Raw genomic sequence first — 110,485 nt, 5'->3', positions numbered from 1 at the left:
TGCTGTTCAAGGTGGAAGTCAATTCCGTCAACGTGCTGGTCTCGAAGGGCAAAGCCAAGCGCTTTGGCCGCTTCATGGGCAAGCGCAAGGACGTGAAGAAGGCGTACGTCTGCCTGAAGCCCGGCCAGGAAATCAACTTTGAAGCGGAGGCCAAGTAATCATGGCAATCGTTAAAGTTAAGCCGACTTCGCCGGGTCGCCGTGCGATGGTCAAGGTGGTCAATAAGGATCTGCATAAGGGCAAGCCGTTCGCACCGCTGCTCGACTCGCAATCCACGACCGCCGGCCGTAATAACAACGGTCACATCACCACGCGTCATAAGGGTGGTGGTCACAAGCATCACTACCGTGTCGTCGATTTCCGTCGCAACAAGGACGGCATTCCGGCAAAGGTCGAACGTCTTGAGTACGATCCGAACCGTAGCGCGAACATCGCGCTGGTTCTGTACGCAGACGGCGAGCGCAAGTACATCATCGCTCCGAAGGGTGTGACGGTTGGTCAGCAACTGATGTCGGGTTCGGAAGCTCCGATCCGCGCAGGTAACACGCTGCCGATCCGCAACATTCCGGTCGGTACGACGATCCACTGCATCGAAATGCTGCCGGGCAAGGGCGCGCAAATGGCGCGTTCGGCTGGTACGTCGGCGATGTTGCTGGCTCGTGAAGGCATCTACGCACAGGTCCGCCTGCGCTCTGGTGAAATCCGCCGCGTTCACGTTGAATGCCGCGCGACGATTGGTGAAGTTGGCAACGAAGAGCACAGCCTCCGTCAAATCGGTAAGGCTGGCGCGAACCGCTGGCGCGGTATCCGCCCGACGGTGCGTGGCGTTGCAATGAACCCGGTCGATCACCCGCACGGTGGTGGTGAAGGCAAGACGGCTGCAGGTCGCGATCCGGTGAGCCCGTGGGGCACGCCTGCTAAGGGTTATCGCACCCGCAGCAACAAGCGCACGACGAGCATGATCGTCCAGCGCCGTCACAAGCGTTAAGGAGTAGGCAATGGCACGTTCTGTAAAAAAAGGTCCGTTCTGCGACGCCCATTTGCTGAAGAAAGTTGAGTCGGCAGCCGCTGCACGTGACAAGAAGCCGATCAAAACCTGGTCGCGTCGTTCGACGATTCTGCCGGATTTCATCGGTTTGACGATTGCTGTGCACAACGGACGTCAACACGTTCCGGTGTACATCTCGGAAAACATGGTCGGCCACAAGCTTGGCGAGTTTGCATTGACCCGGACGTTCAAGGGTCACGCAGCCGACAAGAAGGCTAAGAAATAAGGGGCTCATGATGGAAGTGAAAGCAATTCATCGCGGTGCCCGCATCTCGGCGCAGAAAACGCGCCTTGTGGCTGACCAGATCCGCGGTTTGCCGGTCGACAAGGCGCTGAACGTTCTGACGTTTTCGCCGAAGAAGGCTGCGGGAATCGTGAAAAAGGTCGTGCTGTCGGCGATCGCGAATGCGGAGCATAACGAAGGCGCCGATATCGACGAGCTCAAAGTAACGAGCATCATGGTCGACAAGGCTGCATCGCTCAAGCGTTTTACTGCGCGCGCTAAAGGCCGCGGTAACCGCATCGAGAAGCAATCCTGTCACATCACTGTGACGGTCGGGAATTAAGGGGTCATACGATGGGACAGAAAATTCATCCGACTGGCTTCCGTTTGGCCGTCAGCCGCAATTGGGCGTCGCGTTGGTACGCGAACAACAACAATTTCGCGGCGATGTTGCAGGAAGACATCGGTGTTCGTGAATACCTGAAGAAGAAGCTGAAAAACGCTTCGGTTGGTCGCGTCGTTATCGAGCGCCCGGCGAAAAACGCGCGCATCACGATTTATAGCTCGCGTCCGGGTGTCGTCATCGGTAAGAAGGGCGAGGATATCGAGCTGCTGAAGTCGGAACTGCAACGCCGCATGGGCGTTCCGGTCCACGTCAACATCGAAGAAATCCGCAAGCCGGAAACCGATGCGCAACTGATCGCTGACTCGATCACGCAACAACTCGAGCGCCGGATTATGTTCCGCCGCGCGATGAAGCGTGCGATGCAAAACGCAATGCGTCTGGGTGCTCAAGGCATCAAGATCATGAGCGCTGGCCGCCTGAACGGTATCGAAATCGCTCGTACGGAATGGTATCGCGAAGGTCGCGTGCCCCTCCATACGCTGCGTGCTGATATCGACTACGCAACTTCGGAAGCGAAGACGACGTACGGCATCATCGGCGTGAAGGTGTGGGTCTACAAGGGCGACACGCTCGGCCGCAACGACGCACCGGTGGTTGAAGAAGTCGCCGAAGAAAAGCGTCCGCGCCGTAACGCACGTCCGGGTGGCGATCGCCGTCCGCGTCGCGATGGTGAAGGTGGTGGCCCGGCAGGTGCACGCCGTGGCGCTCCCCGTCGTGCTGGCGGTGCCGGCGACGGCGGGAAGACTGGAGAATAACGATGCTGCAACCGAAACGCAGAAAGTATCGCAAAGAGCAGAAGGGTCGTAACACCGGTATCGCTACCCGCGGCAACGCGGTGTCGTTCGGTGAATTCGGCCTGAAGGCTATCGGTCGTGGTCGTCTGACCGCGCGCCAGATTGAAGCGGCACGTCGTGCAATGACGCGTCACATCAAGCGTGGTGGCCGCATCTGGATCCGCATCTTCCCGGACAAGCCGATCTCGCACAAGCCGGCTGAAGTACGTATGGGTAACGGTAAAGGTAACCCTGAGTACTACGTCGCAGAGATTCAACCGGGCAAGATGCTGTACGAAATGGACGGCGTAACCGAAGAGCTGGCACGCGAAGCGTTCCGTCTGGCTGCAGCTAAGCTGCCGCTCAAGACGACGTTTATCGTGCGTCAGCTCGGCGCCTAAGGAGCAAATGATGAAGGCTTCCGAACTTCACCAGAAAGATCAGGCCGCGCTCAACAAGGAGCTGTCGGACCTGTTGAAGGCGCAATTCGGCCTGCGCATGCAACTCGCGACCCAGCAGCTCACGAACACGAGCCAGCTGAAGAAGGTTCGTCGCGACATCGCACGTGTGCGGACCGTCCTGACTGAGAAGGCGAACCAGAAATGAACGATAGCGTAAAAACCTCGCTCAAGCGGACGCTGGTCGGCAAGGTCGTCAGCAACAAGATGGACAAGACGGTCACCGTGCTGGTTGAGCACCGCGTGAAGCACCCGATCTACGGCAAGTACGTTGTGCGTTCGAAGAAGTACCACGCGCACGACGATGCGAACACGTACAACGAGGGTGACCTCGTTGAAATCCAGGAAACGCGTCCGATTTCGAAGACGAAAGCTTGGGTTGTGGCTCGCCTGGTCGAGGCTGCTCGCGTCATCTGACGCCGCAAAGTTGTAGAAGTAGTTGAAATCGCAGTAAGTTTCGCTTGCAAGACCGAGATTATTTGTTATAATCTCGGTCTTCCCTCTTTTATGGGAGCCCCGTCGCGGGCGAAGTTGGTGGGGGAAGCGGTACAGGCGCCAGTCTGTTCCGAAGGATTCACCGGATTGCGATGGCGGGTTTCGTTTGCCGTCGCTGCTGTTCATACCCAAGCAGCCGATTGGCTGACGGGACCAAGACTGACCGGGTACGCCATGGTGGTGTGACCGGATTAAGTTGGGATAGATAAACCATGATCCAGACCGAAACTCGGCTTGAAGTGGCCGACAACACCGGTGCGCGTGAAGTCATGTGCATCAAGGTTCTCGGCGGCTCGAAGCGTCGTTATGCCAGCATTGGCGACATCATCAAGGTGACCGTCAAAGAAGCAACGCCGCGCGGGCGCGTGAAGAAAGGCGAAATTTACAACGCCGTGGTGGTTCGCACCGCCAAGGGCGTGCGCCGTCAGGACGGCTCGCTGATCAAGTTCGATGGCAATGCTGCAGTGCTGTTGAATGCCAAGCTCGAACCTATTGGCACCCGTATTTTCGGGCCTGTTACGCGCGAGTTGCGCAGCGAACGATTCATGAAGATCGTTTCGTTGGCACCTGAAGTGCTGTAAGGAGTCGCGATGAACAAGATTCGCAAAGGTGACGAAGTTATCGTCATCACCGGCAAAGATAAAGGCAAGCGCGGCGTCGTGCTGTCCGTTGGCGAAGACAAGGTAATTGTCGAGGGCATCAACCTCGTCAAGAAGCACGTCAAGCCGAACCCGATGAAGGGTACGACGGGTGGCGTGGAAGCCAAGACGATGCCGCTGCAAATTTCGAACGTCGCATTGGTCGACGCGAATGGCAAGGCGTCGCGTGTAGGCATCAAGGTCGAGGGAGACAAGAAAGTCCGTTTCCTTAAGACGACCGGTGCCGTGCTGAGCGCCTGACGCTGCGGAGTAAAAAAATGGCTCGTTTGCAAGAGTTTTACAAAGAGAAGGTTGTACCCGGCCTCATCGAGAAGTTCGGTTACAAGTCCGTGATGGAAGTGCCGCGCATCACCAAGATCACCCTGAACATGGGCCTTGGCGAAGCGGTTGCTGACAAGAAGATCATCGAAAACGCCGTTGGCGACCTGACGAAGATCGCAGGCCAGAAGCCGGTGATCACGAAGGCACGCAAGGCAATCGCTGGCTTCAAGATCCGTCAGGGCTATCCGATCGGTGCAATGGTCACGTTGCGTGGTCAGGCAATGTACGAATTTCTGGACCGTTTCGTGACGGTTGCGCTCCCCCGTGTGCGCGACTTCCGTGGCGTGTCGGGTCGTGCGTTCGATGGTCGCGGCAACTACAACATCGGTGTGAAAGAGCAGATCATTTTCCCCGAAATCGACTACGACAAGATCGACGCACTGCGTGGGCTGAACATCAGCATCACGACAACTGCGAAGACCGACGACGAAGCAAAGGCTCTGCTCGCCAGCTTCAAGTTCCCGTTCAGAAACTGAGGTTACCGTGGCTAAACTGGCACTGATCGAACGTGAAAAGAAGCGTGCTCGCCTGGCCGCTAAGTACGCTCCCAAGCGTGCTGAGCTGAAAGCGATTATCGGCGATATGAGCAAGTCGGACGAAGAGCATTACGCAGCACGTCTGGAACTGCAACAACTGCCGCGCAACTCTAACCCGACCCGTAAGCGCAATCGTTGTGCAATTACCGGTCGCCCGCGTGGCACGTTCCGTAAATTCGGGCTGGCGCGTAACAAGATTCGCGAAATCGCGTTCCGCGGCGAGATCCCTGGCCTGACCAAGGCGAGCTGGTAATAGGAGAAACGTAAATGAGCATGAGTGATCCTATCGCCGATATGCTGACTCGCATCCGCAATGCGCAGATGGTTGAGAAAGTTTCGGTGACAATGCCCTCGTCGAAAGTCAAGGTTGCGATTGCGCAGGTCCTTAAGGACGAAGGCTATATCGATGATTTCGCAGTGAAGTCCGAAGGTGCGAAGTCTGAATTGAACATCGTGTTGAAGTACTACGCTGGCCGTCCGGTGATCGAGCGCATTGAACGCGTTTCGAAGCCTGGTCTGCGTGTGTACCGCGGCCGTAACGACATCCCCGTGGTCATGAATGGCCTCGGCGTGGCAATCGTGTCGACGCCGAAGGGCGTGATGACGGACCGCAAGGCGCGTGCAACGGGCGTTGGCGGCGAAGTCATCTGCTACGTCGCTTAAGGCCGAAAGGAGAGAAACATGTCTCGAGTAGGTAAAAGCCCGATCGCGCTGCAAGGCGCAGAAGTGGCCCTGAGCGACGAACGCATTACCGTCAAGGGCCCGCTGGGTACGATTTCGCAGGCTGCAAACAGCCTCGTGAAGGTGGTGAACGACAACGGCACGCTGAAGTTCGAGCCGGTGGACGAAAGCCGCGAAGCGAATGCGATGTCGGGCACGATGCGCGCACTGGTTGCGAACATGGTGAACGGCGTGACGAAGGGTTTCGAGCGCAAGCTGACGCTGGTTGGCGTCGGTTACCGCGCACAGGCGCAAGGCGACAAGCTGAACCTGTCGCTGGGTTTCTCGCACCCCGTGGTGCACCAGATGCCGGAAGGCGTCAAGGCTGAAACCCCGACGCAAACCGAAATCGTGATCAAGGGGATCAACAAGCAACAAGTTGGCCAGGTCGCTGCAGAAGTGCGCGGCTATCGCCCACCGGAGCCCTACAAGGGCAAGGGTGTGCGTTACGCCAACGAGGTTGTGATCCTCAAAGAAACGAAGAAGAAGTAAGGGTGCGCAATCATGGATAAGACTCAATCTCGCCTGCGCCGCGCTCGTCAGACGCGTATCAAGATCGCTGAGCTGCAGGTCGCGCGTCTCGCCGTGCATCGCACGAACACGCACATCTATGCGCAAGTGTTCTCGCCGTGCGGCACCAAGGTGCTCGCCAGCGCGTCGACGCTCGAAGCCGAAGTGCGTGCGCAACTGGCTGATCAGACTGGCAAGGGCGGCAACGTCGCCGCTGCGACCCTGATCGGTAAGCGCATTGCAGAAAAGGCTAAGGCTGCCGGCATCGAATCCGTCGCCTTCGACCGTTCGGGTTTCCGTTACCACGGCCGCGTGAAAGCGCTGGCTGATGCGGCGCGCGAAGCCGGACTCAAGTTCTAAGGGAAGAATTCGTCATGGCAAAGATGCAAGCGAAAGTTCAGGCTGACGAACGCGACGACGGCCTGCGCGAAAAGATGATTTCGGTCAACCGCGTGACCAAGGTTGTGAAGGGCGGCCGGATTCTCGGTTTTGCCGCACTGACCGTGGTCGGCGACGGTGATGGCCGCGTCGGTATGGGCAAGGGCAAGGCGAAGGAAGTGCCGGTCGCTGTTCAGAAGGCGATGGAACAGGCTCGCCGCAACATGTTCAAGGTGCCGCTTAAGAACGGTACCCTGCAACACGAAGTGCACGGTAAGCACGGCGCATCGATGGTTCTCCTCGCTCCGGCGAAGGACGGTACCGGTGTGATCGCTGGCGGCCCGATGCGCGCAGTGTTCGACGTGATGGGCGTGCAGAACGTTGTGGCCAAGAGCCACGGTTCGACGAACCCGTACAACCTCGTTCGTGCAACGCTCGACGGTCTGCGTAAGCAGTCGACGCCGGGTGATATCGCGGCGAAGCGCGGCAAGTCCGTCGAAGATATTCTGGGCTAAGGTGGACACCATGTCTGATAAAACTGTCAAGGTCCAGCTCGTCAAGAGCCTGATCGGCACCCGTGAAACGCACCGTGCAACGGTGCGTGGCTTGGGCCTGCGCCGACTCAACTCGGTTAGCGAGTTGCAGGACACGCCGGCTGTGCGCGGCATGATCAACAAGGTTTCGTACCTCGTTAAGGTCATCAGCTAAGCGGCTGACCAGGACTCAAGGAGTTGATAATGGAATTGAATAACCTGAAGCCGGCTGAAGGTTCGAAGCACGCTAAGCGTCGCGTCGGCCGTGGCATCGGCTCCGGTCTGGGCAAGACGGCTGGCCGCGGTCACAAGGGTCAGAAGTCGCGTTCGGGCGGCTTTCACAAGGTTGGCTTCGAAGGCGGTCAAATGCCGTTGCAACGTCGCCTGCCGAAGCGTGGCTTCACCTCGCTGACGAAGGAATTCGTCGGTGAAGTGCGTCTCTCTGATCTGGAAAAGCTGCCGGTCGACGAAATCGATCTGTTGGCTCTGAAGCAAGCCGGCCTGCTCGGCGAGCTGATCAAGAGCGCCAAGATCATCGCGACGGGCGAGCTTAAGCGCAAGATCGTTGTGAAGGGTCTGGGTGCGACGAAGGGTGCGCGCGCTGCTATTGAAGCAGCCGGCGGCTCTTTTGCCGAGTAACGCGCAAGTTATTTGCCGTCACTAGCATTTGCATCGGAGAAGGTACTTGGCTAACAGTCCGAGTCTCGCAAAACCCGGTCGCAGCGCGGCGAAGTTCGGCGATCTGCGTCGGCGTGCAGTATTCCTGCTGCTGGCGTTGATCGTCTACCGAATCGGCGCGCACATTCCGGTGCCGGGTATTGACCCGGACCAGCTGGCAAAGTTGTTCCAAAGCCAGTCGGGCGGCATCCTTGGCATGTTCAACATGTTTTCGGGTGGTGCACTTTCGCGGTTCACGATTTTTGCGCTGGGGATCATGCCGTACATTTCGGCGTCGATCATCATGCAGTTGCTGGCGATTGTCTCGCCGCAGCTGGAAGCGCTGAAAAAGGAAGGGCAGGCGGGTCAACGGAAGATTACGCAGTACACGCGTATCTTTACGGTCCTGCTGGCGACATTCCAGGCGTTCGGCATTGCCGTCGCACTGGAAAATCAGCCGGGCCTGGTGATCGATCCGGGGATGGTATTTCGGCTGACGACGGTCGTGACGCTGGTGACCGGCACGATGTTCCTGATGTGGCTGGGTGAGCAGATCACGGAACGCGGGCTTGGTAACGGTATCTCGATCATCATTTTCGGCGGTATTGCGGCGGGTTTCCCGAACGCAATCGGTGGTCTTTTCGAACTGGTGCGAACCGGCTCGATGAGCATCATCTCGGCGATTATCGTGGTCGCGCTGATTGCCGGTGTGACGTATCTGGTGGTGTTCATCGAACGCGGCCAGCGCAAGATTCTTGTGAATTACGCCAAGCGGCAAGTCGGTAACAAGATTTACGGCGGACAGTCTTCACATCTGCCGCTGAAGTTGAATATGTCGGGCGTGATTCCGCCGATCTTTGCATCGTCGATCATTCTCTTCCCGGCAACCATCCTGAACTGGTTTAGTTCGGGGTCGCGTACCAGCTGGTTCGCAGACACGTTGCACAACGTGGCCGAAGCCCTTAAGCCCGGTCAACCCGTGTACGTGTTGCTGTACGCGTTGGCGATCGTCTTCTTCTGCTTCTTCTACACCGCACTGGTGTTCAACAGCAGAGAAACGGCCGACAACCTGAAAAAGAGTGGCGCTTTCGTCCCAGGCATCCGCCCGGGCGATCAAACGGCGCGATACATCGACCGCATTCTCACGCGTCTGACGCTGGCTGGTGCGATCTACATCGTGTTTGTTTGTCTGCTGCCTGAATTTTTGGTACTGCGCTGGAACGTGCCGTTTTATTTTGGTGGAACGTCGCTGCTGATCATTGTCGTCGTCACAATGGATTTCATGGCGCAGGTGCAGTCGTACGTTATGTCGCAACAGTATGAATCGCTGCTGAAGAAAGCTAATTTCAAAGGCGGCGGCGTCCCGATGCGTTGAAAGGACTTATGGCCAAAGACGATGTTATCCAGATGCAGGGTGAAGTCATCGAAAACCTGCCTAACGCTACCTTTAGGGTGAAGCTGGAAAACGGCCATGTCGTATTGGGACACATATCCGGCAAGATGCGGATGCACTACATCCGAATCTTGCCGGGCGACAAGGTAACGGTTGAATTGACGCCTTACGATCTGTCGCGTGCGCGGATCGTGTTCCGGGCGAAGTGATTTGAAAAAAGGGTAATATCATGAAAGTGATGGCATCGGTTAAGCGCATTTGCCGCAATTGCAAGATCATCAAGCGCAAAGGCGTTGTGCGCGTGATTTGCAGCTCTGATCCGCGCCACAAACAGCGTCAAGGCTGAACGCCGCGCTTTTTGCTGCGCTTTTTGTTTGAGGAAAAACAATGGCTCGTATCGCAGGGGTTAACATCCCGAATCACCAGCATACCGAAATCGGCCTGACGGCAATTTACGGTATCGGCCGCACGCGCTCGCGCGACATCTGCGTCGCTGCTGGTGTGGCATTTTCGAAGAAGGTCAAGGACCTGAACGACGCAGACCTCGAAAAGCTGCGTGAAGAAGTCGGCAAGTTCATCGTTGAAGGCGATCTGCGCCGTGAAACGACGATGAACATCAAGCGCCTGATGGATCTCGGCTGCTACCGTGGCGTGCGTCATCGCAAGGGCCTGCCCCTGCGTGGCCAACGCACGCGTACGAATGCCCGTACGCGCAAGGGTCCGCGTCGTGCAGCGCAATCGCTGAAGAAGTAAGCGGAACTGACAGTTACAGGAAAACGTAATGGCTAAGGCTTCGAACAACTCCGCGGCGCAACGCGTTCGCAAGAAGGTCAAGAAGAACGTCGCCGAGGGCGTGGTTCACGTTCACGCGTCGTTCAACAACACCATCATCACGATCACCGATCGTCAAGGCAATGCACTTGCCTGGGCAACGTCGGGTGGTCAGGGCTTCAAGGGTTCGCGCAAATCGACCCCGTTTGCAGCCCAGGTGGCAGCTGAATCGGCTGGCCGCGTGGCGATGGAATACGGCGTGAAGAACCTCGAAGTGCGTATCAAGGGCCCCGGTCCTGGCCGCGAATCGGCGGTGCGCGCGTTGCATGGTCTTGGCATCAAGATCACCGCGATCTCCGACGTGACGCCGGTCCCGCACAACGGCTGCCGTCCGCCGAAGCGTCGTCGTATCTAAGACGCTGTTTTCGCTAGCGCCTGTTGCCGCCGGTGTTCAAGCCGGCGACCACAGGCTGCTTGCGCTATTGAATTGACTAAGCCCACCGTTCGACCCAAAGGGTTCGGACTAGCGCGAGTGCATGCATTCGTGTGATCAATCATAGAAGGAATCAACGTGGCACGTTATATCGGCCCTAAGGCCAAGCTGTCCCGCCGTGAAGGCACTGACCTCTTCCTGAAGAGCGCCCGTCGTTCGCTCGCTGACAAGTGCAAGCTTGACAGCAAGCCTGGCCAACATGGCCGCACGTCGGGTGCACGTACGTCCGACTACGGCACGCAGCTGCGCGAAAAGCAAAAAGTGAAGCGCATCTACGGTGTCCTCGAGCGTCAATTCCGCCGTTACTTCGCTGAAGCCGACCGCCTGAAGGGCAACACGGGTGAAAACCTGCTGCAATTGCTCGAATCGCGTCTCGACAACGTCGTGTATCGCATGGGCTTCGGCTCGACGCGCGCTGAAGCACGTCAGCTCGTGAGCCACAAGGCGATCACGGTGAACGGCGTGGTGTCGAACATCCCGTCGATGCAAGTGAAGGCAGGTGACGTCGTCGCAGTGCGCGAACAAAAGAAGAAGCAGGCGCGTATTCTCGAAGCGCTGTCGCTGGCCGAGCAAGGCGGTCTGCCGAGCTGGGTCGCTGTCGATTCGAAGAAGTTCGAAGGCACGTTCAAGAGCAAGCCGGAACGCAGCGACATCGCTGGCGATATCAACGAAAGCCTGATCGTCGAATTGTATTCGCGGTAATCGGATTAACGGCCGGGGCACCCCGATTGCGTTGCGCAAGGGGGCGTCTCGGCTGTTTATTTTCAGGTTGTTACCGGTCAGCCTTATCGGTGTAACGAGCCGAGGGTATTGAAAAGGAAAACCTATGCAAACCAGTTTGTTGAAGCCCAAGATCATCGCTGTTGAATCGCTTGGTGAGAGCCACGCGAAAGTGGTCATGGAACCGTTTGAACGCGGTTACGGCCACACCTTGGGTAACGCGCTTCGGCGCGTGCTGCTGTCGTCGATGATCGGCTACGCGCCGACCGAAGTGACGATCGCAGGCGTCGTACATGAGTATTCGACGCTCGACGGTGTGCAAGAGGATGTGGTCAACCTGTTGTTGAACCTGAAGGGCGTGGTCTTCAAGCTGCATAACCGTGACGAAGTGACGGTTACGCTGCGCAAGGAAGGCGAAGGCGTTGTCACCGCTGGCGACATCGAACTCGCGCACGATTGCGAAGTGATCAACCCGGATCACGTGATTGCGCATTTGTCGAAGGGCGGTAAGCTCGACGTGCAGATCAAGGTCGAAAAGGGCCGTGGTTATGTGCCGGGCAATGTGCGTCGTTATGGCGAAGAGTCGGCCAAGATCATCGGCCGTATCGTGCTGGACGCGTCGTTCTCGCCGGTTCGCCGCGTGAGCTACGCCGTTGAAAGCGCGCGCGTCGAACAGCGTACCGACCTCGACAAGCTCGTGATGAACATCGAGACCAACGGTGTGATCTCGCCGGAAGAAGCGATCCGTCAATCGGCGCGTATTCTGGTTGATCAGCTGTCGGTGTTCGCTGCACTGGAAGGCACCGAAGCAACGGCGGAAGCGCCGTCGCGTGCGCCGCAGATCGATCCGATCCTGCTGCGTCCGGTTGATGATCTCGAACTGACGGTTCGTTCCGCGAACTGCCTGAAGGCTGAGAACATTTACTACATCGGCGACCTGATCCAGCGCACGGAAAACGAGTTGCTCAAGACCCCGAATCTGGGTCGCAAGTCGTTGAACGAAATCAAGGAAGTACTGGCGTCGCGTGGTTTGACGCTCGGCATGAAACTCGAAAACTGGCCGCCGGCAGGTTTGGACAAGTAAGTCGAGTAGTAGTCTCGGGATAAGACCCCGCCGCTGCACTGGCAAAGACGCGGATTTTCCTTTAAAATCCGCGTCTTGTCTTTTTTCACTACCGGCCCGTGCACTCGTCACCGTTGGGAAACCGAGGGTAGACCGAGCGCGATAGAAGAGCTGGACCAAAACTTTGAATCAAAGGAATTAACATGCGTCACCGTCATGGTTTGCGGAAACTGAACCGCACGAGCAGCCACCGTCTGGCAATGCTCCGTAACATGTCCAACTCGTTGATCGAGCACGAAGTCATCAAGACGACGCTGCCGAAGGCGAAAGAACTCCGTAAAGTCGTCGAGCCGCTGATCACGCTCGGCAAGAAGCCGTCGCTGGCAAATCGTCGTCTGGCGTTCAACCGCCTGCGCGATCGTGACTCGGTCACGAAGCTGTTCGAAGTCCTCGGCCCGCGTTACGCTACCCGTCCGGGCGGCTACCTGCGCGTCCTGAAGTTCGGTTTCCGCGTCGGCGACAACGCACCGATGGCACTGGTCGAATTGCTGGACCGTCCGGAAGTCGAAGAAGTTGAAGTGCAAGAAGCTGAGTAAGCTTCTTAGCATCGAAGAAAAAGCCAGGCACCAAGCCTGGCTTTTTTTGTTTATGGCGGCGAATTTCACTGCGGCATGTCGATCGCGGCGGCCAAATGCCGCATGCTTGCTGCGTGGGCGTCTGCGGCTTCGCAAGGCTAGGTGATACGATATTGGCACTTGAATTGAGCGTGTCTGGAGCCTTCGTGAGCGTGAGCTTGAATGTGACCTTGATTCTGACCACGGTCCCGGATGCCGCCGTGGCTCAGAAGCTCGCCACAGATGCGTTGGCCGCGCGGCTATGCGCCTGCGTCACGCAGTTGGGCACGGTGCAGTCCAGCTATCACTGGCAGGGCGCGGTCGAAACAGCGCAGGAGATCCAGTTGCTGTTCAAGACCAGCGCGGCACGTGCACTCGAACTTGAACAATACATTCAGGCGCACCATCCCTACGACACGCCGGAAATCCTCTCGTGGCAAGCTACGGCATCGGCCGCGTACGGCCAATGGATCTCTGCGGAAACCCAACGTCCTCTCCATGTTTAACGGTCTCAATCGACGTGCGCGCCACGCGTTGCGCGCAGTCTTCTTCCTGTTCGGCTGCCTGATCTTCGCGCAGTTCGGCACGCTTGCCCGCGCTGCGGACGACTTCCTCGATCCCGCCGTCGCCTTCAAATTCAGCGCGACCGAGAAGCCGGGCGAAGTCGACGTGACGTACAAGATCGCGGACGGTTACTACATGTACCGTGAGCGCTTCGCGTTCGCGACCCGCAACGGCACGACGACGATTGGCGAGCCCCAATTGCCAGCCGGTCATGTCAAGTTCGATCAGACTTTCAACAAGAACGTTGAGACGTATCGCAATGAGCTGACGATCCGCATCCCGGTGAAACAGGCCCAGGGGCCGTTCGACCTGGCCGTCACGTCTCAGGGCTGTGCCGATGCAGGCATCTGCTATCCGCCAATGGAGCGCGTGTACCACGTGAGCGGCGAGGCTTTGCAGCCGGCCGGTAGCGCCGCGGCGACTACCGCCGCCACACAGCAATCCGCAGCCGCCGGCGCGTCGTGGTATGAGCGCGCCACCAGCGCCGACTATGCGCAATCGCTGCTGCAAGGCGGTGGCTTCTTCGCGATCATCGGGCTCTATTTCGTGGCCGGCGCCGTGCTCAGCCTGTTGCCGTGCTCCTATCCGATGATCCCGATCCTGTCGGCAATCATCATTGGCGAAGGCGCGCGGGTGACGCGTGCCCGAGGCTTTGCCTTGTCGCTGGCCTACGTGATCGGCATGGCGCTCGTGTACACGGCGCTTGGTATTGCGGCCGCACTCGTTGGGCAGAGCCTTGGCGCGTGGCTGCAGAACCCGTGGGTGCTCGGTACATTCGGTGTATTGCTGACCGTTTTCGCCTTGACGCTGATCGCTGGCTTCGACATCGCGTTGCCGCAGCGCTGGCAGGATGGCGTGTCGCGCGCGTCGACTGGACGTTCCGGCGGCAAGTTTGCCGCTGTCGCTGTTATGGGGGCGTTGTCCGCGCTGGTGGTCGGGGCCTGCATGACCGCGCCGCTTTTTGCTGTGCTGGCATTCATCGCGCATACGGGCGACGCGTTGCTCGGTGGCGCGGCGCTATTCTCGATGGGGCTAGGGCTCGGCGTGCCGCTCCTGATCATCGGTCTTGGCGCCGGTACTTTGCTGCCGCGCGCCGGCGCATGGATGGACGGCGTCAAGGTGTTTTTCGGCGTGGTGCTGCTTGCAGCGGCCCTGTGGATCGTCTGGCCGGTGCTTGGTGCGGCCGCGACCATGCTGTTGAGCGCGTTGTGGCTGCTGATTGCCGCAGCCGGGCTTGGTCTTTTCTCGGCCCCAGCGGTGGCCGCTTCGGTGTGGCGCCGGCTTGGCCGTGGTATCGGAGCGGCGCTGGCAATCTGGGCGGCGGTGCTGCTGGTCGGCCTGGCGGCGGGTTCGTCCGATCCTCTGCGTCCGCTAGCCGTCCTGGCCGAACGTGGCGGCGGTGACGCCAACGTTAGCTTGGCAAACGCCTCCAACAAGCCCAATACAGCGTCACAGAGCGATCTGACGTTCGCTTCGGTTCGTTCCTCGACCGAGCTCGACGAGGCCGTCAAAACGGCTGCGCAGCCCGCTATGCTCGATTTTTACGCAGACTGGTGCGTGAGCTGCAAAGAGATGGAGAAGTTCACGTTCAGCGATCCGCGCGTTCAGGCGAAGTTGAAGCAGATGAACCTGCTACGCGCCGACGTGACCGCGAATAACGCCGACGATCAAATGCTGCTCAAGCGCTTCAGCCTGTTCGGCCCGCCGGGCATCATCTTTTTTGACCAGGGTGGCAAGGAAGTGCTGCGCGTCGTCGGCTACGAGTCCGCGGACAAGTTTTTGCGCACCCTCGATCGTGCGAACGCGCCCGGGGCGTAACGCAAAGCAGCCATGCTGCCTGAGCGCGCAAAGAAACCCGCACCCCCGACGCGCCTGCAAAAAGGCGCACGCCAGAACACGCATAAAAAACGGAGGCACGACTTAAAGTCGGCCTCCGTTTTTTTTGGGCGCCTTCAGAAGACTAGCGCCGTCGGCAAAGCGACACGTTAAATCACTTCTGCGAGCGCAAAATCCGTGCGGCATCCAGCGCGAAGTAGGTCAGCACGCCATCCGCGCCTGCCCGCTTGAACGCCAGCAGCGACTCCATCATCGCCTTGTCGTGATCGAGCCAGCCATTTTGCGCGGCCGCCTTCAGCATCGCGTATTCGCCGCTGACCTGATACACGTAGGTCGGGAACTTGAACTCGTCCTTCACGCGACGCACAATGTCCAGATACGGCATGCCCGGCTTGACCATCACCATATCCGCGCCTTCTTCGATGTCCGCCTGCACTTCGCGCAGCGCCTCATCCGAGTTGGCCGGGTCCATCTGGTAGGTCATCTTGTTGCCCTTGCCGAGGTTCGTCGCGGAACCGACGGCATCGCGGAACGGGCCATAAAACGCCGACGCGAACTTGGCCGCATAAGCCATGATGCGCGTGTGGATATGTCCCTCGCTCTCAAGCATTTCGCGGATCGCGCCAATGCGGCCGTCCATCATGTCCGAGGGCGCAACGATATCGACGCCCGCTTCAGCTTGCACACGCGCCTGTTTCACGAGGATCTCGACGGTCTCGTCGTTGATCACGTAGCCCGCTTCGTCCAGCACGCCGTCCTGGCCGTGGCTCGTGTACGGATCGAGCGCGACGTCGGTCAACACGCCGAGGTCGGGAAAGTTCTTTTTCAGTTCGCGAACCGCGCGCGGAATCAGGCCGGCCGGGTTGGTCGCCTCGCGGCCATCAGGCGTTTTCAAGGAGGGGTCGATTGCCGGAAAGAGCGCCAGTACCGGCACGCCCAGCTCGACACATTGCTCGGCCACGCCCATCAGCAGATCCACCGACACACGCTCGACGCCAGGCATCGACGGTACGGCTTGCCGCACGTTGGTGCCTTCGACGATAAACACGGGATAGATCAGATCGTTGGTGGTGAGGATGTTTTCTCGCATCAGGCGGCGCGAGAAGTCGTCACGGCGCATACGGCGCGGACGGTAGTGCGGAAAGAAGCTCATAACCGAATCGAGGAAACGTGGATGTGTGGAGTGGGCGAGTAACGCGTGCCTCCGCTCCCGGAAACTTTTCGAGACAATGGTATATCATACCGATCGAGCAAGGCGCCCTGCGCTGACCTCCCCGCTTCTCCTCCCTGAGCGGGTGCCTGTCGTTTTTTCGATTAGGCTGTTTGACCCGCCGTTAAAGCGGCGGGTTTTTTTATGGGCGGCCGGAATGGCGTTTTTTGCCCGGGTTCGCACCCGCGGCGCGATTACTGCGGCGCGTCTGCTTCGCCCTTCGCTTCGGGGATCAGCCAGCCTTCGATCAGTTCGTGCGCTTCGTCGATGCCGACGCGTTTGAGCGCCGAGAACAGCTGCGCGGTCAGTTCGCCCTGGTAGCCAGCGGCGCGATATTCGGCCAAACCTTTCTGCGTTGCGCGCAAGGCGTTGACGCTTTCCTGACGCGTCAATTTGTCGCACTTCGTCAGCAGCGTGTGGATCGGCTTGCCGGTCGGCGCGAACCACTCGATCATCCGCCGGTCCAGGTCCGTCAACGGGCGGCGCGAGTCCATCATCAGGATCATGCCGCGCAGTTGCGAGCGCGATTGCAGGTAGGTGGAGAGCAGCGCTTCCCAGTGGGCCTTGGCTGCGCCCGGCACTTCCGCATAGCCGTAGCCCGGCAGGTCGACCAGATGCGCAGTCGGCTCATCCTCCTTGCCCACCGAGAAATAGTTGATGTGCTGGGTGCGGCCAGGCGTCTTACTGGCGAAGGCCAGACGCTTCTGATTGCACAGAATATTGATGGCCGTGGACTTGCCCGCATTCGAGCGTCCCGCAAAGCAGATCTCGGGTTGCGCCGTGGCCGGCAGATCACGCAGGTGATTGACGGTCGTGAAAAAGCGGGATTGGTGGAGCAGGAAGGACATGATCAGGCCGGTATTCGAGACGCCGGGGAACCCGGAGTGGGGACGGGTCAAGCCCGACTGGCGTCTTAGCGATTAGCGAGTTATTGTACAATACGATGGTTTACTGAAAACCTGAGGGGGCCAGCCCGCGTGCCTTGGCGGCTCTTTGCGGTCACTCAGTCGCTGTCGTATCTTGCAAAACCTCTAAAATCCCACAAGACGAGACAGGGTGTGCGAATGAATCGACTGTGCAAGACTCTGATGGTGCTTCAAGTAGCGGCAGGTCTTTCAGGTTTGGCAATTCAGGCACGAGCAGCAGATCCGGCAAAGCCGGACGTCAATCGGGGGCAGGCAATCGCAGTCCAGGTTTGCGCGACATGTCACGGTGCAGACGGCAACAGTGCTGGCGGTGCGTATCCAAAGCTGGCAGGTCAGCATCCCGAGTATCTCGTCAAGCAGCTGATGGATTTCAAAACGCAGCCGGGCGCCAAGCAGCCCGCGCGCAACAATGCGATCATGGCGGGCATGGCCGCGGCGCTGTCCGATCAGGACGTGGTCAACGTGGCTGCTTATTTTTCGACGCAGACCCCGAAGCCAGGCTACGCGCATAACAAGGACACTGTCCCGCTCGGCCAGAAGATTTACCGCGGCGGCATTGCGGACAAGGGAGTACCGGCGTGCGCAAGCTGCCACGGGCCGACCGGTCAGGGGATTCCGTCGCAGTATCCGCGTCTGTCGGGCCAGTGGGCCGAATACACGGTGGCGCAGTTGACCGCGTTCACGCAGGGTCCGGGCGCACGTAACAACAATGAGGCGATGCACGCTATTGCATCGCGTCTGTCGGACAGCGAGATCAAGGCTGTAGCCGATTACATCGCGGGCTTGCACTAAGAAGTCCGCACGCAAGCAACCGGCCCGGCGAGGCCGGTACAAAACAAGAAAAGGGTGAGGGCGTCGTGTCTACGACAGCCCTTCACCCTTTTTTGCTGTTCAGTCGGAGTATGAATGAGCGTCACCACGTCGGGTTTGCAGTCGAAGTCGGGCAATCGCATCACGCGCAGCATCATCGAGGTATTGAGTTCGATGCGTTTCGCGATCGCGCTGCTCGTGATTCTGTCGATCGCCAGCATCATCGGCACCGTCCTCACGCAGGACGATCCGTATCCCAACTACGTCAATCAGTTCGGCCCGTTCTGGGCGGACATCTTCCGCTCGCTGAGCCTGTACACGGTGTACAGCTCGTGGTGGTTCATGCTGATTCTCGGCTTCCTGATGGTGTCGGTGTCGCTGTGTGTGATCCGCAATGCACCGAAAATGGTTGCGGACGCCAAGAGCTGGAAAGACAAGGTCCGCGAAGGCAGCTTGCGCGCGTTCCATCACAAGGGCGAGTTCGCGGTGCACGGCAAGCGCGCGCAGACCGCGGCTGTACTCGCCAAACTCTCGGCCAAGCTCGGCTACAAGTTCGTCACGCGTGAGTCGGACGGCGCAACGCTGATCGCCGCCAAGCGCGGCGCGCTGACCAAGTTTGGCTACATCTCCGCGCACGTTGCGATTGTGGTGATCTGTCTGGGCGGCCTGCTCGACAGCAATCTGCCGATCAAGCTGCAAATGTGGCTGTTCGACAAGTCGCCGATCCGCGCCAACACGGTGATCAACGACATTCCGCCGGAACATCGTCTGTCGCAATCGAACCCGACTTTCCGCGGCTATGCGTGGGTGCCGGAAGGGCAGCATGTGTCGACGGCGATCCTTAACCAGCCGGACGGCTCGCTGATCCAGGACCTGCCGTTCTCGATCGAGCTGAACAAATTCATCGTCGATTACTACTCGACGGGCATGCCGAAGTTGTTCGCGAGCGATATCGTCGTGGTCGACCATAAGACGGGCGCACGCGTGCCGGCACGCGTCGAAGTGAACAAGCCGTTCACCTACGACGGCGTGTCGATCTACCAGTCGAGCTTCCAGGATGGCGGCTCGCAGATGCAGATGACCGCGTACCCGATGTCCGGCGCGAGCGCGAAGACCGCGCCGTTCGGCGGCACGATCGGCGGCAATGCGCCGTTGGGCACGGCCACGCCGCTGGCTGACGGCCAGACCGTCGAATTCACCGATTTCCGCGCGATCAACGTCGAAAACGTCTCCAATGGCAGCGGCCAGAACGATGCGCGTGGCGTCGCCGCGCATCGGTCACTGAAAGAAGCGTTCGACGAGCGTCTCGGCTCTGGCGCCAAGAGCTCGAAGCCGCTCGATCTGCATAACGTCGGTCCGTCGGTGCAGTACAAGGTGCGCGACAAGGACGGCCAGGCGCGCGAGTACAACAACTACATGCTGCCGGTGGACGTCGCGGGCGAAAAGATGTTCCTCGCCGGCATGCGTCTGAATCCGGACGATCCCTTCCGCTACCTGCGGATTCCCGCCGACACCGGTGGGACCGTGAAGGAATGGATGAACCTGCGCGCCACGCTTGAAGATCCGGCCATGCGCGCGGCGGCCGCTCACCGTTTCGCGCTGCGCTCGGTGCCGGGTTCAAATACCGAACTGCAACAGCACCTCGAAGAAAGCGCATTGCGTGTCCTGACCCTGTTTGCCGGTGCGGACAACAGTATCAAGATGCCGAACGGCCAGACGGTTGGCGGCTTCCAGGCAGTCGCCGGGTTCATCGACCATTCCGTGCCGAAGGGTGAGCAGGAAAAAGCCGCCGGCCTGCTGCTGCGCATGCTGGAAGGCGCGACGTGGGACCTGTGGCAACTGTCGCGTGAGCAGCTGGGCGAGCCGGATGCGCAGCCCAATGCGGACGCCAGCCGCTTCGTCCAGAGCTCGATCAATGCAATATCCGACAGCTTTTTGTATGGTTCGCCGGTCTATTTACAGCTCGACTCATTCAAGCAGGTGCAAGCTTCGGTATTTCAGTTGACGCGCGCGCCGGGCAAAAAAGTCGTGTATCTTGGCAGCCTGCTCCTCGTGTTGGGCATCTTTTCGATGTTCTACGTCCGCGAACGGCGCCTCTGGTTCTGGCTCAAAGATACCGATCACGGCACGAATGTCGTGATGGCGATGTCGAGCGCGCGCAAAACGCTCGATTTCGAAAAGGAGTTCGTTCAAACGCGCGACGCTGTCGGCGCCGCGTTGGGCGCCAAACTCACTGAAGCATCCGACGCCGCCGGCGCTTCCGACAAACCCGGCCCAGCCGGCGCGCCGTCCGCACGCTCACAAGATTCGACCCGGTAAGATCATGGACTTGACTCAGGTTTCCTCATCCTCCTCTTCAGCCTCGCGGCCGCAGAAGTCGTTCGCGAACGAGGCACTCAACGTTGCTCAGTACGACGAGCGGCCGTTCCTGAAACGCCTCGGTGTCGTCGACTGGCTGTTCGCCGTCGTGATGGTCGCGGGCGCCGGGTTTGCGCTGTCGCGCTATCACCCGTTCATGAACTACTACGACAAACTGGTGCTGTGCCTGGCGGTGCCGGTGTTCGTCGTACTCGGCTGGCGCTGGAAGCCGGTGCGTCCGCTGATGGTGGGCATCGCCGCTCTGTCGTTGCTGGCGATCCAGATCTATCACGGCGATCTGACGCGCGCGGATAACGCGTTCTTGCTCAAATATTTCCTGTCGAGCCAGTCCGCGATTCTGTGGATGAGCGCGCTCTTCGTCTTTGCTACCGTCTTCTACTGGATCGGCCTGCTGTCGCGTTCACCGACCGGCGCCGCGATCGGTTCGAAAATGACGTGGGCCGCGGTGGTGATGGGCTTCGTCGGTCTGATGGTGCGGTGGTACGAGTCGTACCTGATCGGCGCGGACGTCGGCCATATTCCAATTTCGAACCTCTACGAAGTGTTCGTGCTGTTCAGCCTGATCACGGCGCTGTTCTATCTGTACTACGAGCAGCACTACAACACGCGTGCGCTCGGCGCATTCGTGCTGCTGGTGATCAGCGCGGCGGTCGGCTTCCTGATGTGGTACTCGGTCGCGCGCGACGCCCAGCAGATCCAGCCGCTCGTGCCGGCGCTGCAGAGCTGGTGGATGAAGATCCACGTGCCGGCTAACTTCATCGGCTATGGCAGCTTCGCGCTGTCGGCCATGGTCGGGGTCGCGTATCTGGCCAAAGAGCGCGGTGTGCTGGCCGACCGCCTGCCGCCGCTCGATGTGCTCGACGACCTGATGTACAAGTCGATCGCCGTCGGCTTCGCGTTCTTCACGATCGCGACGATTCTCGGTGCGCTGTGGGCCGCGGAAGCATGGGGCGGTTACTGGAGCTGGGACCCGAAGGAAACGTGGGCGCTGATCGTGTGGCTGAACTACGCGGCCTGGCTGCATATGCGCCTGATGAAGGGCCTGCGCGGCGCGGTGGCGGCCTGGTGGGCGCTGACCGGCCTGCTGGTGACGACCTTCGCGTTCCTCGGCGTCAACATGTTCCTGTCGGGGCTGCATAGCTACGGCAAGCTGTAAGATCTGCCGTTCTGAGCCGACTAAAAACCGCCGCGTGTTTCGCACCGGCGGTTTTTTTACGTCCGGCGGAATATTCGCTGCATCCAGTGTGTTTGTTAGATCAGCACCCAAGGATGGCTGGGCGAGTGGCTAAACGAGCCGATCATCAATATGGCCCCGTAAGATAGACAACCCGATGGGCCGGCAAGGAGCAGCACGATGTGGATCAAGCGAAGCGACAGAACTCAACTCGTTGGCGATGACATCGCACGCAGCGAAATCACGCCTCAGCATGTCTTCGAGAACCGGCGGCGCGTGTTGCAGGCTGCGGGCGCGTTGGCGCTCGGTAGTCTGATCGGCGTAAATGGCGAAGCGCTAGCCGCGTATTCGTCGCCGGATCCGAAGGCGCAGAAGCTCATGGCGAAGACCAACCCGAAGTTCGTCGCGCCCGACAAGATCACGCCGTACAAGGACATCACCACGTACAACAACTACTACGAGTTCGGCACCGACAAGGCGGATCCCGCGCACAACGCCGGTACGTTGCGTCCGCACCCGTGGAAGGTGAGCGTCGAGGGCGAAATCAAGAATCCGAAGGTGTACGACATCGACGAATTGCTGAAGCTCGCGCCGCTCGAGGAACGCGTGTATCGGTTGCGTTGTGTCGAAGGCTGGTCGATGGTGATTCCGTGGATTGGCGTGCCGCTCGCGGAGTTGATCAAGCGTGTGCAGCCGACCGGCAACGCCAAATACGTGCAATTCATCACGCTCGCCGATCCGTCGCAAATGCCTGGCCTGTCGACGCCGGTACTCGACTGGCCGTACACCGAAGGTCTGCGAATGGACGAAGCAATGAACCCGCTGACGTTCCTGACGATGGGTCTCTACGGCCAGGTGCTGCCGAATCAGAGCGGTGCGCCGATCCGTGTCGTGGTGCCGTGGAAGTACGGCTTCAAGAGCGCGAAGTCGCTGGTGAAAATCCGCTTCCTCGACAAGCAGCCGCCGACCAGCTGGAACACGTATGCTTCGAACGAATACGGTTTCTATTCGAACGTGAATCCGAACGTCGATCACCCGCGCTGGAGCCAGGCCACCGAGCGGCGCATCGGCGAAGATGGTTTCTTTACGCCCAAGCGCAAGACGTTGATGTTCAACGGCTACGGCGATCAGGTCGCGTCGCTGTATCAGGGCATGGACCTGAAGAAAAACTTTTGAGCGGCATCATGGCTTCCTCCGACACGCAACCTGTTGCCGAGACCTCGCGAACAACGCCGCGTACCAAAGCGCCGGCGTCAGCGACGACAAAGCGGCCCGCCACCGGTGCGCGCTGGATCGTACCCGCGAAAATCGTGGTGTTCATTGCGGCGTGGTATCCACTTGCGCGCATCGTGCTGTTCGGCGTGACCGATCGGCTGGGCGCGAATCCGATCGAGTTCATCACGCGCTCGACGGGCCGGTGGACGCTCGTCTTTCTTTGCATCACGCTGGCGGTGACGCCGTTGCGTCGACTGACCGGCATCACTGCATTGGCCAGGTTTCGTCGGATGCTAGGTCTCTATGCATTCTTCTACGCGACGCTGCACTTCACCACCTACCTGTGGTTCGACAAGTGGTTCGACGTTGCCGCGATTCTCAAGGACATCGGCAAACGGCCTTTCATCACTGTGGGTTTCGCGGCGTTCGTGCTGCTCATCGCATTGGCCGTTACATCGCCGCGCGCGATGGTGCGAAAACTTGGACGCCGCTGGCAGACATTGCATCGCGCGATCTATGCGATCGGCGGGCTCGCGATCCTGCACTTCTGGTGGATGAAGGCGGGCAAGCACGATCTGATCTTGCCGAAGATCTACGGGGCGATCATGGTCGCGTTGCTGGGGTGGCGTTTGCTCGTATGGCTGCGCGAGCGCAGGGTCAAGACACGCTGACCACGAGGTTCAAACGCGCAAATAAAAAGGCGATGCCGCAGTGGCATCGCCTTTTTTATCGCCGAGATCCAAGCTCAGACGTTTACGCCGGCAAGATCGTCTCGCCTGCAAACAGCTGCTTCACCTCTTCACGTGCACGGACCACATGCACCTGTGTACCATCAACCATCACCTCGGCCGCACGCGGACGGGTGTTGTAGTTCGAGCTCATCACAAAGCCATAGGCGCCAGCCGAGCGAATCGCCAGCAGATCGCCCGGTTCAACCGCCAGCAGACGCTCGCGACCCAGCCAATCGCCGCTTTCGCAAACCGGGCCGACCACGTCGTACACGTGGGCGGGCACGTCGCGCTTAACGACCGCCTCGATCGCGTGATACGCCTCGTACATCGCAGGGCGTGCGAGGTCGGTCATCGCCGCGTCGACGATGGCAAAGTTCTTTTCCGCGCCAGGCTTCAGAAATTCGACGCGCGTGAGCAGTACGCCGGCATTGCCGACCAGCGAACGGCCCGGCTCGAAATACACTTCGCGATGCCCATGACCGCGCGCTTCGATGCGATCCAGCACGGTGCGCACGAAGTCGCCGATTTCCGGCGGGGTTTCGTCGTCATACGTGATGCCGAGACCGCCGCCTACGTCGATGTGGCGAATCTTCACGCCGTCCTGTTCGATCTGTTCGACCAGTTCGAGAACCTTGTCGACTGCGTCCAGATACGGCGCGACTTCAGTGATCTGCGAGCCGATATGGCAGTCGATGCCGACCACGTCGAGATGCGTCATCGCCGCGGCGGCGCGATACGTAGCGCGTGCATCTTCGAACGCGACGCCGAACTTGTTCGACTTCAGGCCGGTGGAAATATACGGATGCGTTTTTGCGTCGACGTCCGGATTCACGCGCAGCGAGACGGGGGCCTTTTTGCCCATTTCCGCCGCCACCGCATTCAGACGGTCGAGCTCGGGAATCGACTCGACGTTGAAGCATTTGACGCCGGCCGCGAGCGCCTGACGCATCTCGTCCGCATGCTTGCCGACGCCGGAGAACACGGTGTTTTCCGCTTTGCCGCCGGCGGCCAGCACACGCGCCAGTTCACCGCCTGACACGATGTCGAAGCCCGCGCCAAGGCGCGCGAATACGTTCAGCACCGCGAGATTACTATTGGCCTTGACGGCGACGTGCACGGTCGCATGGCGGCCGGCGCAAGCGCCTGCGTAGGCATTCCACGCTTCGGTGAGCGCGGCGCGCGAATAGACGTACAGCGGCGTGCCGAACTGTTCGGCGAGTGAGGCGGCGGACACGCCCTCGGCGTGCAACACGCCGTCGACGTAGTCAAATGCGGATCGAGTCATGCGAAAGTCTTATTGAGCGGGAGTGACGGCGGAGGCAGGTTGCGCAGGCGCAGCAGCGGATGCGGGCGGCGCGGCGAGTTCGCTTTCCGGCGCCAACGAGAGCGGCGCGCCGGAAGTATCCGGCACCTCACCCATCGTGGAGGGGGTTGCCGTGCCCGATTTCACTGTATCCGGCGACGGCGGTTGTGTGCGATCGATCGGCTTGGCCGGTAGCGGCGGCACGGTGGGCAAATAGAGCGAACCGCGTTGCCCGCAGCCGGCAAGTGCACAACCTGCGAGAATGGCTAAACCCGCTACAATCGCGCGGCCGGGCACCGCCGCGCGCATCCGAGATACGACTCGCATGACTGTCCCTGAATAAATAATCGATGGAGTTTAGCATGTCCGATAGTGATTACCTGACCCGCGCGGAAGCCGCGCTAGCCGCCATCGAACGCGCGCTTGACGACACGGAAGCCGACATCGAACTCGAGCGCAGCGGCAATGTCCTGACCCTCGAATTCGAGAACCGCACGAAGATCATCGTCAACCTGCAGCCGCCGATGAGCGAGATCTGGATCGCCGCGAAAGCGGGTGGTTTCCACTTCCGTTTCATCGACGGTGAATGGCGCGATACGCGCAGCGGCACCGAGTTTTTCGCCGCGCTGTCGGAGTACGCGACGCAGCAGGCCGGCGAGCCGGTTCAGTTCAAAGCGTAAAGCGTTTGGTAAAAACCGCCGCGCATCGAGCGCGGCGGTTTTTTTCTGGCGAACGTTGCCGCCTCTTCTGAGCGCGTCTTTAGTGCCCGCGGAACAGATTCATGATGTCCTGCTTTTCCTGTTCGCCGACCTGCTCGGGCGCGGCCGCGGACGCACCGCTCGCCTCGGCATCCAGCGCTGCCTGACTGATACCGACCGTCGAGACGAATCCGTGGCCCGGCGTGAACTCGTCGAAATACAGTTCTGAGCCGAGCTCGGTCACACCGTCGGGCATCGGCATCTTGTAGTCCGGCACACCCTTGAGCGCGCGCGCCATGTATTCGATCCAAACCGGCAACGCGAGGCCGCCGCCCGTTTCCTTATCGCCGAGACTGCGCGGGTTGTCGTAACCGATCCACGCGATCGCTGTGAGCGTGTGCTGATAGCCGCCGAACCACGCATCGCGCGAATCGTTCGTCGTGCCGGTCTTGCCGCCGAGGTCGGTACGTTTCAGCACGTTGCTCTTCGCGCCCGTGCCTCGTTGCGCGACGCTTTGCAGCAGGCTGTTCATCACATACGCATTGCGCGGTTCGATCGCGTGCGGCGCGCTCTGCTCGGCGACCAGCGGTTGCGCGTGCGCCACGACGATGCCGCGCTGATCGGTGACTTCCGCGATCAGATACGGGTTGATGCGATAGCCGCCGTTAGCAAACACCGAGAACGCGCCGGCCATCTGCAAGGGCGTAACGAGTCCCGCGCCGAGCGCCATCGGGAGGTAAGCTGGGTGACGGTCCGCGTCGAAGCCGAAACGCGTGATGTATTGCTGCGCATACTTGGTGCCGATGTGGTTCAGGATGCGAATCGACACGAGGTTCTTCGACTTCTGCAGGGCGGTGCGCATGGTCATAGGACCATCGAAACCGCCGCCGTAGTTCTTCGGTTCCCACGCCTGGCCGCCCGTCTCCGCAGCGCTGAAAAAGAGCGGCGCATCGTTGATCACCGTGGCCGGTCCGAGCCCCTTTTCGAGCGAGGCCGAATAGATGAACGGCTTGAAGCTCGAGCCCGGTTGACGCCACGCCTGGGTCACGTGGTTGAACTTGTTCTTGTTGAAGTCGAAACCGCCGACCAGCGCGCGAATCGCGCCATCCTGCGGCACCACCGAAACGAATGCGCCTTCCACTTGAGGCAACTGCGTGATCGACCAGTTGCCCTCGTCATCCTTCACGACGCGAATGATCGCGCCGGGCCGCACGCGTTGATTCGGCTGCGCGCGCGTGCCGAGCGCGAACTGCGCGAAGCGCAGGCCGTCGCCCTGAATGGTCGCGACGTTGCCGTCGATGAAGGTGGCCTGCACCTGCTTCGGGCTCGCCGCCGTGACCACCGCGGCGATGATTTCACCGTTGTCGGGATGTTCGAGCAACGCGTCGTCGATGGCCTGTTCGCGGTCGTCCGCATCGGACGGCAAATCGATAAACGCTTCCGGCCCGCGATAGCCGTGGCGCCGTTCGTAGTCCATCAGACCTTTGCGCAGCGCCCGGTAAGCAACGTCCTGATCGGCCGAGTCGATGGTGGTCACCACGTTCAGCCCACGCGTGTACGCCTCTTCGCGATACTGCGCGTACATCATCTGCCGCACCATTTCCGCGACGTATTCCGCGTGCACGCTGAATTCCTTGCCCGCGCCCTTGACAATCAGCGGCTGCCTGCTTGCCTCGTCGTATTGTTCCTGAGTGATGTAGTGCAGTTCGTACATGCGCTGCAGGATGTACTCCTGGCGGATCTTCGCGCGCTTCGGATTGACCACCGGGTTATACGCGGACGGCGCCTTCGGCAAACCCGCCAGCATGGCGGATTCCGCCAGGGTCAGGTCCTTCAGATCTTTGCCGAAGTACACCCGCGCCGCGCTCGCGAAGCCATACGCACGCTGACCGAGATAGATCTGATTCATGTACACCTCGAGAATCTGATCTTTCGACAGCTTCGACTCGATCTTGTACGCGAGCAGCATCTCGTAGATCTTGCGCGTGTAGGTCTTTTCACTCGACAGGAAGAAGTTGCGCGCCACCTGCATGGTGATCGTGCTGGCGCCTTGCGTGGCGTGGCCGTTGGTCAGTGCGACGAAGCCGGCGCGCGCAATGCCTGTGAGGTCGACGCCGCCGTGATCGTAGAAGCGCGCGTCTTCAATCGCCAACACGGCTTTCTTCAGGCTATCCGGCACGTCCTGGATATGGACGATATCGCGCCGTTCTTCACCGAATTCGCCGATCAGCACGTGGTCGGCCGTATAGATGCGCAATGGCACCTTCGGCCGGTAGTCGGTCAGCGCATCGAGCGACGGCAGGTTCGGCGTTGCTACCACCAGCGCATAACCGAGCACCAGCAGCACGCACAGGATGCCTGCGACGATCAGACCCACCAGGCCGATGATGAGCTTGAGCCACAGGGGGCGTTTGCGCTTCTGCGGCGCGGGCGGCGGAGACGTGGGAGACGTGGATTGCATATGGGCACCAAAAAACAGTCCCGCGATTATAGCCGCCTCGCTTTTCAGCTTTCGGCGTGCTTACTGACAGTTCTTGACAAGTCTGCACGCCGCGCGCGGGAATGACTTCACTGTAGACGCTTTGATGGCCGAGAGGGCGCGCGTCGCGCAACGTTAGCCATTCGGCTGAGTGTCGCGCGGCGGCGCGGCTAAGCACAATCCTCACTCGTTACTCGCGTTCGAATGGTTCGTCGCGTGAGTCTGAGGGAGGGCGTGATGACATTCAAAAGTTCGTGGCTTCAAGGTGTGCAACTCGGCGCGCAGCGTTTCGCGGCGGGCATCGATGTGGGTTCGCAGGCGGTGCGGCTGGTCGTGGTGAGTCAGCATTCGCGCGCACGTGCCGCGCTGCACATCGAACATGCGAGCACCGTGCCGCTCGGCGCGGGCGCAATGGCCGGTACGGAGATCGCCGACCGGCATGCGGTGGCGCGTGCGTTGCGTGACGCATTCGCGGGGCTGCCGCGCGCGTGTGCGACGCATGCATTGCGCTGCGCGATGGCGCTGCCCGCCTCGGCCACGTTGACCACTACCGTGCCGCTCACACGGCTTGCCGCGCTCGCCGGTTGCGTGGGAGACGGCGGGCATGAACTCGCCGAACTCGAACCGGCGGTGATGAGCGAAGTCGAGCGCATCGCAGGCCTCGAGCGGCACGCGTTGGCGGTCGACTGGTTCGTCGACGAAACGCGTTCGCCAATCCGTTCGGTGACGATCGCCGCAACCGCACGCCAGCATCTCGAAGCGCGTATCGAATGCGCCGCGACCGCCGGCATCTCGCTCACCGCGATCGATGGCGAGCCGCACGCGGCATTGCGCGCCATGCGCTACGCGGCCAGTCACGAACTCGATCCGCACGAACCCTATGTCGCGCTCTGGATCGGCACGGACGGCGTGTATGGCTGGCGCATCGTCGACGATTGCCTGGTCGGTGAAATGCGCTACCCGGCTCCCGAACACGCCGATCTCGCTGACGCGTTGCGTGATCTTGTCCACGGCCCCGTACTCGATTGTGCGTTGTTGAGCGGCGAGGTCGATCTGCTCGACAGCGTGGGTTTCTCGATCGCGGATATCGCCGATGTGTTGGGTTGCACCGTGATGCCGTTCGAGTGTGCGGCGCTGGGTGGGCGCGCACGTCAACTGCACGATCCGCTGTTGCACGAGCCGGCTGCCGCGGTCGCATTCGGACTTGCGTTGCGCGGAGTACTCGAATGATGCGCGGTCTGCAGCCCCGTTTGGATCCGGCGGCCCCGGACACGCGTGCTTCTACGCGTGGCGTGCGCTTCACACAGCCGTGGCTCGGCGGCTTCAACCTGCTGCCGTACAGGCAACGCAACGCCCGGCTCGCGCGCCGGCGGCGTCTGCTCGAATGGTTTGCCGCCGCGCTAGCCGGTTTTGCGGCCGTGTTCGCGTTAGTCGGATGGCAGGCATTCGAAAGGGCGCGGCTGGATGCGCGGCGCGCGTCGGTCGAACAATCGCTTGCGCAACTGGCCGGGCCGCTCGCCGAGCACACCAGATTGTTGCGGGTGCAGGACGAACAACGCAAAGGCGTGGCGCGTGCGATGAACTTGTCCGAGCCACTTACGCATTTGCGCGACCTGCTGGATGCACTGAGTTTTGAACCCGGTGACGGTGTGGTGTTGCAGCAGATGCGGCAGCGCGAGCATGAGACGGAGTTGCTCGCGACCTCGCGCGGACATATCGCATCGGCCGAGTGGCTCAAACGCTTGAGCGCGATCCGCGGTGTGAAGGGCGCCGAGGTGAGCGATCTGCGTCGCTCGGCGTCACGCAGCAGTCCGGTGGCGGCGGCCAGCGTGAGCGGCCCGATCGAATTCGGAGCGCATCTGCGTTGGGGCGACCCGCCGAAGAAAACAGCCCATACGTCGGGCCTCGCCGCGCAACGTCACATGAAATCTGAACAGTCAGGAGATACGAAATGAGTACGACTTTTGTCGGGTTCGGCGGCGCGGCCAGCGCGCGGCCAGCGCTTTCTCAGTGGATGACGCGCGTGCGCGTGCCGCTCGCTGCCTGGAGTCGTCGGCGCCGTTGGGCGGTTGCGTTGCTGATCGCTGCAGTGGTGTTCGGACTTGGCACGCATGGTTGGGTTGTGGCGGATCTCGGCGGCATCGAGGCGAGCCGTGCGGCATTGGAGGCGGCCACGCGGCACCTCACTGACGCGCACCGTGCGCTGACGCAATTGCCCGCGCTGCGTCGGGACGTTGCCGCCATGCCGGGTGCACAGTTGCCTGCGCCATGGACCTCCGCGGACGACGTGCGGATCGTATCCGAACTCGCGGCGCAGAATAGCGTCTCGTTGCTCTCGGTAGAACCGGGTGCTGCCAGTGGCTCAGGTGCCGAAAGCATGCGTCCTGTGCAACTCACCGCGCACACCGATTTCGTTCACCTGATGGCATTTCTGCGCGGCCTGTCGGATCTGCCGGTGCTGATCGTGCCCGTCGATGTGACGGTCAAGCGCGATGCGGATTGGTTAGCGGTGAAAGCAACGCTGCACGTATTCAGCGCGCTGAGGCCGCTGCCTTCAACTGCGAATGCGGACGCGTTCGCCGACGAAAGCCTCGATTCGGATGACGAAGAAAATATCGTGTTCTTCGACCCGTTCTCGCTTCCGCAGATGCTTGCGTCCGGTGAGCCGCCGCCTGATGCTTCGCAGCTGCGCCTCGTCGGCTTGCTGCACGATCGCACGCGCGGACTTGCCTTGCTAGATACGCCGGATGGTGCGACCACCGTCGTGTCCGGGCAGCAACTCGGCACCGAGCGCGTCACGCGGCTCGACGCGCTCAGCATCACGCTGGCAAATGGCGGCGTGACACGCACGCTGGCACTGACGGGGACGTCCTGATGAGGTTGATGAAGACGTTCGGTTTTGCGGAGTCGCGCGTCGGCGTTCGTGTGTGGTTTGGTTCGGGCGTGTGTCGCGGCTTGTCTGGAAGGATGCGTGCGAGCCCAGTTTGCAACTTGGTTCGCAGCTCGATTCACAATCCGCTTTGCAGCCTGCTTCGCAATCCGATTCGCAGCCTGATCGCATGCATGGCGATAAGCGTCGGCATCGCGCATGCTTCGACGCCACCGTTGCCGCCGCTGCCCGCATACATGCCGCTCGACGACGCCATTACGGCGCCCGAAGCCCGATACGATGTACCGCCCTTACCGCGCGGCATCGCTGCCGAAGTACCCAACCCGTTCCGCGACAATTCCGTCGCCGACTCTGGCGTATCGCGAGGGACGGCACCAGCTGACATCGGACGCGCTGACGACCTTGCCGACGACGCAGACGGTTCGGTGCCACTACGGAGGCAATCCGCGATGTCGGCGCACAACGACGCCAAGGGAACCTCGGCGCTCGAAGGGCCGCCGGTGCCGTTGCCTCCGCTTGCGCGCCTGAGCAACGCACCGAAGACCCCCGACGACGCCAAACTCGCCGCCGACGACAAACCGATCTCGCTCAACTTCCAGCGCGCGGAACTCGGCGCGGTGCTTAACGCGTTCGCCCAGTTCACCGGCCTGAACATCGTCGCGAGCGAGAGAGTGCGTGGCGCCGTCACACTACGACTCGACAAGGTCCCGTGGCGCACTGCATTCGATACCTTGCTCGACGTCAACGGGCTCGCCATGGAGCGCCACGGCAACGTGATCTGGGTCGCGCCGATCGCGGAGCTGGCCGCGCGCGAACGGCAGCGTTTCGAAGCGCACGCGAGAGCCGCCGATCTCGAACCGCTCGCAAGCCGCACGTTCGAGCTGCACTACGCGCGGGCCGAAGACGTGCGGCGCCTGCTGACCGGCGCCGGTAACCAGCGCGTGCTGTCCAAACGCGGCGCCGCGACGGCCGATCCGCGCACCAATCTGCTGTTCGTCACCGATCTCGAAGGACGCCTCGCGCAAATCACGGCGCTGCTTGCTTCCGTCGACCGGCCGACCCGGCAGGTGTTGATCGAAGCGCGCATCGTCGAGGGAGAGCACGGTTTTTCGCGCAATCTCGGCGTGCGGCTCTCCATGGCGGCCACTAGCGCCGACGGCACCGCCCGAGGCCTGACCGGCGGCGCGGACGGCACCGTGTACGATCTGTCAGCGCGTCCGATTTCCGGTTTCGATGCCGCCACTGCCGGGCTGACCTTGTTCGCAGCCGGCGCGACGCGGCTCCTGAACATCGAGCTGAGCGCGCTGGAGGCCGAAGGCCGCGGCGAAATCGTCTCGAGCCCCCGGGTGGTGACGGCGGACCGGATGAAAGCGGTCGTCGAGCAGGGCACCGAGCTGCCCTATCAGGCGAAAGTGGGGCAGGGCGTGTCGGGCGTGCAGTTTCGCCGCGCTACGCTCAAACTGGAGGTCGAGCCGCAAATCATGCCGGACGGTAGAGTGGTGCTGGACCTCGACGTCGCCAAAGACAGCGTCGGCGAGCAGACCGACGCCGGGCCCGCGATTAATACCAAACACGTGCAAACGCGCGTCGAAGTCGAAGATGGTGGTACGGTGTCGATCGGCGGAATTTACGCGACCGACAACCGGGACGATGTGACGCGGGTGCCGCTCCTGGGCAAAATACCGGTTTTAGGCGCGCTTTTCCGCCATCGGGCCCATCGGGACCAGCGCAGTGAACTGGCAGTTTTCATCACGCCGCGCGTCGTTCAGACAAATTAGGGGCACGCTGCCGCCGCTCTCCAGCGGCGGCCTGCAGGCTCGACAAGGCAGCCGCTTTGCCAGTAAGCTGCGGCACGAACCATACCGGATTAGCCAGAGGGACACCGTTGCAAGCGCGGGACGCACACGCCAATGTATTTTTTGTAGGGCTCATGGGGGCAGGCAAAACCACCGTGGGCCGGGCCATTGCGCGCCGTCTCGATCGCCCGTTCTTCGATTCCGACCATGAAATCGAGGCGCGTACGGGCGCGCGCATCCCGGTGATCTTCGAGCTGGAAGGCGAAGCGGGCTTTCGCGATCGCGAAGCGCACGTGATTTCCGACCTGACCGGGCGCGACAATATCGTGCTGGCCACGGGCGGCGGCGCGGTGCTGCGGCCGGAAAACCGCGAAGCGCTGCAAAATCGGGGTGTGGTGATCTATTTGCGCGCCAATCCGCACGATCTGTGGCTGCGCACCCGACGCGACAAGAATCGCCCGCTTTTGCAGACTGAAGACCCCAAAGCGCGCCTCGAGGCGCTCTACGAAGTACGCGATCCGCTATACCGGGAATGCGCGCACTTCGTGATCGAAACTGGCCGGCCCTCGGTCAACGGACTCGTCAACATGGTTCTGATGCAGCTCGAGATGGCCGGCGTCGCCAAACATCCTGCGTCATAATGGACCGTATGATTACCGTCAATGTCGAACTGGGCGAGCGCGCCTACCCCATCCATATCGGTGCCGATCTGATCGGCCAGACCGCGTTGTTCGCGCCGCATATCGCCGGCAGTTCGGTCACTATCGTCACGAACACCACGGTTGACCCGCTGTACGGTGACAAGCTGCGCGCCGCGTTGGCGCCGCTTGGCAAGCAGGTGTCCACGGTTGTTTTGCCCGACGGCGAAGCGTACAAGAACCTCGAAACCCTGAACCTGATTTTCGACGCGCTGCTGGGCTCGCGCGCCGATCGCAAGACCACGCTGATTGCCTTGGGCGGCGGCGTGATCGGCGACATGACGGGGTTTGCCGCGGCCTGCTACATGCGCGGCGTGCCGTTCATCCAGGTGCCGACTACCTTGCTATCGCAGGTGGATTCGTCGGTGGGCGGCAAGACGGGCATCAACCATCCGCTTGGCAAGAACATGATCGGCGCGTTCTACCAGCCGCAGGCGGTGATCGCCGACATCGGCGCGCTGCGTACGCTGCCGGCGCGTGAACTGGCGGCGGGCGTCGCTGAAGTGATCAAGACCGGCGCGATTGCCGACGCCGGTTTCTTCAGCTGGATCGAAGCGAACGTCGAAGCGCTCAATCGCTGCGAGCCCGAAGTGCTGGCCTTGGCGGTCAAGCGCTCGTGTGAGATCAAGGCGTCAGTCGTGGCGCAGGACGAGCGCGAAGGCGGGCTGCGCGCGATCCTCAATTTCGGCCACACCTTCGGCCATGCGATCGAAGCCGGACTCGGCTACGGCGAATGGCTTCACGGCGAGGCGGTGGGCTGCGGGATGGTGATGGCGGCGGACCTGTCCGTGCGCATGGGTTATCTCGACGAAGCGGCGCGCAAGCGTCTGGTCGACGTGATCGTTGCCGCGCATCTGCCCACCCGGGCGCCTGCGCTCGGCGAGTCGCGTTATGTCGACCTCATGCGGGTCGACAAGAAGGCTGAAGCCGGCGCGATCAAATTCATTCTGCTGAAGCGTTTCGGTGAGACGCTGATCACCCAGGCGCCCGACGCCGAGGTGCACGCCACGCTGGCCGCCGCCGTCTAGACCGACCCGGCAGAGGCTTCGCAGCAAGGCAGCACGTACGAGCGTCACGAGGCGCCGCCCATGTTTCGGAGAATCCGGTGACTGACAGGCGCAGCGACGATGTAAAGCATGACCCGGCAGGCACGCCCGTGAGCGGCGTGCCGTCGCAGGAAGCACTCGAAGCGCACCTCGCGCCGTATGCGGCACGTTCTGCTCAATCGCGCGGACGCCGCTATCCCGAAGCCGCGCCCAGCGCGCGCACCGAATTCCAGCGCGATCGCGACCGCATTGTCCATTCGACGGCGTTCCGCCGGCTCGAATACAAAACCCAGGTATTCGTGAATCACGAGGGCGATCTGTTTCGCACGCGACTCACCCATAGCCTGGAAGTCGCGCAGATTGCCCGTTCCGTGGCTCGCAATCTGCGCGTCAACGAAGACCTCGTTGAAGCCATTTCGCTTGCGCACGATCTCGGTCATACACCGTTCGGCCATGCGGGCCAGGACGCGCTGAACGAATGTATGCGCGAGCATGGCGGCTTCGAACACAATCTGCAAAGCCTCGCGGTGGTCGACGATCTGGAGGAGCACTACGGCGCGTTCAACGGCCTGAATCTGTGCTTCGAAACGCGGGAAGGCATTCTCAAGCACTGCTCGCGCGAGAATGCGCGGCGCCTCGGCGCGCTCGGCGAGCGCTTTCTGGAGGGGCGGCAGCCTTCCATCGAAGCGCAGATCGCCAATGTCGCCGATGAGATCGCGTACAACAACCACGACGTCGACGACGGCTTGCGCTCGGGCTTGCTCACGGTGGAGCAGCTTGCCGAAGTGGAGTTATGGCAGACGCACTACGTGGCGGCGCGCGGCGACTTTCCGCAGATCGAAGGGCGCCGGCTGATTCACGAGACGGTGCGCCGCATCATCAATACGTTGATCGTCGACCTGATCGATACGACCTCGCTCAATCTTGCAAAGCATGCGCCGGCTTCGCTGGACGCAGTGCGCGCCGCACCGCCGCTGGTCGCGCATAGCGAAGCAATCTCCGCGCAGGCGGCGGTGCTCAAGCGTTTCCTGTTCAAAAATCTGTACCGCCACTATCGCGTGATGCGCATGGCCAATAAGGCCCGCCGCGTGGTGGCCGGTTTGTTCGATGCGTTCACCGAAGATTCGCGGCTATTGCCACCCGGTTATCAATCAACGGACGCGTCGCAGCAACCGCGCCTGATCGCCCATTACATCGCGGGCATGACGGATCGATACGCGGTGAAGGAGTATCAACGGCTGTTCGTAATCGACGACAACTAAACGGGCCTGCACCGACGGGCGTCGGCGCAAAAAGGCCGCCGCGATGGCGGCCCGTCTCGCTGCTCGTTGCAAAAACCCGCCTAGCGCACCCGCGATGCGAACAGCGCACCCGCGATCAGCGCAACGCCGCCGACGATCGCAATCGTCTGCCAGGGGTTTTCGTGCACGTAGTCGTCGGCGTCGGCGATCGCCACTTCAGCGCGTTCGCGCATGGCTTCGCGGGTGTCGTTCAGGCGCTCGCGAGCGGTGTCGAGCTGCTTGCGCAGTTTGCTGCGCAGTGCCACTGCATCCGCCTGGGTGCCGTCCGCCAGGGTGGATTCGAGTTCCGACATCAGCGTGCGCAGTTCACCTGCGATATCTTCGGCCGCGTGGCGGCTATGGCGAGCGATACGCCGCGCACGGCGGCTGGTGGTGGTCCAGGATTCGCCGAGGGCGTCTCGCGTGTTCGGAAGTGTTGTCATGGTCGCTCCGTCGATGAGATGAGGATGAAAAAGGTCCCACGCTGGCATAGAGATACACGTCGCCACGCGGGAAACACTTCGAGAGCGCAACTTCGGTGCCAAACCCCAAGCCCCTACGCACCGTGGCGCGGGCCGCGATTCCTCAGCAGATATTGCACGAGCCGGCCCGCTTGCTGGTCAAATTTACAAACGCACGCTCGCACTTGCCCCGCTGGATGATCGCCACACACACCGCGAACAGCCCTTCCACGCGCACCAAATGAAAAACGCCGTCATTGGATGATGACAGCGTTGTCCAAGCCGCGAAAATTCGACTACCCTAACTAAACGGCCCCAATTTCGTGACGCGTTAGAAACGGTAACCGATGTTGACGTAGGTAACGATCGGGTTCAGCTTGATCTTGGTTTGCGATTGCACATTCAGCGTGCCGACCGGCGTGTTTGCGGCGGTGCTGAGCTTGGCGGTCGTGCTGAGCGGCAGGTACGAGACCGAGACGCCCGCGAACCAGTGCTGGTTGAACGCATAGGTGAAACCCGCATTAAACACCGGCTCCCACGAACTATCCGTAGAGACGCTGGTCGGACCATGCAGAACGTTTGCCTCGAATGCGCCGTTGGTGATCTTTTCGTCGGTGAACCAGATGCGGCTTACACCGATGCCGAGATACGGGCGGAAGGTGGCGGTCGGGGCGTTGAAGTAGTACTTGAACAGCAGAGTCGGGCTCCACTGTTTCGCCTGACCCAGCTTGCCGAATTGGGCGAGGCTGCCCGAGCCTTCAAGGTCGAACGAAGGTGGGACGCCGATCACGAACTCGGTCGCGATGTGATCTGTGATGAAGTAGCCGGCGGTGAAGCCAAGAGTGTCGGCTGAACTGAGTGATGCGCCGGTGTTGGCTTCGGTGATGTTGGTCGGGCTGCCGCCAATGCTTGTCACTTTCAACGGGTCGCTGCTCGATTGAGGCGCAAGATGGAACCAGCCTGATGTGACGTAAAAGCTTCCGGCCGATTGCGCGTGCGCTGCCGTTGTCATGCAGGCTAGCGCCGCGATCCCCGTTACGGCCTGTTTTAATTTCATATGTGCTCCTCCAAAAAAGGCCCGCTCATTATGACTACAACGTTTGAAACAAACCATACGCGGCGGTTAGAGCTTTCTCCCTAGGCTCCGCGTGGTTTCTGGCTTAGCCGTGCTGCGCCGAACCCCGGGCGCGCGCGGTTCTTCGGACCTTCGGGTATGTACCAACGCGACTATTGGATACTCCAGCATGGCACGGCTTGCACGTCTCTATGTCCCTGACCAGCCGCAGCACGTCATCCTCCGTGGACTCGATCAGCAGCCCGCATTCGTCGACGACCAGGACTACGAGCTTTTCATCGACTGTTTAAAAGCGGCTTCACGCGACCATCACTTGTCCATCCACGCGTATGCGTTGATGCCTGGCTCTGTCCAACTGCTCGTCACGCCCACTGAGGAGTCGAGCCTGCCGAAGGCGATGCAGGCGGTGGGGCGCCGCTACGTTGCGCACTTCAACCGGCGTTACGCGCGCCGCGGCACCCTGTGGGAGGGCCGCTACCGTGCCACGGTCATTGAAGGTGAGCGGTATTTCCTGCTGGCGAGCCGCGTAGTTGAGATGTCGCCGGTGCGAGCCGGGCTGGTGAGCGCGCCCGAGGACTACCGCTGGTCGAGCTACCGGCATCACATCGGCCTCACGCTCGACAGCCTGATTACCGACCACCCGTTGTACTGGTCGCTCGGCAACACGCCGTTCGAACGACAGCGCGCTTACCGCGAGTTGTGCGAGCAGCCGCTCGACGAACGCGAAGCCAGTCAGCTTCAGCAGGCCACCCTGAAAGGTTGGGTTCTGGGCAGCGACACCTACCGCGAATGGGCGGCGCGGGCCGCCAACCGGCGTGTTTCGCCGCTGCCGCGCGGCCGGCCGCGCAAGGTCCGCGAGACACCGCAGACGCAATAAAACGTTCCATATCAAAGGGCTGCACCCGAAACGGCATCTTCGCATGCCGTTTTCTTTTGCATCTTTTTGATGTGGCACCAATAAAAAATAGCCGCAATGCACCAACTTGATAATTGGGGTTCGAACATCACGTTTTATTTGCTATTCCGTTGATTCGTCGCGTATATTCCGAATTCCGGCACTTTTTGGCACGCGTAGCATTCAAGCGTACAGAGTCGCCGACGCGGTTGCGGAGCGCACTGCGGCAATAGAAAAACGGTTTTAACGGCCTGTCCGGCCCCTCACAGACGGTGTCCCCATGAACGACCACCAGCAACCGACTCACCCGGTTCCCGCCGCGCAAGGTCTGTACGACCCGCAAAACGAACATGACGCCTGCGGCGTCGGCTTCGTCGCTCACATCAAGGGCAAGAAAAGCCACGAGATCATCGAGCAAGGCCTGAAGATTCTCGAGAACCTCGACCACCGGGGCGCCGTCGGCGCCGATCCGCTGATGGGCGACGGCGCGGGCATCCTGATCCAGATTCCGGACGGTTTCTATCGTGAGGAAATGGCCAAGCAGGGCGTCGTGTTGCCGCCGAACGGCGAGTACGGCGTGGGCATGGTGTTCCTGCCGAAGGAACATGCATCGCGTCTCGCCTGCGAACAGGAGCTGGAACGCACGGTGAAGGCTGAAGGCCAGGTCGTGCTGGGCTGGCGCGACGTGCCGGTCGACCACACCATGCCGATTTCGCCCACCGTCAAGGCGAGCGAGCCGCTGATCCGCCAGATCTTCATCGGCCGCGGCAAGGACATCATGGTGACCGACGCGCTCGAGCGGAAGCTGTACGTGATCCGCAAGACAGCGAGCCACCGCATCCAGGCGCTCAAGCTCAAGCACGGCAAGGAATACTTCGTGCCGTCGTGCTCGGCGCGCACGGTCGTCTATAAGGGTCTGCTGCTGGCGGGCCAGGTTGGCGTGTACTACCGCGACCTGCAGGACGAGCGCACGGTGTCGGCGCTGGCGCTGGTGCACCAACGCTTCTCGACCAACACGTTCCCGGCGTGGGAACTGGCTCACCCGTACCGCATGATCGCCCACAACGGCGAAATCAACACGGTGAAGGGCAACGTCAACTGGCTGAACGCCCGTACCGGCGCGATCGCGTCGCACGTGCTCGGCGACGATCTGCCCAAGCTGTGGCCGCTGATCTACCCGGGCCAATCGGATACCGCCTCGTTCGACAACTGCCTCGAACTGCTGGTCATGGCCGGCTACCCGCTCGTCCACGCGGTCATGATGATGATCCCGGAAGCGTGGGAACAGCACACGCTGATGGACGACAACCGCCGCGCGTTCTACGAATACCACGCCGCGATGATGGAGCCGTGGGACGGCCCCGCCGCGATCGCCTTCACCGACGGCCGCCAGATCGGCGCCACGCTTGACCGTAACGGTCTGCGTCCGGCGCGCTACATCGTTACTGACGACGACCTGGTCATCATGGCGTCGGAAGCGGGCACGCTGCCTATCCCCGAGTCGAAGATCGTCAAGAAGTGGCGTCTGCAGCCGGGCAAGATGTTCCTGATCGACATGGAACACGGCCGCATCATCGACGACAAGGAACTGAAGGACAACCTCGCGAACGCCAAGCCGTACAAGAGCTGGATCGACGCCGTGCGCATCAAGCTCGACGAAATCGAGGCGAAGGCCGAAGACGTCGCGACGGAACGCCGCGAAGCCGCTGCTTTGCTGGATCGCCAGCAGGCGTTCGGCTACACGCAGGAAGACCTCAAGTTCCTGATGGCGCCGATGGCGCAAGCCGGCGAAGAAGCTGTCGGTTCGATGGGCAATGACTCGCCGCTGGCGGTCATGTCCAACAAGAACAAGACGCTCTATCACTACTTCAAGCAGCTGTTCGCGCAAGTCACGAACCCGCCGATCGACCCGATCCGTGAAAACATGGTGATGTCGCTGGTGTCGTTCGTCGGTCCGAAGCCGAACCTGCTGGACACGAACAACATCAACCCGCCGATGCGTCTCGAAGTGTCGCAGCCGGTGCTCGACTTCAAGGACATCGCCAAGATCCGCGCGATCGATCAGTACACGGGCGGCAAGTTCAGCTCCTACGAACTGAACATCTGCTATCCGGTGGCCTGGGGCAAGGAAGGCATCGAAGCGCGTCTGGCTTCGCTGTGCGCGGAAGCCGTGGATGCGGTCAAGTCCGGCTACAACATGCTGATCGTGTCGGACCGCAAGACCGACCGCGACAACGTCGCGATTCCCGCGCTGCTGGCCACCGCCGCGATCCACACGCACCTCGTCCAGCACGGTCTGCGCACGAGCGCGGGCCTCGTCGTTGAAACCGGCTCGGCGCGTGAAACGCACCACTTCGCGCTGCTTGCGGGCTACGGCGCGGAAGCCGTGCACCCGTACCTCGCGATGGAAACGCTCAGCCAGATGGCAGTGGGCCTGAAGGGCGACCTGTCGGCGGAGAAGGCGGTCTACAACTTCACCAAGGCAGTCGGCAAGGGTCTGATGAAGGTCATGTCGAAGATGGGCATTTCGACCTACATGTCCTACACCGGCGCGCAGATTTTCGAAGCAGTCGGTCTGTCTGAAGGCCTGGTGTCGAAGTACTTCAACGGCACTTCGTCGAAGGTCGGCGGCATCGGCCTGTTCGATGTTGCGGAAGAAGCGATCCGTCTGCATCGCGACGCGTTCGGCGACAACCCGGTGCTCGCGAACATGCTCGACGCGGGTGGTGAGTACGCCTATCGCGTGCGCGGCGAAGAACACATGTGGACGCCGGATGCGATCGCCAAGCTCCAACACTCGGCGCGCAGCAACTCGTACCAGACGTACAAGGAATACGCGCATCTGATCAACGATCAGACCAAGCGCCACATGACGTTCCGCGGCCTGTTCGAATTCAAGTTCGACCCGACCAAGGCGATTCCTCTCGACGAAGTGGAATCGGCGAAGGACATCGTCAAGCGTTTCGCCACCGGCGCCATGTCGCTGGGCTCGATCAGCACGGAAGCCCACGCCACGCTGGCTGTCGCGATGAACCGCATCGGCGGCAAGTCGAACACCGGCGAAGGCGGCGAGGACGTGAACCGTTATCGCAACGAACTGCGCGGCATTCCGATCAAGAACGGCGACACCATGAAGTCGGTGATTGGCGACGAAGTGATCGTCGACATTCCGCTGAAGGACGGCGATTCGCTGCGCTCGAAGATCAAGCAAGTGGCGTCGGGCCGTTTCGGCGTGACGGCGGAATACCTCGCGTCGGCCGATCAGATCCAGATCAAGATGGCGCAAGGCGCAAAGCCTGGCGAAGGCGGTCAGCTGCCGGGTCACAAGGTGTCGGAATACATCGGCAAGCTGCGTTATTCGGTGCCGGGCGTTGGCCTGATTTCGCCGCCGCCGCACCACGACATTTACTCGATCGAAGATCTGGCGCAGCTGATTCACGACCTGAAGAACGCCAACTCGGCGGCCAGCGTGTCGGTGAAGCTGGTGTCGGAGTCGGGCGTCGGTACGGTTGCTGCCGGTGTCGCCAAGGCGAAGGCCGATCACGTCGTGATCGCCGGCCACGATGGCGGTACGGGCGCGTCGCCGCTGTCGTCGGTGAAGCATGCCGGTACGCCGTGGGAACTGGGTTTGGCCGAAACGCAGCAAACGCTGGTGCTGAACCAGCTGCGCGGCCGTATCCGCGTGCAGGCCGACGGTCAGATGAAGACCGGCCGCGACGTCGTGATTGGCGCGCTGCTCGGCGCGGACGAATTCGGCTTCGCGACGGCGCCGCTCGTCGTCGAAGGCTGCATCATGATGCGCAAGTGCCACCTGAACACCTGCCCGGTCGGCGTCGCGACGCAAGATCCGGTGCTGCGTGCGAAGTTCCAGGGCCAGCCGGAACACGTCGTCAACTTCTTCTTCTTCGTTGCGGAAGAAGCGCGCGAAATCATGGCGCAACTGGGCATCCGCAAGTTCGAGGACCTGATCGGTCACGCCGAGCTGCTCGATATGAAGAAGGGCGTCGAACACTGGAAAGCGAAGGGTCTCGACTTCTCGCGCGTGTTCTATCAGCCGCAAGTTTCGGCTGATGTCGCACGCAAGCACGTCGACGTGCAGGACCACGGTCTCGACCGCGCACTGGATCACGTGCTGATCGAGAAGGCGAAGGCCGCGATAGAGAAGGGCGAGCACGTCTCGTTCATCCAGCCGGTGCGCAACGTGAACCGTACGGTCGGCGCGATGTTGTCCGGCACGATCGCGAAGAAGTACGGCCACGACGGCCTGCCTGACGACACGATTCACATCCAGTTGAAGGGCACCGCAGGCCAGAGTTTCGGCGCGTTCCTCGCGAGAGGCGTGACGCTGGATCTGGTCGGCGACGGCAACGACTACGTCGGCAAGGGCCTCTCGGGCGGCCGCATCATCATCCGCCCGACCAACGATTTCCGCGGCAAGTCCGAAGAAAACATCATCTGCGGCAACACGGTGATGTACGGCGCGATCGAAGGCGAATCGTTCTTCCGCGGCGTCGCGGGCGAGCGTTTCTGCGTGCGTAACTCGGGCGCAACGGCGGTTGTCGAAGGCACGGGCGACCATGGTTGCGAATACATGACGGGCGGCACGGTGATCGTGCTCGGCGAAACGGGCCGTAACTTCGCGGCCGGTATGTCGGGCGGTATCGCTTACGTGTACGACCCGGACAACACGTTCGCGGGCAAGTGCAACAAGTCGATGGTCGCGCTCGACCCGGTTCTGCAACAAGCGGAACAGGAACGCACGGTCGACAAGGGCTTGTGGCACAGCGGCGCAACCGACGAAGCCCTGCTCAAGGGTCTCATCGAACGTCACTTCCAGTTCACGGGTTCGCCGCGTGCGAAAGCGTTGCTGGAAAACTGGGATGCGTCGCGCCGTCAGTTCGTGAAGGTGTTCCCGACCGAATACAAGCGCGCACTGGGCGAAATGGCAGCGAAGAAGGCGAACAAGGAAGTCCTCGCTGCTTAACTGACCCGCCCGCGGCTCGACCCGCAGACGTCACACTTAGCCGTACCCGCCGCTCGACTACTCGATTGTTCGACGCGCGGCGGGTGTAGATCACCTCACCTGATACAGATAGAGAAGAGAACCACATGGGCAAGGCAACCGGTTTTCTCGAGTTCGAGCGCCGCCACGAGGCGTACGAAGCTCCGCTCACGCGTGTGAAGCACTACAAGGAATTCGTCGCGGCACTGACCGACGACGAAGCCAAGATTCAAGGCGCACGTTGCATGGACTGCGGCATTCCGTTCTGCAACAACGGCTGCCCGGTGAACAACATCATCCCGGACTTCAACGACCTGGTGTTCCATCAGGACTGGAAGACCGCGATCGAAGTGCTGCACTCCACGAACAACTTCCCCGAGTTCACGGGCCGCATCTGCCCGGCGCCGTGCGAAGCGGCGTGCACGCTCGGCATCAACGACGACGCGGTCGGCATCAAGTCGATCGAACACGCGATCATCGACAAAGCGTGGGCCGAAGGTTGGGTCGCACCGCTGCCGCCGAAGCACAAGACGGGCAAGAAGGTCGCTGTGGTCGGATCAGGCCCCGCCGGTTTGGCCGTCGCGCAGCAACTCGCGCGCGCGGGGCACGATGTCACCGTGTTCGAAAAGAACGACCGCATCGGTGGCTTGCTGCGTTACGGCATTCCTGACTTCAAGCTGGAGAAGTGGCTGATCGACCGCCGCATGCGCCAGATGGAGGCGGAAGGCGTGACGTTCCGCGCTAACGTATTCGTCGGCAAGGCGGATTCGCTGCCTGCGCATATCGGCAACACCGCGAAGGAAACCATCACGCCGGCCGAACTGAAAGAACAGTTCGACGCGGTCGTGATCGCCGGCGGTTCGGAAACGCCGCGCGATCTGCCGGTGCCGGGCCGCGAGCTGGAAGGCATCCACTACGCGATGGAATTCCTGCCGCAGCAGAACAAGGTCAACGCCGGCGACAAGGTCGCGAACCAGTTGCTCGCCAAGGGCAAGCATGTGGTCGTGATCGGTGGTGGCGATACGGGTTCGGACTGCGTCGGTACGTCGAACCGTCATGGCGCGAAGAGCGTCACGCAATTCGAACTGCTGCCGCAACCGCCGGAAGAAGAGAACAAGCCGCTCGTGTGGCCGTACTGGCCGATCAAGCTGCGCACGTCGTCGTCGCACGACGAGGGCTGCTCGCGCGATTGGGCGGTGGCTACCAAGCGCCTCGAAGGTAAGAACGGCAAGGTCGAGAAGCTGATCGCCGCGCGCGTCGAATGGAAGGACGGCAAGATGCAGGAAGTGCCGAACTCGGAATTCGAAATGAAGGCCGATCTGGTGCTGCTGGCCATGGGCTTCACGCAACCGGTGTCGCCGGTGCTCGAAGCGTTCGGCGTCGACAAGGACAACCGTGGCAACGTGCGCGCTTCGACTGAGGGCGACAAGGCGTATTACACGTCGGTGGACAAGGTCTTCACCGCGGGCGATATGCGTCGTGGCCAGTCGCTGGTGGTGTGGGCGATCCGCGAAGGCCGTCAGTGCGCACGTTCGGTCGATGCGTTCCTGATGGGTCATTCGGAACTGCCGCGCTAACGTAACGTCTCCGGCCGGTTTTCGCTCTTCAACGCGGAAACCAGCCACTACTTGCAGGATGTGGTGGAGACGACAAAGCGGTAAAAACAAAGCCGGGCACCTGAGAGGGTGACCCGGCTTTTTATTGCTACTTCCGATACCGCGCCAACGTCAGCCCGTCCAGATCGATTTCCGGCGTGCGCTGCGTAATCAGATCCGCGACCACCCGGCCCGAGCCCATCGACATCGCCCAGCCCGTTGAGCCGTGCCCGAGATTCAGCCACAGATTGTCTACGCCGGACGGGCCGAGCAACGGCGCGCCATCGGGCGTCATTGGCCGACGGCCCACCCAGAAATGCGCCGAGGTCGGGTTGGCCGCGTGCGGAAACCAGTCCTTGAGCACTTTCATCAGCGTCTGCAAGGCCTGCTCACGCAGAGTCGTCTGGCGATTGCCGAGCTCCGCGGTGCCGGCCACGCGCAGGTTGTTGCCGAAGCGCGTGATCGCCGTCTTCAGCGACTCGTCCATCAGCGCCGCATGCGGGGCCTTTTCATCGTCGGTGACCGGCAGCGTCGCCGAGTAGCCTTTGACCGGGTAGAGCGGCACCTTCACACCGAGCGGCGCGAGCAGCGCCGCACTGTCGACGCCCAGCGCCACCACGACCGCATCCGCCTGCAATGTCTCGCTGCCGCGTTCGCTCTCGAGATGCACCGCGCGCACCGTACCGCCTCGCACGTCGAGCGAACTGACCCGTGTGTCGAAGCGAAACTGCACGCCGTTGCGCTCGCAGATCGCCCGCAATTCGCGGGTGAAGCGGGCGCAATCACCGGCTTCGTCGTCGGGGAGATAGAGACCCGAGAGCGGCGTCTGACGCGCCCAGCGCAAACCCGGTTCGATCTCGACGCACTGCGCCGCGCTGACCTCGCGGTGCGCGATGCCCGCGTCGCGCAGGACCGCCAACGCCGGTTGCGCGAGCTCGACGTCGTACTCGCTGCGGAACAACTGCAGATAGCCCTGGCTGCGGCCATAGTCGAACGGATGACGGCCACGGAATTCGTGCAGGCACTCGCGGCTGTAATAAGCGATGCGCTGCATGCGCTGCTTATTGACGCGAAACCGTTCGAGGTCGCATTCACGCAGCCAGCGCGCGATCCAACGCCATTGAGCCGGATCCAGGGTAGGGCGGAAAATCAGCGGTGAGGCCGGCTCGAACAGATACTTGAGAATCTTCGCCGGCATGCCGGGCGCGGCCCACGGCGTGACATAGCCCGGCGCGATCACGCCGGCGTTGCCGAAGCTGGTGGAGAGCGCGACGTCCGGCTCGCGCTCGATCACGGTGACGTCGCAGCCTTGCTGGCGCAGATAAAACGCGGTGGCGACGCCAATGACGCCGCCGCCCAGAACAATCGTTTTCATGGTTGTGTACAGCGATTTCAGGCGGTAGGGCTGGTCGCGCCGAGCACTTTGCCCTTGGTTTCCGGCAGACACACTGCGGCGACGATCACCAGCAGATAGCCCGAACCGGCGACGATACCCATCGCCTTAACAAGCGTCATGGTTTGCGACAGTGTACCCACCAGGATCGGAAAGAACGAGCCAAGACCGCGGCCGAGGTTATAGCAGAAACCTTGTCCCGAGCCGCGGATCGCATTCGGATAGAGCTCCGACAAATACGCGCCGACGCCCGCGAAAATCCCCTGCACGACGATGCCGAGCGGAAAGCCGAGCGCGAGCATCATGCCGTCGGTGATCGGCAGCATCGTGTAGACCATGCCGAGCACGAACGAGCCGATTGCGAACAGCACGAACGACGCGCGCCGGCCGATCTTGTCGCACAGAATCGCGCCGACGATATAGCCGGTAAACGAGCCGACGATCAGCACGATCAGATAGCCGCTGGTGTTGAAGACCGACAGATGGCGCACGGTCTTCAGATAGGTCGGCAGCCAGGTGGTGATCGCGTAGTAGCCGCCGAGCATACCGGTGCACAGCGCGCTGCCCAGCAGGGTGGTTTTGAGGTGAGGGAAGGAGAAGATCTGCAGGAAGTGCGAGGTATCGAAACCGCTGTCGCGCGCGCGGCGTGTTTCGAGAAAGATGTCAGGATCGCTGACATTGCGGCGAATGTAGAAGATCCACAGCGCGGGCAGCAGGCCGATCCAGAAGCAGGCGCGCCATGCGACCTGTTCCGGCAGCAGCGCGAAGAACGCCCAATAGATGATGGCCGCCGCGGCCCAGCCGACGGACCAGCTGCTCTGCACGGTGCCGACGGCTTTCGCGCGATGTTGAGGTGAACGGATGGTTTCAGCCATCATGATCGTCACGACCGACCATTCGCCGCCGAAGCCGATGCCTTGCAGCGTGCGGGTGGTGAGCAGTTGCCAGAACGAGTGGGTGAAGCCTGACAGGCAGGTGAAGATCGCGAAGGTGGCGATGGTCCACTGGAGCACACGGACGCGTCCGTAGCGGTCAGCCAGAATGCCGGCGAGCCAGCCGCCGATCGCCGACGAAATCAGCGAACTGGTCGCGATCATGCCGGCTTCGCTTTTGGTCATGCCCCACGTTGCGATCAGCGTCGGGATGAGGAATGAGTAGATCATGAAGTCGAACGCGTCGACCGCGTAGCCGCCGAAGCCAGCGTAGAGGGTGCGGCGTTCGCGCTGGGTCAGTTCGGTGAACCATTGGAGAGAGGGCATGTTTTTTTGTGGTCTCCAGGCAGTTTTTGCCTTCCGGCGGCTTGATCGGGGGTTTTTTGTATTCTAAGGGGACGAGGTGTTGTGCGGCCAGTTGTGGTCAAAAATGGCGATGGAGTAAGAAATTTCATTGCTGTTCATTACCAACTACTACGAAGTAACCCGAAAAAAATTATTCGCCGTTAAACTGCGCCGGCAGCACTCAAGCTGGGAAAGTCCTATTCACGTCCGCATCCGTCACCCTTAATGTACGCAACCGCAAAAACCTGCTCGCCATCCCGTCGCTCCGCGAGTACGCCTTTGCGGGCTTATCAATCGCGCCGCGCATTCCTGAAATCCTCGGCAAGCGTGTTGCTGCTCTCCGGCATGGGCAGCTCGCTGCTGTCGGCTTGCGGGGGCGGAAATCTGGACGCCGATCAGCCGGAAACGCCTCGCCTCGCCTCGGTAACTAACTTCCGCGATGTGGCGGGCGCGGCTGCCGGCTATCCCACGGTTGACGGCAAACAGATGCGCCGCGGGGCCTTTTATCGCGCGAACGCGCTGACCTTGAACGCCGCCGATACGGCCACGCTCAACAAACTCGGCATCGCCTCGGTCTACGATCTGCGCACGCCCGGTGAAATCGCGCGTACCGCGGATATCCTGCCGGCCGGCGCGACCTCGCAAGCGCTCGACGTGCTCGGTGTCAGCGACTTCGTCGCGCCAACCTTCGATACGGCAGCTGCAGCCGTCGCGTTCATGGAGGCTCAGGCGCGCGCCTATGTCACCGGCGCCGCCCAGCGCGTCGGCTACGGCGAGCTTCTCACGCGACTCGCCAATGGCGCCGGCGCGCAACTGTTTCATTCCAATGCGGGTAAGGATCGCGCCGGTTGGGTCTCGGCTCTCCTGCTCAGCATTGCCAACGTGCCACTCGACGTCATCATGCAGGACTATCTGCTGAGCAACGTCTATCTGGCCCAATCGATCGCGGCGCAGACCGAGGTGATACGCGCGCAAAGCGGCGACGTGGTCGCCGCGAGCGAGTCGCCCCTGTTCACCGTCCAGGACAATTATCTGCAGGCGGGGTTCGATCAGGTGCAGGCGAGCTACGGCACGATGGCGAGCTATCTGACACAAGGCCTGGGTCTGTCTCAAGCCACCATCGACGCGTTGCACGACCGCCTCGTCGTCTGACCCGCGCTCGCCGCGCCTGGCGCGCCCGATGCGCCTGGTATTGCGTGGACCACACCGGCAGGTACAAACAAAAAAAAATCCGCCCCAAATAAGCGGGCGGACAGAGAAGGGCGGCATCGAGGTTGCCGGGGGCGACTATAAGGCCGCAACCATCACAAAAGGCCATCTGGTAAGGGCGCGTAAGTGCCCATGCTCAATGGCGCTTCACCCTTCTCGATCATTCTTACGCGTGTGCCGGCTCAACCGGCAATTCGATCCGTACTTCCAGCCCGCCTTGCACGTGATTGCGCACATGGCAGCGTCCGCCGCGATCGTGCGCGAGGCGCGCGACAATCGCGAGACCCAGGCCGCAATGACCTTCGCCTCCGCGGGCGGCGTCGAGCCGCACGAACGGTTTCATCGCCGCCGCGATGCGGTCGTCGGGAATGCCTGGGCCGTGGTCGCGCACGCTGATGATCCAACGGCTGTCATCGCGCGCGGTGGCGATATCCACCGGCGGTGAGCCGTGCTCGAGCGCGTTATCGACCAGGTTCGTGACCAGCCGGTCGAGCAAGGTGCGCGGCAGCGTGAACGACGAACCGGCCCGCAGATCGAGCGTGAAGAGCGGCGTCTCGGCGCTGTCGCCGGCGGAAAACTGTTCCTGCAGGAATTCGTCGACCTCGACCGGCGGCCCGGTGTCGGCGGACTGACCCGCAAACTCCAGAAACTGCTGGACGATGTTGGTCAGCGAGTCGACGTCGCGTATCAGGCCGGCCCGCTCGCTTTCCGCAACCAGTACGCTCGCACGCAATTTGAGCCGCGTGAGCGGCGCTTTCAGGTCATGTGCGACGCCGGCCAGCATCACCGCCTGGTCGTCGCCGGCCTCGTTCAGGCGGCGCATCATGTCGTTGAAGGAGCCGATCAGATCGCGCAGTTCGCGCGGGCCCTGCACGGTCACAGGTTCCGGCCGGCCGCCTGAACCGAACGCGCGAGCGGCATCGGCCACGCGCGACAGCGGCCGCTGCATCTGCCAGACCGCGAACAGCGACAGAATCAGCGCCGCCGCCAGCATCGAGACGGATTCGATCACGAAGCGCGGGCGCGGCGGCACGTCCACCGGCACGACAACCCAGTTCGATTTGCCGGGGAACAGCACCCATAGCTGCGGCGGGCGCAGGTCGTCGACGGCGATCTGCGTGCCGGGCGGCAGGTTCTCGCGCAAGTGCCGGCTCAATTCGACCAGCGGACGCTGATCCGGCGTGCGCAGATGGACGCTCGACGGCATGTTCCACGTAGGCACGAGGTGCACCCGCATGGCGGGCGCGAGCGCGGCGCCCTTCATCGGCTCACCGTTGATGGCCTGCAGCACGAGCAGAATGCCGCGTGCGAAACCGTCGATTTCGTGGCGCGGCGGCTGCATCACCACCAGTACGAACCACCCGGCCTGAATTGCGAACAACACCGCTGCCGACAATAACGCCATTCTGCCGAACAGCGTGTTCAGCGGGTTTCTCATGCGCTTGAGGCAGCCTCGTCGGCGAACGGTGTGCCGTCGGCGTCCGGCACGAATACGTAGCCTTTGCCGCGCACTGTCTGCACGTAGCAGGGATTGGACGGGTCGTCTTCGATCACGCGGCGCAGGCGCCAGATCGGCACGTCGAGGCTGCGATCGCGGAAGGCGAGGTTGTCACGATGTACGAGATCGTGGATCAGCACGCGCGACAGCACTTTGTACGGATTGTTGACGAAAATCTTTAGCAGGGCGAACTCGCTGTCGCGCAGCGGCAGCTTCGAGTCGTCGCGCGACAGCGCGCGCGTGGCGAAGTCGAGTTCGAATGGCCCAAAGCGATACGGCTTGCGGGCTTCCGGCGCGCTCGTGGTGGACGGCCCGCGCCGGCGCAACACCGTATGGATGCGCGCGAGCAGCTCGCGTGGGTCGAACGGCTTGGTCAGGTAGTCGTCCGCGCCGAGCGAAAGCCCGACGATGCGGTCGGCTACCGTACCGCGCGCCGTTACGAAAATCACCGGAATGTCGTCGCCGGCGGCACGCAGCGCGGTGAGCGCGCGTAAGCCGTCGGTGTTCGGCATCATGATGTCGAGCACGACGACCGACGGTCGTTCACGTTCGAGCCGGCGTTGCAAATGGGTGCCGTCGTGCAGCACTGACGCGTCGAACCCGTTCGTCTGCAGAAACTTGCAGAGCAGATCGCGCACTACCGGGTCGTCGTCGACGATAAGGACCTGTGGATTCATAACGAAATTTTAGACTGGCACGCGCGGCGCGCGATCGACTGTTTTCTTACCAATGCTTACCCCGGCTCGCGCCGTGCCCTCCGGCGCGGGCGTAAGGCCCGCCACCAAAGGCTCACGGCATATTTCACGGCCGCCATATCCGGCAACGCGCCGGCGACGCACCGGTAAGGCATTGGCCCATTTGCCCATGCATAGCGCGGCGTGGAAGCCATTTTGCACCGCTTGAATTTCTTCCGGGAAAGAATCTGTGCGCAATTGCTACTGACGGCAAGGGGTCGCAACGGGTCGTAAGAACCGAGGAAAAGCGCGCGTTCCTTCGCGCATCGCCACTACGTGCGCAGCGAGATGATTCGTCATGCAGTACGTTGCGCCGCATGCCGAAAACAGCCTAACGCCTTGGGCCCACGGCAGGCGGCGTGAAATCGAAACCTAGCGCCACGCGAGGCTCACCATGACCGTTCATAGCAATCTCAGCTCAACCCGCTTTTCTTCGCTCGCGCCCACGCCGCCAGCGGAAAAACCCGCAGCCCCAACCAACTCGCTGGCCACGCCGCAGACACGGGAGCCCGCTAGTGAGGCTCCGCCGTCGCTGCCGACGGGGCTGGTCGGGCATCACGTCAACACGACTGCCTGACGCACCGAGGCCCGTGTGTCGACCCCGAGCATTCCTGAACGTTTCATCCGTGTCGCTGCGTGGTTGACGCTCGGCGCGGCGCTGCTGCCACTCGGCGGCTGCGCCGTCGCCGCGCTGCCGTGCCGGCTGACTGCGGCTACGCTGAAAATCGTCCCGGTCGTCGGCCATGCCGCGGCCACCCCGTTCGACATGTGTTCATCCGCGATCGACTGAATCATGACACTCAAACGGTTTGCCTGCGTGCTGGCGCTGCTGGGCGGCGCGTTCTCGATGTTCGCTGCGGCGCAGCCCGTCGTGCGCGAAGCGAACGCGGCCAGCGCTGCGTCGAAGGCGGGTTCCGCTGACGCACGGCGGCGCTCGCAGGACATGCCGTTTGCATTTCGCGGCATTGCGCTCGGCATCACGCTCGACGAGTTCCGCGCAGGTTCGACCGTGCGCGCTACGCCGATTGGCAGTGTGCCCGTCTGCGAGACGGATGTGCAGGCAGGCGCACTCGGCATGCGGCTGAAATCGCGCGAGAGTCTGACGGTGGCCTGTCGCTGGGCGCATCGTGCAGACGATGGTTGGGCGGTGTCGCAAGCCGTCGTCGACGGCGCGCCGGCACTGGAGCATGTGCTGCGCTTTGCGCGTGTCGACGGCCAGAGCGCGCTGCGTCTGTACGAGATTTCCTTTGTGATCGACGAGATCACCGCCGAAGACCTGCGCGAGGCGCTCGCGGACCGTTATGGCACGCCGCATCTGGTGACGCAAAGCGTGTCGTCATCGGGCGCGCTACCGGTCTACGTGTGGGAAAACGCGGTGAGTTCGATCACGTTGTGCTTTTTGCCGGGCACCCGCAACGGCACGCTCACCTATTTGCTGAAAGGCTCGGACGCATGGGTGAAATCGGTCGTACGGCAATGGCAGGCGAGCGGTGCCGAGGCGGGATGATGTGACGCCTCATCTGTCACGCTGGTTGCGGGCGCATGCGTGGTTCAGATTGCATCGTTGAACAAAGCATCGGCACCACGACTGCAAAGTCCGTTTTTTACCCGGCCGATCCGGCCAAGGAGCATGTATGACTGCGCTACGTCTCACTGTCGCGCTAGGCGCGGCGGCCTGCCTCACGGCTTGCGGGAGCGGCCAACAGCCGTCAATCGTCGAAACGCCGATGTCGCCGCCGCTCGCGTCGGCGCCGCTGAACGTCAACACGCAGGGCGCGATCTATCAGGCTGGCGCGCCCTTGCTGCTCTACGAAACGCCGCGTGCGCAGCATATTGGCGATGTGCTGACGATCCGCTTGTCGGAATCGTACAGCGGCAACAATAGCGCGACCGCCGCCGCGAGCCGTTCGAGCAGCATCACCGCGACCGCCGCCGATCAGTCGACCAACGCCGCCGCGCGGCTAGCGAGGCTGTTCAACATCGGCTCGGCCAGTACGGAATACAAGGGGCAGGGCAGTCTCACCGACGTCAGCGGCATGACCGGCACGTTGGCCGTGACCGTGATCGGGACGATGTCGACCGGCAATCTGGTGGTGTCGGGCGAGAAGGTGATCTCGATGAGCGGCAACCGCGACCGTCTGCGCCTGTCGGGCATCGTCAATCCGAAGGATATCGAATCAGGCAATTATGTCGCGTCGAGCAAGGTCGCGAATGCGCGCATCGAGCAGGCCGGCGCGGGGATGGTGTCCGACTCCACCACGATGGGCTGGCTGCAGAGAATGTTTCTGAGTGTGCTGACGTTCTAGCGTGGATGCGGCGTGTGCGCGAGATGCGCGACACGCCGCATTCATTCTCTTAAGTCCGAGGCCTGGCGCCGGGCGCCCGCCGGGCAAGCATCAGGCAAGCGGCGCCGGCGCGTCGCGTTCCGCAGCGCCGATTTCACCGTCCGGTACGAACACGTAGCCGCGTCCCCAGACGGTCTGCACATAGCGGGGCTCGGACGGATCCACTTCGATCAGCCGCCGCAAACGCCAGATCGAGACGTCAAGACTGCGATTGCGATGCACCTCGCTATTGCCGTGCAGTTTCTCCAGCAACTGCGCGCGCGTGAGTACGGTCATTGAGTGCGTGACGAACACCTTGAGCATGGCGAATTCGCTCGAACGCAGCGGAATCCGCTCACCGTCGCGGCGCAATTCGCGCGCCGGAAAGTTCACCTCGAAACGACCGAAGCGATAGGGCGCGCGTTGCTCCGGCGCGCTCGGCGCAATCGTGCCGCGGCGGCGCAGGACCGTGCGAATCCGCGCGACCAGCTCGCTTGGTTCGAATGGCTTGCCGAGATAGTCGTCGGCGCCGAGTTCGAGGCCGATCACGCGGTCGATCGGATCGGCACGCGCGGTCAGCAGGATCACGGGAATATCGTCGCCGGCGACGCGCAATGCGCGCAGCGCGCTAATGCCGTCGAGCTCCGGCATCATGATGTCGAGCACGACCAGCGCGGGACGTTCGTCCTGCAAGCTACGCTGCAGCGCCATGCCGTGTTCGAGCGTGGAGACCTTGAAGCCACGCCCCACCAGATATTCGCTGACGAGCTCACGTACGACGGGGTCGTCGTCGACGACCAGAATGGATTGGTTCATCCAGGTCATCTTAGTGATCCACGCGAGCGGCGCAAAGCGCGAAACGCTTTCGAATTCTTTCTCGCGTAAGAGAAAGCAAGCAGGCTGGGCGCCTAGTTTGCCAGCGACGTCTGGATGGTCTGCATCGGCTGCCGGACCAGTTGGGTCTGATCGACCACCATCTTGTCGATCAGACCATTGAGTTTGGTCGAGGCGGTCGAGAAGCGGTCTGTGTTGAGGCCGCCGGTCTGGTAACGCGCGGTGACGAGAATGCGGCCATGCTGAATCAGCGTCAGATCGATGATCGACAGATACTGGATCGTTTCGTCGCTGAATGAACGGCGTCCGTAATCGACCGCGGCGTTGTAGACGAGACGCGCCTCGCATCCGGCGGGCGAGGTGCCCGGATTGTAGACGTCCGAACGAATGCCGTGCCGGTCGAGCGCAAGCTGCAGCGCCGGCACGAAATCGCCGACTGTCACAGTCTGATTCACTTCGATGCAGACGTTATGCACGTCTGCCGGCCGACCATTGACGAAGGTCGGCGATGAGTAGTTTGCCGCGATCGCGTAGCCAGCCTGAATCACGGAGCCGGTGGCGTCGGCCGCCGAGATCAGCGTCCACGCGCAGCCGTTCAGGCCGAAGGCGAGGGTGGCCGAGGCGGCGAACCACGCACACGGCCGCCGCAACATGACCCACGCGGCCATTGGGGCACGCGTGAAAGCGTAAGCGCGCAAGCTTGGCATAGAGGTCATGATGCGGTGCCTGGTGGCGGTGAGGAAGTACGGCAAATGACAACGGGTCCCAGCAGAAAAGCAGCGGAGCGTGGCAAAAACGGCCCACGCTCAGCGCGTGATGCGCAGGCGCAGTTCGTTTTGCCCTTGCACGCTGGCCGTCACGTTTACGCGCCGATCTTCGGTGGTCACGATGAAATGCTGACGCGTCGGCGTGTTGACGTCGTGCACGACGTTCGGAAAGCAGGCGGCGATATCGGCGCCGAATTCTTCGAGGGGATCATTGACGACACCGTCGGCTTGCCAGTGCGCGCGCCAGTGGCAATCGTAGGCGTGCGTGTTGGCGCGGCAGTCGTCCACGGCCGATACGCCCGGCAGTTGCGCGGCAGGTTGCGCGTGCAGCTGCTTGAAGTCGGGTGCGTCGACGATGTGTTTGAGCGCGGGGCAAACATCCGCCGGCTCAGTGGGCTGGGTGGCTTGCGCAGCGTACGCGGCGCTCGTGAGCAGCAGGGCTGCGCCAAGCGCAAGCGCTGCGCGCTGGGTCAAAGGATAGAAGCGGCGATCGAGTGACATGTGCGGAGAGTCCAGTAGCAGTGAGGGGCGGGGCGGGCTGCGCGTGGTACGGCCCGCACGACTATCGTCGCTGCTACAGGGGATTTTCAAAGCGCGGAACAACTTGCCCGCTTCGCAAATGCTTTCGAACTGTTCTCGCGTATTTCCGGATGTTGCGGCGTGCTGCCTAGCCGAGCGTGAGGCCGCCGTCGATATGAATCACCTGGCCGGTGATGTGACGCGCTTCGTCGGAGAGCAGGAAAGCGATCAGCGCGGCGATATCCGCGGGCTCGGCGACGTGACCGAGCGGTGTCGCTTCGGCGGCGCGGGTCCACACTGATGCATTATCGGCACTTGGGCCACGATCTTTACGGGTATAGCCGGGCGCCACACAATTGACTGTCACGCCATGCGGCGCAAGTTCGGCGGCGGCGGTTTTGGCCAGTGACTCGATCGCCGCTTTCGCCGCCGCCGTTGCGGCGAACGGCGCTTCCACGCGATAGCGATGCGCGACGAACGAACTGAGCGCGACCACGCGACCTCGCTTCGAGGTTTCCAGGGCAGGCGTCGCACGCTTGACGAGCGCGGCGAATGCGGCCGGCATGGCGGCGAAGGCGGCGCTGAACACATCCGCGTCGAGTGCGTTGAGCGTTTGCCGTTGCGCGTGGCCGGCGTTCGCTACCAGCTGATCAAGCGCGCCGAAGCTCGCGAGCGTTTGATGAATCACGTGTTCCGCGGCGCCGCGCTCGGCGAGATCGCCGAACACCGTCGCGCAGCGCGCGCCGTTCGCGCTGCAATCGGCGGCGACCTGTGCAAGACGCTGGCGCGCTTCGTCGTCGGCGCCGCGGGCGTGCAGCATCAAGGCGGTGCGCGGCGCGGCGATGCGTCGGGCCAGTGCGGCGCCGATGCCGGAGCCCGCGCCGGTGATCAAGACGACCCGATCGAGCCCGCCGCCGCTCATGCCAGTCGTGCTGCTCGCGTCACCGGTGCTGCTCATGTCGCTCGCGTTGTTCATGCTGTTCACGCAGCAATCGGTTCGCCCGAGCGTTCGACGTCGAGCGTTTCGTCATGGAATGCCGCCAGCGATTCGCGATGCGCGACGCTGACGATTGCCGCCTGCGGCAGCCGCTCAGTGAACAGGTGATAGAGGCGTGCCTCGTTTTCCGAATCGAGCGCACTGGTTGCTTCGTCGAGGAACAGATAGTCCGGTTTGTGCAGCAGCACGCGGGCGCCGGCGAGGCGCTGCTGTTCACCCGGCGAGAGAATGCGCGTCCAGTGCCCCGATTCCTGCAGGCGGTCGGCGTACTCCGACAGGCGGCAAGTGATGAGCGCTTCGCGGCATTCGTCGTCAGTGTAGGTATCTGCAGAAGACGGATAGGTGAGCGCGGCTTTCAGCGTGCCGATCGGCATGTAGCTGACCTGCGGGATGAACATCATGCGCGCGTTGACCGGTGCGTCGATCGAGCCGTCGCCGAACGGCCACAAGCCGGCGAGCGCGCGCATCAGCGTGCTCTTGCCGGAGCCGGACGGGCCCCGCACCAGCCAGCGCGAGCCCGGCTTGATCGCGATATCGCGGATGCGCGACAACGGATTGCCGTTCGGCAACGCGAGCTGGAGACCTTCGGTGGTGAGCTTGTCTTCGTCGACGAAATGCAGATTGATGCCGCCATGCGCAGTAGCGGGCGAGACCGATTCCTTCAGACGCGGCGCATGCACGATGCGCTTGAATTCACGCAACCGGTTCACGGTAGCGCGCCATTCAACGAGGCTGCCGTAACTGTTGATGAACCACGAAAACGAATCGCTGACGGTGCCGAATGCGCTCGAGATCTGCATTAGAACGCCGAACGTGAAAGCGCCCGCAAAGTAGCGGGGCGCGGCGACCACCAGCGGAAAGATGATTGCAATCTGGCCGTAGAAGGCCGTCACGAAGGTGAGCCGCTTGGTGTATTTCATCACCTGCCACCAGTTGTCGCGGATGCGGCCGAACAGCGAGTGCGTGTTCTTCTTCTCGGTCTCCATGCCGTTGTAGAAGGCGATCTGCTCGGCGTTTTCACGCAGACGGATCAGGCCGAAACGGAAATCCGCCTCGACTTTCTGCGCCTGGTAATTGATCGACACGAGCGGATGGCCGACCTTCTGGATAATCACTGAGCCGACCACCGCGTAGAGCGCCGCGGCCCACACCATATAGCCCGGAATCTGCACCGGCATGCCGCCGAGCGAAACGGTCAGCGCACCGGCCAGCGACCACAGGATCGTCATGAACGAGACCAGTGTGACGATCGTGGACAGCAGGTCGAGGGTCAGCGAGAGCGTGCTGGTGGCGAGTGATTGCAGGTCGTCGCTGATCCGCTGGTCGGGGTTGTCGGCGAGCCGGTCGCGTTCGATCCGGTAGAAGGCGCTGTCGTGCAGCCATTCGTTGAGATAACGTGTGGTCAGCCACTGGCGCCAGCGGAAGCCGAGCATCTGGCGTAGATAGCGGCCGTACACGGCAAGGATGATGAAGCCGAACGCGAGCCCCGAGAACACCATCAGCAGGTGCGGGAAATCGTGCACGTTCTTGGTTTGCAGCGCGTTGTAGAAGTCGGCGCTCCAGCGGTTCAGGCGCACGTTGATCCACACGATGAGCAGATTCATCACGATGATCGCGATGAGCAGCGCCCACGCCGTTTTTCGTTCTTCGGAAACCCAGTAAGGTTTGATCAGGCTCCATGCGGAGACTTTTTCGTCCGGCGGCAGCACGGGGCTGGAAGCGGTATTCGGTGTCATGAGCATCCTGGTGAAGTGCTGGCCCGCGTCGGGCGGCCCCCAAGTCGGGCCGGCCCCACGGCGGGTTTGCGGTGCGTGCCCCGGGCGTCGTGCTCGACGAACGCACGTCCGGGTGAGCGACCGATTCTGGCGCGAAGCCCTTAAGTGAAAATTAATTTCCGCTCAGAGGTCCCGCCTCGATGCCGCTGGCGCGCGGGCGGCGAAGCATGTCGCCCGCGCGCCAGCGGTATCCGGTCCTGGCATTGTGCCAGAGCGCTGCATTCGGCCGTATTGATGAATCGAAAGATAGTGACGGATCAATGGCGTGTGACGGCAGAGGCCGTTGGTTTGCGGGCGCCGCGCCTTTTATGGTCTAATGACCTTCGACGAAACAGGGGTGCTTTGCCCACAGGCAGCGTGATTTTCACGCAGCGGCGGCGAGGCTGAGAGAGACCCTTTGCACCCGATCCGGGTAATACCGGCGCGGGAAGTTTCCGGAAGCAGCCAGTCTTCCATTCCCCGCCGGGCGGCGTCCGTCATTGGACGTGCTTATTGCCCGGCCGGCCTCACCCGCCGGTTTCGTCCTGGGTACGTGCGTTTTTTTGCCGTACGGAAAGGATTCGATGACCGCCTATTCTTCAGACATGTGTTTTGCTCTTCACCGCGTTTTCGTCGGTTGTGTTGGCGCGCCGGGCTGTTTTAGCGTTGCTTGCCGTTGTGACCCGGAGCGCACGCGATGAATCGTTTAGCTCAACCCGATTTCGCCGTGCTCGGCGGTGGGCTGTGCGGGCGTCTCGTCGCGTGGCGCCTCGCCGGTGAAGGGCATCGCGTGGCGCTCTATGAGCGCGGCGACGCCGCAGGTACGCAATCCGCGGCCTGGGTCGCCGCCGCCATGCTGGCGCCGCTCGCCGAAGCCGCCAGTGCCGAACTGCTGATCACCCGTCTGGGCGCAAGTTCGCTCGACACCTGGCCGCGCGTGCTGGCCGAATTGCCCGAACCGGTGTTCTTCCAGCGCAATGGCACGCTGGTCGTATGGCATCACGCCGATCGCACCGAAGCGCCGTTGTTCGCACGCCGGGTGCGCTCGAACGCGCCTGCTGAATTGCTCGACGGCGGCTTCGTGACGCTGGCGGGCGCTCAGGTCGGCGCTGCCGAACCCGCATTGGCGGGCCGCTTCAACCAGGGCTGGTTGCTGCCGCGCGAAGGCCAGCTGGATAACCGCCAGGTGTTGACAGCGCTCGCCGCGGGCCTCGCTGAGCGTGGTGTCGAAACGCACTGGAACACGCCGGTCGACGATCATGCGTTGCCGGCCGCACGTATCACGATCGACTGCCGGGGTTTGGGCGCGAAGCCGGTGCTGCCGACGTTGCGGGGGATCCGCGGTGAAGTCGCCCGCGTGCATGCGCCGGGTATCAAGCTGACGCGGCCGGTGCGTCTGCTGCATCCGCGCTACCCGCTGTATATCGCGCCGAAGCAGGACGATCTCTACGTGATCGGCGCGACCGAAGTGGAAGGCGAGGACATGTCGCCGGTCAGCGTGCGCTCGGCGCTCGAACTGCTGAGCGCGGCGTTTTCCGTGCACCCAGGCTTCGGCGAGGCGCGCATCCTCGAACTGAATTCGCAGTGCCGCCCGACTTTGCCGGATCACCGTCCGGCCTTGCTGTGGGATGGCGCGCAGACATTGCGCGTGAACGGCCTGTACCGGCACGGCTACATGATCGTGCCCGAAGTCGCCGACGAAGCCGTGCGCTTCGCTGCCGCGCTGCTCGACGGCCGCATCGGCGACGCCGATGCTTTCGCCGACTGGCAAAATGCCGCGCGCTGGAGCGAGCTGTTTCAACTGGACGCCACGCGGGAGCCGGCATGAGCGTTGCGCGCCTGCCGGCGAAATAACCGCAGGCAAAACAGGCGGACGCCGCTGCCCCAATCGACTGAACCGTATTCGAACACCATGGACATTCATATCAATCAGAAGCCGTTGTCGTTGCCCGAAGGCGCGACTGTCGCCGATGCGCTCGCCGCGTTCGGCGCGCGTCCGCCGTTCGCGGTCGCGCTGAACGGCGATTTCGTCGCACGCACCCAGCATGCGGCGCGCGCGCTGCAGCCGGGCGACAAGCTCGACGTCGTGCAACCCGTGGCCGGCGGTTAAGCCCCGCGCCACGCCTTGCCGGAGACCAGGATTATGCAAATGACTGCCCCCCAAACCGCCGACGCGCTCACGCTCTACGGCCAGACTTTCGCGAGCCGCGTGCTGCTCGGCACCTCGCGCTATCCATCGCTGCAATCGCTATCCGATTCGATCGACGCCGCGCAGCCCGGCATGGTGACCGTTGCGCTGCGCAGGCAGATGAACGAAGGCGGCGCCGAAGCCGGTTTCTTCGATCTGCTCAAGCGCCACGGCGTACCGCTGTTGCCCAATACCGCCGGCTGCCTGACCGTCGGCGAGGCGGTGACGACCGCGCATATGGCGCGCGAGATTTTTGAAACCGAGTGGATCAAGCTCGAACTGATCGGCGACGACTACACGCTGCAGCCTGATCCGGTCGGCCTGATCGAAGCGGCCACGCAGCTGATCAAGGACGGCTTCAAGGTGCTCCCGTATTGCACCGAAGATCTGGTGATCGGCCGCCGCCTGCTCGATGCGGGCTGTGAAGCGCTGATGCCGTGGGGCGCGCCGATCGGCACCGGCAAGGGCGTCATCAATCCGTACGGCCTGCGCGTGTTGCGCGAGCGCTTGCCCGACGTGCCGCTGATCGTCGACGCCGGCCTCGGCGTGCCGTCGCACGCGGTGCAAGTGATGGAGTGGGGCTTCGATGGCGTGCTGCTGAACACCGCCGTTTCGCAGGCGACGCACCCCGACGCGATGGCGCGCGCCTTTGCGCTGGGCGTCGAAGCGGGCCGCCAGGCCTTTCTGGCGGGGCCGATGGCCGAGCGCGAAAGCGCGCACGCGAGCACGCCGGTGGTCGGCATGCCGTTCTGGCATCAAGACGGGAGTGCCGCATGACGCAAACTTTGCCTTTGACTGGCCGCGACCTCTTCTGGCCGCCTGCCGATGAACTCACCGAAGCCGCTGAGCGGATCCGCGCCCGCCTGGGCGAGTGGCCGCCAACCCACGCGCCGTGGCGCATCTGCCTGACCGCGCCGGACGAGCCGAACGGCGGCGACCTGATCATCGTCGCCGACGCGCAGCAGCACGGTGAGCAGGTGGCTCGCTGGCAGGTGCAGGGCGCGGGCGTGATCGTCGCTGCCGAGAACTCGGCGACGTTGCATCTGGGCGGCGAGAAATACAGTCTGGAAGGTCATCTGGCGGAAGACTGGATTCCCGCGCTGGCGGCGTTTCTGGATTGCGGCTTCGATCCGCACGACGCGCTGGTCCTGGCGCTGGCGTGGCGCGACGGCGACGAAACCAAAGCGGACGACGCCTTTCCGGACGATATCGCGCACTTCCCACGCCTCGCCGGTCTGCCGGCCGCGCCGGCGCAAGCGTTCGCGCGTTGCCCTGACCGGCTCGGCCTGTACCCGGTGCTGCCGACCGCGGAGTGGGTCGAACGGGTGGTGGGCTTTGGCGTGAAAACGGTCCAGTTGCGCCGCAAATCGGCCGAACCCGCCGACGAACTGAAGCGCGAAATCGCCCGCTGTGTCGCCGCGGGCCGTGAGCACGATGCCCAGGTTTTCATCAACGATCACTGGCAAGCCGCTCTGGAAGCGGGCGCTTACGGCGTCCACCTTGGCCAGGAAGACGTGCATACGGCCGATCTGTCGGCACTTGCCGCCGCCGGCATCCGCCTCGGCCTGTCGACGCACGGTTTCTACGAGATTCTGAAAGCACTGCATTTCCGGCCAAGCTACATTGCATTGGGCGCGGTGTTCCCGACTACCACCAAAGTCATGCCGACCGCCCCGCAAGGCCTCAAGCGTCTGGCGCGGTATGTCCGCCTGCTCGACGGCGTCGTGCCGCTGGTGGCGATCGGTGGGATCGATCTGCAGGTGCTGCCGGACGTGCTGGCGACGGGCGTGGGCTGCGCGGCCGTGGTGCGCGCCGTGACCGAAGCCGCCGACCCGGCTGTCGCTGTTTCTGCGCTGCAACATGCGTTTACGCAATAATCGTCAAGTTCAGTAAAGGGACAGGGCACCTCACGGCAGCATTTCCATGATGGCCCTATAATTCGGCCTTCCGTGTAAAAGGACTGTCAGTTTCGTGTCTTCCTCCCCCGAGACCTTACTCGAGCTGCGCGACGTCGACTTCGGTTATGGCGACCGGCTCGTCCTGTCGAACCTGAATCTGCGCTTCAAGCGCGGCCAGGTCGTTGCGGTTATGGGCGGCTCGGGTTGCGGCAAAACCACAGTGCTGCGGCTGATCGGCGGCCTAGTGCGCGCGCAGCGCGGCCAGATCCTGTTCCAGGGCCAGGACATCGGCGCACAAACGCGCGACGGCCTCTACGCGCTGCGTCGCAAGATGGGCATGCTGTTCCAGTTCGGCGCGCTGTTTACCGACATGTCGGTGTTCGAAAATGTCGCTTTTGCGCTGCGTGAGCACACCGACCTCCCCGAAGAACTGATCCGCGACCTCGTGTTGATGAAGCTCAACGCGGTGGGTTTGCGCGGTGCGCGCGATCTGGCGCCGTCGGAGATTTCGGGCGGTATGGCGCGGCGGGTGGCGCTCGCCCGGGCGATTGCGCTCGACCCCGAGCTGATGATGTACGACGAGCCGTTCGCCGGCCTCGATCCGATCTCGCTCGGCATCACCGCGAACCTGATTCGCGCGCTGAATCAGGCGCTTGGCGCGACATCGATCCTGGTCACGCACGACGTGCCGGAATCGTTCGCGATCGCCGATTATGTCTACTTCCTCGCCAATGGCGGGGTGCATGCCGAAGGCACGCCGGCTGAGCTGCGCGCGTCGACCGATCCTACGGTGCGCCAGTTCATCGACGGCGCGCCGGACGGCCCGTTCAAATTCCACTATCCCAGCAAGACGCCGCTCGCGGCGGATTTCGGTATCGGCGGAGGTCAGTCATGATCAGCGCGCTTGGTCGCTCGGTACTCGACGGGCTGGGCACGGCCGGCTACGCCACGCGGTTCTTCTTCCGGCTGCTGCTCGAGTTTTTCCCGTTGCTGCGCCGGCCGCGCCTTGTCACGAAGCAGATCCACTTCGTGGGTAATTATTCGCTGGTGATCATCGCCGTGTCGGGGCTGTTCGTCGGCTTTGTGCTCGGCTTGCAGGGCTATTACACGCTGAACCGTTACGGTTCCGAACAGGCGTTGGGTCTGCTGGTCGCGCTTTCGCTGGTGCGCGAACTCGGGCCGGTGGTGACGGCGCTCCTGTTTGCGGGCCGCGCCGGCACGTCGCTCACGGCCGAAATCGGCTTGATGAAGGCGGGCGAGCAATTGACCGCGATGGAAATGATGGCGGTGGACCCGGTCAAGGTCGTTGTCGCGCCGCGCTTGTGGGCGGGCATTATTTCCATGCCGATCCTCGCGGCGATTTTCAGCGCGGTCGGCGTGTTCGGCGGTTATGTGGTGGGTGTGCTGCTGATCGGCGTCGATGCCGGCGCGTTCTGGTCGCAGATGCAAGGCGGCGTCGATGTCTGGCGTGACGTGGGCGCCGGGGTCATCAAGAGTGTGGTGTTCGGCCTCGCGGTGACCTTTGTGGCGCTGTTTCAGGGCTACGAAGCCAAGCCGACGCCGGAAGGCGTGTCGCGCGCCACGACCAAGACGGTCGTGTACGCGTCGCTTGCGGTGCTCGGCCTCGATTTTCTGTTGACCGCACTGATGTTCAGCTAAAACTGCGCTGCACGTTTTCGCTCGGCGGGCGCGCCTTGGTTTGCGCGCGACGGAAGCGGGAGCAGCGTGGCGGATTCACTTTGGGATGACGATGAAAAAGACTGCTCTCGACTTCTGGGTCGGCCTGTTCGTGGTGTTGGGTTTCGTGGCGTTGCTGTTTCTCGCGCTGAAGGCCGGCAACATGAGCTCGTTGTCGTTTCAGGCAACGTACCCGGTCAAGCTCAAGTTCGACAATATTGGCGGACTGAAGGCGCGCGCACCGGTGAAGAGCGCGGGCGTGACGGTCGGCCGGGTTGCCTCGATCGGCTTTGACAGCAATGCGTATCAGGCTGTCGTCACGATCGATATCGACAAGCAATACCCGTTTCCGAAAGACACGTCGGCGAAGATCCTCACCTCGGGTCTGTTGGGCGAGCAATACATCGGGCTCGAACCCGGTGGCGATAGCGAGATGCTTAAAGCGGGTGACACGATCTCAATGACACAATCGGCGATCGTGCTGGAAAACCTGATCGGACAATTCCTGTATAGCAAGGCCGCGGACTCGGGCGCATCCAAGTCGGGCGCGGGTTCGGCCACACCCGGGGCCGCCCCTGCCACGGCGCCCGCGTCGGCGGCGCCGACTCCGCCCGCCTCTGGTGCGGCCGGTCAATAAGGAGAATAAAAATGCAGACCCTACGCAAACGAGGCGTGCGCACCGTCCAGATAGCGACCTTTGCGCTCGCGACCGCTACGCTCGTCGGCTGCTCGACCGTGCAGACGCCGACCAAGGGCGATCCGCTCGAGGGCTTGAACCGCACCATCTTCACCGTCAACGACAAGCTCGACCAGTACGCGCTGAAGCCGGTCGCCAAGGGCTACGTCTTCATCACGCCGCAGCCGGTGCGCGACAGCGTCACCAACTTCTTCTCGAATATCGGCGACGTCTACATCGCGGCAAACAATCTGCTGCAGTTGAAGATCGCCGACGGCGTCGAAGACATCATGCGGATCGTGATCAATACGGTGTTCGGCGTCGGCGGTCTATTCGACGTGGCGACGCTTGCCAAGCTGCCCAAGCACGACAACGACCTCGGCCTGACGCTCGGTCACTACGGCGTGCCGGCGGGTCCGTACCTCGTGCTGCCGCTGTTCGGGCCGAGCACGCTGCGCGACGCGGTTGGTTCGATCGGCAATTACTATGTGAATCCGCTCAGCTACATTCACCCGGATGGCCTGAGCTGGGCTCTGTACGGCCTGAACGTGGTCAACACGCGCGCGAATCTGCTGAACGCGGGCGACGTGCTGGAAGGCGCAGCGCTGGACAAGTATTCGTTCGTGCGTAATGCGTACCTGCAGCGCCGCCAGTATCTGCTGTCGGATGGCAAGCAGTCGCAGTCGCTGCCGAATTACGGCGATGAAGCACCGCTGCCGAAGTACGACGACGTCGACAGCGGCGCGGCTGCTGCGCCTGCAGGCACGCAGGGCGCTGCCGCGAAAGCATCGGCGGCCTCCGGTGCGACCGCCGCAACGCCGCCGCAAGCTGCTTCGGGTGCGACCGGCACCGCGGCTGCACCTGAAGCCGCCTCGGGCAGCTCCGAAACGCCGCCGCTCGACCTGAACGGCGGTCCGGAAACGACGCAGATTCCGGCCGGCCAACTGGTTCCGCCGACGCGGTTCAGCTTCCCGTCATTCAAATTGCGTTGATCGTGTGGCCGTAACACCTCGATACGACTCTCGCAGTTTGCGCATGGATTGCTGCTGAACTCGCGTGTTAATGTCGGCTCAAACGGTTGCACTATTTCTAAGGCAAGCAAGGTTCGATATGAAAAAACTATTCCTGATTCCGTTGTTCGCAGCGCTGTTCTCGTTCGCCAGTGCCGGTGCATCGGCGCAAGCGGTGGACTCCAATTCGCCGGACGGCCTGATCAAGACCGTCACGCAGCAGGTGATCGATGCGGTGCGCAGCGACAAGTCGATCCAGCAAGGCGACATTTCGCACATCACCCAGCTCGTCAACGAAAAGATCCTGCCGTACACGGATTTCCGCCGCACCACGCAACTGGCGATGGGCCGCAACTGGCGCACCGCAACGCCGGAGCAGCAAAACGCCGTGGTCGAGCAGTTCAAGATGTTGCTGATCCGCACGTATTCGGGCGCGTTGGCACAAGTGCGCGACCAGCAGATCCAGTACAAGCCGTTCCGGATGAACCCGGACGACACCGACACGGTGGTGCGCTCGGTGGTGATGAACAACGGCTCGCCTATCGAACTCGACTATCGTCTGTACAAGACGCCGAACGGCTGGCGTGTGTATGACATCAACGTGCTCGGCGCGTGGCTGATCCAGGCGTATCAGCAACAGTTCAACGAGCAGATCCAGCAGAAGGGCGTGGACGGACTGATCCAGTTCCTCACGCAGCGTAACCAGCAACTCGCCTCGGGCAAGCAGTCGTGAGCGAAGTGTTGAACGCCGTCGCCAGCCGCTTCGAAAGCGGCGCGACGCTGACCCACGAGAGCGCGAAAGCCGCGTTCGAGGCGGGTTTGCAGCGCATCGCTGCGGGCGCGACCGGCGTGGATTGCGCGCCGCTCGCGCAATTCGACTCGTCCGCGCTGGCCGTCCTGCTCGCGTGGGAGCGTGCCGCCCAGGCGCGCGGCGCCCCGTTCGAGATCGTCAACCTGCCGGCTGGTCTCGCCAGCCTTGCACAAGCCTACGGCGTCGACACACTCATCTCGACGCGACATTGACGCTCCCATAGCGTCACTTCCAAACGCCCCGGCCGAGCCGGGGCTGCTGATTTTTGCCCTATAATCAAACGTTTTTCGGGGCATATAACCGGCCCCAATTTCGTCCCTTCCAGCACTTTTGCGCCCCCTCGGGGCTCCTTTAGGCGCCGCGACGCACGCGGCCCACAGTCATGTCAGCCATAGAAATTCGTAACGTCAAGAAGCGCTACAAGGACTTGCAGGCGCTCAAGGGCGTCAGCCTCACGGTGGAAGAAGGTGAGTTCTTCGGACTGCTCGGTCCGAACGGCGCGGGCAAGACAACGCTCATCAGCATACTTGCGGGTCTCGCGCGCGCCGATGAAGGCAGCATCGCGGTACGTGGCCATGACGTAGTCAGCGATTTCCGCGACGCGCGCCGCGCGCTCGGCGTCGTGCCGCAGGAACTCGTGTTCGATCCCTTCTTCACGGTACGCGAAACCTTGCGCATCCAGTCCGGCTACTACGGGCTGCGCAATAACGACGCGTGGATCGACGAGATCATGGCCAATCTCGACCTCACCGAGAAAGCCGACGCCAACATGCGCGCGCTGTCGGGCGGCATGAAGCGTCGCGTGCTCGTGGCGCAGGCGCTGGTGCACCGGCCGCCGGTGATCGTGCTGGATGAGCCGACCGCGGGCGTCGACGTCGAGCTGCGTCAAACCTTGTGGAAATTCATCTCGCGCCTGAATCGCGAAGGCCACACGATCGTGCTGACCACGCACTATCTGGAAGAAGCCGAATCGCTGTGCGACCGCATCGCGATGTTGCGGCGGGGCGAGGTCGTCGCGCTCGAGCGCACCAGCACGCTGCTGCAGCGCTTTGCCGGCATGCAGCTGTTCCTGCGCTTTACGCAAGGCGCGTTGCCGGCCGAGTTGCGTCCGCTCGAAGTGGAAAGCGGCACGGGCAATGGCAATGGCCGGCAGCATCTGCTGCGGCTCGCGAGCTATGACGACGTCGAGCGCATTCTCGCGCAGTGCCGCGCAGCAGGCTGCGCATTCGAAGAAATCGAGGTCCGCAAAGCCGACCTCGAAGATGTGTTCGTTCAGGTGATGAACGGTCCGGAAGTGATCGAGGGGCTGGCATGAGCGGCTTTCGCACGCTGTTTTACAAGGAAATCCTGCGTTTCTGGAAGGTGTCGTTCCAGACCGTGCTGGCGCCGGTCATCACCGCGCTGCTGTATCTGACGATTTTCGGCCACGCGTTGCGCGGTCACGTTCAGGTCTATCCGGGCGTCGAGTACACGAGCTTTCTGATTCCCGGTCTCGTGATGATGAGCGTGCTGCAGAACGCCTTTGCGAATAGCTCGTCCTCGTTGATCCAGTCGAAGATCACGGGCAACCTGGTGTTCGTGTTGCTGCCGCCGTTGTCGCACTACGAGATGTTCGGCGCGTATGTGCTCGCTGCCGTGGCGCGGGGTCTTGCGGTCGGCTTTGGCGTGTTCATCGTGACGATCTGGTTCGTGCCGGTCAGCTTCAGCGCGCCGCTTTACATCATCGCGTTCGCGATTTTCGGCGCGGCGATCCTCGGCACGCTCGGTTTGATCGCCGGTATCTGGGCCGAAAAGTTCGATCAGCTTGCTGCATTTCAAAACTTTCTGATTATGCCGCTCACGTTCCTCTCGGGCGTGTTCTACTCGACGCATACGCTGCCACCGGTGTGGCGCGAAGTGTCGCGGCTCAATCCCTTTTTCTACATGATCGACGGCTTTCGCTACGGTTTCTTCGGGATGTCGGATATCAATCCGCTCGTGAGCCTTGCGATCGTTGCCGGTTTCTTTGTGGTGCTGGCCGTGGTGGCGATGCGCATGCTCGCCTCCGGCTACAAACTGCGCCACTGATCAGGAGCATCTCTCATGTTGCCGACTCCCGAACAGGTCAAGCAATACATCGCGGCTGGGCTCGCTTGCCAGCATCTCGAAGTCGAAGGCGACGGTCAGCATTTCTTTGCGACCATTGTTGCCGAGAGCTTCGAAGGCAAGCGTCTGATCCAGCGCCATCAACTCGTGTATGCGGCGCTCGGCGACCGCATGCGCGAAGAAATCCACGCGCTCAGCATGAAGACGCTGACGCCCGCCGAATGGCAGAACGCGTAATCTGGAAATTTAGTGCGAATTACTCAAGAAGGGCGCGACGCCGGTAGCGGCGCGTCGAACACAGTCAAAGCGGGCCCGGCTGAAGTCCGGGTCAATCAGGAACTGACAGGCATGGATAAACTCGTCATTGAAGGTGGCTACCCGCTGTCGGGTGAAGTCGTCGTCTCAGGTGCCAAGAACGCGGCGTTGCCGATTCTGTGCGCGAGTCTGCTGAGCGCGGAGCCGGTGCATCTGGAGAACGTGCCCGACCTGCAGGACGTGCGCACGATGCTCAAGCTGCTCGGCCAGATGGGCGTGCAGATCGAGAGCGGCGAGGGCCGCGTGTCGCTGGATGCGTCGAAGGTCGATAACCTCGTCGCGCCGTACGAAATGGTGAAAACCATGCGTGCGTCGATCCTCGTGCTCGGCCCGCTGGTCGCGCGCTTCGGTCACGCTCGCGTGTCGCTGCCGGGCGGCTGCGCAATCGGCGCGCGTCCGGTGGATCAGCACATCAAAGGTCTGCAGGCCATGGGCGCTGAGATCACGATCGAGCACGGCTTCATCGAAGCGCGCGCGAAGCGTCTGAAGGGTGCGCGCATCGTGACCGACATGATCACCGTGACGGGCACCGAAAACCTGCTGATGGCAGCGGTGCTGGCTGAGGGCGAAACGGTCATCGAGAACGCCGCGCGTGAGCCGGAAGTGGGCGACCTCGCGCATCTGCTGGTCGAGATGGGCGCAAAGATCGAAGGCATCGGCACCGACCGCCTGGTGATCCAGGGCGTCGACAAGCTGCATGGCGCAAAGCACACGGTGATTCCGGATCGTATCGAAGCCGGCACGTTCCTGTGCGCGGTCGCGGCTGCCGGCGGCGATGTCACATTGCGTAAGGTACGTCCGCTGATTCTGGAAGCGGTAACCGAAAAGCTGCGCGAAGCCGGTGTTACGATCGAAGAGGGCGAAGACTGGATGCGCGTGCGTATGGACAAGCGTCCGAGCGCGGTGAGCTTCCGCACGTCCGAATATCCGGCGTTCCCGACCGACATGCAGGCGCAGTTCATGGCGCTCAACACGCTCGCGGACGGCACCTCGCAAGTCGTCGAGACGATCTTCGAGAACCGCTACATGCACGTGCAGGAGTTGAACCGCCTCGGCGCGAACATCACGATCGACGGCAACACCGCGCTTGTGACCGGCGTCGAGAAGCTGTCCGGCGCGAAGGTGATGGCGACCGACCTGCGTGCGTCGGCGAGCCTCGTAATCGCCGCGCTGCGTGCCGAAGGTGAAACGCTGATCGACCGTATCTATCACCTGGATCGCGGCTACGACCGGATGGAAACCAAGCTCAACGCCATCGGCGCCAAGGTGCGCCGTATCTCGGGGAGCCAGGCATGAGTTCGATGCCGCAAACGTCGTCGTCGCCGGCTGTGAGCGCACCGCTCACGCTGGCTTTGTCGAAAGGGCGTATCTTCGAAGAGACGCTGCCGCTGCTCGCCGCAGCCGGCATTGAAGTCGCCGAAGATCCGGAAACCTCGCGCAAGCTGATTCTGCCCACCACGGACGCGAACGTGCGCGTGATCATCGTGCGCGCGACCGACGTGCCGACCTACGTCGAATACGGCGCAGCCGACTTCGGCGTGGCCGGCAAAGACGTGTTGCTCGAGCACGGCGGCAGCGGGCTGTATCAGCCGGTCGATCTGGATATCGCGCGTTGCCGGATGTCGGTCGCGGTGGCGGCCGGTTTCGACTACGCGAACGCGGTGCGCCAGGGCGCACGTCTGCGCGTGGCGACCAAGTATGTTGAAACGGCACGTGAGCATTTTGCCGCCAAGGGCGTGCACGTCGACCTGATCAAGCTTTACGGTTCGATGGAACTGGCGCCGCTGGTCGGCCTCGCCGACGCGATCGTCGACCTGGTGAGCTCGGGTAATACCTTGCGTGCCAACAATCTTGTCGAGGTGGAAGAGATCATGCAGATTTCGTCGCGCCTCGTTGTAAACCAGGCCGCGCTGAAGCTCAAGCGCGCGGCGCTGCGGCCAATCCTCGATGCGTTCGAACGCGCGTCGAAGGCCGGCGCAGCGGCCTGAAAAGTTTGACCACGCTCGTTTGACCACGCTTTAGCGCGCCTTACCGAAACGGATACCCGTATGTCTATCAAGATTCGCAAACTCGATTCCAGCGCTCCCGACTTCCAGAAGTCGCTGCACGCGGTGCTCGCGTTCGAGGCGAGCGAAGACGAAGCAATCGAGCGCTCGGTCGCGCAGATTCTCAACGACGTGAAGGCACGCGGCGATGCTGCAGTGCTCGAGTACACGAACCGCTTCGACCGCGTCGAGGCGAAGAGCGTCGCGGCGCTCGAGCTGCCGATGTCCGAACTGGAAGCGGCGCTCGAAGGCCTGGAGCCGAAGCGCCGTGCGGCGCTCGAGGCAGCGGCGGCGCGCGTGCGCGGTTACCACGAGAAGCAGAAGATCGAGTGCGGCAGCCATAGCTGGCAGTACACGGAAGCCGACGGCACCGTGCTCGGCCAGAAGGTCACGCCGCTCGATCGCGCGGGTATTTACGTGCCGGGCGGCAAGGCGGCGTATCCGTCGTCGGTGCTGATGAACGCGATTCCGGCGCGGGTGGCCGGCGTGCGCGAAATCGTCATGGTCGTGCCCACGCCGGACGGCGTGAAGAATCCGCTAGTGCTGGCGGCCGCCTTGCTGGGCGGCGTGGATCGTGTGTTCACGATCGGCGGCGCACAGGCGGTGGGCGCATTGGCGTACGGCACGGAAACGGTGCCCGCAGTCGATAAGATCTGCGGCCCCGGCAACGCCTACGTCGCGTCGGCCAAGCGCCGGGTGTTCGGCACGGTCGGCATCGACATGATCGCCGGGCCGTCGGAGATTCTTGTGCTGTGCGACGGTACGACGGACCCGCGCTGGATCGCGATGGACCTGTTCTCGCAAGCCGAGCACGACGAGCTCGCGCAATCCATCCTGCTGTGCCCGGACGATGCATTCATCGCCCGCGTGCGTGATGCGATCAACGAATTGCTGCCGACCATGCCGCGCCAGGACGTGATCCGCGCATCGCTCGAAGGCCGCGGTGCGTTGATCAAGGTGCGCGATATGGCCGAAGCCTGCGCGATCGCCAACGACATCGCCCCGGAACACCTCGAAATCTCCGCGCTGGAACCGCATCAATGGGGCCAGCTGATCCGCCATGCCGGCGCGATCTTTCTCGGCCGCTACACCAGTGAAAGCCTCGGCGACTACTGCGCGGGGCCGAATCACGTGCTGCCTACGTCGCGTACCGCACGGTTCTCGTCACCGCTCGGCGTTTACGATTTCTTCAAGCGTTCGAGCGTGATCGAGGTCAGTGCGGAAGGCGCGCAGACGCTTGGCGAGATCGCCGCCGAACTCGCTTACGGCGAAGGCCTGCAGGCGCATGCCCGCAGCGCTGAATACCGGATGCGGCAGAACGGCTAAGCGCGGCTGACCGCAACAAGCCGGAGTACGGAGCGGGCGGGCATCGAACCGGTGTCCGCAAACTCTGGCGACGGATTACGCGCGGTTTCCCGTTAAATAACGACAATACAGACCAACCTTGGGCAGTCCGCAAGCCGCCGATTCCCGGCCGGCGTCTCCCGTGCGGCCCGGTCCACTGACTTATGACGACACCTCAAGACATCATCCGCCGCGACGTGCTCGCGATGACGAGCTACCCGGTTCCGGACGCCACGGGCTATATCAAGCTCGATGCGATGGAAAATCCGTTTTCGCTGCCGCCGGTGCTCGCCGCCCATCTGGGCGAGCATCTGGCCGGCGTCGCGCTGAACCGCTACCCGGCGCCGCGCCCGGAAGCGCTGATCGAAAAGATCAAGCGCGTGATGGGTGTGCCCGCGGGTTGCGACGTACTGCTCGGCAACGGCTCGGATGAAATCATCAGCATGGTGTCGGTGGCGTGCGCGAAGCCGGGCGCCAAGGTGCTCGCGCCGATGCCGGGTTTCGTCATGTATCAGATGTCGGCGAAGCTGGCGAATCTGGAATTCATCGGTGTGCCGCTGAAGCCCGATTTCACGCTCGACACCGAAGCGATGCTGGCGGCGATCGCCGAGCATGAACCGGCGGTCATCTATCTGGCCTATCCGAACAACCCGACCGGCACGCTGTACGACGACGCGGATATGGAGCGCATCATCGCCGCGGCGAACAAAAGCCTGGTGGTGATCGACGAGGCCTACCAGCCGTTTGCGCAGCAAAGCTGGCTGCCGCGCGCCGATGCGTTCGACAACGTCGTCGTGATGCGTACGGTGTCCAAGCTCGGTCTGGCCGGCATCCGCCTGGGTTATCTGGTCGGCAAGCCCGCCTGGCTCACCGAATTCGACAAGGTGCGGCCGCCCTACAACACCAACGTGCTGACGCAAGCGGCGGCCGATTTCCTGCTCGACCATGTCGACGTGCTCGACGCCCAGGCCGAGCAACTGCGCGAAGAACGCACGAAACTCGCGCAGGCCGTGGCCCAATTGCCGGGCGCCGAAGTGTTCCCGAGCGCCGGCAACTTCCTGCTAGTGCGGGTGCCTGACGCATCCGTTATGTTCGAAACGCTGCTGGCAGCACGGGTTTTGATCAAAAACGTGAGTAAAATGCATCCATTGCTGGTCAATTGCGTGCGTTTGACCGTCGGTTCGCCCGAAGAAAACGCCCAATTGATCGCTGGACTGAAACTCGTGCTGCACTGAACGGCGAGCTGAATGGCCGCGTGAGCGCTTTTCCGTACTGCGAAAAGTGCGCGCGGTCCGCCGTGTTCCCATCCCACACTACTATCGCTTTCTAGCTAGATTCGAGGAATTACCATGCGCCTTGCGGAAGTCGTTCGCAACACAAGCGAAACGCAGATCCGTGTGAAGATCAATCTGGACGGCACCGGTCAGCAGAAGCTGGCCACCGGTGTGCCGTTTCTTGATCACATGCTCGACCAGATCGCACGACACGGCTTGTTCGATCTCGACATCGAAGCGCATGGCGACCTCGAAATCGACGACCACCACACGGTCGAAGACGTCGGCATCACGCTTGGCCAGGCTGTCGCGAAGGCAATTGGCGACCGCAAGGGCATCCGCCGCTACGGTCATTCTTACGTGCCGCTCGACGAAGCGCTGTCGCGCGTCGTGATCGATTTTTCCGGACGCCCGGGTCTCGAATTCCATGTGCCGTTCACGCGAGCGCGCATCGGCACGTTCGACGTCGATCTCTCCATCGAATTTTTCCGCGGCTTCGTCAATCACGCCGGCGTCACGCTGCATATCGACAACCTGCGCGGCCTGAACGCCCATCACCAGATGGAAACGGTGTTCAAGGCGTTCGGACGTGCATTGCGCATGGCCGTCGAGATGGACGAACGCGCGGCGGGACAGATTCCGTCGACCAAGGGCAGCCTTTAAGCGCTCATTTACCAGCCTCGTGACCAGGACCGGCTGCGCTTGCCCGCACCCGGTGTGCGATGGATATTCTGAAGTCGTTTATTTCGCTGCTGGCGTTGATCAACCCGGTCGGCGCCATCCCGTTCTTTATGAGCCTGACGGCGCTTCAGAGCGACGCCGAGCGGCGTAGAACGATCCGCATCGCGGCAATTTCGGTGTTCTGCGTGATTGCGGTGACCACGCTGCTCGGGCAGCAGATCATCAGCTTCTTCGGCATTTCGGTCGGCTCGCTCGAAGTGGGCGGCGGGATCATCATGTTGCTGATGGCTATCAACATGCTGAACGCGCAGATCGGCAACAGCCGTTCGACGGCGGAAGAGCGCGATGAGGCCGAGCAGAAAAACAACATCGCGGTTGTACCGCTGGCGATTCCGCTGTTGACCGGCCCGGGCGCGATCAGCACCACGATCATTTATGCGGCCGGCTCGGCGCACTGGTACGACCGGCTGAGCCTCGTCGCGATCGGTGCGGTGCTGGCGGCGATCTGCTTTTTTTCGCTGCGCCTCGCTGAACCGATTGCCCGCTGGGTCGGTCGCACGGGTATCAACATCGGTACGCGGCTCATGGGTTTGATGTTATCGGCGCTGGCGGTGGAATTCATCGTCGATGGATTGAAGGCATTGCTGCCTAACTTGAAATGAAAACTTCGATAGCGATTGTGGATTACGGAATGGGCAACCTGCGCTCGGTTGCCCAGGCATTGCGCAAAGCTGCGCCGGAAGCGGACGTGGCGATCGTCGATCAGCCCGAAGCGATCCGCTCGGCCGACCGTGTGGTGCTGCCCGGCCAGGGCGCCATGCCCGACTGCATGCGCAGTCTGGCCGAATCCGGCCTGCAGGAGGCGGTTATCGAAGCCTCGCGCAGCAAGCCGCTGATGGGCGTGTGCGTCGGCGAGCAGATGCTGTTCGACTGGAGCGCCGAGGGCGCTACGCCCGGTCTTGGCCTGTTGCCCGGCAAGGTGCTGCGCTTCGATCTGGAAGGCCAGGTGCAGGACGACGGCTCGCGCTTCAAGGTCCCGCAAATGGGCTGGAACCGCGTGCGTCAAGCGCAGCCGCATCCATTGTGGGACGGCGTCGCGGATAACGCGTTCTTCTACTTCGTGCACAGCTACTACGTCGTGCCGGACAACGCCGCCCATACCTCGGGCGAAACGGTGTACGGTGTGCCCTTTACCTCGGCGGTGGCGCGGGATAACATCTTCGCGACCCAATTCCACCCGGAAAAGAGCGCCGAAGCGGGGCTGCGCGTGTATCGCAACTTCGTGCACTGGAACCCGTGAGCGCCTTTCTTCATCCTGTTTCCCAACGCCGTTCCGCCACACGCGGAGCGTCGGCCGTGCGCCACAACCGCAGCAAGACGATTTCGCTTCACTACGGCGCTCCGCAAGGGCGTCGAAAGAGTTGTACTAAACTAGCGAAACGGCGTTATGGCGAGCTGGCTTGTCAGCCGCTGCCGCCGACCTTCAACCACCTCCCAGACAACACCCGATTGCTATGCTGCTGATTCCCGCCATCGACCTGAAAGATGGTCACTGTGTACGCCTCAAACAGGGCGATATGGACCAGGCGACGATATTTTCCGAGGAACCGGCGGCGATGGCCCGGCATTGGGTCGATCGCGGCGCCCGCCGTCTGCACCTCGTCGACCTGAATGGCGCGTTCGCCGGCAAGCCGAAAAATGAAGACGCGATTCGCGCGATCATCGAGGAAGTGGGTGGTGAGATTCCCGTCCAGCTGGGCGGCGGCATCCGCGATCTGAACACGATCGAGCGCTATCTGGACGACGGTTTGTCGTACGTCATCATCGGCACGGCGGCGGTGAAGAATCCCGGCTTCCTGCAGGATGCGTGCACGGCTTTCGGCGGCCATATCATCGTCGGTCTGGACGCGAAAGACGGCAAGGTCGCGACCGACGGCTGGAGCAAGCTGACCGGCCATGAAGTGGCCGATCTGGCGCGCAAGTTCGAGGATTACGGCTGCGAGTCGATCATCTACACCGACATCGGCCGCGACGGCATGCTTCAGGGCATCAACATCGAAGCCACGGTGCGCCTCGCCCGCGCGGTGAAGATTCCGGTGATCGCGAGCGGCGGTTTGTCGAACCTCGCGGACATCGAGTCGCTGTGCGAAGTCGAAGACGAAGGCATCGAAGGCGTAATCTGCGGCCGGGCAATCTACTCGGGCGATCTGGACTTCGCAGCGGCGCAAACCCTCGCCGACCGGTTGCGCGAATCGGACGACGCTTAAGGCTCTTGGTTCGAAGCGTCGCGATCGGCCCGGAATCGACGCAGCAGCGGACTTCGGACTTTAAAAGCGGACGCAACGGCGTGTCCCGAAAGCGCGTCAAGCCGCCAGCTGGTGTCTTCGGCACATTTCCGGCTTGCGGCCTGACGCGGCGAGCAGCGCCGGCACAGTGCCGCTCGTGAAGATTCAGGCGAGCGGCCTCATCAGCGGTATTGGCAGAATTGCACGATTATGGCTCTAGCTAAACGCATCATCCCCTGTCTCGACGTCACGGCTGGCCGCGTGGTCAAGGGCGTCAACTTCGTCGAACTGCGCGATGCGGGCGACCCGGTCGAAATTGCGCGCCGCTACGACGATCAGGGCGCCGACGAACTGACCTTCCTTGACATCACCGCCACCTCCGACCAGCGCGATCTGATTCTGCCGATCATCGAAGCGGTCGCTTCCCAGGTGTTCATTCCGCTGACGGTCGGCGGCGGCGTGCGCGCTGTCGAAGACGTGCGGCGGCTGTTGAACGCGGGCGCGGACAAGATCAGCATGAACTCGTCGGCGGTTGCGAATCCGCAACTCGTGCGCGACGCGACGGACAAATACGGCTCGCAATGCATCGTCGTCGCCATCGACGCGAAGCGCGTCTCCGCGGACGGCGAACCGCCGCGCTGGGAAGTCTTCACGCACGGCGGGCGCAAGGCCACCGGCCTCGAAGCTGTCGAATGGGCGCGCAAGATGGCCGAACTGGGCGCCGGAGAAATCCTGCTGACCAGCATGGACCGCGACGGCACCAAGAGCGGCTTCGATCTCGCGCTCACGCGGGCGGTGTCCGACGCGGTGTCGATTCCGGTGATCGCCTCGGGTGGTGTCGGCTCGCTGCAGCATCTGGCCGACGGCATCAAGAGTGGCCACGCGGACGCAGTGCTCGCCGCCAGCATCTTCCACTACGGCGAACACACCGTGGGCGAGGCCAAGCGCTTCATGGCCGATCAAGGCATTTCGGTGAGGTTGTGACGTGGTGAATTCCTCGGCAGTAGAGTGGCTCGACAAGGTCCGGTGGGACGCGAACGGCCTCGTGCCGGTGATCGCGCAGGAAGCGTCGACCAACGACGTGCTGATGTTCGCGTGGATGAACCGCGAAGCCCTGGCGAAAACCGTCGAAACCGGCCGCGCGGTGTATTTCTCGCGCTCGCGCCAACGCTTGTGGTTCAAGGGCGAAGAGTCCGGTCACGTGCAGCATGTGCATGAAGTGCGGCTCGATTGCGACGAAGACGTCGTGCTGCTGAAGGTCGAGCAGGTGTCGGGCATTGCGTGCCACACCGGCCGCCACTCGTGCTTTTTCCAGAAATTCGAAGGCACGGTTGAAGATGGCGACTGGGTCGCCGTCGATCCCGTGCTGAAAGACCCCGAACACATCTACAAATGACGCAATCCACGCAATCCACCGACTCGGCTTCGTCCACTAAGGACACGCTGCTGCGCCTCGCGGCCATCATCGACAGCCGCAAGGGCGGCGATCCGGACATCTCGTACGTGTCACGCCTGTTCCACAAAGGCGATGACGCGATTCTCAAGAAGATCGGCGAAGAGGCCACCGAAGTCGTGCTGGCCGCCAAAGACACCCGCCACGGCGGCGCGCCGAAAGCGCTGGTCGGCGAAGTGGCGGACCTCTGGTTCCACTGCCTCGTGATGCTGTCGCATTTCGACCTGAGCCCGGCGGACGTCCTTGCCGAACTCGAGCGCCGTGAAGGCCTGTCGGGCATCGAGGAGAAGGCGCTGCGCAAGAGCCGCGAGCGCGAAGAGAACGGCGACTGATTGTCGCCGCCTTGTCGCTACCTTGTCAGCCGTGTCTTGAAGTGGCGAACGTCGGCACCCACATTGCACTGAACGAACAGGATCGCATCCTCGGGAGGACGCAAGCATGGAACAGTCGCAAGGAAATTATCCGCCGCCGGTCTACCGCAACGCGATCGAGCCAGAGCGCGAACGCAGTCTGCGCACGCTCACCCACGTGCTGTACGCGCTGTATGCGGTTCATTGGCTGACGGGTGGTCTGACGATTCTGATCGCGATCATCATCAACTACGTGAAGCGGCCCGATGTGGTGGGCACGCCCTACGAAGCGCATTTCGAGTGGCAGATCCGCTCGTTCTGGATGGCCTTGCTGGGTTATGCGATCGGCGGTGTGCTGCTGTTCGTGGTGATCGGCATTCCGGTTCTGTGGGCCGTCAGCATCTGGATGTTGTACCGTATTATCAAAGGCTGGCTGTATCTGTACGATAACAAGCCGCTCGCGAACCCGCGTGGCTGGTTCTGAGTTGGGTCCGGCTGCGGCCGGGCCGGATATGAGCCGTGCCGCATCACGCTTCGCGCTCTAGCCATACTGTGTCAGGAATACGATGAGCCACGACCCGAACTGCCTGTTCTGCAAGATCGCCGCCGGCGAGATTCCGTCGACCAAAGTCCATGAAGACGACGAATTCGTTGCCTTCCGTGATATTCGTCCGGCCGCTGAAACGCACGTGCTGGTGATTCCCCGCAAACACATCGCCACGCTATCGAATTGCACCGAAAGCGACGCACCGCTGCTTGGTAGAATGCTTGTTCTGGTGGCGCGTCTGGCCGACCAGCTGGGCGTGGCGTACACCGGCGGCGAAACCGGTTTTCGTACGGTCATCAATACGGGGCCGGGCGGTGGCCAAGAGGTGTATCACCTGCATGCGCACATCCTCGCCGGGCCGCGTCCGTGGCAGCGCATGGGCTGACGGGCGGGCTGATAGAGCGGGCTCGTAAATAACCGCGAGCTGCGAGGCGCGCAGCGAGTTTTGGCCGTTGAGAATAGCAGGGCCGTTTTTTTGCTGCACTGTAACGACGCCGACGCGATCGTCAGGTCACAATGGCACACCGTGTCGTGGGTTGAATCGAAACAGCTCGCGGCAACGTATAGATGGAGCGTACGCGCTTCGATTCACGCCGCAAGGCGCACGAGTTTTGCCGCATCACGTGCGGTGTCGGGGTTAAGGAGAGTAGTCATGGGTTCGTTGAGCATTTGGCATTGGCTGATCGTGTTGCTGATCGTGGCGCTCGTGTTCGGCACGAAGAAGCTGCGCAATATCGGCACCGATCTGGGTGGCGCGGTGAAGGGCTTCAAGGAAGGCATGAAGGAAGCCGAAACGCCCGCAGGCGAAGCGCAGCAGCGCGAACTGCCGCGCAATGGCGCGGTAGATGTGGATGCGAAGGAAAAGACGCCGCGTTCCGGCGATTACCGCTAAGCCGCGGCCCAACCGCGTTACTGACGGACACTTCACTTCATGCTGGACCTCGGTCTAACCAAGATGGCGCTGATCGGCGTCGTCGCGCTGGTCGTACTCGGGCCTGAGCGCCTGCCTCGCGTTGCCCGCACGGCCGGCGCGCTGTTCGGCCGCGCGCAGCGGTATATCAACGACGTGAAGGCCGAAGTCACCCGCGAAATCGAACTCGACGAATTGCGTCGCATGAAGACCGAGTTCGAAGCGGCGGCGAGCAACGTCGAAACGAACGTTCAGGACAATCTGCGCAAGCACGAAACGGAACTGAACGACGCTTGGAATAGCGGCACGTCGGTGTCGCCGAGCATTGCCGGCGGCGCGCTGGAAGATGTCAGCAATTCGCCGTGGCAGACCAGCACGCCACCGTCAGGCCCCAAGCGCAAGAACTGGCGCGTCAAGCAGACCGCCATGCCCACCTGGTACAAGCGCGCCACCACGCACCGCACGCGTGTGCAGTCGGGCGCGGCGCGCGTGGCGCGGCATACGCCGGCCACCATGCGTCGTCCGACGCGGTTTTTCTGATGATCAGAACGACAATCTCTAACCGAGGGCCGGTGTGAGCGACCCCCAGCAAACCCAGGACGAAGGCACTGAAGAGACCTTCATTTCCCACCTCGTTGAACTGCGCGACCGTATCATCCGCGCCGGCCTTGCCGTCATCGTGGTGTTTGTCGGGCTCGTGTATTGGGCGCCGGATATCTTCCGGCTGCTGGCGCGGCCCTTGATGCAGAATCTGCCGAAGGACGGCAAGATGATCGTCACCGACGTCACCGGTTCGTTCTTCGTGCCGATGAAGGTGACCATGCTCGTCGCCTTCGTGATCGCGCTGCCGATCGTGCTGTACCAGATCTGGGCGTTCGTTGCGCCGGGTCTGTATCAGCACGAGAAGAAGCTGGTCGGGCCGCTGGTGGGCAGCAGCTACACGCTGTTCCTGTGCGGCATGGCGTTCGCGTACTTCGTAGTGTTTCCGACCATCTTTCGCGTGATGGCGCACTACAACGCGCCGCTCGGCGCGGAGATGACCACCGATATCGATAACTACCTGAGCTTCGTGCTCACCATGTTCCTTGCGTTCGGCGTGACGTTCGAAGTGCCGATTGTCGTGGTGCTGCTGGTCCGCATGAACGTGCTGACCATCAAGAAGCTCAAGGAAATCCGTCCGTATGTGATCGTGGGCGCGTTCGTGATTTCGGCGGTGGTGACGCCGCCGGATGTGTTCTCGCAGCTGATTCTGGCGATTCCGCTGATCGTGCTGTACGAGGCGGGCATCATCGCGGCGCGCTTGATTGTCGGCAAGCAAAAACCTGTGATTGCGGAAGATAGTCCGCCAGGTTGAACGGCAGCACAGAGAGACAAACAAAAAAGGGCAGTCCATCACGGACTGCCCTTTTTGTTTGGCGACGGCGTTGCGCGCATCAATAACCGCAACGCCTCTCGCACTATCAACCGCCGTCGTCGTCCTGCTGATCGCCGCCGCCGTTGTCCTCGGCCGGTTGCTTCGGCGGAGGCGGGCGCTTGCCGATCGTCACTTCCAGATCCATCTCGTGGCTCTTGCGCACCAGATGAACCTTCGCCGCCGTGCCCGGCTTGATCTGCGCAATGACGTTCAACAGGCGCGTGGTGTCGGTGATCTCCTGGCCGTTCACGCTCACCAGGATGTCGCCCGGCTTGATACCCGCACGGTCGGCCGGACCGTTCTTCAGCACGCCCGCGACAATCGCGCCCGACTTCTGCTCGAGCCCGAACGATTCGGCGATTTCCGGCGTCACGTCCTGCGGCTCCACGCCGATCCAGCCGCGCGTGACCGAGCCCGTCGTGATGATGCTCTCCAGCACGCTGCGCGCGGTCGAGACCGGAATCGCAAAGCCGATGCCGAGCGAGCCGCCCGAGCGTGAATAGATGGCGGTATTGATGCCGAGCAGATTGCCGTTCACGTCGACCAGCGCACCGCCCGAGTTGCCGGGGTTGATGGCCGCGTCGGTTTGAATGAAGTTTTCGAAGGTGTTGATGCCGAGGTGATTGCGCCCCAGCGCGCTGACAATGCCCATGGTCACCGTCTGGCCGACGCCGAACGGATTGCCGATCGCCAGCACCACGTCGCCCACGCGCGTCTGGTCCATGCGGCCGAGCGTGATGGTGGGCAGGTTGGTCATGTTGACCTTCAGTACGGCCAGATCGGTCTCAGGATCGACGCCGATCACCTTGGCATTGGTGGTGCGGCCGTCGGCGAGCGCGATTTCGATCTGATCGGCGCCGTCCACGACGTGCTGGTTCGTTAGAATGTAACCTTCCGAACTCACTATCACCCCAGAGCCGAGATTCGACGCGGGTTGCTCCTGCTGCTTGCCTTTGTTCTTGTCGCCGAAGAAGTAGCGGAACAGCGGATCTTTCGCGCGTGGGTCGGGTGGCAGCGAGCCATCCTTGCTGGAGAAGACATTGACGACCGCGGGCATGGCCTTTTGCGCGGCGTCTGCATACGACGCCTGTGCAGGACCCGTGCCGATGCCTGGCGCCACTTCCCGAAGGGCGACGATCGGTTCGGCGAGTTGCTTGCCGAATTGCCCTTGACGCTGGAGCCACTGCGGTTTGAGGGTCGCAATGATGAACATCAGCGCCAACAGCACAGTCACCGCTTGGGCAAAGAACAGCCAAAAGCGTCTAAGCATCTGAAGACTAGAGGTTTATATGGATCGGATCGAACTTGAATTGTACTTGAACAATCTCCTTGAAACCGCGCGCTTCAAGGACTATTGCCCCAATGGATTGCAGGTGGAAGGCCGGCGCAGGATCAATAAGCTCGCGACCGGCGTGACGGCTTCCGTGGCCTTTCTCGAAGCCGCGCTCGACTGGGGCGCGGACGCGGTGCTGGTCCATCACGGCTACTTCTGGCGCAACGAGGCGCCGCAGATCACCGGCCGCAAACACGCGCGGCTTAAGCTCCTGATCGCCAACGACCTGAACCTGTTCGCCTATCACCTGCCGCTCGACGACCATCCTGAGTTCGGCAACAACGCGCAGATCGGCGCGAAGATGGGCTGGATCAGCGACGCGCGCTTCGGCGAGAACGATCTCGGCTGGCTCGCCACGTTTCCGATGCCGATCACGCTCGCGCATTTCACCGCGCAAGTCGAGCAGACGCTCGGCCGCGCGCCGCTCGTGTTCGGCGACCCGGATCGCGAACTGCGCCGCGTGGGCTGGTGCACGGGCGCCGCGCAAGGCATGTTCGACGCCGCCATCAATGCCGGCGCGGATGTCTACCTGACCGGCGAAGTGTCGGAGTCGGTAATGCACACCTCGGCGGAAAGCGGCGTGGCGTTCCTCGCGGCCGGCCATCACGCCACCGAGCGTTTCGGCGTCCAGGCGGTGGGCAAGCATCTGTCCGAGCAGTTCGATATCGAACACGTGTTTATCGATATCCCCAATCCCGTCTGAATTGAAAATCGGCATTAGATAAGAAAAAGGCACGAATAACGTAGAGGGCGCTTAAAAGGAGGTGCAAAAAAGTTTGCGATCCGTACGGAGAAACCCTGACTTATCAAGGGCTTCGCACGGTTTTTGGCAATGGGGCCTTGTAAATGCCGACTCCATTCGCGCAAACTAGCGGCGGTAGAAGCGACGTGAAGGAAAAATCCAACTCAGAAGTGGGGCGTGTAATGCGAGACAAGGAAGATGAACGCGTCGACGGCGGCCGCCGTACCTGGCTGATAGCGACGACCGTAGCAGGTGGCATAGGAGGCGTTGCCACTGTCGTACCCTTTGTTAGTTCGTTTGCACCATCTGAAAAGGCCAAGGCGGCAGGCGCCCCGGTCGAAGTCGATATCAGTGATCTCAAACCCGGCGACATGAAGACGGTCGCCTGGCGCGGTAAACCCGTGTGGATCATCAACCGCACCGACAGAATGCTGGCCGATGTCCAGAAAGCCGATAACGAAGTAGCGGATCCCCACACCAAGAATCCTTTTTCGATGCCGTTGCCGGAGTACTGCAACAACGAATTCCGTTCGCGCACCGATCACAAGAATCTTTTCGTCGCCGTCGCCGTGTGCACCCATCTGGGCTGCACGCCGACGCCGCGCTTCCAGGAGGGCGCGCAGCCCAATCTTCCCGACGACTGGCCAGGCGGCTTCCTGTGCCCGTGCCACGGCTCGACCTATGACATGGCCGGCCGCGTCTTCAAGAACAAACCTGCGCCGCAGAACCTCGACATCCCGCCTTACATGTTCACGTCGGCCACCGGCCTCGTGATCGGCAAGGACGAGAAAGGAGAAGCGTAATGGCGATCGAACATGAAGTGGAGACGACCGGGCTGGTCGGCTGGATCGACCGGCGCTTTCCCCTGACGTCTACCTGGAAGAAGCACGTTTCCGAGTACTACGCGCCGAAGAACTTCAACTTCTGGTACTTCTTCGGTTCGCTCGCGTTGCTGGTGCTGGTCAATCAGATCGTCACCGGCATCTTTCTCACGATGAACTACAAGCCCGACGCGACGCTCGCGTTCTCGTCGGTCGAGTACATCATGCGCGAGGTGCCTTGGGGCTGGCTGATCCGCTATATGCACTCCACGGGCGCATCGATGTTCTTCGTCGTCGTGTATCTGCACATGTTCCGCGGGCTGCTGTACGGCTCGTACCGCAAGCCGCGCGAACTGGTATGGGTGTTCGGCTGCGCGATCTTTCTGTGTCTGATGGCCGAGGCGTTCTTCGGCTACCTGCTGCCGTGGGGCCAGATGTCGTTCTGGGGCGCGCAGGTGATCGTGAACCTGTTCTCGGCGATTCCGTTCATCGGACCGGACCTGTCGCTGTGGATTCGCGGCGATTACGTCGTCTCGGACGTCACGCTGAACCGCTTCTTCGCGTTTCACGTGATCGCGATTCCGCTGGTGCTGATCGGGTTGGTGGTCGCGCACCTGGTGGCGCTGCACGAAGTGGGTTCGAACAACCCGGACGGCATCGAGATCAAGGCAAAGAAGGACCCGGACGGCATTCCGCTCGACGGCATCCCGTTCCACCCGTACTACTCGGTGCACGACTTCATGGGCGTGACGGTATTCCTGATCATCTTCGCGGCGATCATCTTTTTCGCGCCGGAGATGGGTGGGTACTTCCTTGAAGCGAACAACTTCATTCCCGCTAATCCGCTGCAAACGCCGCAGGAAATTGCGCCGGTGTGGTACTTCACGGCGTTCTATGCGATGTTGCGCGCCACCACCGATCCATTCAAGATCGTGTTGATGATCATCGTCGCGCTGCTCGGCCTGTTCGCGCTGGTGCGCGCACGCGGCAAATGGAAGCTCGGCTTGCCGGTGCTCGCGGTGCTGGTGGTTCTGGCGATGGCGTTTACCGAATCGAAGTTTTGGGGCGTGGTGGTGATGGGCGGCGCGGTGATCTCGCTGTTCTTCCTGCCGTGGCTCGATCGCTCGCCGGTGAAGTCGATTCGTTACCGGCCGTTTTTTCACAAGGTGTTCTACGGGATCTTCGTGCTCGCTTTCCTGACGTTGGGCTTCCTCGGCACCAAACCGCCGTCGCCTGCCTCGACGTTGATTGCCCAGATCTGCGCGCTGATCTACTTCGCGTTTTTCCTCGGTATGCCCGTCTGGACGCGGCTTGGCACGTTCAAGCAGCCGCCCGAGCGGGTGCGGTTCAAGCCCCACTAATCGCGAGCCCGGAGAACACGAAATGAAAAAACTGCTTTCGACGTGCGCGCTGATCGGCGCGACACTGCTCGCGGTGCTGGCCGGACCGGCGCACGCGGACGAGAATTTCCCTCTCGACCGCGCGCCCGATAACGCGGAGAATTTTGCTTCGTTGCAGCACGGCGCCCAATTGTTTGTAAACTACTGCCTGAATTGCCATAGCGCGAATCTGATGCGCTACAGCCGGCTGACCGACCTCGGCATTACGCCGAGCGAAATCCAGTCAAACCTGTTGTTCACCACGGATAAAGTCGGCAACACCATGACTGTGGCAATGCGCCCGGACGACGCGAAAGCGTGGTTCGGCGCGAGTCCGCCGGATTTGTCGGTGGAAGCGCGGGCGCGCGGCAAGGACTGGCTGTACACGTATCTGCGCAGCTTCTATCGCGACAATACGCGGCCAACTGGCTGGAACAATCTGGTGTATGAGAACGTGAGCATGCCTCACGTGCTGTGGCAGCTTCAGGGGCAACGTACCGCGAAGTTCGGTGACGAAGTCGACGAAAAAACAGGCGAAACGGTGCACAAATTCGTCGGCTATCAACAGGTCACGCCGGGGACGATGTCGCCGGTAGATTATGATTCTGCTGTGGCCGACCTCGTGTCGTACCTGTCATGGATGTCCGAACCGACGCAGAAAACCCGCAAACAGCTTGGCGTGTGGGTGCTGCTGTTCCTCGGCATTCTGAGCTTTTTCGCCTGGCGACTGAACGCCGCGTACTGGAAACATATCAAATAATCACGCCGTCACCCGGCGTGGGGCCGGCGCCAGGAAAAACCTGTTGAACGGTTTTTCCGCGCGCTGGCCTTTCAGCTTTTTGAGGAAACGTAAACATGATGGTTCTGTATTCCGGCACAACTTGCCCGTTCTCCCAGCGCTGCCGGCTGGTGTTGTTCGAAAAGGGCATGGACTTCGAGATCCGCGACGTCGACCTGTTTAACAAGCCGGAAGACATCGCTGTGATGAATCCGTATGGTCAGGTGCCGATTCTCGTCGAACGGGATCTGATTCTGTATGAATCGAACATCATCAACGAGTACATCGACGAGCGCTTCCCGCACCCGCAACTGATGCCGGCCGATCCGGTTCAGCGCGCCCGCGCCCGTCTGTTCCTGCTGAACTTCGAAAAAGAACTGTTCGTTCACGTCGGCACGCTCGAAAACGAAAAGGGCAAGGCCGCTGAGAAGAATCACGAGAAGGCACGTCTCGCGATCCGCGACCGCCTCACGCAGCTTGCACCGATCTTCCTGAAGAACAAGTACATGCTCGGCGAAGAGTTCTCGATGCTGGACGTTGCGATCGCACCGTTGTTGTGGCGTCTGGACCACTACGGCATCGAGCTGTCGAAGAATGCTGCACCGCTGATGAAGTACGCCGAGCGCATTTTCAGCCGCCCGGCTTATATCGAAGCGCTGACACCTTCGGAAAAGGTGATGCGTCGTTGAGTTTGGCTTTGGGGTGAGGGCGCCGCGTCTCGATTGTTTTCCGTGCGCGCCCAAACCCGGTAAGAGGACTGTTGATGCAAGAGATTTCCACCAAGCCTTATCTGCTGCGCGCGCTGTACGAGTGGTGCACGGATAACGGCTACACGCCGCATATCGCCGTCCGGGTCGACAATCAGACGCGCGTGCCGCGGCAGTTCGTGCGCGATAACGAGATCGTATTGAACATCAGCTTCGAGGCGACCAGCCAGTTGCAGATGGGCAATGAATGGATCGAGTTCAGCGCGCGCTTCTCCGGCAAGTCGCACAAGATCGAAGTGCCGATCGCCAATATTCTCGCGATCTACGCGCGGGAAAACGGGCAGGGCATGGCGTTCCCGGTCGAGTCGGCAGGCGGCGAAGCGCAGGATTCTGGCGCCGATGCGGAACTGGCGGATGAGACCGAAGCACCGGCCGCGCCCGTCAGCGTGGCGCCGCGTGCGGTCGAAACATCGTCTGCCGCGGATGCCGCCAAAGCGGAAAGCGCGACGGACGGCCCGCAGCCTGACGATGATGGATCGAAAGGTGGCGGAAGGGCTCGCCTCAAGATCGTGAAATGAAGTAGAATCACGGCCTCATGCCGGCTTAGCTCATCAGGTAGAGCGCTTGACTTGTAATCATGAGGTGGCGGGTTCGAGTCCTGCAGCCGGCACCAAACATCCATCCGCTGACGTACGGCGGTGACCAAGAAGCCCCGTAAAGTCATTGATTTTGCGGGGTTTTTTGTTTTTAGGTGACCGTAGTCATGCGCTAGTTGCTGGTATCGATGATGGTATATTGGTTGGTATCGATATTTTAAATGTTGGTATCAGCAAAATGTCCCTTACCGATACCGCTGTTCGTAACCTCAAACCCTCCGAGAAACCGTACAAACTTGCCGATGGCGGAGGGATGTATTTGCACGTTTTGCCGAGCGGAGCCAAATACTGGCGACTAGCCTATCGTCTTTACGGCAAGCAGAAGATTTTCGCTATCGGCGTCTATCCACAGGTTTCGCTGGCCGAGGCGAGGCAGATTCGCGACGAGGCGAAAAAGCTCGTCAAACAAGGAATTGATCCCGTCGTCGAACGAAAGCAGAACATCTGGCGGAAGTCTGAGGAACAGGCAACCACGTTTGAACTCATCGCCCGCGAGTGGCACACGACGAAGCGATCGAGTTGGACTGAGTCTCATGCGAAAAAGATCATAAAATCGCTTGAGGCCGACATCTTCCCGAAGCTTGGCGACCGCTCGATTACCTCAATCAGCGCGCCGGACTTGCTGGCCGCGCTGCGTGTTATCGAGGCGCGTGGTGCGCTGGAGATCGCAGGACGTGTGCTTCAGCGCTGCAACGCCGTCTTTCGATACGCAGTGGCGACAGGACGGGCTGCGTTCAACCCGGCTGCAGAGTTGCGAGGTGCACTGAAGACGCCGGAGCGGAAGCATCATGCTGCGCTGGCGCATGGGGAACTGCCAGAGTTCTTGAACAAACTCGCTGGGTACGACGGTGACCCTCAAACCAGGTTGGGATTGCTTCTAATGGCTCACACCTTCGTCAGAACAGGCGAACTGCGCGCAGCGACATGGCCTGAATTCAACCTGGAACTTGCTGAATGGCGTATTCCGGCCGAGCGCATGAAGATGCGGGAGGAGCACATTGTTCCATTGTCGAGGCAGGCGGTAGCTCTGCTTCGCGAGTTGAAGGCTATCGGCGGCGGCTCGGAATTTGTGTTTCCGTCAGGCAATGGGCGTCGTGACAAGCACATCAGCGAAAACACGCTGCTTTATGCTCTATACCGGATGGGTTATCACTCTCGAGCGACTGGACACGGTTTCCGCGCGACGGCATCGACGATTCTCAACGAGATGGGTTTCCATTCCGACTGGATTGAGCGGCAACTTGCTCACGCGGAGAGGAACAAGGTGAGAGCTGCGTACAACCGTGCGCAATATCTTTCGGAGCGCAGGCAAATGATGCAGCGATGGTCGGATTATTTGGATACCGTGGCCGTAGGCAAGAAGATCGTCATTAGCGAATTCCGGCTGGCAATCGTCGAGCAGACGTAACTCACAATCGTTGCATCCGCTCGCGAACGCTTGTCCCATCAGGCGGGGGAGCGTCCGCGGTGCATGCGTATGCCGTCAAACTTTCGGGACTGTCTTAGAGGTCTTCATTGAGAATACAAATCTCATACTGACCTGAAGCCAACTCAGAGAAGTCTAAACTTTCTAGCGCCAGATTCAGCGGGACGGTATACCCGAGGCTGCGAAAAAATTCCGCATGGCGTAGCGGGATCACCGTGCCGGAAGAGCCATCGTGGCCGGAACCGTCGACGTTAATGGAGTAAAGCTGCTTTCCATTTCCATTTGGTCTCGCATATACGTGCGCGTGCTTTTGCGTGTGTGTATTCGTGTTCGCTGGATCTTGTCGATACGAATTCTGAGTTCCAAGAATATTCTTGTACGTTTGATGCTCAAGCGCTAGCGAAAGCTCGGTGATTCTTGCGTTTCGATCTTTCTCTGTTGAACTCTCATTAAGAATTTCGCGTAATTTCATTTTTTTGGAAATATGTGGATAGATCGGCGGTTACCGACGCACAGGTCTGACTTTCGGTGCGTCTACTGGCTGTACTTTGAATTTATCTCTGGTGCTTGGCCGCACTTTTTGCACTTTGAGGCGACCAAGTCCGGCTCGACCTTGCCGGACCCCGACCACTGGGTCTCGAAATTCTCGAATGAAGGGCCAGCGCTCCAATGCGGGCCACCCCAGCCGGAACCAGAATCGGACACAGATTTCGATTCTGTGGTGTCGCAGCTCTGGCAATGCAGCGTATATGTGCAACGATCGATGATTCCCAATGCTTCTCCCGTTGACATCCCGTGGTTTTTTGCTTGCGGAAGCTAGCGACTGCGTCCGGGCTGGTCTTGGTAGTGCCGAATCGCAAATCTACCGGTTTTTCGCGAGCCTGACCAAAGTTATTTGGCCGTTGAGGGCATGATTTGGCCCTGATAAAATGACGATACGACCGAAAAACCGGCCATTCGCTGGCTATTCGGCTCGCCGCTCGCGCCGCAGCGCATGCCTGAGTAAATCCGCCGGAATTTGGCCGGATTTCGCTTCGAGTTTCTCTCCCTGATCTACCCGAAATGTCCGATGCCGCCAGGCAGGCGTTGCTGCGCGCTTCTTTTTTGCGTTCTGACGGAGCTTCCATGCCTGCCATCACCATTCCAACCACGATCGAGAGCACCCCGACAACCTTCACACCGGCGTTCCCGTTTGTAGCGCAGACCAACGACTTCGATGATGTCTTTGCGTGTGCCGCGATGCTATCCGGCAAATCGATCGAAGAAGTGCGGGAAATCGCAATCGCCAAGACAAAGCATCCCGCGCGTGGCCCGTACTACCTTGGCGAGACGCAGATTGCAGCGCTGCTTGCCCAGCTGGGGCTGGTCGCTACCGTGTACAAAGAAATTTCCCGTGTGGCAGACATCCCGGATGTGGCGCTGATCCTGGTCGATTACAACCCTGACATGGAGATGGGTCGGCACATCCTGTTTCATCGCGCCAAGGGAAGTCATGCGCCCGGCGCGATCGAATACGCGCTTGATCCCGCGCCTTGGTGCAAACCAGCCGACCGCGTTCGCACCAACTTCAAGAACATCGCTGGTCACTGGGCGATCGGTATCCACGCCATGAACACCAAGGCTGGGAACGGCAAGTAATCCCGCCACCAACGATTGTTTTCCCGTCCCGGTTGCACCGAAGCCAGAGCCTCGCAGTTCTGGCTTTTCGCGTTTACGGAGCGTGTGTTTTCCGGTGACGGGCTTCTTCCACTACGGAGCAGCTTATGTCCCGCAACTGTTCACTGTCGCACAGCTTGAACCGGCCGTCGCAGCCCTTGTTTCGGCTCGGGCAGATTGTTGCCACACGTGGCGTACTCGCCCATCTCGAACACCACGGCATCGCGGCCGACCCGTTTCTCAGACGGCACGTTACCGGCGACTGGGGTGACGTGCCGCCCGAAGATGCAAAGTCGAACCGGCTGGCTGTACGGCACGGCTCGCGCATCCTGTCGAGTTTTGAGGTGAAGGGGCAGCGAATATGGGTCATCACCGAAGCCGACCGTAGCGTGACAACCCTGCTGTTCCCGTCGGAGTATTGATCATGCCGGCCATCCCCACCACCGTCACTATGATCGGAGCCGGCTTCGTACCAGCGTTCCGACGCGTGCAGCAAAGCGGCGACTTCGATTGCTCATTCGCGGTAATCGCCATGATCTGCGGCACGACCCTCGAGGCTGTGCGCAACGTCGCAATCGAGCGCTTTCGGCATCCGGCGCAGGGCCCTTACTGGATAACCGGCGACTTTATCTCCCAACTGCTCGCGCACTACGGATACGACACGGGCATGTATGAAGAGCCCGCGTCGGTCAGCGACATACCCGATCTGGCGATTGCTCTCGTTGACTATGACGACTGCACCAATCTCGGCCGCCATGTGCTGTTCCACCGCGCCCGCGCCAGTCACGACCCAACCTTCAAGGTTGAGTACATGATCGATCCCGCTTACTGGGCCGAGCCGCAGGACTACGTGCGAACCAGCCTGCTTGAGATTCAATGGTTCCTGGAGGTTCATGCCATGCGGGAGGCATAAAGCTGTCCGCGCCAATCGTTTCAGTCGTTGCCGCTTTGCTTTTTCTTGGCTGGCTTCGGCGCTGGCGTACCGAAGTCGAGCAGCGCGGAGGGCGCCACGCCAAGCGTATGCGCCAGCACGCAGATATTGATGAGCGCGATGTTGCGCTTGCCCCGCTCCACCTCGCCCAAATACGAGCGGGCGAGGCCGCTTTCGAGGGCAAGGTGCTCCTGCGACCAGTTGAGTTTCTTGCGAAGTTCGATCAGGCGCTTTCCGAACAGCGCAGGCGGGTCGTAGTCCATCGGGGTTTCTTGGTGAAAGACTCCCTAGCGTATGGGTTTGACCTGTTTGAGGACACGCTCTATGATTACCCGCGCTATAAGTGACAATTCGGCAACAAAACCAGCACGTCGATGGTTGTGCTGACGCGATCCGGGCGGGCAAGCCGGGGCCACGCCGTCAGCGCGTTAACGGGGAACCACTATGAGAATGGATAGGGAATCGCATGATTTCCCGAGTGAAGACTTGCCGTACACCATGGAGAAGCTGAAACGGCGCGGCATTGTGGCCCGGCTGTACTTTGGCGCGGGCTTAAGGAAGCTTGAGGACGATTACCTGAACCCGAAGCGCGGCGACGTGCTTGCCTCGCAACGGAGGTATCGCCGCTATCTCGCAGGGGATAAACGTATCGTGAAAGAGGCGAGTTTGGCGGTGTGGTCGCCGATGATCTTGGCTGCCCTCATACCAACGTTGGCCGTTGTAATACTCGCTGGCACACTGGGATGGCAGATAGTCTCGCCCTACATCACTGGAGCAAGGCAAACGATCTCAAACTTGACTGGTCCGCATGGTGCCTCTGCTGATGTGTCAACTGCGGCACCTGCCACGAACCCGGATAGTTCGGCAACTGTTGTTACCAAGCCCGCTATAGCAGCAGATCAAGGAGGCAGTCCCGCAAGCGATGCCGCAGCGCCTGCCCAGCAATCGTATATTCAGGCACCGCCAGCCGCATCGACCACAGAAGCCAGTAACCCGGCGAATGGCAATAGCCAGGACACAGAGGTCGGGCAGGATTTACCCATGAAGTTGCAGGCGTTACTGGCGCAGGCAGAGCAGCAGTTCGACGCCGGCCAGTATCGGGATGCCGCGGCAACCACCGAAGCAATACTGGAAATCGAGCCTGGAAATGTCAGCGCCCAACGGATGCATGCAGCCTCCCTCCGCAATCTCGCTACCGTAACGGCGGCGGACGCAGCCGAAACACAAGGCGGCCCGCCACCACCGTCAGGCCAGGTGGCACAGGCGACTCCTTTTCCTGCGCCGGTGCCATACAGTCCGCCAATCGCGGCCCCGTGTGGGGCCGGCTGCTATCGTAATTCGCGAGACGTCCGGCATCTTGGTGGCCGATGATTCGTTACATGCCTGTTGCTCATTCCAAGAGGAATCGTGCATGAACGCTTCTGCGGTGAGGTGAGCTCTTTCCTTGTCGCAGCTCATGTGTACGCGATCACGCTCGATCACAGGAATCTCATAACTTTCCCAACGCGGCACGGCGTAACGCGGGGTATCTTCGTCGAATCGCCGTCGCCGAACCCGCCTTGGGTAATCGTCCTATTCGGCGGTACGCCGGGAGACATCCATTTGGATGTCAAAGGCGCTACCACGCTCAGAGGCAACGTTATGATTCGCTCGGCGCACCACTGGATTGAGCAAGATGACGCGGTGGCGCTGGTCGATACGACGTCCGACAAGCCCGAAGGGGTCGATGATTCCTTCCGGTTCAGCAAGCAGTCGTTCACGGATACGAAGGCCGTTGTGGCTGCGCTGCGGCAACGCTTCCCGGGCTCGAAGATTGCGCTGGTCAGCACGAACGCCGGGACAATTTCAGTCGGCAACGCGCTGGAACGCGATCCGACGCTGGCCGATGCGTTCGTTCTGACGTCTCCCGTGACGGTTTCGCATCGGGGTAGCCCCAGCCTTGCTGACCTCGACATGGATGGCGCCAAGTACCGCGTGCTGGTCGTCTCGAATCGGCATGACAGCTGCCCATCTCGAACACCACGGCATTGCGGCCGACCCGTTTCGCAGGCGGCACGTTACCGGCGACTGGGGCATGGTGCCGCCCGAAGACGGAAAGGCGAACCTGTCTGCGGTGACGCAGGACGCTCCATTCTCTCAGCCTACGAGGTCGCCTGCATGCGTGTATGGATCATCACGGAAGCGGATCGCAGGGCCACGACATTACTCTTTCCGCAAGAGTGCTGAAATGACAACGTTTCCCGTATCTCCTGCCGCAGCATCCATTAGCCTGGTTCGGCGACCACTGCGCGATCTATTGCGGCAACTGCCGTCATTGCCGCTCACGGAATCCGGCGAACTGCTATCGCGAGTGCGGTTGGTCTTCAGTACTGCACCCATCTTGCGCTTTTGCTGAGATAGACTCTGTATGTATACACAGGCTCTGTATAATATTGCATCAGTCATCGGGTGGCGTTGTCTATTCCGGCGTAACGTTGATCAGAGGGTATGAACAAGAGTGCAGACCATGTTCAGTTGATGCGCACGAACCTTGCGACGCTATGGGAGTCATCGTCATGTGCTCCAAGATCACTGCGACGAAAGCGGGTAGGTGGGGAAAGGGGCAGCTTTCGAGCCGTCGTGCGGGGACTGCACGTTGGCTTCCAGCGCCTCGGCGGCGTTCGCCTTGGGCGGGACAACTGCGCGTGCACATCAACTGCGGAGAAGATGTACGAGAGAAATACTCGAACGAGGTGAGTGTATTTCTGCCGGCTATCTATTAAAACGGACAGTATTTTATGAAAAGGCGGGTTGTTTCTTTGTTTTCTGGCGCTGGCGGAATGGATTTTGGATCTCATGCCGCAGGCTTTAACACCGTGATGGCGCTGGATAATTTTGCGGCATCGACGGAGACCTTCAAGCAGCACTTTCCAGAAACAGATGTCATCACCCAAGATATCTATACCTTCAATTCGTCTAAAAAGAACCCTTATCCCTCGGCAGAAGTGTTGACGGGCGGGTATCCCTGTCAGTCTTTTTCAATGGGTGGGTTGCGAGATCCGGCGAATGATGATCGGTCAAATCTTTTTCTCGGATTTGCTGATGCCGTCAACAAAATTAAGCCTAGAGTTTTTATAGCCGAAAATGTTTCAGGCTTGGCCAAACTTCAGAATGGCGAATGGTTCAAAAAGCAATTGCACGTCTATACCCACGAGTTAGGCGTTAAGTATCGTGTTTATTGGAAGACGCTTAATGCGGCTGATTATGGCGTTCCGCAAATGCGTAAGCGGGTGATCATTGTGGGTGTTCGGAGCGATGTTGATGGGGATTTCGAGTTCCCGGAGCAGACCCATACCAAATCCGAGTGGGCAAAAAAGAAAAAACTACTGCCCTATACCTCACATGGCGAAGCGATAAAACATTTGCCGCCCCATCCATCCGGCGAGTACTACGAGCGCCCTCACGACCCGGAGGGTAACTTTTCTTGGTATTTTATGTCTCGCAATCGTCGACATCGCTGGGATAAACCTGCGTTTACGGTTGTTGCAAACTTCCGCCACGTCACGCTTCACCCGGCATCCCCCGTCATGGAGCTAGAGTGGAGTAACTTGGCCGATGGTTGGAAGCAGAAGTGGCGCTTTACCGATGAATATGACCATCTCGAATTCGGTGCCGCGTTCCCGCGACTTGATCCTCCGCGTCGTCTATCGTGGCGTGAGGCCGCCGCCATTCAAACGTTCCCGGCTCATTTCAATCCGACGGGAGACCTAGCGAAGAAATTTGAGCAGATCGGAAATGCCGTTCCCCCTCTACTGATGCAGAAGATCATGGAGCAAGTCAAGATACTGCTTTAGTCTCCGAACATCCTGGATACTTTTGCTCGCAGACTTTCGATGGCTGGTCGATAGTCGGCGAGCGTGAACAACTCTGTACCGTGCAACCGGTCGGCAATTTTCGGATAGTATTTGAATTGCGCACCAGATAGGCCGTACCACTCGTATACGACTTGATCGTTTTCATCTTTTCCGATCAAGCGCCGACCTTCTATAGTCCACGTTGCCGGCGGTGGTAGCGCAGCATGAAAACTTGAAACTTGGTAAGTTCGCTCTCCGTTGGTCATCGGCGAGTACAGCAGCGAGATATACACGCAATCTTGCTGCACGAACTCCTTGTTATGGCCTGCGATGGTATTGAGATAGGCGGTCTCAGAGGCTTGACGTTCTATCCTTTGACGATCAAGAATCGCTTGGCCGAAGTCTGCGGCATGTTGCAAATCTCTAAACATGTCGTGGGTGAGACCGCGCGCTGCGCAAAGCTCCCAGTCTTTTGCATTTGAATTTGAAAGCTCCATGTGAGAGCGCATGGTGGCTTGTTGCGTCGTGTAAGCAAGCAGCTTTGCATGCTCCTTCGTTTTTATCGACGCACCGCGAACAGCAATTCCTCCCCCTTCGTTGGACTGCACAACAAAGTCATAGAACGCTTTGTTCTCGGTTGTCCTGCCATGCAACAACTCTGCGAAGCAACGTTCAATCTGGCGAAATTCTGCTCGCGTGCTGCCGTCGTCCTCTCGAAGGTTGCCCGAGCCGTCACGGTAGCTTGCTAAGAATTTTTTGAGCAGCATCAGTTCTGCTGCGGTCGGATTACGAGTTAGAAAGGCGCGCGACATTACATTCCCCGATTATTTATCTGGAGAATACACGTTTGGCGTGCCGTCTGGGTGGCAGAGCCCAACGATTCATCTTGGAAAATCGAAAGCCGCCTAGTGTTCGACGGCTGGGCCTTGGAGTCCTCCTCCAAGCCCTTGGGAGCCACTCGACGATCAAACGCGCATCAAGTCTTCCGGGCTCATCGCGGCTGCGCGCCCGCTTGGCATACCCGTTGGGCTGGATACGGCGCGGCGCACTCGCCTTAGCTCGGCCCCCGTTCAACTAAGAAGCAGGCCTGTGGTACTTAATCCGACGATTGTTGAAGGCCGGCATCGTCCCTTCAAGCACATTCACCACGTGCCCGTTGATCGCGGGATTCTCGATTGCTCCGGCTACATAGGAGATGGTGGAACCCTTCTTACGATCGAAGCTGGACCAGATAACTTGCTCTGCATCACAGACGACGGCAAGATTCGGGTTATGCGTGACCATGATTATTTGCCGCCGCCTCTTGGCCTCGGTGAGGACGGGTACGAGCAGACTCACTACCGTCTCGTTGTCGAGATTCTCCTCGGGCTGATCGAGGATGATTGGGTTTCGCCCCCTATCAACCAATAGATAAAATATCAACAGTAGTGCACCGCGCTGCCCAGGCGAAAGCTGTTCAATCTGGGTCTCCTGAAACAATAACGAGTAGCGCGGTTCAAGGAACGAGAGTCCGAAGAGAAGGTCATAAACGTCCGTCGCAGTCTTGTCTTTCCGCAAGAGTGGCGCGATACCAATGGCTGACTTGCCGCCGGCAGCGGCCGCTGCGACTTTCGTATGCAGTTCGGAGACAAAGCCTTGGACATCGGCACGTTTGTTGAAGTCATATTTATCCGTCAGAGCGCGAACGACCGCGTAGCCCTCGTCGGCCCCCCGGAATTCGCCGGTGTTTTGCTTGATGAGGTCAAACAGTGCGGCGGCGATCACATCGGCCGATCCACCGAGCGTGGCCTGAAATTGAAGCTTGTATTCCTCGCGAATCAGGTTATTGCTTTGAATCAGATCTTGGACCGGTTTGAACAGGTCTTCGCGAGCCTTGCGCTGCGCATCAAGAACGCCAAAAATCTCTCCGGTCAGTTTGTGTCGCAATTCGCGGTGAGCGTCGAGGCGTGCAGGCAGCTCGTCAAGTTGCGTTATACGTGCCTGTAGACCGAGTAGCGAGTCGGGAGCATCAGGTGCTCCGGTCAACTCGGCAAGCTTTGCGCTCCAGCCTTCGAGGGCTTGGAGGTTTTGCTGATAGGCTAATTGGGGCGCATTCAACTTTGCGTTCAGGGCAGTCTGATCGGTCACCAACTTGCCCCTGTGTTCCACGGCCGCGTCGGTATCGGTCTTGAGCGTTGTCAGTTCGTCCGGAATCGAAAGCGCGATTTCGTCCAACGCTTGCTCGCTCACGTTGAGGGTGACCAGTTGTTCCGGCTTCAGACCGAGGACACCGAGATCCTTGGTGGTGTCCTCGACGAATTGCTTGTGCGCGCGCTCCAGGACACGGAGTCGTTCGCGAACGTTTTGGATGGCCTTGAGTTTTCCGGCCAGCGCTAGCTCACGAGCGCTGTTCGCCGCAGCAGCCTCTTCGAACCCTTTCAACTTGACCGCAATGGACTCGAGTTGCGTCGCGGCGTCTTGCTGTTCGGGTGTCAGTTCGGCTGTCGGCTTTGGCAGGACGGTCGGCTTGATCTTGTTGTGCTCTTCGATCTGACGGCTCTTGACAAGGAGCACTTCTTGTAACGCGCTCTTGACGTTCGGCTGAAGCTGCTCCTCGAACGCGGTGATCTCCTGGTTGATCCGGTGGAGGTCCTTCCGAAAATCGTTCAACTGGATACGAAAGCCACTCTCCTGCTGATCGGTCAGTTGATCGAAGTCAAGCGCGCCGAGTCGAATGGCTTCGCCGGCGTGAGAGAAGATGACGGCGCGAAGCTCCCTTTCGAAGGCATTCGAACTGCCGCTCACGTGGGCGTTGCAGAGATCTTCAAAGTGGCCCTGCGGGATGTAGCGAACCATTTCCACCTTGTCGACCGGCGGATCGTCGTTCAGGTTACGGGTTTCTTCGGTCGAGTCTAGCCATGTCAGCTTCCCTACGAAATTTTTCGCAGGATCACCTGACTTTCCGCGGAAGCGGTTCTTCTGTAAAAACGAAAAGTGGAGCTTCTGGCGGGAGTTTCCGAGAAGGGCGACCACATCGGCGAGTGCGCTCTTGCCGCTTCCCTTGTTGCCGATGATGGCGACGAGATCCGGATTGAGAGGCAAGTCGGCGCCGTCGAGCCACGAACCGGGAGCAGCCAACACCTGCTTGCTGACCGACACTCGATCGATGAAGAAAGTTTTGTTCGCCTCGATTTCCAGTTGCTTCGGCGGACGCTGGCCGATGAAGGAACGTTTGGCCGGTTCCCAAATGGCCTGTTGGAGGCCCTGAAAGGTCGGGTCCGCTTTGAGCCAGGTGATCTTGCTGGACGGGAAGTCGCCATAGCCGCGCCTATCGTTACCGCCTTTGACACCAACGAAACAATGTGCATCACTGCCGGATACTACGAGCCGGGGAACATTACCGAGACCTTCTTGGAATTTCTTCAAAAAGGCCTTGTTCTTGTCGGTCTCCTCCCCGACGAAACAGCTACGAAGATGCGGGTCGCGAGACTCGAAAATGGGCGATGACTTAAAGAGCCCGATGAAGTAGGCATAGTGGTCTTGCCATTTGACTTCTGCCAAGCCGTCGCTCGTGTCGTAGGGCATGAAGCCAATCGCCAATCCATCCTCCACTTGCGCAATTGCATCGCGATAGCTCTCCGCAATGATTTCTGCCATCGATGCCCCGGCGTAGAACGCGTTGGCGTCGTCTGCCATGTCGATCTTCTTGAAGGCGTGGACCTTTAGAATGTCTTCCGATGAGTTGCGAGCCAGCGAGACAAGTGCGTCGTTCGAGAGGGGGCGATCGATGATGGCGACACGAAGAGCAGCTTTGAAATCGTGAAGCATCTGATCCGGGATTTCATCTGAAAACAGGACGTGCGCGTTGAGGCGTCCGTTTGGCGTCTTCATCGGTGCCATGAGGCGCAGTTCGATCCCCGGAAAGACCTTCTTGTGAAGCTGCGGCGCTCCGGCTTCCTTAAGTCGGCGCTTCAACGCGAACCAGCCGTCAAAGGTCCAGTAGTCCATCAGTGCAAAGACCGCCGGCTCCGCGGCATTCATGGTCACGATCATTTCGTCGACGAGCGACCGATTGTTCGCGGAGTTCAGATCGGCGTCAAATTTGGCTCCTTGCCAGTGAAAGGATGCCGGCGTGTGAACATGCAGATCCCATTGCCGCCACTCTGAGCCGCGCTCGAATCCATTCGGTGATGCCATTGTGTGCCCTCCTCATCCAGCTCTCGCGTTCTTTGTATTCCACCGCACGTCCGCTCGTGCGCCTATGGAAACGCGGAGAGCCGTCGAGCAATGGCCTGTCAGTATCGGCTCATGCCTTTGGAGGTGTTGTCGCGTCTTGCACAGTCGGAGGGTACCCGACCGGCGCGACGTCAATCGACATAGTTGAGGAGTTTCAGGTGAAGCTTCCTGGACTCGTCTGCCCATATCTCGAATAGCGCGGAGCGCTCGCATTCAGTCGCAACGACTCGGATTGCAAAGGTTCTGCGAGTGTTATCGTCCATCCACTGCGCCGTATCAAAGAAACCGCCACCTATCGGCGTGCTAAATCTGAATTTGTCGTGGTTATCCCCATGAGCGGCGATCTCCACATGCTTCTCAGGGTCATCGTGCCGCAGTTGGAACCCGGTCCCGTCAAGCAGCATGGTAGTGCCTCCAGGCGAATTTGTCGGAGGGGAAATATTTTCGATATAGACCTTGCAGTTCGAAAGAGTCTTGCCGCCAGTGTTCTTGATGCCAATCCTAACCGTGCTCTGCACATGGCCGGATCGGACATCGGTGACGCAATATGGCGTGGTGGGTCCCGTATTAATCTCGATCTTTGCACCGAGCGTGCCATGCAGATTAATCACGCTTGACGCGCGCACCCAGCCTTCCAACTTATTCTCTGCAGATAGATCACGAATCGCCTTCGGCACATGGATTCGGATGTCCTTCAAGTCTTGGATTTCGCCGCACAGCCTACTCTTGACCAAATCGCGAAACTCATTGAGCTTCTTAGTGTCGTTCCGCTCAATGGCATCCGTGCCAAGCAATCTCACTTTCGCGTTAATCGCGTTGTCTGTGAGGTAAAGCGCAAAGAACGGTTTCCCAGTTTCAACGGCGTACTCGTACTCAAGCTGAATATAGCTCTTGCCTGAGTCCGGATCGACACTGCCGTAACGGCCACCGAGAATCAACATGAAAATGTCGCTGCTGTCAATCCAACTCTTTATGACCTCGATCTGCTTCTTATTCGATGCGGCGAACAACTCCATGCCGGCCGGAATGTGGCCGTCTTGCAGCACCGCTTCAACCGCGGCCTGGCGCTCGTCTTTCATGTCCGTATAGGTGGACGAGATGAACACCTGATATTTCTTATCCATTCTTCACCGGTCTCCGAGCCGCAACTAAGTGGCTGGAAGTCTATCACTGGGCAATACCAGTCCCGAGCACGCGAAACAGACCGCCCTTTGCCTGGCGGTTATCTGGCGGTCGCGTCCTCGTCCGGTCGAACGCGCGGCGCAGCAGATTCCCACGTGAGGGGCTCGGAAGAGACGCGCTACTCAAATAGCACTTACTCGATACGCCTACCAAAACACCGACCCAGCGCGGCTAGCGGGTCCTTCCAAAGATGCCGTATGTGTGCCCTCAGCACGCGGCGCGTCGTACCGTTGGATCATCGAGAGGGTTTGTGCCCTCTGGCCAGCGGCGCTTCCACGATGTTCAAACCGAGCTCCAGCCAGCGGCCGACTCCTCCGAGCGACAGATCGTGAACTGCAGCCCTTCAATCCCAACGCGCTTCGTGAGCCGAACAAAGGCGTGCTTTAGGCTGCCCCGGTTTTTGCCGAACTCGCCAAGCACCTTGTCGTGATCCTGCGGTATCACGCTGCAGACGTGCAATACCTGTGAACGGTTACGCGGTCGACCTCAAATTCGCGTGCGAGCTGGCTGCGATTCTCGCCAGCATCAAAGCGCCGTTTAAGTTCGGCCTGCTGCTCCAGCGAGAGCTTAGGCTTACGACCTTGATATTTTCCTCCCTCCAGACGGGCGCGTGCGATGCCCTCGCGCTGCCGTTCCTTCCTGATACCGTGCTCGAACTCCGCGAACGCGGCGAACATGGTTAGCGCCAGTTTGCCGGCTGGCGTGTCGGTATCGAAGCCCTGCATGAGAATGACCAGGCGCACGCCTCGCGCGCTCAGCGCGTTGATTTGCGTAAGCACGTCAACTGTGCTGCGGCCAAGCCGGTCAAGCGCATATACGACCAGCGTGTCTCCCTCGCGGAGGTAGGCTGAGCACTTCGCCCAGCCGTCGCGGCTGTCGGCGGTGGTGGTGCCGCTCGTCGCCTCATCGGCAAATTCCTTCTCCATTTTCCAGCCAGCGGCGGCGATGGCCTGCCGCTGGTTTTCGACCGTCTGCCCGGCGGTCGAAACGCGCAGATACGAAATGACGCTCATAGCTGTGTTTGTCGTTGTTGCAATAGGGTATATTGATTATTTTGCATCAGGCCCTATATATTTGCAACACAAAACGTAACGGTTTAACTTTGCTTAGGGGCGTGGCGCTGGCGTTTAGCCAAATGCAACGGTCATTGTTCAAATCAACCGGCGGTAGCTGGCCAAGAGTGGTCTGTCGCGTCTTTAGCACCCAAATGGTCGCGGAATGCTATCGTGCCCTTCACGGCAGGGCATTTGACGGCTGTAGTGGCCCGTCGCCATCAAATCAAAACCAAGACGAAAAATGACGAATGAGCTTCCAGATTATCTAACCCACTACACAACGATCCAAGGCTTCATGGGCATCGTTGAATCGAAAGGCTTCTGGGCGTCTAACGCTTCCTTCCTCAACGATCGAAAGGAACTGGTACATGGCCTCGAAGGAGCCGAGCGAGCAATCTCAAAGTTGAAGGGAAGACTCGATCCGGCGTTGTTCCAACATCTTCCCAGGGTCATTCAGGAAATCAAGGAGGGCTCGCTTCCAGCCACATACGTCACTTGCTTTTGTGCCAGGGATGACCTGCTAAGCCAATGGCGTGGTTACGGAGGTTCGGAACAGGGAGTCTCCATTCAGTTTCCGCGAGAGATCCTCAAAAGGAGAATGGCAAAACAGAACGCCAAACTCATCAAGGTCATCTATTCGCATCTCTCCACCGAGAAAAAGGTGCGCGACGCGTTGGCCGAGGAAATGAGGGATCTTCTCGAATGGGAAAAGGTACTGGGTACTCAATCTGATGACGAACGAAAGGCCGGTGTCTTTGATATCGTGTCGAAACTGCTGCCGCGCTTCAAGCATCTAGGTTTTCAAGATGAAAGAGAATGGCGTTTCGTGGTTCAGAGCGCTGTCAACGCCGACGATTTGCTATTCAGGCCCAAAGGTGCTTTTATCGCCCCGTACATTGTTCTCGACTTGGGGAAAGCGAAACTACCCATGCGGTCAGTCACTATTGGCCCTGGACGTGAAATGGAGTTAACCCGTGCCAGTGTTCGACTGTTTCTTGACCGGCATGGTTACAAAGATGTCCCCGTCAAGGTGTCGGCTGTCCCTTTTCGAGGTTGAATACGGCTACTCTTCGTCAACGAGAGCCTTGCCGTTACGAAGCCGGTTGATTTTGGTTTGGTTTGTCCCGAAGAGGGATGCGATCTTTTCCTCAGACTTGCCTTGACGCTTCATTTCTTCAATCGTCTCGATGTCCTTGGACGTAAAACCCGGATTTGTCCTCTGCGCCATTGAATCGCGCAACGTGGTCACCTGTGTTTGGATCTTCTGCAGCTCCATGATTGCCTCCAACGCTTCTTCCGGGGTCTTGAAGACATTCCGTGACATGTCTTCAAGCATGGACTTTTTCGTGTCGACCAGCCGATCTGCGACGTCATTCAAGTTCGCAATCGTTGAGCGAGTAAACCGAGCCTCTCCCTGAATAATGACGGTCGGTTCAGTGTTTGTCGGATCGAGTGGATCGGCCATGTTATCTCCCTATTGACGCGGCGAAGGCATGAATGAATATTTTATTCATTCAAATCTGATGACGTCAATTCGAAAAAAAGGGGACGCATTCACCGCGTCCTCATGGTCGCTGACTCACGCGGTCAAAGCCTTGCCCTCCGTATCGACGGTACCGCGCCGGTCACCGTTTAGCGCAGTTCAGTCCGCTCGCGCTCGATGTGTTCGGCGAGCAGGAAATCGCGCAGCGCGTCGTTGTGCCGGCCGCGGCCCTCCTCGTTGAACGGCGTGCAGCCAGGGTCGGCGCCGTGTTCCCGCTGCAGGCGCAGCCGGTCGTGCACGCCGTCTATAGCGCAGTGCGCTTGTCTACCCGGCAGAACCATGGCGTAGCAATAGCGTTTCTAAGCCGCGCTGCCCCATCGCTAGGCAAAGAGGACGATTAAGCCTGCACACGGTGAATGGAACCGAGGAGCTTACTCGGGGGGTGAATGCCAGCCAGGAGCTCACGGTAGCCAGAGTCGTAATATGCGGGCGGAAACAACGAATGACTTGTCAGAGTCGTTGCGTTTCCGAGCCAATCCAACGCAGCCGTGAGCGGTATCCTGATGGTTCCGACATGCAAGGGACGATTGTCACTTACGGGTAACCCGTTGTTGCTAAGTCTGCGGACCAGTATTCCGTGCTGGGCATGGGGCCGGACGAAATGCGATGGCACAGCCACGCGCAAGTCCATTGTTTCCGAGCGGTCGTCCCTATAGTGGCCTGGTCCAGCTTGAGAAGTCGCATTGTAGGCGGAAGCCAAGAGTAGAACATACGCATACTCTTCGGCACCTCTGTGGTTCGGCATCCGCTTCTCGAAGTGCAAATACTCTTCTGGCCACCCAATCGTGTACGCGCTGTGGCATGCGAACCACAGTGCGACCCAGATGTTGTCCACAACGTCTAGCCAAGTCGTCCGAATTCCGTAATGTTGCAACAGTGGTTCGCGGCATTCGGGGGCAACTGCACGAAGTGCGGCTCCTTGGGCATCGATACTTGCCAGGAGGTCCGTTAAAAGGGCACGGCGCCGAACATTTGGTGGACCGTCCTTGACGCTTCGTAGGAGAGTTGGCGAAAGCGCTGGATAGAGCTTTGTTTGCCCTCGAAAGAAAACACCTTTCCCAGTCTTGGCAAGGTTGTATTTGAGGTAGCCTGCCGCTTGTATTAGCGAGTGTGAACTGGGTGCCTCAAAGACTTCCAAGCCCGACACTTTATCGATGACATGTTTGCCAAATTCATGCGTGAGTTTTGATAGTGGGTAAGCGTGCGAGGCCATCTTGCAGAGGTTCGTGAGTGAGCGGTTTGTTCTAGCGAATCAGACGACCTAGTGAAGCGGTATAACGGCAGTTCAGCCATAAACTTGAAGCGTCGAGAAGTTCGATGATGGGCAGTTGCATTTAAAGCAGCCGTTGCAATGGCTTTAATCCGAACGGCGGCTCTTCCTGCGCGTCTTCAAGATGCTGCGCGGAACATGTAGCGTGCGTGATACGATCGAAGGACAAAGAAAAAACAACGGCCCTGACCATGCCTCAACTCAACCGTTGGTTCGACATTCCGAACCTCCGCACACCGTTCCTTGCCATCAATCTCAGCAATCCGAGGCCGGAAAGCAGGGAGACGAACGACAAGTTGTTTCCCAAGAGACAGACGGGTCACTGGCCTCTTACGAAGGCCGTTTTGCAGCATGGCATTGAAGGTCAGACGATCGTGCTCTTTTATTCCCAAAATGGCCGGTCGAGCGTCTACGTTGGCACCTGCGTTTCGAAGCGCGAGACGGGGCAGACCAAGGACGGAAAACCGCGCTATACCCTCACGGTGGCACATCATTGGAAAGACGAGGGACAAGCCAACGTTTCTTTCTCGAAGTTCTTCGAAGGATTTCGGAAGAGTTCTAACCCAACGGTGGTGTGGGCGGACATGCAGGGCTATGCATCGCCTCGAGGCGAAGAAGTCGATCGAAAAGGGGCTGATGGCGAGAGTGACCAAGACGGCGAAGGCGGGTATGACGTGCCAGGGCTGTCTTCACAGCGCGTTGGTCACGATGTCTTTGTTCAGCGCGTCGTCGGTGTTTGGGGGAGGCGATGTGCGCTCACTAACCTAGAGGCGCCGAGATTGGTTCAGGCGTGCCACATTGTCCCGTGGAGCGAAGCTACGCCGGAGGAGCGTACGAGCGCTCACAACGGTCTGATGTTATGCGCTCATCTTCACGCTCTATTCGATTCACATCTGCTTGGCTTCGATACAGACGGACGCCTGCTTCTCGCCCATGGTATTGACGCGAGTGTGCGCGCTTTGGTGTTAGTGGGACGTCGACTGTGTTTGCGTAAGGCCCCTTCGGCACGGCAGGTCGAACTCTTACAGCGCCATCAGGAAGCGGCGAAGAAGGCAGGTTATCGACTTGATCGCGTATAGGCGGGAGGTCCAGATGTCGTTCACGACAGGGCACGTGGAAGCAATCATGGCGCTCGGCGGGCGGAATCCTAGTCAGCATTGGGCGGCGTTCGACGTGTCCATGGCCAAAGCGCGCAAAGGGCAGGCGACGCGCCTGGTTACGACGATCTGGAATTACCACAGCGTCAAAGACGAGCAAGGTAAGCGTGTACCGACGCTGGTCGCGATCTGCAAAGACGTATCAAACGGCAGCCTTTGGTATTGCATGAGTAGACCGGCGCCCGGCACAACGCGCACTACATGGGTGGCGCACTGGAATCGGCTCGAGCTTGCTCGGGACAACGGGGTATCCGTCGTCGGCGTGTTGAAAGACGTGCAAACGGGACGCTGCTCGTTGAAACATGTGTTCGAGGTCCGTCGCATGCTGTTTTCAGCGAGCGGCGACGCGCTTTGGATGGAACTCATCCCGACGAAGGAGTCCCCGCAGCAAACTCGTTCGATCGATATTCGTGCCTTGGTGGTCGACGAGGAACTCGTCCGTTTCCCGTTTGATGCTGAAGCGGATCTCCAACGGGCCGTCTTGCAATCCAGCCTGCTTTCTCGGGAAGAGCGGTTGGAGCGTTTGGCGAGGGCACCGAGATTTCCTACCCGGGTAGAGGTAACAACGACCGTACTCCGTCGGAACGCCGACGTGATTGTTGAAGCCCTGGCCCGAGCCGATGGGCGATGCGAGGGATGCGGCATGCCGGCGCCGTTCCGTCGGCGAAGCGATGGCTCCGCTTACCTTGAAGTACATCACCGGATTCCCTTAGCGGTCGGTGGTGAGGACACCATCGACAACGCGATCGCGTTATGTCCGAACTGTCACCGAGGCGCTCATTACGGCGGACAGGCCGGGGATTCCGATGATTGAGCGATTGATACGGACCGTGAACGAAGCAGTAATATTTGCGAGACGATTGGTCGGGCCTACATTCGTGATGGACAACAGGCTTCATGCGCCTCAAAAATGCTGATCGAACTCCCAGAACACGACGTTTCAAGAAGGCTGACTATCGGTGGGTGGATGCTGTTTCCCCGGCCAGAAGATGACGATCTGAGGCGGCTATATCGGTCCGCGATCCAGCACGTTCGCGTTATGCGCGTACTCAAGGACGCGGGCCAGCCAGTTGATCCGACAAACCAGAAATATAAATGGGTCGAGTCCGGCGATGAAATAATTGCGGTCGAGCAAGATATCTCAAAACTGACTGCGAACGAAACGCGGTCCGCTTTGATCGGCTCGCCAGAGAAAATCGTTGAATTCTTCGACGATTATGAAAACTTTCTGCGGCGCGCAGATATCGATCTCTTGTTCAGGAAGGGGGTTGTTTCTGGATTAATTCTGCTTGTCTGCTGTGCTTTCCAGAATAAATCCGTGAGGCGATATGGTGATGGAAAGGCCGGGGCTCAAAAAGCAGTGGTCGGCATGACCGGTATCGGATTAACTTTGGTCAGGGAGTATTTTAAGGATTTTGATGGCGTAACCCATTTGTGGGCGTCTTGGTTGCTGCGGAGATTTTTGGCGTCCGATTTGGGTGTGGATCGTGAAATGTTTAGGGGCATGGAAAATCGGATTCCAACCGATTTTATGGTGGATGCTGATAGTACTGAGGTATTGGGAATCGCGAAATCCGCCCTTGCTTTTGGTCGAGGCGAGATTAACACCGGCATCAGTATTCTGGGTGGAGTTGATGCCATCGAGTTCGATTGGCCCGAAAATTCTCCTGATCTGATGGATGTGCTGCCGGATGGCCTCGTAGAGGTATTCGAGAAGTTCAGGCCAGAGAGCAAACTGAAGCGGTAGAGGGTTTTGGTGTGTCAGCACACCTGATACAGGTTACATGCGCGCCTCCGAAGAATAAAGTGCGTCTCGTGCAATCCGCACGGACAATCGAAGAAGCAAGGAGATACCGCTGTATGACTAAAGACTGGTTTGCCCTGATAAAAAAGCCGGAGGTTAAATCTCTGACTGCGATTAGTCACTCTTACATGCACGTCCTCATAAAGGAGGGGCGCTTCCCGGCCCCGGTGAAAAATGGTCGATCGAGCTACTGGGTTTATGGAGAAGTAATCGAGTGGATCGAAAGCCGTCGCAAGGAGCGCGATTCGGCGAATTAATCCAGGCATGTTGAAATGACTGTGGTTGATTATCCGCCGAATCTGAGTTTGCAAGGCTGAAAAATGCGCGCAACGATGGCGCATTTTTCGCCACGACTGGTGATGAAAAATGCACGGCTGCACGGTACGATTTTCGTTACCGGGGCATATCGGAAGCTCGGGGTCGTTGTGGCATGCGACGTACCTGCGATTTGGCTGCAGACCCCACCCAAACCCAGATGTAGACGGCTGTAACAGGGCTGTAGGGCAGGACTCGCCAATCTGCCGGGGCTGAAAAGCGCATCAATAGTAACTATTACAGCTATCAGTGTGACAGTTGATAGTATGCAGTCTATACATACAGGCTACTCAGCAGTATGCGGCTTCACCGTATGGATATGTAAGTTAATAGTTGAACTGTGTGCAGCCTACGAGCAGCGGCAGCATAGAGCTTCAGTGTATGGCTTATAACTGTACCAGAAATGAAGAGTAGCGACCAGTAAGGATAGTCAGCATGCAGTCGCCTTTGTTAAAAGGAGGTCGCATGTGCGATTCAATACAGATGTTTGTTTCGTTGGAATCCGATATATCTGACGACGAATATAACGAGTGCCGTTTCCCTTGGCAACCTGAAGATTATGATGGGAAGCGTGGAGAGTTCTACGATTTTGAAGTGAAAAGCCCTCTCACCGGCGCTGGATTTTTAGTCAAGGCAGTTGGCATCGGCGGAATCCGGCACGGTCGAATAGGGGGCTATTGGTTGAGCGTGAATATCCCTGCCTGTACGGTCGGACATAACCGGGAATTCGTTAATGGCGTGTATTGGGCGGCAGGCATTGCTTGGGCTTTCTTGCGGTATTTCCTTGCCAGTCGAGGTTGCACTGAGAAGGGGTTGTCTTATATACCGTGGGAAAATGTGCGGATTGGTCCGCTTACGCTAACATTTTTAAAGGAGTTCGCCAGTAAAGAGGTGGCATTGTCCATAATTAACGATGTCAGGCAGCACGCTGAGGCGATTCTTAATCATGGTCCCCACTCTCTGCCCGGAAAGAAAAAGGCTTATGTCAAGCCTGAGGCCGCGGAGTGGCCTGATGACGTGTTCACGCTGTATATAAGGGACAGGGAATTCGGAGCCGACCTTTATGTGAAACAGCCCAGAGTGGAGAAGGCATTTCTGAAGAAAATCGACGATCCTGAGCTGGAGTCTGAGGTGCAGGGGCGATCTGAACGCACCGTGCGAATCGAGGTAACTCCACATGGAGCTTGGCTGAGAGAGAATGGTCTAGATCATCCAGATAAATGGATGAACAATCCCGGCGACTACGAGAAGGTTTTTAACTTGATTAAGAAAAAGCTCCAATTGGGGAGGCAATGGAGAACCAATCGGATACGGAGGTCTACTGTCTCCAATCTCGCATTGCCGGATGCTGATAAGAGGTGCCTTTCCCTGCATATTGCGGGAAAGGAGCCTGCCGATTATCCGGTGCTGCGCGAGTATCAGGATGAAAACGCGAGAAGCAAGCGTTTCTCCGCGATTCGTAGCCGGATTTTCGATGCAACCGGCATTGACCTGTGTATCCCCTGGAAAGTTCAGCGAAGCGGGATACGGCCGGGGCTGGCCGAAGTGTTCGAGTACCCGGGCGAGTTCGTGCCGGACGAGCACCTTCAGGAGGTCGTGTATTCGCGCCAAAGCGCCCCGGCCGCGTATCATCGGCTGGAGGGGCTTACTGCCGGATTACTAAGCAATAGCGCCGACGCCGAGGCGGATGAATGGCCGGATACGCCGCCCCCGATAAGGGGCATGTTCGACGAGTGGGGAGACGACTGAGCCGCCAGCGTGGAGTCACTGGACGCGATGACTGCGACTCCACGCCAGCGCGCGATGGCGGAGCACGCCGTAGCTCGGGGCGGGCAGAAGTTAGCCAGCAGTGGGTTAGACTTTGGCATCTCGGCTGAACTGAATGCCAAAGCGGGGCATGGGTGCAATGAGCCCCGCTTTGCTCAACTGTCCCTGTCGGCGATACAGCGTCGGCGAGTTGGGGGCCGCATAAACAATCAAGGACATACGAAATGGCCGGCTCGACCTTTCAGACCAACCCCTACGATTTTTACAAGCTGTTGGAAGATTGCCATCGTGGTGTGCTGCAACTACCCGACTTTCAGCGGAGTTGGGTGTGGGATGAGGATCGCATCAAAAGTCTGATCGCGTCGATCTCGCGCGCCTTTCCCGTGGGCGCGCTGATGACGCTTGAAACTGGTGGCGAAGTGAACTTCAAGCCCCGGCCAGTGGAGGGGGCGCCAATCGAGGCGAAGAACGTTGCGCCGCATTCACTGCTGCTGGACGGGCAGCAGCGCATGACTTCTCTGTATCAGGTAACGCTTCGTGGCAAGGTCGTGGAGACAGTTACGCCGAAGAACAAGAAGGTAAAACGCTGGTTCTACATCGACATACGTAAAGCGCTGGATGACACAGTTGACCGCGAAGAGGCCATCGTCGGCGTGCCCGAGGACAGGGTGATTCGTACCGATTTCGGTCGCGAGGTAGCCCTGGACCTCTCCGCGCCCGACAAGGAATACGCTGCGTTGATGTATCCCGTATCGCAGGTTTTCGACTGGGACCGGTGGCAGGACGGCTTCGATAAGCACTGGCGTGGAGAC

At 60.7% G+C, this 110,485-nt stretch carries 124 protein-coding genes, 1 tRNA gene and 1 riboswitch (2 of these 126 cut by a window edge); of the genes, 99 read left to right on the top strand and 26 right to left on the bottom strand.

Translation table 11 applies throughout. The annotated features are described in order from the left end of the window. The 28 genes from rplW to dsbD all read left to right on the top strand — a co-directional run. On the top strand, positions 1-158 hold the 3' portion of the coding sequence (gene rplW, locus KHO30_RS34920; RefSeq protein WP_007180135.1) for a 50S ribosomal protein L23. Its footprint begins 157 nt before the window's first position; only the last 158 of its 315 coding nucleotides appear in the window; its start codon lies off the left edge, out of view; the stop codon is at positions 156-158. Positions 159-160: 2 nt separating this feature from the next. Continuing rightward, a complete protein-coding gene (gene rplB / locus KHO30_RS34915) occupies positions 161-988 on the top strand; it encodes a 50S ribosomal protein L2 (protein WP_063497538.1) in 828 nt (275 codons plus the stop codon). Positions 989-998: 10 nt separating this feature from the next. After that, positions 999-1,274, top strand: coding sequence for a 30S ribosomal protein S19 (rpsS, locus tag KHO30_RS34910; protein ID WP_054036552.1), 276 nt, complete (start codon positions 999-1,001; stop codon positions 1,272-1,274). 7 nt (positions 1,275-1,281) lie between these two features. Then, positions 1,282-1,614 (top strand): 50S ribosomal protein L22, encoded by a 333-nt coding sequence (gene rplV / locus KHO30_RS34905; protein WP_197070230.1) that lies wholly within the window; start codon positions 1,282-1,284, stop codon positions 1,612-1,614. An 11-nt stretch (positions 1,615-1,625) separates the two neighbouring features. Next, positions 1,626-2,432, top strand: a complete 807-nt coding sequence (gene rpsC, locus KHO30_RS34900) for a 30S ribosomal protein S3 (RefSeq protein WP_011490053.1) — start codon at positions 1,626-1,628, stop codon at positions 2,430-2,432. 2 nt (positions 2,433-2,434) lie between these two features. After that, positions 2,435-2,851, top strand: a complete 417-nt coding sequence (rplP, locus tag KHO30_RS34895; protein WP_007180131.1) for a 50S ribosomal protein L16 — start codon at positions 2,435-2,437, stop codon at positions 2,849-2,851. A 10-nt stretch (positions 2,852-2,861) separates the two neighbouring features. Then, complete coding sequence (rpmC, locus tag KHO30_RS34890) at positions 2,862-3,056, top strand: 50S ribosomal protein L29 (RefSeq protein ID WP_007180130.1); 195 nt, start codon at positions 2,862-2,864, stop codon at positions 3,054-3,056. Beyond that, on the top strand, positions 3,053-3,325 hold the full coding sequence (gene rpsQ, locus KHO30_RS34885) for a 30S ribosomal protein S17 (RefSeq protein ID WP_007180129.1): 273 nt from the start codon (positions 3,053-3,055) through the stop codon (positions 3,323-3,325). The genes rpmC and rpsQ overlap by 4 nt, the downstream gene beginning before the upstream one ends. 290 nt (positions 3,326-3,615) lie before the next feature. After that, positions 3,616-3,984 (top strand): 50S ribosomal protein L14, encoded by a 369-nt coding sequence (gene rplN / locus KHO30_RS34880; RefSeq protein WP_006052212.1) that lies wholly within the window; start codon positions 3,616-3,618, stop codon positions 3,982-3,984. Between the two features lie 9 nt (positions 3,985-3,993). After that, positions 3,994-4,302 (top strand): 50S ribosomal protein L24, encoded by a 309-nt coding sequence (gene rplX, locus KHO30_RS34875; RefSeq protein ID WP_028199569.1) that lies wholly within the window; start codon positions 3,994-3,996, stop codon positions 4,300-4,302. A gap of 17 nt (positions 4,303-4,319) precedes the next feature. After that, entirely contained in the window at positions 4,320-4,859 is a 540-nt protein-coding gene (rplE, locus tag KHO30_RS34870; RefSeq protein WP_006052214.1) for a 50S ribosomal protein L5, read from the top strand. Positions 4,860-4,866: 7 nt separating this feature from the next. Further along, positions 4,867-5,172, top strand: a complete 306-nt coding sequence (gene rpsN, locus KHO30_RS34865) for a 30S ribosomal protein S14 (RefSeq protein ID WP_006052215.1) — start codon at positions 4,867-4,869, stop codon at positions 5,170-5,172. Positions 5,173-5,186: 14 nt separating this feature from the next. Continuing rightward, complete coding sequence (gene rpsH / locus KHO30_RS34860; protein WP_006052216.1) at positions 5,187-5,582, top strand: 30S ribosomal protein S8; 396 nt, start codon at positions 5,187-5,189, stop codon at positions 5,580-5,582. Positions 5,583-5,600: 18 nt separating this feature from the next. Then, entirely contained in the window at positions 5,601-6,131 is a 531-nt protein-coding gene (rplF, locus tag KHO30_RS34855; RefSeq protein WP_028199570.1) for a 50S ribosomal protein L6, read from the top strand. A 12-nt stretch (positions 6,132-6,143) separates the two neighbouring features. Further along, on the top strand, positions 6,144-6,509 hold the full coding sequence (gene rplR, locus KHO30_RS34850) for a 50S ribosomal protein L18 (protein WP_006052218.1): 366 nt from the start codon (positions 6,144-6,146) through the stop codon (positions 6,507-6,509). A 14-nt stretch (positions 6,510-6,523) separates the two neighbouring features. After that, positions 6,524-7,042, top strand: a complete 519-nt coding sequence (gene rpsE / locus KHO30_RS34845; RefSeq protein ID WP_006052219.1) for a 30S ribosomal protein S5 — start codon at positions 6,524-6,526, stop codon at positions 7,040-7,042. 10 nt (positions 7,043-7,052) lie between these two features. Continuing rightward, positions 7,053-7,235 (top strand): 50S ribosomal protein L30, encoded by a 183-nt coding sequence (gene rpmD, locus KHO30_RS34840; RefSeq protein ID WP_007180126.1) that lies wholly within the window; start codon positions 7,053-7,055, stop codon positions 7,233-7,235. A 29-nt stretch (positions 7,236-7,264) separates the two neighbouring features. Beyond that, positions 7,265-7,699, top strand: a complete 435-nt coding sequence (gene rplO, locus KHO30_RS34835; protein ID WP_054036556.1) for a 50S ribosomal protein L15 — start codon at positions 7,265-7,267, stop codon at positions 7,697-7,699. A 46-nt stretch (positions 7,700-7,745) separates the two neighbouring features. Continuing rightward, positions 7,746-9,092 carry a preprotein translocase subunit SecY gene (gene secY / locus KHO30_RS34830; RefSeq protein ID WP_063497536.1) on the top strand — a complete coding sequence of 449 codons (1,347 nt, stop codon included), beginning with the start codon at positions 7,746-7,748 and terminating at the stop codon, positions 9,090-9,092. An 8-nt stretch (positions 9,093-9,100) separates the two neighbouring features. Beyond that, positions 9,101-9,319, top strand: a complete 219-nt coding sequence (gene infA, locus KHO30_RS34825) for a translation initiation factor IF-1 (RefSeq protein ID WP_004521905.1) — start codon at positions 9,101-9,103, stop codon at positions 9,317-9,319. A gap of 20 nt (positions 9,320-9,339) precedes the next feature. Continuing rightward, entirely contained in the window at positions 9,340-9,456 is a 117-nt protein-coding gene (gene rpmJ, locus KHO30_RS34820) for a 50S ribosomal protein L36 (protein ID WP_004199844.1), read from the top strand. A 41-nt stretch (positions 9,457-9,497) separates the two neighbouring features. Further along, the gene (gene rpsM / locus KHO30_RS34815; protein ID WP_006052223.1) at positions 9,498-9,863 is read left to right on the top strand and encodes a 30S ribosomal protein S13; all 366 of its coding nucleotides are present in this window, start codon (positions 9,498-9,500) and stop codon (positions 9,861-9,863) included. Positions 9,864-9,891: 28 nt separating this feature from the next. Further along, on the top strand, positions 9,892-10,296 hold the full coding sequence (gene rpsK / locus KHO30_RS34810; protein WP_006052224.1) for a 30S ribosomal protein S11: 405 nt from the start codon (positions 9,892-9,894) through the stop codon (positions 10,294-10,296). 156 nt (positions 10,297-10,452) lie between these two features. After that, positions 10,453-11,076: a 30S ribosomal protein S4 gene (gene rpsD, locus KHO30_RS34805; RefSeq protein WP_027800372.1), complete on the top strand. Its 624-nt coding sequence runs from the start codon at positions 10,453-10,455 to the stop codon at positions 11,074-11,076. A gap of 124 nt (positions 11,077-11,200) precedes the next feature. After that, the gene (locus KHO30_RS34800; RefSeq protein ID WP_006052226.1) at positions 11,201-12,178 is read left to right on the top strand and encodes a DNA-directed RNA polymerase subunit alpha; all 978 of its coding nucleotides are present in this window, start codon (positions 11,201-11,203) and stop codon (positions 12,176-12,178) included. 182 nt (positions 12,179-12,360) lie between these two features. After that, positions 12,361-12,753, top strand: a complete 393-nt coding sequence (rplQ, locus tag KHO30_RS34795; protein WP_006052227.1) for a 50S ribosomal protein L17 — start codon at positions 12,361-12,363, stop codon at positions 12,751-12,753. 191 nt (positions 12,754-12,944) lie between these two features. Further along, complete coding sequence (gene cutA, locus KHO30_RS34790; protein WP_093643563.1) at positions 12,945-13,277, top strand: divalent-cation tolerance protein CutA; 333 nt, start codon at positions 12,945-12,947, stop codon at positions 13,275-13,277. Beyond that, positions 13,270-15,153, top strand: coding sequence for a protein-disulfide reductase DsbD (gene dsbD, locus KHO30_RS34785; RefSeq protein WP_211703582.1), 1,884 nt, complete (start codon positions 13,270-13,272; stop codon positions 15,151-15,153). The genes cutA and dsbD overlap by 8 nt, the downstream gene beginning before the upstream one ends. Before the next feature lie 172 nt (positions 15,154-15,325). Here dsbD and hemB read toward each other — a convergent pair whose 3' ends face one another. Both hemB and yihA read right to left on the bottom strand, forming a co-directional pair. Next, a complete protein-coding gene (gene hemB, locus KHO30_RS34780; RefSeq protein WP_211703581.1) occupies positions 15,326-16,324 on the bottom strand; it encodes a porphobilinogen synthase in 999 nt (332 codons plus the stop codon). A 251-nt stretch (positions 16,325-16,575) separates the two neighbouring features. After that, on the bottom strand, positions 16,576-17,229 hold the full coding sequence (gene yihA, locus KHO30_RS34775; RefSeq protein ID WP_093643378.1) for a ribosome biogenesis GTP-binding protein YihA/YsxC: 654 nt from the start codon (positions 17,227-17,229) through the stop codon (positions 16,576-16,578). 216 nt (positions 17,230-17,445) lie between these two features. Here yihA and KHO30_RS34770 point away from each other — a divergent pair, with 216 nt between their 5' ends. The 5 genes from KHO30_RS34770 to msrQ all read left to right on the top strand — a co-directional run bounded on the left by KHO30_RS34770 (position 17,446) and on the right by msrQ (position 23,556). Then, entirely contained in the window at positions 17,446-18,099 is a 654-nt protein-coding gene (locus KHO30_RS34770) for a c-type cytochrome (RefSeq protein ID WP_054036563.1), read from the top strand. A gap of 114 nt (positions 18,100-18,213) precedes the next feature. Further along, a complete protein-coding gene (locus tag KHO30_RS34765; RefSeq protein ID WP_211703580.1) occupies positions 18,214-20,436 on the top strand; it encodes a cytochrome c biogenesis protein ResB in 2,223 nt (740 codons plus the stop codon). A gap of 4 nt (positions 20,437-20,440) precedes the next feature. Continuing rightward, complete coding sequence (gene ccsB, locus KHO30_RS34760; protein WP_211703579.1) at positions 20,441-21,652, top strand: c-type cytochrome biogenesis protein CcsB; 1,212 nt, start codon at positions 20,441-20,443, stop codon at positions 21,650-21,652. Positions 21,653-21,850: 198 nt separating this feature from the next. Next, positions 21,851-22,846, top strand: a complete 996-nt coding sequence (msrP, locus tag KHO30_RS34755) for a protein-methionine-sulfoxide reductase catalytic subunit MsrP (RefSeq protein WP_211703578.1) — start codon at positions 21,851-21,853, stop codon at positions 22,844-22,846. Between the two features lie 8 nt (positions 22,847-22,854). Beyond that, positions 22,855-23,556, top strand: a complete 702-nt coding sequence (gene msrQ / locus KHO30_RS34750; protein WP_211703577.1) for a protein-methionine-sulfoxide reductase heme-binding subunit MsrQ — start codon at positions 22,855-22,857, stop codon at positions 23,554-23,556. Between the two features lie 82 nt (positions 23,557-23,638). Here the strand turns inward: msrQ and lysA are convergent, their stop codons facing one another. Continuing rightward, positions 23,639-24,901, bottom strand: a complete 1,263-nt coding sequence (gene lysA, locus KHO30_RS34745) for a diaminopimelate decarboxylase (RefSeq protein WP_211703576.1) — start codon at positions 24,899-24,901, stop codon at positions 23,639-23,641. A gap of 9 nt (positions 24,902-24,910) precedes the next feature. Further along, positions 24,911-25,246 (bottom strand): LPS translocon maturation chaperone LptM, encoded by a 336-nt coding sequence (gene lptM, locus KHO30_RS34740; RefSeq protein ID WP_211703575.1) that lies wholly within the window; start codon positions 25,244-25,246, stop codon positions 24,911-24,913. A 35-nt stretch (positions 25,247-25,281) separates the two neighbouring features. Between lptM and cyaY the strand changes: the two genes are divergently transcribed. Next, positions 25,282-25,599, top strand: coding sequence for an iron donor protein CyaY (gene cyaY / locus KHO30_RS34735; RefSeq protein ID WP_093643394.1), 318 nt, complete (start codon positions 25,282-25,284; stop codon positions 25,597-25,599). Between the two features lie 79 nt (positions 25,600-25,678). Here the strand turns inward: cyaY and KHO30_RS34730 are convergent, their stop codons facing one another. Next, complete coding sequence (locus tag KHO30_RS34730) at positions 25,679-28,078, bottom strand: penicillin-binding protein 1A (RefSeq protein WP_200650938.1); 2,400 nt, start codon at positions 28,076-28,078, stop codon at positions 25,679-25,681. Between the two features lie 255 nt (positions 28,079-28,333). Here KHO30_RS34730 and pilM point away from each other — a divergent pair, with 255 nt between their 5' ends. The 7 genes from pilM (at position 28,334) to KHO30_RS34695 (ending at position 35,788) form a co-directional block, all read left to right on the top strand. Continuing rightward, positions 28,334-29,326 carry a type IV pilus biogenesis protein PilM gene (gene pilM, locus KHO30_RS34725; protein ID WP_211703574.1) on the top strand — a complete coding sequence of 331 codons (993 nt, stop codon included), beginning with the start codon at positions 28,334-28,336 and terminating at the stop codon, positions 29,324-29,326. Next, positions 29,323-30,051, top strand: a complete 729-nt coding sequence (locus KHO30_RS34720; RefSeq protein ID WP_425312936.1) for a fimbrial assembly protein — start codon at positions 29,323-29,325, stop codon at positions 30,049-30,051. The genes pilM and KHO30_RS34720 overlap by 4 nt, the downstream gene beginning before the upstream one ends. Continuing rightward, positions 30,048-30,971: a hypothetical protein gene (locus KHO30_RS34715; protein ID WP_211703573.1), complete on the top strand. Its 924-nt coding sequence runs from the start codon at positions 30,048-30,050 to the stop codon at positions 30,969-30,971. Before KHO30_RS34720 ends, KHO30_RS34715 begins: the two co-directional genes overlap by 4 nt. A 188-nt stretch (positions 30,972-31,159) precedes the next feature. After that, the gene (locus tag KHO30_RS34710) at positions 31,160-32,764 is read left to right on the top strand and encodes a type IV pilus secretin PilQ (protein WP_244179513.1); all 1,605 of its coding nucleotides are present in this window, start codon (positions 31,160-31,162) and stop codon (positions 32,762-32,764) included. A 107-nt stretch (positions 32,765-32,871) separates the two neighbouring features. Further along, the gene (locus KHO30_RS34705) at positions 32,872-33,423 is read left to right on the top strand and encodes a shikimate kinase (RefSeq protein ID WP_093643398.1); all 552 of its coding nucleotides are present in this window, start codon (positions 32,872-32,874) and stop codon (positions 33,421-33,423) included. Continuing rightward, positions 33,423-34,508: a 3-dehydroquinate synthase gene (gene aroB / locus KHO30_RS34700; RefSeq protein ID WP_200619838.1), complete on the top strand. Its 1,086-nt coding sequence runs from the start codon at positions 33,423-33,425 to the stop codon at positions 34,506-34,508. Before KHO30_RS34705 ends, aroB begins: the two co-directional genes overlap by 1 nt. Positions 34,509-34,585: 77 nt before the next feature. Then, positions 34,586-35,788 (top strand): deoxyguanosinetriphosphate triphosphohydrolase, encoded by a 1,203-nt coding sequence (locus KHO30_RS34695; protein WP_093643399.1) that lies wholly within the window; start codon positions 34,586-34,588, stop codon positions 35,786-35,788. Positions 35,789-35,868: 80 nt separating this feature from the next. Here the strand turns inward: KHO30_RS34695 and KHO30_RS34690 are convergent, their stop codons facing one another. Beyond that, complete coding sequence (locus KHO30_RS34690) at positions 35,869-36,249, bottom strand: ElaB/YgaM/YqjD family protein (protein ID WP_093643400.1); 381 nt, start codon at positions 36,247-36,249, stop codon at positions 35,869-35,871. 349 nt (positions 36,250-36,598) lie between these two features. Then, positions 36,599-37,324 (bottom strand): OmpW/AlkL family protein, encoded by a 726-nt coding sequence (locus KHO30_RS34685; RefSeq protein ID WP_200619836.1) that lies wholly within the window; start codon positions 37,322-37,324, stop codon positions 36,599-36,601. A gap of 187 nt (positions 37,325-37,511) precedes the next feature. Between KHO30_RS34685 and KHO30_RS34680 the strand changes: the two genes are divergently transcribed. From KHO30_RS34680 to KHO30_RS34670, 3 genes are all read left to right on the top strand, one after another. Further along, the gene (locus KHO30_RS34680) at positions 37,512-38,219 is read left to right on the top strand and encodes a transposase (protein WP_054036587.1); all 708 of its coding nucleotides are present in this window, start codon (positions 37,512-37,514) and stop codon (positions 38,217-38,219) included. Positions 38,220-38,517: 298 nt separating this feature from the next. Further along, positions 38,518-43,221, top strand: coding sequence for a glutamate synthase-related protein (locus KHO30_RS34675; RefSeq protein WP_093643402.1), 4,704 nt, complete (start codon positions 38,518-38,520; stop codon positions 43,219-43,221). Between the two features lie 125 nt (positions 43,222-43,346). Beyond that, positions 43,347-44,816 (top strand): glutamate synthase subunit beta, encoded by a 1,470-nt coding sequence (locus KHO30_RS34670; RefSeq protein ID WP_054036589.1) that lies wholly within the window; start codon positions 43,347-43,349, stop codon positions 44,814-44,816. A 127-nt stretch (positions 44,817-44,943) separates the two neighbouring features. On the opposite strand, the gene KHO30_RS34665 is transcribed toward KHO30_RS34670, so the two are convergent. Both KHO30_RS34665 and KHO30_RS34660 read right to left on the bottom strand, forming a co-directional pair. Beyond that, on the bottom strand, positions 44,944-46,209 hold the full coding sequence (locus tag KHO30_RS34665) for a D-amino acid dehydrogenase (RefSeq protein WP_211703572.1): 1,266 nt from the start codon (positions 46,207-46,209) through the stop codon (positions 44,944-44,946). A 17-nt stretch (positions 46,210-46,226) separates the two neighbouring features. Next, on the bottom strand, positions 46,227-47,486 hold the full coding sequence (locus tag KHO30_RS34660) for an MFS transporter (RefSeq protein ID WP_200619834.1): 1,260 nt from the start codon (positions 47,484-47,486) through the stop codon (positions 46,227-46,229). A 243-nt stretch (positions 47,487-47,729) separates the two neighbouring features. On the opposite strand from KHO30_RS34660, the gene KHO30_RS34655 reads away from it, so the two are divergent. Then, positions 47,730-48,656: a tyrosine-protein phosphatase gene (locus KHO30_RS34655; RefSeq protein WP_211703571.1), complete on the top strand. Its 927-nt coding sequence runs from the start codon at positions 47,730-47,732 to the stop codon at positions 48,654-48,656. Between the two features lie 223 nt (positions 48,657-48,879). Here the strand turns inward: KHO30_RS34655 and KHO30_RS34650 are convergent, their stop codons facing one another. Then, a complete protein-coding gene (locus KHO30_RS34650; protein ID WP_211703570.1) occupies positions 48,880-50,151 on the bottom strand; it encodes an ATP-binding protein in 1,272 nt (423 codons plus the stop codon). Next, on the bottom strand, positions 50,148-50,888 hold the full coding sequence (locus KHO30_RS34645) for a response regulator (RefSeq protein ID WP_093643412.1): 741 nt from the start codon (positions 50,886-50,888) through the stop codon (positions 50,148-50,150). Before KHO30_RS34645 ends, KHO30_RS34650 begins: the two co-directional genes overlap by 4 nt. Positions 50,889-51,339: 451 nt before the next feature. Here KHO30_RS34645 and KHO30_RS34640 point away from each other — a divergent pair, with 451 nt between their 5' ends. The 4 genes from KHO30_RS34640 to KHO30_RS34625 all read left to right on the top strand — a co-directional run bounded on the left by KHO30_RS34640 (position 51,340) and on the right by KHO30_RS34625 (position 53,251). Further along, positions 51,340-51,522: a hypothetical protein gene (locus KHO30_RS34640; protein WP_211703569.1), complete on the top strand. Its 183-nt coding sequence runs from the start codon at positions 51,340-51,342 to the stop codon at positions 51,520-51,522. Positions 51,523-51,567: 45 nt separating this feature from the next. Beyond that, positions 51,568-51,735 carry a DUF6726 family protein gene (locus KHO30_RS34635; protein WP_323135781.1) on the top strand — a complete coding sequence of 56 codons (168 nt, stop codon included), beginning with the start codon at positions 51,568-51,570 and terminating at the stop codon, positions 51,733-51,735. Between the two features lie 3 nt (positions 51,736-51,738). Then, positions 51,739-52,452 (top strand): hypothetical protein, encoded by a 714-nt coding sequence (locus tag KHO30_RS34630; RefSeq protein WP_093643418.1) that lies wholly within the window; start codon positions 51,739-51,741, stop codon positions 52,450-52,452. A gap of 127 nt (positions 52,453-52,579) precedes the next feature. Continuing rightward, on the top strand, positions 52,580-53,251 hold the full coding sequence (locus tag KHO30_RS34625; protein WP_093643420.1) for a flagellar basal body L-ring protein FlgH: 672 nt from the start codon (positions 52,580-52,582) through the stop codon (positions 53,249-53,251). Positions 53,252-53,341: 90 nt separating this feature from the next. Here the strand turns inward: KHO30_RS34625 and KHO30_RS34620 are convergent, their stop codons facing one another. The 5 genes from KHO30_RS34620 to KHO30_RS34600 all read right to left on the bottom strand — a co-directional run bounded on the left by KHO30_RS34620 (position 53,342) and on the right by KHO30_RS34600 (position 58,122). Continuing rightward, positions 53,342-54,085, bottom strand: a complete 744-nt coding sequence (locus KHO30_RS34620) for a response regulator (protein WP_093643571.1) — start codon at positions 54,083-54,085, stop codon at positions 53,342-53,344. A 92-nt stretch (positions 54,086-54,177) separates the two neighbouring features. Beyond that, positions 54,178-54,819: a hypothetical protein gene (locus KHO30_RS34615; RefSeq protein ID WP_211703568.1), complete on the bottom strand. Its 642-nt coding sequence runs from the start codon at positions 54,817-54,819 to the stop codon at positions 54,178-54,180. Positions 54,820-54,909: 90 nt separating this feature from the next. Then, complete coding sequence (locus tag KHO30_RS34610; protein WP_093643425.1) at positions 54,910-55,371, bottom strand: hypothetical protein; 462 nt, start codon at positions 55,369-55,371, stop codon at positions 54,910-54,912. Positions 55,372-55,537: 166 nt separating this feature from the next. Continuing rightward, positions 55,538-56,347 (bottom strand): SDR family NAD(P)-dependent oxidoreductase, encoded by an 810-nt coding sequence (locus tag KHO30_RS34605; RefSeq protein WP_425312937.1) that lies wholly within the window; start codon positions 56,345-56,347, stop codon positions 55,538-55,540. Between the two features lie 23 nt (positions 56,348-56,370). Continuing rightward, positions 56,371-58,122, bottom strand: coding sequence for an ABC transporter ATP-binding protein/permease (locus KHO30_RS34600; protein WP_093643427.1), 1,752 nt, complete (start codon positions 58,120-58,122; stop codon positions 56,371-56,373). A gap of 362 nt (positions 58,123-58,484) precedes the next feature. Further along, a riboswitch (TPP riboswitch) is annotated at positions 58,485-58,608 on the top strand. 229 nt (positions 58,609-58,837) lie between these two features. Here KHO30_RS34600 and KHO30_RS34595 point away from each other — a divergent pair. The 29 genes from KHO30_RS34595 (at position 58,838) to tatC (ending at position 81,043) form a co-directional block, all read left to right on the top strand. Further along, entirely contained in the window at positions 58,838-59,968 is a 1,131-nt protein-coding gene (locus KHO30_RS34595) for an FAD-dependent oxidoreductase (protein ID WP_200650946.1), read from the top strand. An 84-nt stretch (positions 59,969-60,052) separates the two neighbouring features. Beyond that, positions 60,053-60,250: a sulfur carrier protein ThiS gene (thiS, locus tag KHO30_RS34590; RefSeq protein WP_028199627.1), complete on the top strand. Its 198-nt coding sequence runs from the start codon at positions 60,053-60,055 to the stop codon at positions 60,248-60,250. 39 nt (positions 60,251-60,289) lie between these two features. Further along, entirely contained in the window at positions 60,290-61,105 is an 816-nt protein-coding gene (locus tag KHO30_RS34585) for a thiazole synthase (RefSeq protein ID WP_211703567.1), read from the top strand. Continuing rightward, on the top strand, positions 61,102-62,205 hold the full coding sequence (thiE, locus tag KHO30_RS34580) for a thiamine phosphate synthase (RefSeq protein ID WP_211703566.1): 1,104 nt from the start codon (positions 61,102-61,104) through the stop codon (positions 62,203-62,205). The genes KHO30_RS34585 and thiE overlap by 4 nt, the downstream gene beginning before the upstream one ends. 94 nt (positions 62,206-62,299) lie before the next feature. Beyond that, on the top strand, positions 62,300-63,121 hold the full coding sequence (locus KHO30_RS34575) for an ABC transporter ATP-binding protein (RefSeq protein ID WP_200566038.1): 822 nt from the start codon (positions 62,300-62,302) through the stop codon (positions 63,119-63,121). Continuing rightward, the gene (gene mlaE, locus KHO30_RS34570) at positions 63,118-63,885 is read left to right on the top strand and encodes a lipid asymmetry maintenance ABC transporter permease subunit MlaE (protein ID WP_054036607.1); all 768 of its coding nucleotides are present in this window, start codon (positions 63,118-63,120) and stop codon (positions 63,883-63,885) included. The genes KHO30_RS34575 and mlaE overlap by 4 nt, the downstream gene beginning before the upstream one ends. 91 nt (positions 63,886-63,976) lie before the next feature. Continuing rightward, positions 63,977-64,540 (top strand): outer membrane lipid asymmetry maintenance protein MlaD, encoded by a 564-nt coding sequence (gene mlaD, locus KHO30_RS34565; protein WP_054036768.1) that lies wholly within the window; start codon positions 63,977-63,979, stop codon positions 64,538-64,540. 11 nt (positions 64,541-64,551) lie between these two features. After that, a complete protein-coding gene (locus KHO30_RS34560) occupies positions 64,552-65,571 on the top strand; it encodes an MlaA family lipoprotein (protein WP_211703565.1) in 1,020 nt (339 codons plus the stop codon). 118 nt (positions 65,572-65,689) lie between these two features. Then, positions 65,690-66,322 (top strand): MlaC/ttg2D family ABC transporter substrate-binding protein, encoded by a 633-nt coding sequence (locus KHO30_RS34555; RefSeq protein ID WP_200619826.1) that lies wholly within the window; start codon positions 65,690-65,692, stop codon positions 66,320-66,322. Further along, positions 66,319-66,612, top strand: a complete 294-nt coding sequence (locus tag KHO30_RS34550) for an STAS domain-containing protein (RefSeq protein WP_093643439.1) — start codon at positions 66,319-66,321, stop codon at positions 66,610-66,612. The genes KHO30_RS34555 and KHO30_RS34550 overlap by 4 nt, the downstream gene beginning before the upstream one ends. A gap of 170 nt (positions 66,613-66,782) precedes the next feature. Further along, a complete protein-coding gene (locus tag KHO30_RS34545; RefSeq protein WP_200619825.1) occupies positions 66,783-67,715 on the top strand; it encodes an ABC transporter ATP-binding protein in 933 nt (310 codons plus the stop codon). After that, positions 67,712-68,467 (top strand): ABC transporter permease, encoded by a 756-nt coding sequence (locus tag KHO30_RS34540; RefSeq protein ID WP_093643443.1) that lies wholly within the window; start codon positions 67,712-67,714, stop codon positions 68,465-68,467. The genes KHO30_RS34545 and KHO30_RS34540 overlap by 4 nt, the downstream gene beginning before the upstream one ends. Positions 68,468-68,482: 15 nt before the next feature. Further along, entirely contained in the window at positions 68,483-68,722 is a 240-nt protein-coding gene (locus tag KHO30_RS34535; protein WP_054036615.1) for a BolA family protein, read from the top strand. A gap of 18 nt (positions 68,723-68,740) precedes the next feature. Continuing rightward, positions 68,741-70,096 (top strand): UDP-N-acetylglucosamine 1-carboxyvinyltransferase, encoded by a 1,356-nt coding sequence (murA, locus tag KHO30_RS34530; protein ID WP_372342006.1) that lies wholly within the window; start codon positions 68,741-68,743, stop codon positions 70,094-70,096. Beyond that, positions 70,093-70,788: an ATP phosphoribosyltransferase gene (hisG, locus tag KHO30_RS34525; RefSeq protein WP_093643445.1), complete on the top strand. Its 696-nt coding sequence runs from the start codon at positions 70,093-70,095 to the stop codon at positions 70,786-70,788. Before murA ends, hisG begins: the two co-directional genes overlap by 4 nt. 60 nt (positions 70,789-70,848) lie before the next feature. Then, positions 70,849-72,171: a histidinol dehydrogenase gene (gene hisD, locus KHO30_RS34520; RefSeq protein ID WP_200619824.1), complete on the top strand. Its 1,323-nt coding sequence runs from the start codon at positions 70,849-70,851 to the stop codon at positions 72,169-72,171. A gap of 182 nt (positions 72,172-72,353) precedes the next feature. Beyond that, positions 72,354-73,424 (top strand): histidinol-phosphate transaminase, encoded by a 1,071-nt coding sequence (hisC, locus tag KHO30_RS34515; RefSeq protein ID WP_211703564.1) that lies wholly within the window; start codon positions 72,354-72,356, stop codon positions 73,422-73,424. Between the two features lie 114 nt (positions 73,425-73,538). Next, positions 73,539-74,126, top strand: a complete 588-nt coding sequence (gene hisB, locus KHO30_RS34510; RefSeq protein WP_054036619.1) for an imidazoleglycerol-phosphate dehydratase HisB — start codon at positions 73,539-73,541, stop codon at positions 74,124-74,126. A gap of 59 nt (positions 74,127-74,185) precedes the next feature. Continuing rightward, positions 74,186-74,806, top strand: a complete 621-nt coding sequence (locus KHO30_RS34505; RefSeq protein WP_054036621.1) for a MarC family protein — start codon at positions 74,186-74,188, stop codon at positions 74,804-74,806. After that, positions 74,803-75,444: an imidazole glycerol phosphate synthase subunit HisH gene (gene hisH / locus KHO30_RS34500; RefSeq protein WP_211703563.1), complete on the top strand. Its 642-nt coding sequence runs from the start codon at positions 74,803-74,805 to the stop codon at positions 75,442-75,444. The genes KHO30_RS34505 and hisH overlap by 4 nt, the downstream gene beginning before the upstream one ends. Positions 75,445-75,658: 214 nt before the next feature. Continuing rightward, entirely contained in the window at positions 75,659-76,411 is a 753-nt protein-coding gene (gene hisA, locus KHO30_RS34495) for a 1-(5-phosphoribosyl)-5-[(5-phosphoribosylamino)methylideneamino]imidazole-4-carboxamide isomerase (RefSeq protein ID WP_054036624.1), read from the top strand. A gap of 228 nt (positions 76,412-76,639) precedes the next feature. Next, the gene (gene hisF / locus KHO30_RS34490; protein ID WP_054036627.1) at positions 76,640-77,413 is read left to right on the top strand and encodes an imidazole glycerol phosphate synthase subunit HisF; all 774 of its coding nucleotides are present in this window, start codon (positions 76,640-76,642) and stop codon (positions 77,411-77,413) included. Position 77,414: 1 nt separating this feature from the next. Further along, positions 77,415-77,825, top strand: coding sequence for a phosphoribosyl-AMP cyclohydrolase (gene hisI, locus KHO30_RS34485; RefSeq protein WP_200566042.1), 411 nt, complete (start codon positions 77,415-77,417; stop codon positions 77,823-77,825). Continuing rightward, on the top strand, positions 77,822-78,214 hold the full coding sequence (locus KHO30_RS34480; protein ID WP_211703562.1) for a phosphoribosyl-ATP diphosphatase: 393 nt from the start codon (positions 77,822-77,824) through the stop codon (positions 78,212-78,214). The genes hisI and KHO30_RS34480 overlap by 4 nt, the downstream gene beginning before the upstream one ends. A 106-nt stretch (positions 78,215-78,320) precedes the next feature. Continuing rightward, a complete protein-coding gene (locus KHO30_RS34475) occupies positions 78,321-78,716 on the top strand; it encodes a DUF4870 family protein (RefSeq protein ID WP_063497496.1) in 396 nt (131 codons plus the stop codon). A gap of 82 nt (positions 78,717-78,798) precedes the next feature. Further along, entirely contained in the window at positions 78,799-79,164 is a 366-nt protein-coding gene (locus KHO30_RS34470) for a histidine triad nucleotide-binding protein (protein ID WP_012434499.1), read from the top strand. 267 nt (positions 79,165-79,431) lie between these two features. Next, positions 79,432-79,671 carry a Sec-independent protein translocase subunit TatA gene (tatA, locus tag KHO30_RS34465; RefSeq protein ID WP_093643459.1) on the top strand — a complete coding sequence of 80 codons (240 nt, stop codon included), beginning with the start codon at positions 79,432-79,434 and terminating at the stop codon, positions 79,669-79,671. Positions 79,672-79,710: 39 nt separating this feature from the next. After that, complete coding sequence (gene tatB, locus KHO30_RS34460; protein ID WP_211703561.1) at positions 79,711-80,229, top strand: Sec-independent protein translocase protein TatB; 519 nt, start codon at positions 79,711-79,713, stop codon at positions 80,227-80,229. 34 nt (positions 80,230-80,263) lie between these two features. After that, a complete protein-coding gene (tatC, locus tag KHO30_RS34455; protein WP_054036635.1) occupies positions 80,264-81,043 on the top strand; it encodes a twin-arginine translocase subunit TatC in 780 nt (259 codons plus the stop codon). 106 nt (positions 81,044-81,149) lie between these two features. Here the strand turns inward: tatC and KHO30_RS34450 are convergent, their stop codons facing one another. After that, complete coding sequence (locus tag KHO30_RS34450) at positions 81,150-82,373, bottom strand: Do family serine endopeptidase (RefSeq protein ID WP_054036636.1); 1,224 nt, start codon at positions 82,371-82,373, stop codon at positions 81,150-81,152. A gap of 19 nt (positions 82,374-82,392) precedes the next feature. Here KHO30_RS34450 and KHO30_RS34445 point away from each other — a divergent pair, with 19 nt between their 5' ends. From KHO30_RS34445 to KHO30_RS34410, 8 genes are all read left to right on the top strand, one after another. Further along, complete coding sequence (locus tag KHO30_RS34445; RefSeq protein WP_093643463.1) at positions 82,393-83,139, top strand: Nif3-like dinuclear metal center hexameric protein; 747 nt, start codon at positions 82,393-82,395, stop codon at positions 83,137-83,139. Positions 83,140-83,360: 221 nt separating this feature from the next. After that, the gene (gene petA, locus KHO30_RS34440) at positions 83,361-83,981 is read left to right on the top strand and encodes a ubiquinol-cytochrome c reductase iron-sulfur subunit (RefSeq protein ID WP_120289276.1); all 621 of its coding nucleotides are present in this window, start codon (positions 83,361-83,363) and stop codon (positions 83,979-83,981) included. Beyond that, on the top strand, positions 83,981-85,360 hold the full coding sequence (locus tag KHO30_RS34435) for a cytochrome b (protein WP_054036639.1): 1,380 nt from the start codon (positions 83,981-83,983) through the stop codon (positions 85,358-85,360). Before petA ends, KHO30_RS34435 begins: the two co-directional genes overlap by 1 nt. Positions 85,361-85,382: 22 nt before the next feature. After that, positions 85,383-86,138, top strand: a complete 756-nt coding sequence (locus tag KHO30_RS34430; RefSeq protein WP_093643467.1) for a cytochrome c1 — start codon at positions 85,383-85,385, stop codon at positions 86,136-86,138. Positions 86,139-86,233: 95 nt separating this feature from the next. Continuing rightward, entirely contained in the window at positions 86,234-86,845 is a 612-nt protein-coding gene (locus KHO30_RS34425) for a glutathione S-transferase N-terminal domain-containing protein (protein ID WP_006052302.1), read from the top strand. Positions 86,846-86,919: 74 nt separating this feature from the next. Beyond that, entirely contained in the window at positions 86,920-87,441 is a 522-nt protein-coding gene (locus tag KHO30_RS34420) for a ClpXP protease specificity-enhancing factor (protein WP_093643469.1), read from the top strand. Between the two features lie 19 nt (positions 87,442-87,460). Beyond that, positions 87,461-87,536 (top strand) — tRNA-Thr (locus KHO30_RS34415). 161 nt (positions 87,537-87,697) lie between these two features. Then, positions 87,698-88,927 carry a tyrosine-type recombinase/integrase gene (locus KHO30_RS34410; RefSeq protein WP_211703586.1) on the top strand — a complete coding sequence of 410 codons (1,230 nt, stop codon included), beginning with the start codon at positions 87,698-87,700 and terminating at the stop codon, positions 88,925-88,927. Between the two features lie 94 nt (positions 88,928-89,021). Here KHO30_RS34410 and KHO30_RS34405 read toward each other — a convergent pair whose 3' ends face one another. Further along, positions 89,022-89,417 (bottom strand): hypothetical protein, encoded by a 396-nt coding sequence (locus KHO30_RS34405; RefSeq protein WP_211703560.1) that lies wholly within the window; start codon positions 89,415-89,417, stop codon positions 89,022-89,024. A gap of 590 nt (positions 89,418-90,007) precedes the next feature. On the opposite strand from KHO30_RS34405, the gene KHO30_RS34400 reads away from it, so the two are divergent. The 3 genes from KHO30_RS34400 to KHO30_RS34390 all read left to right on the top strand — a co-directional run bounded on the left by KHO30_RS34400 (position 90,008) and on the right by KHO30_RS34390 (position 91,514). Beyond that, positions 90,008-90,583: a hypothetical protein gene (locus KHO30_RS34400; RefSeq protein ID WP_244864197.1), complete on the top strand. Its 576-nt coding sequence runs from the start codon at positions 90,008-90,010 to the stop codon at positions 90,581-90,583. A gap of 125 nt (positions 90,584-90,708) precedes the next feature. Beyond that, entirely contained in the window at positions 90,709-91,023 is a 315-nt protein-coding gene (locus KHO30_RS34395) for a hypothetical protein (protein ID WP_211703559.1), read from the top strand. Between the two features lie 2 nt (positions 91,024-91,025). Continuing rightward, positions 91,026-91,514, top strand: a complete 489-nt coding sequence (locus tag KHO30_RS34390; RefSeq protein WP_200657836.1) for a hypothetical protein — start codon at positions 91,026-91,028, stop codon at positions 91,512-91,514. Between the two features lie 20 nt (positions 91,515-91,534). Here KHO30_RS34390 and KHO30_RS34385 read toward each other — a convergent pair whose 3' ends face one another. Next, positions 91,535-91,795 carry a helix-turn-helix domain-containing protein gene (locus KHO30_RS34385; protein ID WP_200657837.1) on the bottom strand — a complete coding sequence of 87 codons (261 nt, stop codon included), beginning with the start codon at positions 91,793-91,795 and terminating at the stop codon, positions 91,535-91,537. Between the two features lie 235 nt (positions 91,796-92,030). Between KHO30_RS34385 and KHO30_RS34380 the strand changes: the two genes are divergently transcribed. The 3 genes from KHO30_RS34380 to KHO30_RS34370 all read left to right on the top strand — a co-directional run bounded on the left by KHO30_RS34380 (position 92,031) and on the right by KHO30_RS34370 (position 95,365). Then, entirely contained in the window at positions 92,031-92,903 is an 873-nt protein-coding gene (locus tag KHO30_RS34380) for a hypothetical protein (RefSeq protein ID WP_211703558.1), read from the top strand. Between the two features lie 36 nt (positions 92,904-92,939). Next, positions 92,940-93,758: an alpha/beta fold hydrolase gene (locus KHO30_RS39400; protein ID WP_244864196.1), complete on the top strand. Its 819-nt coding sequence runs from the start codon at positions 92,940-92,942 to the stop codon at positions 93,756-93,758. A gap of 551 nt (positions 93,759-94,309) precedes the next feature. Beyond that, on the top strand, positions 94,310-95,365 hold the full coding sequence (locus tag KHO30_RS34370; RefSeq protein WP_211703557.1) for a DNA cytosine methyltransferase: 1,056 nt from the start codon (positions 94,310-94,312) through the stop codon (positions 95,363-95,365). Here the strand turns inward: KHO30_RS34370 and KHO30_RS34365 are convergent. The 4 genes from KHO30_RS34365 to KHO30_RS34350 form a co-directional block, all read right to left on the bottom strand. Continuing rightward, positions 95,362-96,177 (bottom strand): hypothetical protein, encoded by an 816-nt coding sequence (locus KHO30_RS34365; RefSeq protein WP_211703556.1) that lies wholly within the window; start codon positions 96,175-96,177, stop codon positions 95,362-95,364. The genes KHO30_RS34370 and KHO30_RS34365 overlap by 4 nt on opposite strands. Before the next feature lie 262 nt (positions 96,178-96,439). Continuing rightward, positions 96,440-99,541, bottom strand: a complete 3,102-nt coding sequence (locus tag KHO30_RS34360) for a TrlF family AAA-like ATPase (protein ID WP_211703555.1) — start codon at positions 99,539-99,541, stop codon at positions 96,440-96,442. A 170-nt stretch (positions 99,542-99,711) separates the two neighbouring features. Continuing rightward, a complete protein-coding gene (locus KHO30_RS34355) occupies positions 99,712-100,704 on the bottom strand; it encodes a DUF4062 domain-containing protein (RefSeq protein ID WP_211703554.1) in 993 nt (330 codons plus the stop codon). A 498-nt stretch (positions 100,705-101,202) separates the two neighbouring features. After that, entirely contained in the window at positions 101,203-101,775 is a 573-nt protein-coding gene (locus tag KHO30_RS34350; protein WP_211703553.1) for a recombinase family protein, read from the bottom strand. Between the two features lie 283 nt (positions 101,776-102,058). Between KHO30_RS34350 and KHO30_RS34345 the strand changes: the two genes are divergently transcribed. Beyond that, positions 102,059-102,874: a DUF2971 domain-containing protein gene (locus tag KHO30_RS34345; protein WP_211703552.1), complete on the top strand. Its 816-nt coding sequence runs from the start codon at positions 102,059-102,061 to the stop codon at positions 102,872-102,874. A 6-nt stretch (positions 102,875-102,880) separates the two neighbouring features. Here KHO30_RS34345 and KHO30_RS34340 read toward each other — a convergent pair whose 3' ends face one another. The 3 genes from KHO30_RS34340 to KHO30_RS39800 all read right to left on the bottom strand — a co-directional run bounded on the left by KHO30_RS34340 (position 102,881) and on the right by KHO30_RS39800 (position 104,573). Next, a complete protein-coding gene (locus KHO30_RS34340) occupies positions 102,881-103,282 on the bottom strand; it encodes a hypothetical protein (RefSeq protein ID WP_211703551.1) in 402 nt (133 codons plus the stop codon). Positions 103,283-103,449: 167 nt separating this feature from the next. Continuing rightward, a complete protein-coding gene (locus KHO30_RS34335) occupies positions 103,450-103,641 on the bottom strand; it encodes a hypothetical protein (RefSeq protein WP_211703550.1) in 192 nt (63 codons plus the stop codon). 56 nt (positions 103,642-103,697) lie between these two features. Beyond that, positions 103,698-104,573, bottom strand: coding sequence for an FRG domain-containing protein (locus KHO30_RS39800; protein WP_211703549.1), 876 nt, complete (start codon positions 104,571-104,573; stop codon positions 103,698-103,700). A 248-nt stretch (positions 104,574-104,821) separates the two neighbouring features. On the opposite strand from KHO30_RS39800, the gene KHO30_RS34325 reads away from it, so the two are divergent. From KHO30_RS34325 to KHO30_RS34300, 6 genes are all read left to right on the top strand, one after another. Next, entirely contained in the window at positions 104,822-105,709 is an 888-nt protein-coding gene (locus KHO30_RS34325; RefSeq protein ID WP_211703548.1) for an HNH endonuclease, read from the top strand. A gap of 13 nt (positions 105,710-105,722) precedes the next feature. Beyond that, positions 105,723-106,601 (top strand): HNH endonuclease, encoded by an 879-nt coding sequence (locus KHO30_RS39620; protein ID WP_280531457.1) that lies wholly within the window; start codon positions 105,723-105,725, stop codon positions 106,599-106,601. Positions 106,602-106,697: 96 nt separating this feature from the next. Beyond that, positions 106,698-107,534, top strand: coding sequence for a hypothetical protein (locus KHO30_RS34315; protein ID WP_211703547.1), 837 nt, complete (start codon positions 106,698-106,700; stop codon positions 107,532-107,534). Positions 107,535-107,647: 113 nt separating this feature from the next. Then, on the top strand, positions 107,648-107,848 hold the full coding sequence (locus tag KHO30_RS34310; RefSeq protein ID WP_211703546.1) for a helix-turn-helix transcriptional regulator: 201 nt from the start codon (positions 107,648-107,650) through the stop codon (positions 107,846-107,848). 493 nt (positions 107,849-108,341) lie between these two features. Further along, positions 108,342-109,655, top strand: coding sequence for a hypothetical protein (locus tag KHO30_RS34305; protein ID WP_211703545.1), 1,314 nt, complete (start codon positions 108,342-108,344; stop codon positions 109,653-109,655). A gap of 242 nt (positions 109,656-109,897) precedes the next feature. Beyond that, positions 109,898-110,485: the start of a GmrSD restriction endonuclease domain-containing protein gene (locus tag KHO30_RS34300; RefSeq protein ID WP_211703544.1), read on the top strand. 1,323 nt of this gene lie beyond the right edge of the window; 588 of the gene's 1,911 nt are visible here — the first part of the coding sequence; it begins with the start codon at positions 109,898-109,900; its stop codon lies beyond the right edge, outside the window.

Origin of the sequence: Paraburkholderia aspalathi, assembly GCF_905220735.1 — a bacterium.
GTDB lineage: Bacteria > Pseudomonadota > Gammaproteobacteria > Burkholderiales > Burkholderiaceae > Paraburkholderia > Paraburkholderia aspalathi.
This window is presented reverse-complemented; position numbering and strand designations above follow the sequence as displayed.

Excerpts from the sequence above, each read along its gene's own strand:
- aroB (WP_200619838.1), top strand. The coding sequence starts at position 33,423 with ATGGACCGTATGATTACCGTCAATGTCGAACTGGGCGAGCGCGCCTAC.
- rplP (WP_007180131.1), top strand. The coding sequence starts at position 2,435 with ATGCTGCAACCGAAACGCAGAAAGTATCGCAAAGAGCAGAAGGGTCGT.
- tatB (WP_211703561.1), top strand. The coding sequence starts at position 79,711 with ATGCTGGACCTCGGTCTAACCAAGATGGCGCTGATCGGCGTCGTCGCG.
- KHO30_RS34650 (WP_211703570.1), bottom strand. The coding sequence starts at position 50,151 with ATGAGAAACCCGCTGAACACGCTGTTCGGCAGAATGGCGTTATTGTCG.
- KHO30_RS34450 (WP_054036636.1), bottom strand. The coding sequence starts at position 82,373 with ATGCTTAGACGCTTTTGGCTGTTCTTTGCCCAAGCGGTGACTGTGCTG.
- KHO30_RS34395 (WP_211703559.1), top strand. The coding sequence starts at position 90,709 with ATGTCCCGCAACTGTTCACTGTCGCACAGCTTGAACCGGCCGTCGCAG.
- KHO30_RS34720 (WP_425312936.1), top strand. The coding sequence starts at position 29,323 with ATGATGCGCGGTCTGCAGCCCCGTTTGGATCCGGCGGCCCCGGACACG.
- msrQ (WP_211703577.1), top strand. The coding sequence starts at position 22,855 with ATGGCTTCCTCCGACACGCAACCTGTTGCCGAGACCTCGCGAACAACG.
- pilM (WP_211703574.1), top strand. The coding sequence starts at position 28,334 with ATGACATTCAAAAGTTCGTGGCTTCAAGGTGTGCAACTCGGCGCGCAG.
- KHO30_RS34595 (WP_200650946.1), top strand. The coding sequence starts at position 58,838 with ATGAATCGTTTAGCTCAACCCGATTTCGCCGTGCTCGGCGGTGGGCTG.
- lptM (WP_211703575.1), bottom strand. The coding sequence starts at position 25,246 with ATGCGAGTCGTATCTCGGATGCGCGCGGCGGTGCCCGGCCGCGCGATT.
- rpsK (WP_006052224.1), top strand. The coding sequence starts at position 9,892 with ATGGCTAAGGCTTCGAACAACTCCGCGGCGCAACGCGTTCGCAAGAAG.
- lysA (WP_211703576.1), bottom strand. The coding sequence starts at position 24,901 with ATGACTCGATCCGCATTTGACTACGTCGACGGCGTGTTGCACGCCGAG.
- hisF (WP_054036627.1), top strand. The coding sequence starts at position 76,640 with ATGGCTCTAGCTAAACGCATCATCCCCTGTCTCGACGTCACGGCTGGC.
- KHO30_RS34730 (WP_200650938.1), bottom strand. The coding sequence starts at position 28,078 with ATGCAATCCACGTCTCCCACGTCTCCGCCGCCCGCGCCGCAGAAGCGC.
- KHO30_RS34715 (WP_211703573.1), top strand. The coding sequence starts at position 30,048 with ATGAGTACGACTTTTGTCGGGTTCGGCGGCGCGGCCAGCGCGCGGCCA.
- KHO30_RS34645 (WP_093643412.1), bottom strand. The coding sequence starts at position 50,888 with ATGAATCCACAGGTCCTTATCGTCGACGACGACCCGGTAGTGCGCGAT.
- hisB (WP_054036619.1), top strand. The coding sequence starts at position 73,539 with ATGCGCCTTGCGGAAGTCGTTCGCAACACAAGCGAAACGCAGATCCGT.
- rplR (WP_006052218.1), top strand. The coding sequence starts at position 6,144 with ATGGATAAGACTCAATCTCGCCTGCGCCGCGCTCGTCAGACGCGTATC.
- KHO30_RS34470 (WP_012434499.1), top strand. The coding sequence starts at position 78,799 with ATGAGCCACGACCCGAACTGCCTGTTCTGCAAGATCGCCGCCGGCGAG.
- KHO30_RS34445 (WP_093643463.1), top strand. The coding sequence starts at position 82,393 with ATGGATCGGATCGAACTTGAATTGTACTTGAACAATCTCCTTGAAACC.
- yihA (WP_093643378.1), bottom strand. The coding sequence starts at position 17,229 with ATGTCCTTCCTGCTCCACCAATCCCGCTTTTTCACGACCGTCAATCAC.
- KHO30_RS34655 (WP_211703571.1), top strand. The coding sequence starts at position 47,730 with ATGTACGCAACCGCAAAAACCTGCTCGCCATCCCGTCGCTCCGCGAGT.
- KHO30_RS34345 (WP_211703552.1), top strand. The coding sequence starts at position 102,059 with ATGACGAATGAGCTTCCAGATTATCTAACCCACTACACAACGATCCAA.
- KHO30_RS34615 (WP_211703568.1), bottom strand. The coding sequence starts at position 54,819 with ATGACCTCTATGCCAAGCTTGCGCGCTTACGCTTTCACGCGTGCCCCA.
- KHO30_RS34475 (WP_063497496.1), top strand. The coding sequence starts at position 78,321 with ATGGAACAGTCGCAAGGAAATTATCCGCCGCCGGTCTACCGCAACGCG.
- KHO30_RS34640 (WP_211703569.1), top strand. The coding sequence starts at position 51,340 with ATGACCGTTCATAGCAATCTCAGCTCAACCCGCTTTTCTTCGCTCGCG.
- KHO30_RS34680 (WP_054036587.1), top strand. The coding sequence starts at position 37,512 with ATGGCACGGCTTGCACGTCTCTATGTCCCTGACCAGCCGCAGCACGTC.
- rpmC (WP_007180130.1), top strand. The coding sequence starts at position 2,862 with ATGAAGGCTTCCGAACTTCACCAGAAAGATCAGGCCGCGCTCAACAAG.
- dsbD (WP_211703582.1), top strand. The coding sequence starts at position 13,270 with ATGTTTAACGGTCTCAATCGACGTGCGCGCCACGCGTTGCGCGCAGTC.
- KHO30_RS34685 (WP_200619836.1), bottom strand. The coding sequence starts at position 37,324 with ATGAAATTAAAACAGGCCGTAACGGGGATCGCGGCGCTAGCCTGCATG.
- thiS (WP_028199627.1), top strand. The coding sequence starts at position 60,053 with ATGGACATTCATATCAATCAGAAGCCGTTGTCGTTGCCCGAAGGCGCG.
- KHO30_RS34400 (WP_244864197.1), top strand. The coding sequence starts at position 90,008 with ATGTCCGATGCCGCCAGGCAGGCGTTGCTGCGCGCTTCTTTTTTGCGT.
- KHO30_RS34535 (WP_054036615.1), top strand. The coding sequence starts at position 68,483 with ATGTTGCCGACTCCCGAACAGGTCAAGCAATACATCGCGGCTGGGCTC.
- KHO30_RS34660 (WP_200619834.1), bottom strand. The coding sequence starts at position 47,486 with ATGCCCTCTCTCCAATGGTTCACCGAACTGACCCAGCGCGAACGCCGC.
- KHO30_RS34665 (WP_211703572.1), bottom strand. The coding sequence starts at position 46,209 with ATGAAAACGATTGTTCTGGGCGGCGGCGTCATTGGCGTCGCCACCGCG.
- rpsM (WP_006052223.1), top strand. The coding sequence starts at position 9,498 with ATGGCTCGTATCGCAGGGGTTAACATCCCGAATCACCAGCATACCGAA.
- rplX (WP_028199569.1), top strand. The coding sequence starts at position 3,994 with ATGAACAAGATTCGCAAAGGTGACGAAGTTATCGTCATCACCGGCAAA.
- rplB (WP_063497538.1), top strand. The coding sequence starts at position 161 with ATGGCAATCGTTAAAGTTAAGCCGACTTCGCCGGGTCGCCGTGCGATG.
- rplQ (WP_006052227.1), top strand. The coding sequence starts at position 12,361 with ATGCGTCACCGTCATGGTTTGCGGAAACTGAACCGCACGAGCAGCCAC.
- KHO30_RS34355 (WP_211703554.1), bottom strand. The coding sequence starts at position 100,704 with ATGGATAAGAAATATCAGGTGTTCATCTCGTCCACCTATACGGACATG.
- rpsC (WP_011490053.1), top strand. The coding sequence starts at position 1,626 with ATGGGACAGAAAATTCATCCGACTGGCTTCCGTTTGGCCGTCAGCCGC.
- KHO30_RS34585 (WP_211703567.1), top strand. The coding sequence starts at position 60,290 with ATGACTGCCCCCCAAACCGCCGACGCGCTCACGCTCTACGGCCAGACT.
- rpmJ (WP_004199844.1), top strand. The coding sequence starts at position 9,340 with ATGAAAGTGATGGCATCGGTTAAGCGCATTTGCCGCAATTGCAAGATC.
- rplO (WP_054036556.1), top strand. The coding sequence starts at position 7,265 with ATGGAATTGAATAACCTGAAGCCGGCTGAAGGTTCGAAGCACGCTAAG.
- KHO30_RS34385 (WP_200657837.1), bottom strand. The coding sequence starts at position 91,795 with ATGGACTACGACCCGCCTGCGCTGTTCGGAAAGCGCCTGATCGAACTT.
- KHO30_RS34620 (WP_093643571.1), bottom strand. The coding sequence starts at position 54,085 with ATGAACCAATCCATTCTGGTCGTCGACGACGACCCCGTCGTACGTGAG.
- mlaD (WP_054036768.1), top strand. The coding sequence starts at position 63,977 with ATGAAAAAGACTGCTCTCGACTTCTGGGTCGGCCTGTTCGTGGTGTTG.
- KHO30_RS34600 (WP_093643427.1), bottom strand. The coding sequence starts at position 58,122 with ATGACACCGAATACCGCTTCCAGCCCCGTGCTGCCGCCGGACGAAAAA.
- KHO30_RS34540 (WP_093643443.1), top strand. The coding sequence starts at position 67,712 with ATGAGCGGCTTTCGCACGCTGTTTTACAAGGAAATCCTGCGTTTCTGG.
- rpsE (WP_006052219.1), top strand. The coding sequence starts at position 6,524 with ATGGCAAAGATGCAAGCGAAAGTTCAGGCTGACGAACGCGACGACGGC.
- KHO30_RS34430 (WP_093643467.1), top strand. The coding sequence starts at position 85,383 with ATGAAAAAACTGCTTTCGACGTGCGCGCTGATCGGCGCGACACTGCTC.
- KHO30_RS34800 (WP_006052226.1), top strand. The coding sequence starts at position 11,201 with ATGCAAACCAGTTTGTTGAAGCCCAAGATCATCGCTGTTGAATCGCTT.
- KHO30_RS34710 (WP_244179513.1), top strand. The coding sequence starts at position 31,160 with ATGGCGATAAGCGTCGGCATCGCGCATGCTTCGACGCCACCGTTGCCG.
- KHO30_RS34425 (WP_006052302.1), top strand. The coding sequence starts at position 86,234 with ATGATGGTTCTGTATTCCGGCACAACTTGCCCGTTCTCCCAGCGCTGC.
- KHO30_RS39620 (WP_280531457.1), top strand. The coding sequence starts at position 105,723 with ATGTCGTTCACGACAGGGCACGTGGAAGCAATCATGGCGCTCGGCGGG.
- KHO30_RS34605 (WP_425312937.1), bottom strand. The coding sequence starts at position 56,347 with ATGAGCAGCACCGGTGACGCGAGCAGCACGACTGGCATGAGCGGCGGC.
- KHO30_RS34390 (WP_200657836.1), top strand. The coding sequence starts at position 91,026 with ATGCCGGCCATCCCCACCACCGTCACTATGATCGGAGCCGGCTTCGTA.
- rplE (WP_006052214.1), top strand. The coding sequence starts at position 4,320 with ATGGCTCGTTTGCAAGAGTTTTACAAAGAGAAGGTTGTACCCGGCCTC.
- KHO30_RS39800 (WP_211703549.1), bottom strand. The coding sequence starts at position 104,573 with ATGGCCTCGCACGCTTACCCACTATCAAAACTCACGCATGAATTTGGC.
- KHO30_RS34340 (WP_211703551.1), bottom strand. The coding sequence starts at position 103,282 with ATGGCCGATCCACTCGATCCGACAAACACTGAACCGACCGTCATTATT.
- KHO30_RS34315 (WP_211703547.1), top strand. The coding sequence starts at position 106,698 with ATGCTGATCGAACTCCCAGAACACGACGTTTCAAGAAGGCTGACTATC.
- hisD (WP_200619824.1), top strand. The coding sequence starts at position 70,849 with ATGTCTATCAAGATTCGCAAACTCGATTCCAGCGCTCCCGACTTCCAG.
- KHO30_RS34670 (WP_054036589.1), top strand. The coding sequence starts at position 43,347 with ATGGGCAAGGCAACCGGTTTTCTCGAGTTCGAGCGCCGCCACGAGGCG.
- KHO30_RS34610 (WP_093643425.1), bottom strand. The coding sequence starts at position 55,371 with ATGTCACTCGATCGCCGCTTCTATCCTTTGACCCAGCGCGCAGCGCTT.
- rpsH (WP_006052216.1), top strand. The coding sequence starts at position 5,187 with ATGAGCATGAGTGATCCTATCGCCGATATGCTGACTCGCATCCGCAAT.
- KHO30_RS34325 (WP_211703548.1), top strand. The coding sequence starts at position 104,822 with ATGCCTCAACTCAACCGTTGGTTCGACATTCCGAACCTCCGCACACCG.
- KHO30_RS34560 (WP_211703565.1), top strand. The coding sequence starts at position 64,552 with ATGCAGACCCTACGCAAACGAGGCGTGCGCACCGTCCAGATAGCGACC.
- KHO30_RS34555 (WP_200619826.1), top strand. The coding sequence starts at position 65,690 with ATGAAAAAACTATTCCTGATTCCGTTGTTCGCAGCGCTGTTCTCGTTC.
- infA (WP_004521905.1), top strand. The coding sequence starts at position 9,101 with ATGGCCAAAGACGATGTTATCCAGATGCAGGGTGAAGTCATCGAAAAC.
- mlaE (WP_054036607.1), top strand. The coding sequence starts at position 63,118 with ATGATCAGCGCGCTTGGTCGCTCGGTACTCGACGGGCTGGGCACGGCC.
- KHO30_RS34625 (WP_093643420.1), top strand. The coding sequence starts at position 52,580 with ATGACTGCGCTACGTCTCACTGTCGCGCTAGGCGCGGCGGCCTGCCTC.
- rplF (WP_028199570.1), top strand. The coding sequence starts at position 5,601 with ATGTCTCGAGTAGGTAAAAGCCCGATCGCGCTGCAAGGCGCAGAAGTG.
- KHO30_RS34675 (WP_093643402.1), top strand. The coding sequence starts at position 38,518 with ATGAACGACCACCAGCAACCGACTCACCCGGTTCCCGCCGCGCAAGGT.
- rpsS (WP_054036552.1), top strand. The coding sequence starts at position 999 with ATGGCACGTTCTGTAAAAAAAGGTCCGTTCTGCGACGCCCATTTGCTG.
- KHO30_RS34480 (WP_211703562.1), top strand. The coding sequence starts at position 77,822 with ATGACGCAATCCACGCAATCCACCGACTCGGCTTCGTCCACTAAGGAC.
- rplN (WP_006052212.1), top strand. The coding sequence starts at position 3,616 with ATGATCCAGACCGAAACTCGGCTTGAAGTGGCCGACAACACCGGTGCG.
- KHO30_RS34765 (WP_211703580.1), top strand. The coding sequence starts at position 18,214 with ATGAGCGTCACCACGTCGGGTTTGCAGTCGAAGTCGGGCAATCGCATC.
- KHO30_RS34335 (WP_211703550.1), bottom strand. The coding sequence starts at position 103,641 with ATGGTTCTGCCGGGTAGACAAGCGCACTGCGCTATAGACGGCGTGCAC.
- msrP (WP_211703578.1), top strand. The coding sequence starts at position 21,851 with ATGTGGATCAAGCGAAGCGACAGAACTCAACTCGTTGGCGATGACATC.
- KHO30_RS34505 (WP_054036621.1), top strand. The coding sequence starts at position 74,186 with ATGGATATTCTGAAGTCGTTTATTTCGCTGCTGGCGTTGATCAACCCG.
- hisC (WP_211703564.1), top strand. The coding sequence starts at position 72,354 with ATGACGACACCTCAAGACATCATCCGCCGCGACGTGCTCGCGATGACG.
- hisA (WP_054036624.1), top strand. The coding sequence starts at position 75,659 with ATGCTGCTGATTCCCGCCATCGACCTGAAAGATGGTCACTGTGTACGC.
- KHO30_RS34305 (WP_211703545.1), top strand. The coding sequence starts at position 108,342 with ATGCAGTCGCCTTTGTTAAAAGGAGGTCGCATGTGCGATTCAATACAG.
- KHO30_RS34310 (WP_211703546.1), top strand. The coding sequence starts at position 107,648 with ATGACTAAAGACTGGTTTGCCCTGATAAAAAAGCCGGAGGTTAAATCT.
- hisH (WP_211703563.1), top strand. The coding sequence starts at position 74,803 with ATGAAAACTTCGATAGCGATTGTGGATTACGGAATGGGCAACCTGCGC.
- hisG (WP_093643445.1), top strand. The coding sequence starts at position 70,093 with ATGAGTTCGATGCCGCAAACGTCGTCGTCGCCGGCTGTGAGCGCACCG.
- KHO30_RS34690 (WP_093643400.1), bottom strand. The coding sequence starts at position 36,249 with ATGACAACACTTCCGAACACGCGAGACGCCCTCGGCGAATCCTGGACC.
- KHO30_RS34420 (WP_093643469.1), top strand. The coding sequence starts at position 86,920 with ATGCAAGAGATTTCCACCAAGCCTTATCTGCTGCGCGCGCTGTACGAG.
- KHO30_RS34405 (WP_211703560.1), bottom strand. The coding sequence starts at position 89,417 with ATGAAATTACGCGAAATTCTTAATGAGAGTTCAACAGAGAAAGATCGA.
- hemB (WP_211703581.1), bottom strand. The coding sequence starts at position 16,324 with ATGAGCTTCTTTCCGCACTACCGTCCGCGCCGTATGCGCCGTGACGAC.
- KHO30_RS34545 (WP_200619825.1), top strand. The coding sequence starts at position 66,783 with ATGTCAGCCATAGAAATTCGTAACGTCAAGAAGCGCTACAAGGACTTG.
- KHO30_RS34410 (WP_211703586.1), top strand. The coding sequence starts at position 87,698 with ATGTCCCTTACCGATACCGCTGTTCGTAACCTCAAACCCTCCGAGAAA.
- KHO30_RS34370 (WP_211703557.1), top strand. The coding sequence starts at position 94,310 with ATGAAAAGGCGGGTTGTTTCTTTGTTTTCTGGCGCTGGCGGAATGGAT.
- KHO30_RS34770 (WP_054036563.1), top strand. The coding sequence starts at position 17,446 with ATGAATCGACTGTGCAAGACTCTGATGGTGCTTCAAGTAGCGGCAGGT.
- KHO30_RS34365 (WP_211703556.1), bottom strand. The coding sequence starts at position 96,177 with ATGTCGCGCGCCTTTCTAACTCGTAATCCGACCGCAGCAGAACTGATG.
- rpsQ (WP_007180129.1), top strand. The coding sequence starts at position 3,053 with ATGAACGATAGCGTAAAAACCTCGCTCAAGCGGACGCTGGTCGGCAAG.
- rpmD (WP_007180126.1), top strand. The coding sequence starts at position 7,053 with ATGTCTGATAAAACTGTCAAGGTCCAGCTCGTCAAGAGCCTGATCGGC.
- KHO30_RS34380 (WP_211703558.1), top strand. The coding sequence starts at position 92,031 with ATGGAGAAGCTGAAACGGCGCGGCATTGTGGCCCGGCTGTACTTTGGC.
- KHO30_RS34435 (WP_054036639.1), top strand. The coding sequence starts at position 83,981 with ATGGCGATCGAACATGAAGTGGAGACGACCGGGCTGGTCGGCTGGATC.
- KHO30_RS34630 (WP_093643418.1), top strand. The coding sequence starts at position 51,739 with ATGACACTCAAACGGTTTGCCTGCGTGCTGGCGCTGCTGGGCGGCGCG.
- thiE (WP_211703566.1), top strand. The coding sequence starts at position 61,102 with ATGACGCAAACTTTGCCTTTGACTGGCCGCGACCTCTTCTGGCCGCCT.
- petA (WP_120289276.1), top strand. The coding sequence starts at position 83,361 with ATGCGAGACAAGGAAGATGAACGCGTCGACGGCGGCCGCCGTACCTGG.
- KHO30_RS34350 (WP_211703553.1), bottom strand. The coding sequence starts at position 101,775 with ATGAGCGTCATTTCGTATCTGCGCGTTTCGACCGCCGGGCAGACGGTC.
- ccsB (WP_211703579.1), top strand. The coding sequence starts at position 20,441 with ATGGACTTGACTCAGGTTTCCTCATCCTCCTCTTCAGCCTCGCGGCCG.
- tatA (WP_093643459.1), top strand. The coding sequence starts at position 79,432 with ATGGGTTCGTTGAGCATTTGGCATTGGCTGATCGTGTTGCTGATCGTG.
- KHO30_RS34360 (WP_211703555.1), bottom strand. The coding sequence starts at position 99,541 with ATGGCATCACCGAATGGATTCGAGCGCGGCTCAGAGTGGCGGCAATGG.
- rplV (WP_197070230.1), top strand. The coding sequence starts at position 1,282 with ATGATGGAAGTGAAAGCAATTCATCGCGGTGCCCGCATCTCGGCGCAG.
- cyaY (WP_093643394.1), top strand. The coding sequence starts at position 25,282 with ATGTCCGATAGTGATTACCTGACCCGCGCGGAAGCCGCGCTAGCCGCC.